Raw genomic sequence first — 113663 nt, forward strand, 5'->3', positions numbered from 1 at the left:
AGACACTCTCGCCGAAAGTCCAAGGGTTCCTGCTTAAAGCTAATCTGAGCAGGGTAAGCCGGCCCCTAAGCCGAGGCCGAAAGGCGTAGGCGATGGGAACCACGTTAATATTCGTGGGCCAGGAGGATGTGACGGATTGTGAAGGTAGTTCATCCTTATCGGATTGAATGGGCTGCTGATCAGTCCCTGGAAATAGCCCTCCATCAGACCGTACCCTAAACCGACACAGGTGGACAGGTAGAGAATACCAAGGCGCTTGAGAGAACGATGTTGAAGGAACTCGGCAAAATACCTCCGTAAGTTCGCGAGAAGGAGGCCCGGGTCCTACGCAAGTGGAATCCGGGGGCACAAACCAGGGGGTGGCGACTGTTTATTAAAAACACAGGGCTCTGCGAAGTCGCAAGACGACGTATAGGGTCTGACGCCTGCCCGGTGCCTGAAGGTTAAAAGGAGGGGTGAGAGCTCCGAATTGAAGCCCAGGTAAACGGCGGCCGTAACTATAACGGTCCTAAGGTAGCGAAATTCCTTGTCGGGTAAGTTCCGACCTGCACGAATGGCGTAACGACTTCCCCGCTGTCTCCAACATCGACTCAGCGAAATTGAATTGCCTGTCAAGATGCAGGCTTCCCGCGGTTAGACGGAAAGACCCCGTGCACCTTTACTACAGCTTCGCACTGGTATCAGGATTGTGATGTGCAGGATAGGTGGTAGGCATCGAAACCGTGACGCAAGTCGCGGTGGAGCCTCCCTTGAGATACCACCCTTCGCACTCTTGATATCTAACCGCGGTCCGTTATCCGGATCCGGGACCCTGCGTGGCGGGTAGTTTGACTGGGGCGGTCGCCTCCTAAAGAGTAACGGAGGCGCGCGAAGGTTGGCTCAGAGCGGTCGGAAATCGCTCGTTGAGTGCAATGGCAGAAGCCAGCCTGACTGCGAGACTGACAAGTCGAGCAGAGACGAAAGTCGGCCATAGTGATCCGGTGGTCCCGAGTGGAAGGGCCATCGCTCAACGGATAAAAGGTACGCCGGGGATAACAGGCTGATACTGCCCAAGAGTCCATATCGACGGCAGTGTTTGGCACCTCGATGTCGGCTCATCTCATCCTGGGGCTGGAGCAGGTCCCAAGGGTACGGCTGTTCGCCGTTTAAAGAGGTACGTGAGCTGGGTTTAGAACGTCGTGAGACAGTTCGGTCCCTATCTGCCGTGGGTGTAGGATACTTGAGAGGAGTTGCCCCTAGTACGAGAGGACCGGGGTGAACGAACCACTGGTGGACCTGTTGTTGCGCCAGCAGCAGTGCAGGGTAGCTATGTTCGGACAGGATAACCGCTGAAGGCATCTAAGCGGGAAGCCCCCTCAAAACAAGGTATCCCTGAGGGCCGTGGAAGACCACCACGCCGATAGGCCGGAGATGTAAGTGCAGCAATGCATTCAGTTGACCGGTACTAATCGCCCGATAGGCTTGATTTGATCCAGTAACAGACAGTGTTACTCAAAACCAAACAAGCAAACACATCCCAAGTGCAAGACTTGGACAACGTTGATTGTAACCGACGCAAGTTGCCCGTGCCTGCCGCCACCCGGCGGTGACACAGCAACCGGGCGGCATCTCGCGCATTTGCTGAAGCAAATACGCTGCCTGCCGCTCGCCAGCCTTGCTTCGCAAGGCCGTCGGAATTGGATTTTTCTTGGTTTGGTGGCTACAGCACAAGTGAAACACCCGGTCCCTTCCCGAACCCGGAAGTTAAGCACTGTCGCGCCGATGGTACTTGGGCTCAAGCCCTGGGAGAGTAGGTCACCGCCAAACCTAGTAAAATCCAATAATCTCTCAATACGGTCTCAAAAAAACCTGACGCGGGATGGAGCAGCCAGGTAGCTCGTCAGGCTCATAACCTGAAGGTCGCAGGTTCAAATCCTGCTCCCGCAACCAACACTAATTAACCTGACATATCAAAGGCTTCTGGCGCATCGCGCGAGGCTTTTTGCTTATGCGCATTCCAAGTCAACGCCACGTCAACGTTTGGCGAGTCGCGCAACAAATATTCAATGACATCAATGCCACGGCTCAAAAGCCGATATTCTGTCATCGCAGGCAGTTTCCAGGTATGGTTCTTTGAAACTGATCCCGAGTAACCGCGATGTCCTAGAAAACACTGAATAAAGCCAATCTCGAAAGCCATGCCAACGCCTCGACAGCATATACCTGTTTCGGAGGTACCCGCTGACGCGGGTGGATCACTAGAGTCGCGGGCAAATGAGATAGTCTCAAAATGGGCAGGGACAGCAGCTTTTGAGGCTACCTGGACCTGTCGCGGTTTGATGCCGCTCCTTTGATAGCATTTACTGCAACAAAGGAGACGAACTATGGGACGTGGAAGGACTGACGAATTCCGCAAGGACGCGGTGCGCATTGCGTTGACCAGTGGGCTGACGCGCAAGCAGGTGGCTGACGATCTGGGTGGCGGGATGTCGACGCTGAACAAATGGATCACGACGCACCGAGACACCGGTGTAGTGTCGAAGGAGGATTTGAGCCTTGCCCAAGAGAATGATCGGCTTCGGCGCGAGAACCGCATTCTTAAGGAGGAAAGGGAAATCTTAAAAAAGGCCGCGGTGTTCTTCGCGAGCCAAAAGCCGTGAGGTTCAGGTTCATTGAAGAACAGCGAAATCAGTTTCCAACAGCACGCTTGTGTAAGGTTATGGACGTGAGTGCGCGTGGTTTGCGTGCATTCCGCAGCCGCCCTGCCACTCGCAGGCAGAGATCTGATCTGGTGACATTAGCCCACATCAAGGAGCAATCGCGTCTCAGCCTGGGCAGCTATGGTCGGCCACGCATGACTGAAGAGCTGAAGGAGATCGGCCACAAGTTCAACATCGCACCCAATCTGCTGGATCGGAACTTCATTGCCGACCAACCAAACCAAAAATGGGCTGGCGATATCAGTTACGTCTGGACCCGTGAGGGTTGGCTATACCTCGCTGTCATCCTGGACCTGCATTCTCGGCGGGTCATCGGTTGGGCCGTCAGCAATCGGATGAAGCGGGACTTGGCGATCCGGGCGCTGAACATGGCTATAGCCTTCAGATCACCGCCTATGGGCTGCATTCATCATACGGATCGTGGATCGCAATACTGTTCTCATGACTATCAGAAACTTCTGCGACAACACGGGTTCAGCGTGTCCCCCTCTCATGCATGTAAACATGCACTGCCGGGGCAGTGGATGAGCGGCAAAGGAAATTGCTATGACAATGCGGCCGTCGAGACCTTCTTCAAGACGATCAAGGCAGAGCTGATCTGGCGAAGGTCATGGCCAACGCGACGAAAAGCGGAGATGGCGATCTTTAACTACATAAACGGCTTCTACAATCCGCGCCGCCGACACTCAGCACTCGGCTGGAAAAGCCCGGTCGCATTCGAACGGAAAGTGGCCTAAACGAGCACTTGGGGCGGCACGAAACCGCGTCAGGTCCATTCCTATTCCACCTCACTCCCGTGCTCGCGACACAGCTCGGCGGCAGGCACACCGCCCTCCATCTGGCGCAGCACACCCATGATCGGGCCTCGGTGAATCGTGTCTTCTTCATCGGAATCTCCTCGTTCATCCTGCCGAGAAAATTCTACTTCCGCATCCGCTTAAGATCGGGGGGGATTACCAATGCACTGAAAACGCATTACCAGCGTCTGGTTCGCTGCAGGGCAGCAGGAACAAAGCCTGAGGATGATGCCCCGGCGCCACAGCATGGATGGTTCGTCAGAAATATGCAATTTCACTGATCAGGTCGCACGCTACTGCAAACTGTCGCCAGTCAGCGAAGTTCGCCCGGTTTGTGCCATTGCGATACTCAATTCTTCACTAAGAGTATCCCACAGTTGTTCCAGGCCTCGTTCGCCAGCAACCGCAATTGCATATTGCAGAATTCTCCCGATAAAGACAAAGTCTGCACCAAGTGACAGAGCTTTGAGAACGTCTTCGCCTGATCGGATTCCACTGTCGTAGAAGAGAGGAAAATCCGGTCCAAGATCAGTGCGAATTTTTGCGAGCACTTCAATCGCGGCTGGCGCAGATTCCAACTGCCGCGCACCGTGGCTGGAAACCTGAATGGCATCAACACCTGCAGACACCAGCGCGCGGGCGTCTTCAACGTCCAGCACCCCCTTCACCACCAGCTTGCCGGGCCAGGCATCGCGCAGCCGGGCCAGCGTGTCCCAGGTGGCGCGCGCCCGGCTTTCGGTGCGGTCGAAGTCATAGCCCTCCATCTCGAAATTCGCCATCACCGGCTTGCCCTTCAGCAGGGTGGTCAGCGACCAGCGCGGGTGCAGGGCAAAGTCAAAGAACTGACGCGGGCCGATGCGGAACGGCATCTTGAAGCCATGGCGCAATTCCCGCGGGCGGCGGCCCACTTCCGGCACATCGACCGTGAGAACCAGCGTCTGATAGCCAGCGGCGCGGGCGCGCTCGGCCAGCTTAAAGGTGCCGCTGCCGTCGCCGCTGAAATAGAGCTGAAACCAGGCATAGCCCTCTGCCGCCTCAAGGATGGTTTCCATGGGGGTCGAGGCGACGGTGGAAACCCCATGCGGCACCCGGTAGCGCGCCGCCAGCCGGGCCAGCATCAGGTCGGCGCCGGGGGCAGACAGGTTGCACATGCCCATAGGGGCAATGCCAAAGGGCCGGTCAGCCTCGGCGCCGAAAATCCGGACCGCCAGCGAGCGCCGGCTGACATCGCGCAGGATGCGGGGCCGCAGGGTGAGGGCATCCAGGGCCGCCCGGTTGCGCGCCGCCCCGGTTTCCTGCCCGGCGGCCCCGTCAATGTAATCAAACACCATCCAGGGCAGCCGCCGCCGGGCCAGGCGGCGGGCGTCCTCAGCCGAATGGATGGCGCCTGCGGCCATCAGCCGGCCACGGCTTTCATAAAGCGGTCGCGGATCACCACAGGGTCCATCGTGATCACCGGCATCTTGGCGTTGCCGCTGTCGCATTTGACCACCAGAACTGTGGGTTCACCGCTGGCCAGCGCGTCCTCCAGCGCAGCCCCGGTGTCCTTGTCCTGCACCTCCACCACCCGGGCGCAGCCAGCGGCGCGGGCCATGCCGGCCAGATCAGTGCGCTGGCTGGTATAGGTCGGCTGATCGCCGGTGGAGCCATAGGAGCCGTTGTCGACGATCATCAGGATGTAGTTGCCGGGCGCGTTGTTGCCAATGGTGGGCAGCGTGCCGAGATTGGTCAGAATCGAGCCATCACCATCGATCACGATCACCGGCTTCGGCTGCGCCAGCGCCAGCCCCAGACCGATGGAGGAGGCCAGCCCCATGGTGCCCAGCATGTAGAAATTGGTGGGCTGGTCGTCGATTGCGTGCAGCTCCTGTGATGGAATGCCGATGTTGCAGACCACCAGCTGGTCCCGGAGGATGGGCGCGATCTCTTTCAGGATTTCGGAACGGATCATTGGTCGCCATAGCCTCCCCAGAAGTTGGCGTCGGTCAGGATGGCAACGGGCTTGTTGCACATGAAGGTGTATTTCAGGATGTTGTCCAGCTCCTGCACGTCCCGCTGCCAGTGGAAGTGGTAGGTGGGAACGTTGAGCTGGGCCAAGAGCGCCTTGGTATGCACTGCCATCTCCACCTGGCAGGCCACAGGCTCGCGCAGCTCGCCGCGGTAGGAGATCAGCATCGGCAGCGGCATCCGGTAGTATTGGATCAGCGTTGCCAGCGTGTTGATGGTGACCCCGATGGCCGTGTTCTGCATGATGATGGCCGGGCGCTTGCCGCCCATCCAGGCGCCGGCGCAGAGCCCCATGCCCTCATCCTCCTTGTTGGAGGGGATATGGAAGATGTCGTCGCGCTGGTCGATTTCCTCGATCACGCCGGCCAGCTGCTTGCAGGGCACAGTCGTGACGAAGGAAACGCCGTTGGCCGCCAGATCGTCGGCGATCCTCTTGTCGATATTCATGGTCGGTTGCCTTTGCTTCGGAAGTCTTGTTTCGGGGTCAGGAGGTGCGGCAGACATGCACCGCGCAGGGCGCGTGGCGGACCACGCGGGCGGCGGTTGAGCCTAGGAAAAAGTCGCTGAGGCCCGGTTTGTGGGAGCCGACGACGATGCAGTCCACGCCGTGCTGTTCAGCGTATTCGACGATGGCGCGGTAGGACCGGCCCTTGATGATCTCTGCCGTGACATTGCCGTGGCCTGCGGTTTTTTCGGCCAGCGCCTCGCGGGCTTTGTCAAAGCCTTCGCGCACGGTGTCCTCGTCCAGGTAGGCGGTGACCGAACTGTGCGGCGGCTCGTAGACATGCAGCGCGGTGATCTGCCCGCCGGGGTTGCACAGGGTGGCGGCGGCCTTCAGCGTTGTTCCGGACACCCCGTGATCCAGGGCCATGGGAACCAGGATATTGTCATACATGGTTGCTCTCCGTTTGTTTGGGGCGCGCGGTCAGGCCCAGGGGTCGAGGATGATCTTGGGCGCCGCCACCGCACCGCTGCGCAGGTCGCGGAAGGCAGCAGCGCCGTCTGACAGTGGCCGCGTCTCGGGCCAGTCCAGCGGACCAAGGCAGCCGTCAAAGATCGCTTGCGCGGTGTCGCAAAAGTCCTGCGCAGTATAGGTGTAGTTGCCGATGAAGGTGATCTCCTGCAGGGTCATACGGCGGATATCCAGGCCGCCGGTGTCCTCGCCCAGGCCGACATGGGCAATCACCCCGCCGGGCGCAGCAGCGGCTGAGGCGGCGGTGCGGGTGGCGGCATAGCCGACGGCGTCCACCACCAGCGGCACCATGCCCTGAAACTCCGCCACTGCCTGCTGGCCGCAGCGGTCTGTCAGGAAGGCCCGGCGCGCGGCGTTGGGTTCCTGGATCGTCACATCCTCCACCGCCATCGCCCTGAGCGCCAGTGCCGCCGCCAGCCCGATGGCACCGCCGCCGATCACCAGCGCGCGGCGTTCGGTGTCCGGGTGCAGCGCCTCCAGCGCCAGCCGGGCGGCGTGCCAGCTGACCGCCAGCGGCTCGGCCAGCGCGGCCTTTGCAAGCGGCACATCGTCCGGCACGGTCACCAGGTTGCGCTCCGGCATGGCCACAAACTGGGCAAAGGCGCCCTCGCGCGGGGGCATCGAAATGATCTGGCGGCTGGCGCAGAGGTTTTCGCGCCCCGATGCGCAGGCAGCGCAGCTGCCGCAGGTGACCAGCGGGTTGATCGTCACCCTTCGGCCCGCTTGCGGCCCGTTCTCGATCACGCCAGCGGCCTCATGCCCCAGGATCAGCGGTGCGGGTCGGCGGCTGTCATGGCCCAGATAGGCGTGCATGTCCGAACCGCAGATGCCGGAGGCGCGGATGCGGACCAGATGATCGCCTGCCCGGCCCGCCGCCATGGGCACGTCGCGGACCACCAGCGTCTCAACCCCTTCATAAACCAAGGCTTTCATTTCGCGGTGAACCCCCGTCAACCATCAGGATTTGCCCGGTGACATAGGCCGAGGCCTCGGAGCACAGGAACAGCAGCGGCCCGTCGAGATCCTCCAGCCGGCCGTTGCGGCCGACGCAGGTTTGCGCGGCGTTGCGGGCGGCGCGGGTGTCATCCTCGAACACCGCCTGGGTCAGCTCGGTCGGGAAAAAACCCGGCCCGATTGCGTTGGCGGTGATGCCATGGGGTGACCAAGCCTCTGCCATGGCGCGGGTCAGCTGGCCGATCCCGCCCTTGCTGGCGCCATAGGCGATGCCGCCGGGAAAGGCGCGGGTGGTCTGGAGCGAGGCAAAGTTGACGATCCGCCCCCAGCCCTGCTTTTTCATCCCAGGCACCAGCGCCTGGCTGAGGAAGAAGGGCGCCGACAGGTTCAAGGCCAGAGTCTGATCCCAGCCCTCTGCCGTCACTACATCTGCGGGTTGCCGCGTGTTGACGCCGGCTGCGTGGATCAGGATGTCCGGCGCGCCGAAGGGGGCCGTGACGGTGTCCCGCAGCGCCTCCAGCGCGCTGCGGTCCGCCACATCCGCGACCGCATAAGCCGTAGCCGGGCCGATCTCGGCACAGAGGCTTTCCAGCGCCTCCGCCCGGCGGGCCACTGCGACCACCTGCGCCCCGGCGGCGGCCAGCGCGACGGCCGCCCGCCGTCCCAGGCCAGAACTGGCGCCGGTGATGCAGGCGGTCCGGCCTGTCAGATCGAACAGGGTGCGCGGGTCAGCCATTGGCGGTCAGGTCAAAGGTTTCGTCCGGGAAATACTTGGCCAGCCGCACGTCGGCGGCGCGGGCGTGGCCCTCCATCCCTTCCAGCCGGGCAATCCGCGCCGTGGCCTCGGCCACCGGTTTGGAGCCTTCGCGGGTGGCGCGCTGCCAGGTGACGATCTTCATGTATTTGTGGACCGACAGCCCGCCGGTATAGCTGGCCGCGCGTGAGGTCGGCAGCACGTGGTTGGTGCCCGCGGCCTTGTCGCCGTAAGAGACCGTGGTCTCCTCCCCTAGGAACAGCGAGCCGTAGCAGGTGAGCTGCTGCAGCCACCAGTCCAGATCCGCGGCTTGCACGGTCAAATGCTCCGGCGCGTATTCGTCGGAACAGGCCGCCATGTCCTCGCGGTCCGCACACAGGATCACCTCGGCATAGTCGCGCCAGGCGGCGGTGGCGTTTTCGCGGTTCACCTCCGGCAGGTCGTCGATGTAGCCGGGCACCAGCCGCATCACCTCTTCCGCCAGCTTGCGGTCGTCGGTCACCAGCCAGACCGGCGAGTTGTAGCCATGCTCTGCCTGGCTGACGAGATCGGTGGCGACGATATGGGCGTCCGCCGTGTCGTCGGCCAGGACCAGGCTGTCGGTGGGGCCTGCGATCATGTCGATGCCGACGCGGCCGAACAGGATGCGCTTGGCCTCGGCCACAAACTGGTTGCCGGGGCCGACCAGGATGTTGGCCTTGGGCAGGCCGAAGAGACCGAATGTCATGGCCGCAACCCCCTGCACGCCGCCCATTGCCATGATCTGGTCCGCGCCGCAGATATGGGCGGCATAGACAATGGCAGGGGCCACGCCCACGCCGGGACGCGGCGGCGAGCAGGCGGCGATGTGCTTGCAGCCGGCCACCTTGGCGGTGGTCACCGTCATGATGGCGCTGGCGATATGGCTGTAGCGCCCGCCGGGCACATAGCAGCCCGCCGCATCCACAGGGATCACCTTTTGCCCGGTGATGAAGCCGGGAGAGATTTCGGTTTCCACATTCTGCATCGTGCTTTTCTGCAGCTCGGCAAAGCGGCGCACATTGTCGTGGGCGAACCGGATGTCGGCCTTCAGCTTCTCCGGCACTTGCGCACAGGCGGCCTCGATCTCCTCTTCCGTCAGCAGCACATTGCCTTCGTACCGGTCGAATTTGGCGGCATATTCCAGCGCCTTGGCGTCGCCGCCGGCTTCGATGTCGTCCAGGATGCCCTGCACGGTCTTATGGGTCTCGGAGGCATCCGACTTGGGGGTCAGGTCGGCCTTCTTGAGATATTCTCGGGTCATTTCCAGGGGGTCCTATTTGAAGATATCAGGAAGCAGCGTGGTCGAGATCGGCGGGATGTAGGCGATCAGCAGCACCACGATCAGCATGGTCAGAACAAAGGGGATGGCGCGGGCGGCGATCTTGAGGATGGACTCGCCGGTGATGCCGGAGACAACGAACAAGTTCAGGCCCAGCGGCGGGGTGATGAAGCCCACCCCCAAGGCGGTGATCATCATGATGCAGAACTGGATTTCGTTCATGCCGATGTTGTCGGCCAATGGCTTCAGGATTGGTGCCAGGATCACGATGTTGGGGGTCGTCTCCATCACGCAGCCAGCGGCGATCAGGATGCAGATCATCAGCAGGATCAGCACTGAGGGATCATCGGTCAGCCCGGTCACCGCGGTCACGAACCCCTGCGGCACGCCCATGATGGCCAGTGCCTCTGCCAGCGGGGCGGAGAATGCGATGATCGGCAGGATCACCCCGTTCACCTTGGCAGAGCTGACCAGCATTGCCGGGAAGTCCGACAGTTTCAGGGTGCCGAGCAGGAAGCCCATCAGGATGGTGACGACCACGGCGGTGGCGCCGGCCTCGGTCGGGGTCAGGCGGCCGGAGAAGATGCCGTAGAAGATGATCCCCGGCACGATGAAGGCATACCAGCCGGATTTCAGCGCATGGCCCAGGTTGCCCAGCCACTCGCCCAGCCCCATGTTGCCGCCGGTCTCATAGGTATAAAGCCGGTTCATGATGATGTTGGTGATCAGGATCGACACCAGGATCGCGATGCCCGGGATCAGCGCCGCCAGAAACAGGGTGGAGGCGGAAATACCCAGCACCAGGCCGATGATGATATAGGCGATAGAGGGCGGGATCAGGATGCCGGTGCAGGCGCCCGCCGCCACCAGGGCGCAGGCATAGGGGCGCGGATAGCCGCTTTCGACCAGCCGGGCGATGGTCATCCGCCCGACTGCCGCCGCACCCGCGGCGTCAGAGCCGGAGATTGCTGCGAACATGCCGCAGACCAGCACCGTCGCCGAGCCGAAGCCGCCCCGCGTCCAGCAGGTCAGCGCCTCGGCCACATCGAGGAATTTCTTGCTGAGCCCGGTTCTGACCAGCACGTCACCGGTCAGGATGAACAGCGGAACCGCCGTCAGGGCAAAGGCGTCGATGCCAGTGAACAGGCTTTCGCCGATGGCGCTGAGCGGCAAATCTCCCGACATCACCAGCATGGTGATAGCCGCCGTGCCGATGGCGGCCCAGACCGGCACCGCCAGCGCAATCAGCGCCACGAACATGATCACCGGCAGGTAGAAGTCCCAGCCCAGTTCGACCGTTTGGTTGAGTGAATTCCACAGCATCGCGTAAGGCCCCTCAATCAAACAACTTGTCGCCTTCAAAGACGGGGGTGCCGTCGCGAAGGCTGCGGTAGTCGCGCAGGAAGGATTGCAGCAGTCGCCAGACCATCAGGGTGAACCCCGCGGGCACCGCCATCAGGAACCAGACCATGGAGACCCGCAGCCCGTGGCTGACCGATCCGAACTTGGCCGAGACCAGCACCGTCTCAAACGACCAGTAGAGCGCCACCAGGGCCACGATGAACATTACCAGATCGCCGAAGATGTAGAGCAGCGCCTTGGGCCGGGGTCCGAGGTAGTGCATCAGAACATCAATGCGGATATGGGCGCGTTCCTTGACCGCTGCCGCGGCGCCGATCCAGGCGAGGTAGATAAAGGAATAGCGGACGATTTCCTCGCCCCAGATCGAAGAATAGGCAAACAGCTCGCGCCGGATCACCTCGATCGCCATGGTGATGACCAGCAGCACATAGAAGGTCAGCAGCAGCCAGCGCTCTGCGTTCTTGTCTATCGTTCGCAGGATCTTCATCGCTATTCCCGGGGTTCAGGCACACCCCCGCAGCCAGCCGGCAGGCTGCTGCAGAAGCGGCGATTTCGAAAGCGGGCGGCCGCCGGTCTCCGGCGTGCGCCCCTGCAGCGCTCAGGCGTCGTGGACGTAGTATTTGCCCTGGGTGCCTGCGGCCTCTTCCAGCTTGGCGAAATTGTCCATCGACCCGGCAAGTTCGGTCTTGAAGGCATCCCACTCGCTGCGCTGATAGCCGCCGGCGTCCTTCCACTCTGCCAGCTGGTCATCGCTCAGCGCATGGAATTCGACGCCTGCCTTGGCCAGTTCCGCCATTGCATAGGCGCGGGCGGAGGGCACCTTTGACAGGTTCTGATGCGCGGTCATTTCTGAACCCCACATCACACCGTCCTGCACGTCCGCAGGCAGCGCGTTGAACCACTCCAGATTGCAGGAATAGACCTGGCTGTCCGGCACCGCCTGGGTAAAAGTCACATGGCTGAGAATGTCCTTGAAGCCAAAGACATAAAGCGCCCCGACGGACGGATCGAGCGCATCCGCCACCCCCTGTTTGATGGCTGAGGGAGTCTCGCCCCAGGCCACCGGCGTCGGGTTGGCGCCGACCATGCGGTAATACTGCTGCAGCATCTTTGATCCCGGCACCCGAAATTTCACGCCCGCCATGTCGCCCGGCGACATTACCGCGTTGCCGCCTTTGCGCACCGCGACCACGCGGGGGTCGATGTTGACATAAAACAGCGCCTTGAAGCCGTTTGCCTCCACCTTGGGATGGACCTCGGTATTCCAGAAACCGGAGTTCACCAGATTGGTGAACCGCTGGTTGGAGCCGCAAAGATAGGGCATGTTGATCAGGTCAACGGTGGAGGCAAAGGGCGCGAAGTTCGACAGCGAATGCTGCGCGGCCTGGATTGTGCCGCCTTGAACCTTCTGCACCAGCGCGCCGCCCGCACCAAGCTGGCCGCCAGGGGCGAGCTTGACGTAGATCTTGCCGTTGGTGGCGTTCTGGATGTTCTCTTTCAGATCCAGCTGCATGATCGGATAGCTGCGCGAGGCACCCAGCACGTATGCGGTCGCCAAGGTCATGATGTGCTCGGCCGCGCGCTCGCGCTCCTTCTCTTCTTTGGCAGTCTGGGCGGCCGCCTCGGACGACCAAAGCATACCGCCTGCACCCGCCACCAGCGCTGCGGTGAATGAGCCGGCTGAGGCCAGTTTCAGAAAATTGCGGCGCTCAGCAGATTTGAGGCCATCCTTGCCATTCGTCATTGTCTTCCTCCCTTGGAAATCCGTCAGCTGCCGTTCTTGTTCTTGTGGTCAGCCTCGCGCTTGAGGATCGCGGCAACGAACAGGACTGACGCCGCAAACAGAACCAGCATCTCTCCGACATCGCTCAGGAAACCGCCGCTGCCAAACGCGCCCAGGGCGACATTGGCAAAGAACACGGTAAAGACGGCTGCAGCAGCAAAGAGAAACATCAGCAGATCCCGATTTTTGATCCCAACACCATTTGTAAGCGCTTACATCAATAATGCAAGCGCTTACATGGGTGGATGGCATCGGCGGCATTTTGTGATAAGACAGGGGCAATGGAATGGCAGGCGTGACATGGGAAAAACCCGCTCAGCTCCGACACTTAACGATGTTGCACGGGAGGCCGGGGTTTCGACCGCGACGGTGTCGCGCTGCCTGAACTCGCCGGAACGGGTGATTGAGCCGACCCGCCAGCGGGTCCTGCAGGCTGTCGAATCACTGGGCTACACGCCGAATTTCGCGGCCCGGGTGATGGCGGCCAAGCGCAGCTTCACCATCGGGGCGATCATTCCAACCATGGACAACGCGATCTTTGCCCGCGGCCTGCAGGCCTTTCAGGATGAGCTGCGGGAGCGCGGCTATACGCTGCTGGTCTCCAGTTCCGCCTATGATCCCGAAGTGGAGCGTGAACAAATCCGTACCCTTGTTGCGCGCGGTGCTGACGGTCTGCTGTTGATCGGGCACGCGCGCGATGCGGAAATCTACGAGTATCTGGATCGCCATCAGGTTCCCTCGCTGGTTGCTTGGTCCTATGATCCGGCGGCGCAGCGGCAGTCTGTCGGATTTAGAAACGCAGATGCCATGTGCGAACTGGCGCGCAGCGTGATTTCAGTCGGCCACCGGCGGATTGCGATGATCTCCGGCATGACGCAGGGCAACGACCGGGCGCAAGGCCGGGTGGAAGGCGTCAGGCAGGCGATGGAGGCGAGCGGACTGGATACCGGCAGTTTGACGCTGATCGAGACCGCTTACGAAATTGACAAGGGAGCGGAGGCCTTTGGGCGGCTGATGGCCTTAACTCCGTGCCCGACAGTTGTAATGTGCGGTAACGACGTGCTGGCGGCTGGTGCTCTGCGCGAGGCGCACAGATTAGGAATTCAGGTGCCGGAGCAGGTTTCGGTGACAGGGTTCGATGACATCGAATTGGCGGAGATCGTCAGCCCAGCCCTGACGACTGTTCATGTTCCTCACCGTGAAATGGGACGAAAGGCAGCGTGTGAACTGACAGCAATTGTGGAAGGTAAATCGGAAGGCCGGTCGATCTGCATTAATACCAGAGTTGTTACCCGTCACTCATTGGCAAAGCCGCCTTATCAGTCATAGGGAAAATAGTTGCTGCTGTTGTTGGTGCATCTTGCGGATTTGGAAGCCTTTTCCTCTTGAGCGTGAAGGGCCGCTCGTTTCCAGCCCGAAAGGGCCTTGTTGCACGAATCGGGTGAGGGATTCACTGTATGAATCCAGCATGCTAGCTGAATGATATGAGAAGTGGGACCCCTACGAAGTACAAGACCACGAACTGGTCGGCTTACAATGAAGCGTTGAAGCGGCGTGGATCGCTGACGGTGTGGTTCGATTCAGAAATGACATGGCGGCCGCCACCGACCGGCAAGCGCGGTCGACAACCGAGCTTCAGCGACGCGGCGATCCAGACCTGCCTGACGATGAAGGTGCTGTTTGGCATGCCGTTGCGGCAAACGACGGGGGTCGTACAAAGCCTTTTGCGGCTGGTCGGCCTGGACTGGACCGTGCCGGACTTTAGTACCCTGTGCCGCCGTTAGACACGCTGAATGTGAGCATCCCCTATCGTGGCGGTTCGGGCCCGCTGAACCTGTTGATCCCCTCTCGTGACATCACTGCGTGATGCACTGCCGGGCAGCGGACAGCACCGGCATCAAGGCCGAAGGAGAAGGTGAATGGAACGCCCGCAAGCCCCCTCTCGCACATGCCATGCATGTGCTGCCGGGCAGCGGGTGGCCCCAAGCTGCGCATCTGGCGCAAGATACATATCGGCATCGACGAGGAAACGGTGGAGGTTCGGGCCGTCGGGATCACGGGCAGCAACATTGGTGACGCGCCCGTGTTGCCAGAATGACTGGACCAGATTCCGCCGGATCAGAAGATCGGCAGCGTCACCGCCCCCTCTCGGCAGATTGCTTCGCAATCGCCTGCCGGGCAGTGGATGGAGCCTATGACACACGCAAGTGCCATGAGGTCATCGCGGTGCGAAACGCAGCGGCCGTCATCCCGCCCCGCAAGAACGCCAAACCCTGGAAGCTGACGAGCCCGGGCGCCGAGGCACGCAACGAAGCTCTGAGAGCCTCAAAGCACCTCGGCCGCGCTATCTGGCGGCGATGGAGCGGTTATCACCGCCGGAGCCGTGTCGAGATATGAGGAGGATCAGAAAAGGATCTGGGGGATCCTTTTCCCGACGATTGGATGAACTGCATCAAGCTGCTTGGTCAGTCATTGATGGTTCGAGACTTCGAACGCCAGGTCGCCGAACTCCAGGTCCGCATCGCCGTGCTGAACGGCTACACTGCGCTTGGCATACCCGTCACTGTGACTGTGGGATAAATCCGTCCGGGGAAAGGGGAACTGGGGTCAGACCCCGATTTGTGCAACAAGGCCACCCGGCTAGACAACCGTCTTGACCAGCTGGTGAACATCGACATGGGCGAGCAAGGGGTCGAGCATCTGTTTGAAGCCGCGCGAGCGTTGCAGGGCGGCTCCTTGTTGGGGGCGGCGGCGGAGGCGCCGATGGCGGTGCCCGAGGGCGGTACTGTGGTGCTAACCACAGGTTCGGTCTCGCGTGCCTGGATCACGCCCGATCTCGGCGAGAACGACGGCCCCTCCGGTGCGGCGGCCATTGCCCGGGCGCTGGTGCTGGCGCGAAATACGACTTGCGTGATGCTCTGGGAGGAAACGCTGCTGCCTGCGATCCGCAACACCTGTCAGACGGCGGGGCTGTTTCCGGTGACGCTGGAGCAGGCGGCGATTGCGCGCGCCGACAAGAGTTTCGCCACCATCGTGATGCTGCCCTATGCCACCGAAGACGAGGTTTGGCAGGCGCAGGCCACGCAGATGCTGAAGGACTTAAAACCGGACCTCCTGTTCTCGACCGAACGGGTCGGGCGCAATGAATTCGGCGTCTACCATTCCATGCGCGGCATCGACTACGGCATGGGCCGGGCGCGGGTGGACTGTCTGTTAGACGAAGCCTTGGCCCGCGGCATTCCGGTGGTCGCGGTCGGCGATGGCGGCAACGAGATCGGCATGGGCAAAGTGGCGGATCACGTCAAAACCCATGTGCCCTATGGCGATACATGCCAATGCGGTTGTGGCGGCGGCATCGGAGCGATCACAGGTTGTGACGTGCTGGTCACAGCCGCCTGCTCCAACTGGGGCTGCACCGCCATTGCTGCCGCCATGGCGGCGCGCGCGGGCAATGCCAGGCTGCTGCACTCGCCCGGCCGCGAGGCCTTGCTGCTGGACGCCATGGTAGCCAGCGGCCTCATCAACTCCACCCACGGGATTGTTGACGACAGCGTCGACGGCTTCCCCCGGCACAGCCACCTTGCGGTGGCCGAGCTGTGCCGTACTATCGTGAGCCGCGCGCTCTGACCTCTGACATCTGACAGGACTTTTAGGATATGATCCAGAACAACCCCGCCCTCATCAGTGCAATCCGTGACCGCTTTGCCCATGTGGACAACTGCCCGTTCCAGGGTGAGCGCATCTTTTTTGAGAACGCCGGGGGCGCGCTGACGCTGAACTCGGTGGTAGAGACTTCGGCCTTCTATGCCGCGATCCCCGACAACCCTGGCCGCATCAACCCGGCGGGTCAGGGCACGCAGGGCAATATCAACAAGGCCAAGGAAGACCTTGCCGTGTTCATGAACGCCGCGTCTGGCCAGTTCTTCGCCGGTGAAAGCGGTACCGAGCTATTGTTCCGGTTGATCCGCACTGCCTGCGTGAACGCGTCCAAGGGGGCCAAGGTTGTCGGATCCTCGATTGAGCACCCGGCCACACGCAGTGCTGCGCGCCGCTGGGCGGAGATTGCGAGTCTTGAGTATGTGAACGTCGCCCATGACAACGAAACCGGACTGGTCACGGCAGAGGATTACGCCGCGCTGATGACACCGGATGTTGCGGTAGCCACTATCCTGCATGCCTCGCCGGTGACCGGCATGGGCATGGATGTGGCGGCGATCTCGAAGGCGATCCGCGCTGTGGCGCCGGATTGCCTGATCATCGTCGATGGCATCCAGCACGCGGCCCATGGCCAGCTGGACCTGGCGGCCTATGATGTCGATGGCTATACGATCTCCCCCTACAAGGTGTTCTCGCGCCATGGCTTCGGCATTGCCTGGATCTCAGACCGCTTCAGTGCCTTGCCCCATGACATGCTGATTGGCGCGCCGGCCACCGGTTGGGAATTCGGTACCCGCGACACCGGCTCTTATGCCACTCTGTCGGACGTAGTGGACTACTTCGAGTGGCTGGGTGGAGAGGTTTCTTCTGAGACTTCCCGGCGCGGCAAAATCGAGGCCGCAGGCCGTGCCATCCATGCCTATGAGACCCATCTGACCAATGCCGCGATCAACGGCACCGGCAATCTGCCGGGTCTGCGCGACATGGCACACGTCAACATCCTGGCCGGTGCCGACAACACGGCGCGTGAAGGGCTGGTGTCGATTGTGGTGGAGGGCATCGCCTCGGAGGAGGTGGTGGAGATCCTGAACACCCAAGGCATCCGCACCCATACCCGCAAGGCCGATCACTACTCTGGCAACGTGCTGACGCCGCTCGGCCTGACCGACTGCATCCGCATCTCCTTCTGCCACTACAACACCGAAGCCGAAATCGCCAAGATGCTGGCAGCGGTGAAGGAACTCGGCAAAGACGGGTAGCCCGGCCATTGGAAAACAAACTGCCTGCTTCCGGGGGCGCCCGGGATCAGGCGGCGAACCGCTGGAAATCAGCGCACAAAATGTCCGAACTGGCGCACAGGCAGGGCTGATCCGCCAGGCCTGAGCCTCTTCCTGCGGCCAGTGCCCTGCAGGCTGGAGCCGGACGGCAGCAAAATGCCTGTTTGACTGGCCACCGCATCCGCACGGGCAGAAATAATTCAGGGGGAGACTGGAAATGAACATGCAAAAACCGTCCTGGACCGGGAAACATGCCCGCAGAGCCAGCCAGTGGCCTTGCAACCGTCCTGCAGCCGGCGCCTGAACATCGGCCTGGTGGTCGGGCCTGGGTTCTCCCAGATCAGCCTGGCTGCGGTCTGCGATATCTTCTCAGCCGTGAACCAAGTGGAGTGGGCAGGCCAGTCATTCGTGCTCAGTGCAACACTGTGATGGCTACTGAGGTTGGCGGCGGGTCGAGAACCTTGCGGAGCGATGCCAGTTGCTTTCCGCTTTCGCAAAGCCATGCTGCGGTCTAAACATCCCCATCTTCGCTAGTCCGGGAAAAATCATGGCGCAAAATGCCACCATTTATAAAGTAGAGCTTTCCGTATCTGATATGGATCGACACTATTACGAGACCCACAAGTTGACCGTCGCCAAGCATCCTTCGGAGACGGATGAACGGTTGATGGTGCGTATTCTCGCTTTTGCGCTGAATGCCCATGAGCAATTGGAACTTACTAAGGGCCTTTCAACGGATGATGAGCCAGATATTTGGCAGAAAAGCCTGAGCGGCGAGCTTGAATTATGGATAGCGTTAGGACTTCCCAGCGAGAAGATTGTTCGGCAATCTTGTGGCAAGGCCAAAGAGGTGATTGTCTATAGTTATGGCAGGACCGCTGAAGTGTGGTGGGAAAAGATCAAAAACAGCACCACCCGGTTTGATAACCTTCAGGTTGTCAATTTTTCAGAGACGGATACCCGTGACTTGGGAAACCTTGCAAGTCGATCGATGAAACTGCAGGTCAATATTCAGGATGGTGATGTCATGGTCAGTGTTGATGATAGTATCGTCTACGTGACCCAGGCCAAATGGAAGAATACGGTTTAGGCACGGCAGATTAGGCATCTGCTTTCCCACAGGATGATGTCCTGTTTTAAGTGCCATCACCAACTCCCCCCAAAGCGACCGGACCTAAGGGGCGTTCAACAAAACTCAACTTTGGTGGCCAAAATGCTGAACTTTGGTGTCCCGGTGGGGAGATAAAGTTTCTCGCCTGCATGGTTGAAGGTTGTGCTCAGCCCCCTGAAAACTGGATCGTTCGGAGCTGGAGTTTTCCGCTAAATTTCCCTGGCTGGGAGAGGAGCGGAATCGCATGAAAGCATCGAAGTTCACAGAGGCACAGAAGGCGTTCATCCTGAAGCAGGGCGAGCAAGGAACGCCGGTCGCGGAGATCTGCCGCAAGGCCGGGATCAGCCAGGCGACATACTTCAACTGGAAGAAAAAATACGGGGGCCTTCTGCCGGACGAGATGCGCCGGCTGAAAGCGCTTGAGGACGAGAACATCCGGCTGAAGAAGATTGTGGCGGACCTGACGCTGGACCGGGAGATGCTTCAGGATGTCATTCGGCGAAAGCTCTGAAGCCTGGCCGTTTGCGCGAGATTGTCACCGGGATGTGCGTCGATTGGGGTGTATCGATCCGGAAGGCTTGTGGGGCCATCTGCTTCGACACATCCACCTACCACTACAAGTCCCGGCGGACCACTGCCCGGCAGGGCATCTCGCGGCGATGTCCCGAGAGAGGATCAGGCTGCCGTCGAACGGCGGATCAAAGAGATCGCAGAGACGCGTGTGCGCTATGGCTACAGGCGCGTCCACGTGCTTCTGAGACGGGAGGGCTGGGTGATCAACATGAAGAAGACACGCAGGATTTACAACGAGTTGGGGCTGCAGCTCAGGAACAAGCACCCAAAGCGCCGGGTGAAGGCAAAGCTCAGAGAAGACCGTCAGGAAGCCGTTGGGCCGAACGATGTCTGGGCGATGGACTTCGTTCACGACCAGCTCGCCCAGGGCAGGAGGTTGCGTATCCCGACCGTTGTCGAAACGCATTCCCGGCTCTGCCCTGCGGCCGATCCGCGCTTTATCTATCGGGGCGAAGATGTCGTGCAGACGCTCGAACGGGTCTGCGGGCAGATCGGCTACTCCAAGACGATCAGAGTCGATAACGGCAGCGAGTTCATCTCGCGGGATCTTGATCTCTGGTCCTGCGCCAACGACGTTACCCTCGACTTCTCACGGCCTGGAAAGCCCACGGACAATAGCTTCATTGAGGCGTTTAACAGCAAGCTCCGAGCGGAATGCCTGAACGCACACTGGTTCATGAGCCTTGCAGATGCCCGCGAAAAGCTGGAGGATTGGCGCCGGCACTACAATGAGGACAGACCCCGCAGCGCAATCGGATACAACGTCCCGATTGCCATGCATTATCCCGATGGCGTCACCAGCCCGTCATCGTGACAGAGCCGGAAAAATCCAGTTTCTGGCGGTCCAAGGTTGGGGCTCAGAGCACAAACCCGCGGACTCTCGTCATGAGCGAGGGAACAGCGGGGGGCACGTCAAGGGGGATCGACGAGGAAACGCTGGGGGTCCGCGCCGTTGAAGTCACGGCCAGCGATATCGGCGATGCGCCTGTCTGACGTCAGCACCAATGGGACAGTCTAGGTCGATTTGATAAGAGAGGGTTTCTGGCTCATCGTAACCGCCAAGGAGTGAAGGTGAGAAAGAAACCCGGAACCAAGCAGAGCCATGGTGAGAAGGTCGTAAAGGACATTCGCCGTGCGACCCGCAAACAGTATGGCGCCAAACGGGCCCGTCACGCCTTCCTTGTTGAGCACTTCTGCGATCTTCTTCGGGGGCAGAGCCAGTGATCAGTTTTTCGATGCTCTGTACGAACTTGGTGTTACACCTGTCCACCGCCGGAAAGCGCGGTGGAAATTCGCGGGAGAGGAGAACCCGACATCCTGAGAGATTTCTTCGATGCTCTTGCTCCCGGCCTGAAGGTCATGAATGGCTATGTCCCGGCGCAGCCCGTCCTTGATCGCCTGAAAGGAGGTGTCTTCCGCATCCAGCCGCCGCATCAAGGTTCTAGGTGTGACGTTCAATGCGCGGGCGGCATCTGCCAAGTGGCCGCCCTCCCAGTTTGTTTGATAAAGGAACTCCCGCACTCTCAAAGACTGCTTATGTTCCCTATACCCTGTGAACATCCAGTCACGGGGGCCCGGCTTAGAAACTCCTTCAGTTCCGCAGAACTGCGTCTTTTTGTTGGCCCCAGTTTCGCGACCTCAAACGTAATTGCCGAACACGGTGCCATGAAGCTGATCTGCGCCGGAAATATCACCGCGTAATCGTCTGAAAACCCAGGGCGCTCAAAGGCAAATTGAACCGCCTGGACAGGCACTTCATATCCTGCAAGCCAGGACAGCAGCCCATGCGCAAGTTTCAGGATCAGCATATGGCCGAACTGCTGACAGGGCTGCGCACCGCGCGGCACAAGCCGCAGACTGATGCTGCCGTTTCCGGACGCGAGTTCAATCTGGTAATCGTCCAGCAGCAGGTTCCAGAACGTAGAGAACCGGTGCAAGGCTGAGGGAAGAGAGCTGGCTTCGCGGACCGTTGTCAGCAGGTGCTGCAGTGCTCTGGCCCGGATCGGCCGGCTCCAAAGGCCCATCATTTCATCATTGGTTTCGATGGCAGCGATTTGGTAAAGCCGGACAATCTGATCCAAAGTAATGCGGTGGGCAATCTGACCCTGGACCGCATGCATCCCCGCGCGCTGCAGGAAGGAGGCCAATTGGGCATCCGTGCAACAGTGCCGCAAGGCCATAATCCAATTCCCGGCAAACTGCGACGAAACCGTGGCCAGGCTTGAAGGATCCGAGGTTGTCATTTCCATAGACTCCAGCGCCGATTGTCATTTTTGGAGAACATATCGCCTATTTTAAGCGTGAATTTGGTCAGCTGCTACACGCATCTGGCATGAAGTAACAGTACGCGCCCACGGCGGAAAGCAACAGCCGCGGGACCGCTTCTGTGTGCTCTCAGGTGAAATTGCGGCGATTGTGGCGTGACCTGCTGCCGGGCATTCTCAGGCCCTAGGCCGGTTCGGCTGCCCCAATTCTGTTCCAAAGCTCACTGGCAACGACGCCGGGCGGGCGGTCTCGGCGTCTCATCTTGAAGATCATCGTTCGGCGTACAGGAAATCGTTCCAGGTTGAGGGGAAGCAAAGCACCGGACAGCCGCTCCGCCTCGGTCATATGGTCCGGCAGGCCGCCCCAGCCGAGACCGGCGAGGATTACCTTTTTCTTGGCGGCAAGATCGGAGACGGTCCACTTCAGCCCGCCCGGCAGCAGATCGCGGCTTTGTTCATGCGCGGCGCCGCCTGTGCCCGCCGCGACCACCTGCACGTGGCTTTGCATTTCGGATGCTGAAAGTGCACGGGAGCCGGCCGGCAGGTTCAGCCCGGGGCTGGCCACTGGCCGTATTGTCACCTCCGTGACCGGCTCAGCTTCCACATCATCCAGCGGCACCCCTTCCAGCGAAGCAAGCGCGATATCTGCCTTGCCCTCCATCAGCCGGGCAATCGGGCCGCCCATCATTTCCATCCGCAGCCGCAGGTGGGTGGCCGGGTGATGCCGCCCGGTTTCGGCAAGCGCCGGCAGCAAAGGATCCAGATCCATTGTGGCGCTGACGGCAATGTTCAGTTCTGGCTCTTCGCGGGCGCGCAGCCGGGCGGCAGTGGTTTTCAGGCCTTGCATCTGCCGCAGCACCCGCGACGCCTCGCGGTAGAAGATTTCACCTGCCGGGGTGAGCGCCGGCCGGTAGGCCGCGCGGCTGAACAGCTCCAGCTCCAGTTCCTCCTCCAGCAGACGGATTGTGTGGCTGATGGCGGACTGTGATTTGTGCAGCCGCTCCGCCGCGCCGCGGAAGGTGCCGGTTGAGACAATCGCCTCCAGGGCAACAAGCTGGTCGTGTTTCATGTAGTTGCCATATGATCTGTTTTTTTAATCATTACTGTGAGAACACAATATTATCAACAAATCATGTCAAGGGGTAGTCAGGAGCATCACCAAGCACAGGAGATAGTGATGAAGCTCTACTACAAACCCGGCGCTTGCCCGCTGGCCAGCCATATCGCCCTGTATGAGACAGGCCAATCGTTTGAAATCGAAGCCGTCGATACCGCCGCGGGCCGGACCGCAAGCGGCGCGGACTACCGCGCGATCAACCCCAAAGGCTATGTTCCGGCCCTGGGCCTGGACGACGGCAGCGTTCTCACTGAAGGGGCGGCGGTTCTGCAATATATCGCGGACGGCAACCCGGAAGCGGGTTTGGCGCCGGCGGCAGGCACCTTGGCCCGTGCCCGGATGCAGGAACAGCTCAACTGGATCGGGACCGAGCTGCACAAGGCCTTTAACCCGCTGTTCCGCGACGGAATATCCGAGGGCGGTAAAGACGACGCGCGCACCGCTGTAGCGGGCAAGTTCGATTTCATCGAGACGCAGCTGGAGGATGGCCGCGAGTGGCTGGTAGAGAACCGGTTCTCGGTCGCGGACGCCTATCTGTTCGCGGTCTCGAACTGGGCGAACTTCACCGGCATCGACCTGGCCCGCTGGCCCCGGCTGGCGGCGTTCGTGAGCCGCAGCGCGTCCCGCCCGTCCGCTCAGGCTGCAATGCGCGCAGAAGGGCTGATCCAATGACACCAGCCGATCACAAAGTGGTCGGCGCATTGATGGAGGCCTATTTCGAGGGCCTCCATCACGCCGACAGCACCATGCTGCGTGAAGTTTTTCACCCGCAACTGGCCTATATCTGCGCAACCGAAGGCGATGAACTGCACCTGGATCTTGAAACGTACATGGCCCGCGTCGATGGGCGCGAGCCGCCGGCCAAGCGCGGCGACCCGCGCGAGGAGGAGATCCTGGAGATTGCCTTTGCCAGCGACCGGCTGGCCCGTGTCAGTGCCCGGATGACCATGATGGGCCGGGATTTCCATGACCTGCTTACCCTTGTCCGCCACGGCACCGAATGGCGCATCGTTGCAAAAGTGTTCTCATACGTACCGCGAAAGGGCTGACCGATGCCTTATGTGAATATCAAAGTCACCCGCGAAGGCGGCCCTGACGGCACCGGCCCGAGTGCGGACCAAAAGGCGCAGCTGATCACCGGAGTTACGGACCTGCTGCAGGAAGTTCTGGGTAAGAACCCGGCAACCACATTTGTGGTGATCAACGAGGTTCCTCTGGAGGATTGGGGCGTTGGCGGCCTGCCGGTGCAGGAGTACCGGAAGCAGGCGCAATGAAAACGCGGCTGACAGAGGCGCTGGGGATCACTTGCCCGGTGATCCAGGCGCCGATGGCCTTTGCTGCAGGTGGCGCGCTGGCCAGCGCTGTCTCCAGCGCCGGCGGGCTGGGCATGATCGGGGGCGCCTATGGCGATGCCGCTTGGATCGACCAGCAGTTCGACATTGCAGCGGGCGCCCGCGTCGGCTGCGGGCTGATCACCTGGAAACTTGCGGAACAGCCGCAGCTGCTGGACCGGGTGCTGGCACGCGATCCAGCGGCGCTGTTCTTGTCCTTTGGCGACCCGGCACCATTTGCGTCAGCGATCAAGGACGCGGGTGTGACGCTGATCTGCCAGGTGCAGACACTGCGCGATGCGCGGCAAGCGCTGGGCTGCGGCGCAGACATCATTGTCGCCCAGGGTGCGGACGCCGGCGGCCATGGCGAAGCCCGCGGCACCTTTGCCTTGGTGCCCGAGATCGCTGACGAGATCGCACGCCGGAACAGCAAGGCGCTGCTCTGTGCCGCAGGCGGCATCACGGATGGCCGCGGCCTTGCAGCGGCCTTGATGCTGGGGGCGGATGGGGCGGTGATCGGCACGCGGTTCTGGGCCTCGCGCGAGGCGTTGGTGCATCCGCGCATTCTTGATCGCGCGCTGGCGGCAACGGGAGACGACACGATCCGCACACGTGTGGTGGATGTGGTCCGCGGTTATGACTGGCCCGGCCGTTACAACGGCCGCGTTCTGCGCAACCGGTTCATTCAAAAATGGCACGGTTCCGAGGAGGCCTTGAAACTGGAAGCGGGCGCAGAGGCCGCAAAATGGTCGGCAGCCCAGGAGGCTGGCGATCCGGATGTTGCAACCGCTTTTGCCGGTGAAGGCATCGGTCTGATCAAAAATGTTCAGGCCGCCAGCGAAATTCTGGCGGGCATCACGGCGCATGCGCAGCGGTGTCTGGCAGGATAAAGCCGGTCAGGACTGCAGTGAACAATTGGGCCGGAACAGGCGGGAACGCTCCCGTCTGTTCTATTTTCAGCAGGTTTCAGAATGCATGGTCCAGAACAAGTTTGCCTGTATGCCCGGGGGTCGCCAGCCTGCGGTGCGCTTCCGCGATCTGGTCAAGCGGCAGGATATCTTGGACCTCCGGCGCCAGGACGCCCTGGGCCAGCCAACCCGCCAACGGCTGCAGAACCTCCTGATTGGCGGGGTTTTGAACCGTCACCGGGCAAATGCCCCGCGATTCCGTAAATACCCCGCCTGGCTTCCACCACTCCGGGACAATGGTTGCATAGGCGCCGCCATCTTTCACGGCGGCAAATGCCTGCTGCGCGTGTTTGTGCCCGCGCACGTCAATAGCGCCGTCCACCTGCCGCGTGTCCGGGGCGGCGGGTTCGAACCCCAGCAGAGGGGCAATTGCTGCCGCCATTGCGCCAACCGCCCCCTTTGGGTTGTTGATCAGGACACGCGCGCCCGGCGGCAAAGCCAGGGCCTGAAGAGCCGCCAGCGCTGTGCTGCCGGTCAGCGGCACTGCGGCGGCAGTGGTAAAGGGAACCGTGTCCGCAATCTTTACAACCTGACTGGCTGGCAATGCTGCAAATTCCGCGTGGGTCCCAACCAGTGATCCCGGCTGCGGCGAAATTGCCATCACCCGGTCGCCGGGGGCAAACCCCTCTGTTTCCGGGCCAAGCGCCTCGACTGTCCCTGCCGCATCCCAACCCAGGATCATCGGGAAAAGGGCGGGATCATCGGGCAGGATGGCCCCTGACCGCACGCCCGCATCCACCGGGTTCATGCTGGACGCATGGATGCGGATCAGTACCTCTCCCGGCTTGGGGTCGGGACGCGGCAGGTCTGCCATCCGGAACACATCCACGTCGCCAAAGGATACTATGATTGCAGCTTTCATCCGTGCCTCCACTATTTTGTAGTGATCGTTAAATAATGGGTTGCTTGCCGGGTCAAGCGTTTTGTGTAATGATCGATAAGTAATTTGGAGGCGACCTTGGGGCGGCAAAGATCTTTTGACACCTGCCATGTGATTGAACAGGCGATGCTTCTGTTTTGGGAGCGCGGATATGAAGCCGCATCGATGGCCGATCTCAGCGCGGCCATGGGGGTGAACCCCCCAAGCATCTACGCGGCCTTTGGCAACAAGCAGGCGTTGTTTGAGCGCTGTGCGAGCCATTACGCGCAGAACATTGCGGCCTATGCCCCCGCGCACTGGACGAGGAAGCAACGGCTGCCAAAGCCCTGCGCCGCTATGTGTTTGAGGCCATTGAGGCGTTTTCCGGCAAGGAGAGACCCAAAGGCTGCTTGCTGGTCAGTGCTGCAACCAATTGCGGTACCGCCAGTACCGGCGCGCAGAAACTGCTCGCCGGATACAGGCAGGCCAGCGAGGCAATGGTCGCGGCCCGGATCCGGCGTGGTATCGAAGACGGAGACATGCCGGCAGCAAGCGATCCGGATCTGTTGGCGAAGTACATTGCAGTTCTGATTCAGGGGCTTGCGGCGCAAGCCCGCGATGGCGCCACAGCTGATGCTTTGCACAGCGTGGCTGAACTGGCGCTGGGCCAAGTTGCGGTTTTGCCTTAGAAAAGAAAGGATACCCGTCTGCTGGCCCTATCTTTAAAACCGCTGGATCAAGCTTAACTGCTGCCGCATCTGAAATATGTTCAGAGGTTCCAAAGAACGTCTCTGCAGACCTGTTTTAAGGCCCGGATCTGTTCCCAAGCAGATGTTTGCTGTCCGTAAGAATCTTGCATCACCTGGAAAACACCAAGTCCCAAAGCTGCCTTTGTCAGACTGAGGCATGCGGCCTTAGCCGCCGGCGGGCAGGCTGGTGCCCGCGGCCGCGGCAAGCAAAAATGCTGCCGGGCCTTTGGCTGAAACGGGGCATTGGAATCCCTCTCGCAAATCTCGATGCCGCTGCGTTTACAGCCAAATCCACCGCTGTCCTGGCCAAGGTTACGGACAATCATCACTTACACACGCAGTTTAACTAACTTCGACGCAAGTAGTTATGGGCCCGTTAACTCAGTCTTTCCAAGCGTCCCGCGCCAATTGCGGCGGAAATTGGACGCAACCGCCTTGATTGCCTGAATGGCGCCGCGATCTTTCCGCATTCTGCTTTCAGCGTTGGGGTTCATCCGCCCCGCTCCGGCCAAAGCCCAGGCTGCCACAAGGAATTGACGCTGTGCCTCACGACACATCTTCTGCTGACCCGGCTCTCGCCTGTGAACTGCCCTGCGGCTTCAAACTGCTGCAAGGCCAGTATCAGATCGAGCAGCCGCTGCTCAGCGGCGGCTTTGGGATCACCTATCTGGCCCGCGACAGCCTGGAACGCCGCGTTGTCATCAAGGAGTGCTTTCCGGCAGGTATCTGCCGCCGCAGTGGCACGGATGTCGAACCCAATACGGAAGAGCACGCCAAATCCTGCCGCAATGTCTTGCGCAATTTTCTGCGCGAGGCGCATCTGCTGGCCCGCGCCCGGCATTCCGGCATCGTTGGCGTGCATCAGGTGTTCAAGGAAAATCAAACCGCCTATATCGCGATGGAATTCGTCGACGGTTTGGACTTGCTGACCGTGCGGGAGGACCAGCCTGAACGGCTGACCGGGCCGCTTCTGCGGCACATTCTTTGCCAGGCACTGGAAGCGCTCGACTGCCTGCACGGGCAAGGGATTTTGCACCGCGACATCTCGCCGGACAACTTCATCCTTGGAAAGGATGGGAGCCTCACGCTGATCGATTTCGGGGCCGCCTGCGGCACTCTTCCCAATGATGATACCGCGCTGCCGGTGCTGCTCGCGGTCAAGGATGGGTATTCCGCGCATGAGCTGTACAAGCCCGAGTTGCCTCAACGCCCGGCCTGTGACCTCTATGCGCTGGGTGCCACGCTGTACTACCTGATTACCGGTAACGTGCCCGCAAGCAGCCAGCAGCGGCTGAGCGCAGTAATGGCAGGTGACCTGGACCCGTGCAATCCGCTGCTGGGCAGACCGTGGAACGCGGATCCTGCGGTGCTTGCCACCGTGGATATGGCGATGTCCGTGCTTCCGGCTGAACGGTTCCAATCGGCGCATGACTGGGCGGGCGCGCTGGCCGAAAACGGCTGCGAAACACAGAACGCTGCGGAATCAGACGCTCAACTGCCCGGCACGGTTGCGCCAGCGCCAGAAGACAATGCCAATCTGGACGCCGTCATCGCCGAGCTGGTCGCGACGGCCAATGGCGGCCTGACACCTGGGCAACCGCGCTCGGCCAGGCAGCAGCAGACCGCACCTGCCAGCAAGCCCTCCAAGCCGCGTCGCCAGCTGGTGAATATCTTCGGCGAGCCGGTCAGCGACGTGGAAGCCTGGCTGGAGGAACAGGACGCAATCCCCGGCGGAAGAAAAACGCTCCCGCCGTGGAACGGCTGCCCGCTGCCGTTTCTGCTGCGGACCTCCCGGCTGACCCGGTTCTGGAACTGCGCCAGGAAAAGCCCGGTTTCGCGGGCCGGCTGCGAAAAATCTTCGGGCGCCAGCGCAGCACCCCGGAAACGGTTAAGAACTGAAGGGAATGGGTATGAAGTTCATCAAGGATATCATCGGCGAAAAGCGGGAGAGGGTCCGCCTGGACGGTTATGCCGCACCAGAAGCAGACCCGGCCCAGGCGCCTGTGCAGGATGCGGTTGCTCCTGACGTCGCCAGTACCGGGGCTGCCCCTCCGCCTCTCAGCCTCGACCGTGGTTTCCTGCTGGATGCAGTGCCGGAAACAGCTCAGGCGGCATCCCCCGTGGAGACTGCTGCTCCGCTGGCTGGCAAGCCCGCGGATGACGGCTGGACTTATGACGCAGGGCCTGATGACGCCTTGGCAGAAGGCGAAGGTTTGCCAGGCTTTGCTGAAGAGCAGCCGCAGGACCCGGCCATTGCGGCCTTTTTCGCCCGCGAGCAGGAAACCGTGGCAGTGCCAGCGGTCAGTGCTGACCCTAGGGATGCCGGAACCCTTGGCAGCCTCGCAGGCGCCGCATCAGATGATCCCTTCGCAGCTGGCGCCGAAGCGCCTGCGCGCGTTGGCATTGAGGATAGTTTCCGCAGCCCGGAACTGGCGGAACCAGCAGCCGAAAGCAGCGAATCCTACAGGGTCTTCAAGCGAACCCAGGCCGGCGTACAGGAGCAAGGCAGCGCGCCGGAAGTTGAGGAGACTTTTCCTACAGCCTTCGCCCCAGTAAATCAGCCTCAGCAGCAGCCGGAAACCAGCCCGCGCGGCGTCGAAGCACAGCCTGCCAGTATCCTGGCCGGCACCCCCAACCGGCTGCTCCTGCTCCGCAGGCGGCTCCTGTTGCCGCCCCGCAGCCGGCGCCGGCAGCTTCGCAACCTGTGGCCTCCATGGACAGCCCGGCAGACGCGTCAATTGATGTGCCGGCACCGTCGATGGGACGCGGCGCCAGCCGGGCCGGACGGGTCAAGACCCGTCTGCTGGGTTTCAGCCCGGCTCAAACCGAAGACAGCGATCCCTTTGCCCGCAGCCAGAAAGACACTGCGCCCGGTTACACCCGTTTCCCCGTCGGCTGGCTTGCCATCGTGCAGGGGCCGGGCCGCGGTGCTGCCTTTACTTTGTTCAGCGGTGTCACTGTGATCGGCCGCGGTGCCGACCAGACCGTTAGGCTGGACTTTGGTGACAACAGCATTTCGCGCGACAACCACGCTGCCATCGCCTATGACCCGGAACAGAAGGCTTTCTATATCGGCCACGGCGGCAAGGCGAATCTGGTGCGCCGCAACAACCGCCCTGTGCTCAGCACCGAAACCCTGTCGGCGGGTGATGTGATCCGCATTGGTGAGACCACCCTGCGCTTCGTGCCGCTGTGCGGCGCCGATTTCGGCTGGGACCAGCCGCAACCCAGCGATACCGACCATGCTGTGCACCGCTGAGTTCGAATATGATGCCGCGACGGCCATCAGCAAGGGCCGCCGCGAGCGCCAGGAGGACGCGCTTGCCGCCGATTTCCTGGCGGGTACCGGCACTGGTTTTGCGGTGCTGGCCGATGGTATGGGCGGCCATGCCGCCGGAGATGTCGCCAGCAAGATCGTGGTCACCGAAGTGTTCAGCGATCTGAAACTGCGCGCGGACGACCCGGGTGCGCTGGAACAGTCGATCGGCGCAGTGCTGCAGCAGGCTGCCAGCGGCGCAAATGCCTGCCTTGGCGAATACGCCAGCCATCAGCCTCAGGCCCGCGGAATGGGCGCGACGCTGCTGGCTCCGGTGCTGTTCAGCGACCGGCTTTACTGGATCTCGGTTGGTGACTCGCCGCTTTACCTGTTCCGCGACGGTGCGCTGATCCGGCTCAACGCCGATCACTCGATGGCAGCAGAGATCGACAGGCTGGCCGCCCAGGGCCGCATGGACCCGGCCGAGGCCGCCAGCCATCCGGACCGGCATTGCGTTACCTCAGTGCTGACAGGGGCGGAAATCCCCCGCATCGACTGCCGCAGCACACCTGTCCGGCTGCAGCATGGCGATATAGTTCTGGCCGCCAGCGACGGGCTGCAATTCCTGGAGGAGGACGAGATCGCCGCCGTCCTCGCTGCAGAATGCGGCAGCTCCAGCGCCCGTATCGGTGCGGCGCTGATGCGGCAGCTGGAGGTGCTGAATGCCCCGGAACAGGACAATGCCGCGTTCTGCGTGATCAAACCGATTGACCCGCAGGCCGCTCTTCCTGCCCAGGCACAGCCATCAGCGCTGCCGATGGACGCGCCGGTTCTGGACCCGCCGCCGCCCGAACAGCCGCCCGCGCCGCCGCGTCAGCGCAGCGGCCGCCGGGTGATCACCCTCCTGGCTTCGGCGACGTGGGATTCAGCACCCGCCGCCCGCCGCAATAAGACGGATGCATCGGCTTGAGCCTTCCTCAGACAGATATCAGCCCGCTGGCAGGCCAGCTGGAGCACACGCTCAGCGCAGGGCAGCTGCCGACAGAGTTTTCAGGCTGGGGCAGCCAGTTGCTGCGCCGGCTGCGCCAGCCGGTGCAGATCATTGTCACCGGCGTCACCGGTTCGGGCAAGTCGGCGCTGATTGATATGCTGTTGGGGCGTGTGGTCATTGGCCGCAATGCGGGCAGCGCGGTCATTGACATTTGCTATGGCGATCAGGAATGCGCGGTTTTTGAAAGCGTCAAGGGCGAGCGCCTGCAGCAGGCGGGTGTTCTGGCTGATCTTGACATGCCGGCAGGCACGCTGCGGATCCGCCAGTTTCTGCCGGACCCGCGGCTGCGCACGCACAGTTATACGGAACTGCCGCTTGCAGGCCCGCAGGCCCGCCAGCAGAACCTGCTGCAGCAGGCCTCTGGCGCGGCGGATATTATCCTGTGGTGCAGCCAGGCGTTTCCGGACACAGAGCAGGCCCTGTGGGCTGAAATTCCTGACAGCACCAAGGATCACAGCTTCCTGGTGCTGACAATGGCCGACCGGCAGATCATGCGGGGAACCTTGGATGGGTTGATCAAGACGGTGGAACCGGTTGCCGCTGAGGAGTTCCTGGGCGTTTATCCGGTTGCCGCGATCCAGGGGCTGACAGCCCGGACAGCAGCCGCACCGGCACATGATCTTTGGCGCTCCAGCGGTGGCAAGCAACTGGCGGATGGCGTGATGCGGCAGGTTGAAACGGGGCGTGCCTCGGACGTGGATCAGGCCGAATTGCTGATCCGCCAGTTTGGCGGTGAAACAGCCGGCCCTGCCGGCCTGCAGTCCGCAATTCCTGCTGCGGCCCCGCCGCTGACCGCTGCCGCCGGCCTCAGCAGCGCATTGGACCAGATGCAAGCCCGCGCAGAGGAAATGCTTGCCGAGGCCGAAGCCGCAGGCGGCCCGCAGGCCGGCCCGGTGCTGGCGCAATGCATGGAGACTATCCGCGGCTTGTCGCAGACATTGGCGGCAATGCCAGGCAGCACAGCCGTTGAGGCAGCCCTCGAAGCAGCGCAGGACGGGGAGGAAATGCTGATGCTCTGCCAGCTGGAGCAGGACGAAGACGCGGCCATCGACGCGGTGACGCTGCTGATTCAGCTGAAAAAGGAGCTGATCGAAGACACCACTGAATGATGACCAGCCGCACCTCCTTTCCCGCCGCCCCGCGGCCCGGCAGAGCAGAGACACACGCCAAAGCAAGACACAGCAAGGTTCAGCCATGAATATGGAAGCTCAGATCGAGAGTGCCACCGACATCCACGCCTCCGCGCGTCCGACCAATCTGAATGCGGGGCTGGAACCGCTCTTGGAATTCGCCCGCAAAGCGCAGCGGATTGAAACCGCCCTGTCTGCTTTGTCCGCAGTTTCGGGGATGCGCGTCCAGCGCAGCCTGTCGCGGCTGCTGTCGGAACTCAGCACATTTGAACCCAGTGTCACGCTGCTGGGACAGGTGAAGTCGGGCAAGACATCCCTGGTCAATGCGATGGCGGGCTGGGCTGACCTGCTGCCGTCGGACGTGAATCCCTGGACCTCGGTTGTCACCTCCTTGCATCTGACACCGGGCGATGCCCGGATTGAGAACAAGGCCTGTTTCCAGTTCATGACCGAGGATGAATGGGACCGGCTGCTGACCAAGGGCGGGCGCATCGGTGAAATGGCGGGCCGTGCCGGCGCCAGCAGCGAGCTGCAAAAAATCCGTACCCAGATCGAAGAGATGCGGGAACGCTCGCGCCAGCGGCTGGGCCGTAAATTCGAACTGCTGATGGGGCAGAAACACGAATACGGCTATTTCGATAAGAACCTGATCGAACGCTACATCTGCCTGGGCGACGACTTTGACGAGGAGGAGGGCGGCGCCGGCGAACAGGGGCGCTTTGCCGATATCACCCGCGCGGCCGACCTGTACCTGAATTGCCAAAGCGTGCCCCACCGCCTGTGCCTGCGCGACACGCCTGGCGTCAACGACACCTTCATGATGCGCGAGCAGATCACCATCCAGGCAATCCGCGACAGCCGCCTTTGCGTGGTGGTGCTGTCGGCAGGCCAGGCGCTGACTTCGGTCGACATGGGGCTGATCCGGATGATCTCCAACCTCAAGTCCCGCGAGGTGGTGATCTTCGTCAACCGCATCGACGAACTCGCCGACCCCGCCGCCCAGATCCCCGAGATCGAGGCCAGCATCCGCCAGACACTGGACACTCATCACGGGCCCGAGGACGCAACCGTCCTTTTCGGCAGCGCCTATTGGGCTAACAAGGTGCTGACCGGCGGGCTGGAGGACATGGACAAGGCAAGTTCCGCCGCGCTGCTCAATTGGGCCGAAGCCTCGGTCAACAGTTCCCATGCGGATCTGTCGGCCCAGAACATGGTTTGGGAGCTGTCCGGGCTGCCTGCGCTGAACCGGGTGGTGGCTGAGCGGATCGTGACCGACCTTGGCACGCCGCTGCTGACCCGCGTTGCCGGCTCTGCCGTTACCGCCGCCACCGGCCAGCAGGCGGCAGATGCGGTCAGAGTGCAGGGCGAGGGCGGCGCGCAGGCCGGTCTTCACGACACCAGCGCCGCGTTTGAGAATATCTGCAAATCCCATCTGGACGCACTGGAGGCCGAGACCGCGCAAATCCTCGACGGATTCCGCGACCGCGCCGACCGGGCTCATGCCACCTTTACAGACCGCGCCACCCACGCGCTGATCGAGCATCTGGAGAAATGGGGCGAGGACTGCCACTGGGAATATGATCCCGCCGGGCTGCGGATGCTTTTGCGCTCTGCTTATTCGGTGATGGCCAGCCGCCTGCAGGCTGCCGCCCAGGCCCGGTACAAGGCCGCGGTGCAGGACATTGCGGAACTGCTCTATGACGGTTTCGGCGCTGCGGTCGAGGGTATTCAGCTGTCAGTTCCCGAGGTGCCCCCGGCCAGCTCTCCGATTGCGCTGGGGCAGGCCATCGCACTGGATTTCAATGACAGCTGGTGGGCCGCCTGGTGGCGCCGCACCCGCGGCTATCAGGCATTTGCCAAACGTTTCCGCAGCCTGATCGCGGGCGAGACCGAAGATTTCATGACCCAGCTTAAATTCGTGCAGACAGCAGATGCCGGCGCTGCTGTCCTTGCCCGGCTGCAGGGCTTTTTCGACGACCAGCGCGACATCCTGATGGAAATCGCGGACCGCAGCCGCCGCGGCGGTGATGTTCAGGGGCTGATCGCCAATGACAGCCGCCGGACACAGGCCGACGACGCCTTGCAAACGCTCAGGAGCTTCACCGAATGACACAGGAATCCGCCATGCACACTCCCGTCTTCCCGGCTGCTGTACCACAGCGCAAGCCACGCCTGGCACTGATGGGCGAGTTCAGCGCCGGCAAAAGCACCCTGACAAACCTGCTTGTGGGGCGTCAGCCGCTGCCCACCCGCGTGACCGCCACCCGGTTGCCGCCGGTCTGGATATCGCACGGGCCCGAGGCGGCCAGCATCACCGGCATCGATGGCGGCGAAACTCCGCTGCTGCTCGGCGACCTTGCCAATGTGCCGATGGACACCACTGCGCTGATCCGCCTGACCCTCCCGGCAGAGGCCTTGGAGCTGTGCGATCTTATTGATATGCCGGGCATTTCGGACCCCAACATGCCGTCCAGTGTCTGGCAAAACCTGCTGCCCGAGGTTGACGGCGTTATCTGGTGCACCCATGCCACCCAGGCCTGGCGTCAGTCCGAAGCCGCCGTGTGGGAGGAAATTTCACACTGCTTTGAAGGCCCGAGTACATTGCTGATCACACATTTCGACAAGCTGCGAAACAGCCGTGATCAGGACCGTGTGGTCCGGCGTGTCAGAAAGGAAACCGGCGATGCCTTCGGCGCAATCTTTCCGCTGTCGCTGAGCCAGGCGCTGGCTGCGGGCGAGGACATGGAAGTTTGGAAGACCAGCGGCGCTGACAGTTTCATTGAATTTCTGGTGGATATGCTGGTGACTTGGGCACAGCCAAACCGCGTTGCGCCTGTACAATCCAAACCTGCGGTTTCTGCACCAAATCCGCAAACGGAGCAGCCTTTAGGGGCTGACGTGCTGGACTTTGGCGGCAGACGCGAGAGCGGTGAACAGCCGCAATTGCAAGAAAGCCCTGCCTGCGCGGAAGCCGGCGACCGTGTGACACCGCGCCGGGTCACCCCGGTCAAGCGCAGCAAGCGGCCGGCCCGGTCCCAGCCCGAAACCCATCCTACTGGTGAATAGCACATGATACCCAAACGTCCCGCAGCAGAATGCACAGCGGCCCTTGCCGGGAACGGGAGGATTCTGTGACGCTTTCCCTGCAGCTTGATGCGCTGCGTCAGACCGCCAAGGGCTGCCGTTTGGCCGCCTTTGGTGATCTCGGCGCCAGCATTGTCCTGCGCAGCAGCAGCGCCGCCAGCCATCCGCAGGAATATCTTGACGGCCTCTGCCAGCAGGCCCGGCTGGGGTTCTTGCTGCTTGATGCGGCTGTGGCAGCCGGAGATCCGCAATCCGCAGCACCGGCCGATGATGTCCTGATTCTGGCTCCGGGCGAAGCACGCGTTTTCATTCGCGCCGCAGATGGTTCGGATGATGCGGTGTTGTGTGTCTGCTCCGATGCGGCAAGCGCTGGGCGGCTTGCTGTCCCGGCGCGGAGCCTGCTGGCAGCAATGGCCGGGGGGGCATGATGGCAGACGCGGCTGCTTATCTCCTGCCGCATCCGGCCGGGGCAGCCGGCGCGCTGCAGCAGGCATTGGACCGGCTGGCCGAAACACCAACCGCAATTCGTGCACGCATGCAGCAGGCTGCTGCCGGGCGGGAACCGCTCGCCGTTGCTGTGCTGCGCGAAATCAGCGAAACCGTATTGCCCCGGGAACTGACCATCTGTGTCGGCCAGCAGCCCGCCGCGGTGCTCACCGTTGCGCAACGCAGGCTTACGGGGTTGACCCTGGGTCGCTCCGCAGATCCCGCGGACGGGGCAGAGGATCCAGACACAGCAGCCCGGATATTTGCCGCGCGGCTGCGCACATTGGATGCCGTTGCCGATGGCGCAGGTTTCACAATCAAACGCCGTCCTTGCAAGGCAAACGAAGGTGCTGGCAGCTGTACTGCCAAGATGCTGAGCGACGCCATGGGCGCAGCCGAAAGCAGCAGCCCGCTGGACCGGTTCCACGCTCGCGCTACCCCTCAGGCAGAGGCTTGGATTTCATGCGGGCGGGGTGGAAATCTGTCCGGCAGCGGCGGGCCGGAGGAGCTGCTTTGCCAGTTGGAAGCAGTGCGTACCGTCCTCGCGGCCAAGGGTGCTTGCCCCTCCACGGCCAGAATGCCTGCGTCCAAGCCGGAATGCCTGCTGCTGCCGGTCTCACCTCAGAGGCGCATCATCGTGGTCTCAGCCTGCGGCGAACAGCTGCTCTTGGCCCTGCGTGCCGGCGCGGCAGATGCGATGCTGCGTGTGTGGACGGAAATGTTTCCCGGCTCTTGATCCGTGCTTGCAGAAATCCGCCCGCATCAAACAATGCCCAAACCCTGTTCTGGTCCTGACCGGTCCGGATGCAAGCTTTTCCTCCAGAACAGGACGATAACCCCCGTAGCGGATATTTGCGCGGCGGCAAAAAGGGCCATTGCAACCAGCAGCCCAAAGGTGTCGGCCAGCGCGCCGCTGGCAATGACCGGCAGCGAAAACCCGCAGTAGGCATAGACAAACAGGCCCGCCGTTGCCCGCGCCCTGTCATCAGGTGCGCGCAGCGACACCTCTGCCAAGGAGGCAAGATAGGTGAAGCCATAGCTTGCCGCGCTGGTGATGCAGGTTCCGGCAAGGACCAGCACCAGTGATGTCAGCCAGACGCCGGCCAGGAGCACGAGAAAGCCCAGCGGGATCAGCACAAAGCCGAGTGCCAGCGCCCGACCGTTGGACATGCGCCGGGCGATGGGTTGGCAGAGAAACCCTGCGAAGATCGCCAGAAAAATGACAAGCCCGGTCCATCCGCCAAGCCCATTGGCGGCCAATTGCAACGGCACGACGGCAATGGTCATGCCGGTTGTCGACCAGGCCAGCGCCATTGCCGCACCGAACACCCAGGTGCCGGACGGAAAGACCGGCAGCCGCAGCGGTGTGACGGGTTTCGGACTGTCCGCCTTGGGCAGGGCCAAGGCGGCTGCGGCCAGAACCGGCGCTGCTGCAAGAAGCGCAAGATAGCTGAACGGCAGGAATGTCGGCCCTTGCAGGCCAAGGCTAAGCCCGGTTGCCAGAGCGCCGCCGCCGAAGCCAAGCGACGTTGCCGATGTCACAATCAAGGCCGCGGTGCGCGCCCGGGTGGCGCCAAGGATTTCGGCCATATACGCAGTGCCCGCAGTGGTCGCCAGCCCGGTCCCGATACCCAGCAAAACCCGCGCCGTGACCAGGCTTGTCCAGTTTGGGAACTGTACCAGCACCGCTGTCGCAACCGCGCCAAGGACCAGGGCCAGAGCAAGAGGGATACGCCGCCCGGTCCGGTCTGACAGCCCGCCAAGCAGCAGCAGCGTTGGCATCAGGCCGCCTGCATAGGCGGCGAAGGCAATTGTAACAGCAGTGGCACCGGCAGTGTTCTGCGCGGCGTAGGCGTCATACAGCGGCGCCTGCAGGTTAACGGCAAAGGTCACAGCGAACAGAATCACGGCAAGCAAAGCAGCAGACAGGAAACGGAGCATTGGGCGGACCTCGCAGGTTGACTTGCTCCGCAATGCCATGAAGTTTCGACGTATGACAATTTTTCTATTGTCCTAATGACAGTGAGCAGATGAAGAAAGCCAGATATATCCGCCTTGCCGATATGCTCGCCAATGCGATCCGCGAGGGCAAACTGGCGCCGGGCTCCAGACTGCCGACACACCGGGCCTTTGCGGAGAAATCCGGCGTCGCGCTGGCGACTGCAACCCGTGTCTACAAGGAACTGGAGCGCAGGGGGCTTGTCAGCGGCGAGGCCGGGCGCGGCACCTTTGTGCGCGATCCTGGCCTGCCCATGACACTGGGTGTGCATCAGACCGCGGCTGCGGGGATCACGGATCTGGTGTTCAATATGCCAGGCGGACCCGCGGACGCAGACATTTTGCGGGCCGGATTGCGGCGGCTGGCGGCGGCGGGCGATCTGGATGCGATGCTGCGCTATCAACCCCACGGCGGCCGCATGCACGAACGCCGGATCATCGCCGAAAGCCTCCGGTGGTCGCTAGGCCGGATTGACCCCGAGCATTTGCTGGTCACCTCAGGCAGCCAGCACGGGCTGGCGATCACGTGTCTGGGCCTGTTTCAGCCCGGCGATGTGATCGCTGCTGATGCGCTTACATATCCAGGGTTCAAATCCGCTGCCGCATTGAATGGTCTGGAACTTGCCCCGGTCGGGACGCAGCAGGGTGTCATGGACCCGGATGATCTGGACCGGCAATGCCGCATGCGGAACATAACTGCTGTCTATCTGATGCCGACGGTCCAAAGCCCGCTGGGAACCGTCATGGATGAAACAGTCCGGCTGCACATGCTTGACGTGGCACAGCGGCACAACCTCCTTATCATTGAGGACGCGGCCTATGCGTTTTTGGAACCGGATCCGCCGCCCGGTTTCCTGTCTTTGGCACCGGACCGGACGGTGCATATCGGCGGTTTTTCCAAAAGCCTCGCAACCGGTTTGCGGTTGGGATATGCGGTCGCGCCTGCAAACCGCACTGCAGCGCTGCTGGAAGCGATCCGCGCGACGACCTGGAACGCGCCCGCATTGATTTCCGCATTGATCACAGGCTGGATCGAAGACGGGACGCTGAAAAACTCCGAGGAAGCCCGCAGGCAGGATGGCGCCGCGCGCCAATCGGTATGCCGGGAGGTCTTTGGCGAGGCTTCGGTCATTTCGCATCGAAACGCGGGGTTTGCCTGGCTGCCGCTTGAAAAAGGTGCCCGTGCGCAACCTATCGTGACGCGATTGAACGGTCAGGGGATCTCGGTATCCGGCGCAGACGCTTTTGCAACAGCTGCCGCAGCTCCGCAGGCCCTGAGGCTGGCGTTTGGCGGTTTGCCGATGGCAGAGCTGCGCGGCACGCTGGAGACGGTGCGCCAAGCGGTTCAAGCTGAGAGGGCAGGCTAGGGCGGGCATCCCAAAAATGCGGCCCGCTGGTCATGTGTTTCTTCAGCCGTTGCCGGCTGGGTTCAGAACCACTGCCCCGGCTCCATCAGCCCCAAATCCAATAGTTGGCGCGAATGCCATTCAAACGGCGCGGAGTTGTGCCACCGGAAGGTTTCAATATCGAAGGTGGAGCCGGGATTGCGTTTCAGCGCCTTGGCGGTGCGGAAAGAACAGACCGCAGCAGTCAGGTTATGATGCCAGGGGCAGGCATAGGTGTTGTATTCCTGATCGTTGAAAGTGTGGTCCTGCTGCAGCACCAGTCCCGGTTTGGCCTTGAACAGTGATATCCGGTCGATTTTACGGCTTTTCTCCGGGATATGCTCTTCGAACCGCCAGCGCACCCCGCCAAAGAAATCCAGCTGCCGTTCGCGCGGATGGCCGGTTTCTGGGTCCTTGCGCGACTGGGCATAGTAACCGGATTTGTCGAGATAGGCCGCCTCCAGCGAGACAGCGCCGGGGCAGGCCTCCAGATCGCCGGCATAAAGGTCGATCACATAGCTGAGCACCGCATCCCGCCGCTCTTCGGTGTGGAAGGTCAGCATTTCGCCAACGCTGCGCGTCTCGCAGAACGGGTAGAACAGATATTCGGCATTGTAGCAGTAATAAAGCCAGCAACCGGGTTGCGCGGCAGCGATCACCGCATTGACAGCCCCTGTCAGCGCGCCTTCAGGGGCGCAGTCAAACGGCACCCGGTGCACCTTGGCGCGTACATCCTGCGGCAAGTCAAAGGCATCCGGCATCAGGGCCACAACCGCTTTGAAACCGCTTTGCAGGTGGTGGCGCAGCGTGGTGGCGATTTCCACCTCATCCTCGACAAAGACCAGCGCAACCGGTCCTTTGGCCAGCAACGCCTTGCCCTCTTTCAGGAAATCCTGCAGCGAAGAATACATCATGCCTGTCTGCCTTTTGCCTTTCTGGCCATTGCGGCCAAAATCGGGTAAATCCCGCCTCATTGCAAGCGGCGGCATTTGTCTGTAAGGCAGGCCGCTGTTTACCCACCTTGGCTGGAAGGCTGACCCGCATGAGCGCCCCGAAGAAGCTGTTTATCAAGACCTATGGCTGTCAGATGAATGTCTATGACAGCGAACGCATGGCCGAAGCGCTGGGCGGTGAAGGCTATATCGAGACCAAATCGGCAGATGACGCCGACATGATCCTGCTCAATACCTGCCACATCCGGGAAAAGGCCGCCGAGAAAGTCTATTCCGAGCTGGGCCGTTTTAAAGGGCTGAAGGCAGAGAAGCCGGATCTGAAGATCGGTGTCGCCGGCTGTGTAGCCCAGGCCGAGGGCGAAGAGATCATGCGCCGCCAGCCGCTGGTGGATCTGGTGGTCGGCCCGCAAAGCTATCACCGTCTGCCCGAAATGGAAGCCAAGACGCGCGAAGGGGAAAAGGTGCTGGACACCGATTTCCCCGAGGAAGACAAGTTCGAAAAGCTCAAGAACCGCCCCAAGGCCAAGCGCGGCCCCACCGCGTTTCTGACGGTGCAGGAAGGCTGCGACAAATTCTGTGCCTTCTGCGTGGTGCCCTATACCCGCGGCGCCGAAGTTTCGCGTCCCGCGGACCGCATCCTGACCGAAGCCCGCGATCTGGTGGAGCGCGGCGTGCGCGAAATCACCCTGCTGGGCCAGAATGTGAATGCCTACCATGGTGCCGGCCACAATGGCGACCTGACCCTGGCGCAGCTGATCTGGGAGTTGGACAAGGTCGACGGGCTGGAGCGTATCCGCTTCACCACGTCGCATCCCAACGACATGCAGGACGACCTGATCGAGGCGCATGGCACCTGCGCCAAGCTGATGCCTTATCTGCATCTGCCGGTGCAGGCGGGATCGGACAAGATCCTGAAGCGGATGAACCGCGCCCACACCGCCGAAAGCTACCTCCGCCTGATTGAGCGCATCCGCGCCGCGCGGCCCGACATCCTGATCTCCGGCGACTTCATCGTCGGTTTCCCGGAAGAGACCGAGGACGATTTCCAGGCCACCATGGACCTTGTGGAAGAAGTGAAATACGGCACTGCCTATTCTTTCAAATACTCGACCCGCCCCGGCACCCCTGCAGCCGAACGCGCCCAGGTCGATCCGGCCGCGGCGGATGACCGTTTGCAGCGCCTGCAGGCCCTGCTGACCCGGCAGCAGCGCGAGGTGCAGGACAGCATGGTGGGCCGCGAGGTGGGTGTTCTGTTTGAGAAGCCGGGCCGCCGGCCGGGCCAGATGGTCGGTAAATCCGACTACCTCCACGCCGTCCATGTCGCTGATTGCAACCGCGCGCCGGGGGACCTGGCCCGGGTGCGCATCATTTCCTCTGGTGCAAATTCCCTGGCCGGGGAGTTGATCGGCTAAAACTCCCGCCACAGCGCGAATCTTCCCAGCCGCTTTTTACAGGGCGGCTCAATTTCCGTTTATTCTGAATGCGCAGGTGAGCCCCGATTGCATCGGTTCCGGCGACAATTTCCTTTTGGTGCTTTGAGTGTCCCGGAAAATGCGATTAATCTGCGCGGAATAACAATTAATTTAGCAGGTATACTGCATCAATTTCAGGTAGTTTGACTCTTATGGCCTGAGCGGTGGGCACGTAAGCGGCAAGCGCGCTGGGGAACTTAGGTGAAGGAAATCTGGTTGTGTTGATACTCAAATTTAATAAGGCGGTTGCATTGGCCGCCGCTGCTGCGGCCGCGCTCAGCATCGCTGCCGCGCCTGCCAGCGCGCAAACTCAGCGGACCATCAAGGGCGAACGTTATGTGCCCACCATCTGGGTTGACCCGGACGGCTGCGAACACTGGGTGATGGATGACGGTGCCGAAGGCTTCATGTCCCCGCATGTGACCCCGGATGGCAAGCCGGTCTGCCGCCGCGGCAACATTTGCGGCGTGATGCCGACAGATCAGTTTTTTGCCACAGACAAACACTACATCAATGCCGCAGGCCGCAAGCGCCTGGGGGAATTTTTCCAGCAGGCGAAATCCAATGGCGCCCGCGCCTTTATCGTGGCAGGCCATACCGACAGCCGGGCCTCGGATGAATACAATATCCGCCTGTCCGAGCGCCGCGCCCATGCCGTGGCTCAGGCGGGCCGTTCGGTGGGTGCGCGGATCAAGGATGTGCGCGCCTACGGTGAACGCGATCCGCGGGTGCCTAACACCAGTGCCGGAAATATGGCGCAAAACCGCCGTGTCGAAATCTATTGCCTGCGCTGAGGAGACAAAACCCATGCTGATGCGTAAAACACTTCTGCTCCTCGCCGCCGCGGCCCTGGTCCCGGCCTGTTCCGAAACCCTGGACAAAACCCGTGACCAGCATGCCGGCGATGGCTCCTCCAGCCATCTGTCGAACATGACCGCGGGCATCTGGGTCGACCCGCAGGGCTGCGAACACTGGATCATCGACGACGGTCTCGAAGGCTACGCCGACCTGCGCCGCACACCCGACGGCAAGCCGGTCTGCAACAGCAACCTGCCGCGCAACACTGCCACCGGCCCGTTCAAGGCAGGTTCAACTTTTGCCGACGCGCTGTAAAACGGAAAGAACGGTACGCTAAGAAGCCGCCCTCCGGGGCGGCTCTTTTGTTTCAATTGAGTGATTTTCCGCTGCTGATGCTTGCGCAAACGGGACAACGGCGGCAAACTGAAAGGGCAACGCCAGATTGAGGAGATCAGCTTGGCCATCAGTGCCCTGAATGACGCGCAAGACCAGTCCGCAACCCATGAAGTGCTTCTGGAATTTCCCGACAACCGATTGCTGATCGACCTGTGCGGCGAATACGACCGCAACTTGGCTGACATCGAACAGAAACTGGGCGTGCAGATCGTCCGCCGCGGCAACCAGCTATCGGTGATGGGCGAGGAGTCGGCACGCGGACAGGCGGCAGGCGTGCTCACCGCGCTTTATGACCGGCTGGAAACCGGCCGCAGCGTCGAAAGCGGCGATATCGACCGCGAATTGCGCATGGGGCAAGAGACTGCGGATGCCGAACCGGACGGCCAATTGCAAATGTTCCGCGGCGGCCGGGTGGAAATCAAAACCCGCAAAAAACTGGTGGAACCTCGCACCGAAGCTCAGAAGGCCTATGTGCATTCGCTGTTCGAAAGTGAACTGGCCTTCGGGATCGGCCCGGCAGGCACGGGCAAGACCTATCTCGCCGTTGCGGTGGGTGTTTCCATGTTCATCACCGGCCATGTGGACCGTATCATCCTCAGCCGCCCGGCGGTGGAGGCGGGCGAAAAGCTCGGCTACCTGCCCGGCGACATGAAGGACAAGGTCGATCCTTACATGCAGCCCTTGTACGATGCGCTGAACGACTTCCTGCCGGAAAAACAGGCGGCCAAACTGATCGAGGAAAAACGCATCGAAATCGCGCCGCTTGCTTTCATGCGCGGGCGCACGCTGTCCAACGCCTTTGTGGTGCTGGATGAGGCGCAGAATGCGACCACCATGCAGATGAAGATGTTCCTGACCCGCCTGGGCGAAGGCTCGCGCATGGTGATCACCGGCGATCGCTCCCAGGTCGATCTGCCGCGCGGCGTGCAATCGGGTCTGGCAGACGCGGAACGGCTGCTGAACGCGATCCCGAAAATCAGCTTCAATTACTTCACTGCCCGCGACGTGGTGCGGCACCCCCTTGTGGCGGCGATCATCGAAGCCTATGACGCGGATGCTAAACCGGCCTGATGCAAAGGCTCTGCCGGGTTTCACCTTTGTAAAAATACTCCGGGGGTGCGGGGGCTGGCCCCCGTATGTGCAACGGCTCCATGACGCTCGACATCACGATCGAAGACAGCCGCTGGCAAGAGGCCGGGCTTGAAGCACTGGCTGAACAGGCTGTCTCAGCGGTTCTGGCACACTTTGCGTTGGACCCGGAGGATTGCGATATCTCGCTTCTGGCCTGTGATGATCCGCGGATTGCGGATCTCAACGCCGAATTCCGCGAAAAGGCCAAACCGACAAATGTGCTGAGCTGGCCCGCCGAAGACCTTGCCGCGGAAGAAGACGGCGGCACCCCGGCGCTTCCCAAGGCGGATTTCACCGGCGAATACCCGCTGGGCGACATTGCGGTTTCTTATGACACTTGCGCCCGTGAAGCGGCGGAAGCAGGCAAGCCGCTGGGCGATCATACCCGCCATTTGATCGTTCACGGAATGTTGCATCTTTTCGGTTATGATCACATTCGTGACCGCGATGCCGCATTGATGGAAGGGATTGAGGTGCTGCTACTTGGCAAAATGGGTATCGCGAACCCATATATGAGTGAGGACGCCCCTTAAGCGGGGCCTTTGGATAGGATCGATGGGCGACATAGAAGGCAGTTCTAACGCGGCGCAGGGCGCGCTGCAGAACATCAATGGCACGGCAGCGGATGCGCCGGCCTCTGGGAAAACCGGTTTCTGGGCACGGCTCTTCGGGGCCTTCAGCGCAGAGCCGCAGTCCGAAGAAGACAGTGGCCGCGAACAGCCCGTTTCCGGCACAGAACCGCGCGGCATGATGAACCTGCGCCGGCTGCGGGTTGAGGATGTCGCTATTCCATCAGCAGAAATCGCTGCCGTGCCGGTTTCCATCGCCAAGGAAGACCTTGTCGGCATTTTCCGCGAAAGCGGCTTTACCCGGATCCCGGTGTATGAGGGCACGCTGGACACGCCGCTGGGCTTTGTCCACCTCAAGGATTTCTCGCTGACCCACGGCTTCAACGGCGGCACCTCGGACTTCGAGCTGCCCCAAATGCTGCGTCCGCTGCTGTTTGTGCCGCCTTCGATGCCGATCGGGGTGCTGCTGACCAAGATGCAGGCCGAGCGCCGCCATATGGCGCTGGTAATCGACGAATACGGCGGTGTGGACGGGCTTGTCACCATCGAGGATTTGATCGAGCAGGTGGTGGGCGAGATCGAGGACGAGCACGACGCGGATGAACTGCAGACCTGGTTCGAGGAAAAGCCCGGATGCTACATCGCGCTTGCCCGGACACCGCTGCCGGAATTCGAGACTGAGATCGGCCAGTCTCTGACCAGCCACGATGACGTGGACGAGGAGGAGATCGAGACCCTGGGCGGGCTGGTCTTCATGCTCTCGGGCCGGGTGCCAGCCCGCGGCGAGGTGATCGAACACCCCGAAGGCACTGAATTTGAAGTGATGGACGCCGACCCCCGCCGGATCAAGCGGCTGCGGGTGCGGTTGCCGGACGCCGCTGCATGACGGCAATCGGGCTGCGGCAGGCCGTGCGGCAGCTCCGCCCGGCCCGGGCCGGGCTGGCCTTTGGCGGCGGCGCGCTGGCGTCTCTGGCACTTGCCCCCTGGAGCTTTTTGTTCGGGCTGCCGCTTGCCTTGGGTGCCGCAGGCTGGCTGGTGCTGCAGGCCGCCACGGCGCGCGCGGCGATGCTGGCCGGCTGGATGTTCGGGCTGGGGTATTTTGCCTTTGGCCTGTCCTGGATCCTGGAACCTTTTCAGATCGACCCGGAGCGCCATGCCTGGATGGCGCCTTTTGCGCTGGTATTCCTGGCGGGCGGGCTTGCCTTGTTCTGGGGGGCTGCATTTGGACTGGCCGTCCGGTTCAGCGCCGGCGCCTGGCGGATCCCGATGCTGGTGGCAGCCTGGTCCCTGGCGGAAATTGGCCGCGCTTATCTGCTGACCGGCTTTCCTTGGGCGGCTTTCGGACAGTTCTGGATTGATACGCCTGCCGCAAACCTGCTGCCATGGATCGGTCCGCAAGGGCTGGCGCTGCTGACGCTTGCGGCCTTCCTGCCGTTGACCTTGCTGCGGCAGGCCCCGGCGGCGGCCTTGGCGCCATTGGGACTGGCGGCAGCCGCTGCCTTTGCCGTTCCCGCTCCGCCGCAGGCAAATCCAACAGGCAAGACCGTGCGAATCGTTCAGCCCAACGCACCGCAGGATTTGAAGTGGCATCCGGATCACCGCTGGGAATTCGTCCGCCGCGCTGTTGCCTTTTCTGCCGAAGCACCGCGTCCGGATCTGATTGTCTGGCCGGAAACCGCGGTGCCGCAGCTGCTGAATTATGCGGATGACACCCTGCGGGTCATTTCCGAAAACGCCGGCGGGGTTCCGGTACTTCTGGGCATCCAGCGGGAGGAGGCCGGCGCCTTTTACAATTCTGCGGTGCTGCTGGACACGGATGGCCAACCCGCTGCCGCCTATGACAAGGCGCATCTGGTGCCGTTCGGGAATATGTGCCCTTTGGCGACGTCATGGCCCGGTTCGGGATCTATGGCTTTGCGTCGCGGGCAGGTGCGGGCTATGCCGCCGGGCCTGGCCCCCAAGTCATGGATCTGCCAATTGGCCGCGCCTTGCCGCTGATCTGCTACGAGGCTGTTTTCCCACAGGATGTGAATGCCGCAGAGACCCGCCCCGACATGCTGGTGCAGGTCACCAATGACGCTTGGTTCGGCACCCGGTCCGGCCCGTACCAGCACCTGGTGCAGGCCAGGATGCGGGCCATCGAGCAAGGCCTGCCAATGATCCGGGCTGCAAATACCGGTGTGTCTGCAATGATCGGTGCGGACGGAACCCTGCTGAACAGCCTGCCGCTGGGTGAAGCGGGTTTTATTGACGCGGCGCTGCCTGCGCCGCTGCCGCCGACGCTCTACAGCCGCACCGGGGATTGGCCGGTGTTCCTGCTGTGCCTGTTGGCTGCAGCAGCGGTTTTTTTGCGCTCCCGCGCCCTTGTGCCGCGGTCATAGCTGCTTAACTCTATTGGAATATAGATTGACCCGCGCGGATGGGCCGCGTACTGCGGCTTGATACCTGCCACAACGGCTTCCTGGCGTGGCAAGGATGGAACCAGTGGAGCACTTTTCATGACCCGTATGAACTACACTTTCACTTCGGAATCTGTCTCCGAAGGCCACCCGGACAAGGTTTGCGACCGCATTTCAGATGCGGTGCTGGATGCTTTTCTGGCGGAAGAACCCGAAGCACGCGTGGCAGCTGAGACTTTCGCCACCACAAACCGTGTTGTCATCGGGGGCGAAGTCGGCCTGTCCGACCAGGACAAGCTGCACGATTACATGGGCAAGATCGATGAGATCACCCGGGCCTGCATCAAGGACATCGGCTACGAGCAGGACAAATTCCACCACGAAACCGTGGAGGTGACCAACCTGCTGCACGAGCAGTCCGCCCATATCGCGCAAGGCGTGGATGCGTCCGGCGACAAGGACGAAGGCGCTGGCGACCAAGGCATCATGTTTGGTTTTGCCACCAATGAAACCGATGCGCTGATGCCTGCGCCGATCCAGTATTCCCACGCGATCCTGCGCCGCTTGGCGGAAGTGCGCAAAAACGGCACTGAGCCTGCGCTGGGCCCGGATGCGAAATCGCAGCTGTCGGTGGTATACGATGGCGGCAAGCCGGTGGGCGTCAGCTCGCTGGTGCTGTCGACCCAGCATCTGGACGAAAGCCTGACCTCGGCTGATATCCGTGCATTGGTGGAACCCTACATCCGTGAAACCCTGCCCGAAGGCTGGCTGACGGACGCCACAAAATGGCATGTGAACCCGACCGGCAAATTTGTGATCGGCGGCCCGGATGGCGATGCAGGCCTTACCGGCCGTAAAATCATCGTGGACACCTATGGCGGTGCGGCCCCGCATGGCGGCGGCGCGTTTTCCGGCAAGGACCCGACCAAGGTGGACCGCTCGGCAGCCTATGCCGCGCGCTATCTGGCCAAAAACGTGGTGGCTGCGGGCATCGCGGAGAAATGCACCATTCAGCTGTCTTATGCCATTGGCGTGTCCAAGCCGTTGTCGATTTATGCAGACACCCATGGCACCGGTGAAGTGGACGCCGCAGCGATTGAAAAGGCGATCGACCAGGTGATGGATCTGACCCCGCGAGGCATCCGTTCGCATCTGGGCCTGAATAAGCCGATTTATCAGCGCACCGCTGCCTATGGCCATTTCGGCCGCGACCCGGAAGCCGATGGCGGTTTCAGCTGGGAGCGCACTGACCTGGCCGGGGCGCTGAAGAAAGCAGTCTGACACCGGGCTGATCGAAACAAGAGAGCGGGCCGCAGGGGCCGCTCTTTTTCGTTTGGGTGATGCTCCCGCCCGTTTCGGCGCATTCTGGGAATGCGCCTCTCCCGTTGGGCCGGGCGCCGCGCTGCGGCGCGGCGGACCGGTCAGCAATGCTGACCGGGTGTTTCGCGCGCGAAGTATTGAGGCAGAAGAGCTGGCGTTTTGAGGCTGGAAGACACCGCTCTGCTGCACCATAGTGCAAGTAAGACTGTTTCCAGCTGCCGGGACCGCGATGCTGCGCGTGATAACTGTATTTTTCTGCCAGGTTCTGGCGTCTGCCGCGGCCGCTAAAGAGGCATTGCCGCAAAAGTTCAGCCTGCAAGGCGGAACGCTGGTTTATGACACCGAAACAGAGGTGGAAGGAGAACCGGCAGAAATAACCGATGACGATGTCTTAGAGCTGCGGGATATCCTGACGAAAAACCCGGAAATCTCGGAGCTGCAGCTCAACAGCATTGGCGGCAGTGTCTATGCCGGGGAAGAGATTGCCGGGCTGGTGCTGGAACACGGGCTGGACACTTTGGTTGATGGCACCTGCATCAGTGCCTGCGTCGATGTCTTTCTGGCCGGCAGCCGGCGGCGGATGACAATCGGGTCCAGCATCGGTTTTCATCAGCGCAACTGGCCTGCTGATGCTGTGCATAAATACTATCGCAGCGAACGCAAAAAACGCCGCTGGGCAACTCCGTATGATTTAGGGTCCTGGATATACGAGGATACTCAGCGCGAGATTTATGACCATCTCAGCTATATGGTGGCGCGCGGCGTCGATCCTGGCTTTGCGATTGAGACGCTGCGCACGGACCCGGATGGCGAATGGTATCCCAGCCGATTGCGGTTGATTGCAGCGGGCGTTCTGCGCGAGGTCCGGCAGGGGCAAACCCGCTAGCCGGCTTGACACAGGCTTGACCACGAGGCCCGCATGCGGCAGAGGAGCGGCCAGCCTTTCAAAAGACGCCCTGAACAGGAGCCCAGACGTATGTCCGGCGACCAGAAGCCCCGCGACGACCAGACCAAGAATGCCCGGACCGCTGTTGCCAATGCGGCCGATAAACATGCCAGCGGCGCGCCTTGGCGCAACTTTTACGGCCGCTTCAAGGGCAAGACCCTGAAAGACAGCCAGAAGCGCTATCTTGACGAAGATCTGGCCAGCCTCAGCCCCGGTGCGGTCGATTGGGATGTGAACCCGGACCGCACCCCGCTGGACGTGAACGCACTGTTCGGCGGCAAAGATGTCTGGCTTGAGATCGGCTTTGGCGGCGGTGAGCATCTGGTGCATCAGGCTGCCAGCAACCCCGATGCCGGTATCATCGGGGCCGAACCGTTTATCAACGGCGTTGCCATGCTGCTGGGCAAGATCCGCAAAGCCGGTGCCGGCAATATCGCGGTGCATCCCGGCGATGCGCGCGATCTGATGGATGTGCTGCCCGAGGCCTCCATTTCGCGCGCCTTTCTGCTGTATCCCGATCCCTGGCCCAAGGCCCGCCACCATCGCCGCCGCTTTGTGACCCAGGAGCATCTTGAGCCGCTGGCCCGCTGCCTGAAACCGGGCGCGATCTTCCGGGTGGCAACCGATATTCCAGACTATGTGCGCCAGACCCTGGAAGAGGTGCCAAAGGCCGGTTTCGAGTGGTTGGCCGAAGGTCCCGAAGACTGGCGCCAGTCCTGGGATGACTGGATTTCCACCCGTTATGAGCAGAAAGCCCTGCGCGAAGGCCGCACGCCGCATTACCTGACCTTCCGCCGCCTTGGCTAGGGCAGCTGAGGGGCGGCGGGCAAAGGCTCTGGACCGTCCAGCGCCAATCCGTTACCGATAGCGCCAACGCAAGTAAGTACCGACAGACGAAGGAAGCCCCATGTCCGGACACGGCACGCCCATCCCGATGACCTCCCACCGTGCCGACCCGCTTAAGGGCGTGGCAGAGGTGCCCGGCGACAAGTCGATCTCGCACCGCTCGCTGATCCTGGGCGCACTGTCGGTGGGGGAGACCAGGATCTCCGGCCTGCTTGAGGGCGAGGACGTTCTGGACACGGCCAAGGCGATGCAGGCCTTTGGCGCCGAGGTGGTGAACCATGGCGGCGGCAGCTGGTCGGTGTTCGGGGTGGGCGTCGGCGGCTTTGCCGAACCGGGCAATGTGATCGACTGCGGCAACTCGGGCACCGGGGTGCGGCTGATCATGGGGGTGATGGCCACCTCTCCGATCACCGCGACCTTCACCGGCGATGCATCGCTGAACAAGCGCCCGATGGCGCGCGTCACCGACCCGCTGGCGTTGTTCGGCACCCAATCCGTGGGCCGCTCCGGCGGGCGGCTGCCAATGACCATCGTGGGTGCGGCTGATCCGGTGCCGGTGCGCTACGAGGTGCCAGTGCCGTCGGCGCAGGTGAAATCCGCAGTGCTGTTTGCCGGCCTCAACGCACCGGGCAAAACCGTAGTGATCGAAAAGGAAGCCACCCGCGACCATACCGAGCGGATGCTGGCGGGCTTTGGCGCCGAGATCACCACCGAGGAAACCGAAGAGGGCCGCGTCATCACCCTGACCGGCCGTCCGGAGCTGAAACCGCAGGTGATCGCGGTGCCGCGCGATCCGTCCTCGGCGGCCTTCCCGGTCTGTGCTGCGCTGATCACCCCCGGTTCCGACGTGCTGGTGCCGAACATCGGCCTGAACCCGACCCGCGCGGGCCTCTACTATACCTTGCAGGACATGGGCGCAAATCTGACGTTCGAGAACATGCGCGAAGAGGGCGGCGAGCCGGTGGCTGATCTGCGTGCCAAATACTCTCCCGATATGAAGGGCATTGAGGTTCCGCCGGAACGCGCCGCCTCGATGATTGACGAATACCCGGTGCTGTCGGTGGTTGCCGCCTTTGCGGAAGGCAAGACCATGATGGCGGGCGTCAAGGAACTGCGCGTCAAGGAAAGCGACCGGATTGACGCGATGGCCAAGGGCCTGCGCATCAATGGTGTGACGGTTGATGAGGGCGACGACTGGTGGGAAGTCACCGGCCTTGGCATCGACGGTGTGCCTGGCGGCGGCACCTGCGAAAGCGTCCTGGATCACAGGATCGCCATGTCCTTTATGGTGATGGGCATGGGGGCGCAAAAGGCTGTTTCTGTCGATGACGGCGGCCCGATTGCAACATCTTTCCCGATCTTTGAGAGCCTGATGGGGGACCTCGGCGCCAAGCTGGAGCGCACATGAGCGAAAGTTACACGATAGCTGTCGACGGCCCCGCGGCGGCTGGCAAGGGAACGCTGTCCAAGGCGCTGGCGGCCCATTACGGCTTTAGCCATCTGGATACCGGTCTTTTGTACCGGGCGGTGGGTGCCAAGATGCTGGATGGTGTGGCGCCAGTAGAGGCCGCGCAGAACCTGACACCGGAAGACCTGGCGCGCGACGACCTGCGCGGGCGGGAGGTGGCACAGGCGGCCTCCAAAGTGGCCGTGATAGCCGAAGTGCGCGCCGCACTGATTGACTTCCAGCGCGCCTTTGCCCGCCGGGCCGGGGGCGCGGTGCTGGACGGGCGCGACATTGGCACCGTGATCTGCCCCTATGCGCAGGTGAAATTCTTTGTGACCGCCAGCGCCGAGGTCCGCGCCCGGCGCCGGTTTCTGGAACTCGCCGCTGCGGGCAAGGTAACCACGCTGGATGAGGTGCTGGGTGACGTGAAGGCCCGCGACGAGCGCGACATGAACCGTGCCGAGGCGCCGTTGCGGCCGGCGGCTGATGCCATCCTGATCGACACCAGCGATCTGAGCATCGAGGAAGCCTTGGCCAAGGCGATCACCGTGATTGAAGCCCGCCGCGAGGCCGGCGAAACACTGGCGTAGACATCAAACAACAAAAAACACCCGCAGCTGACGCATCAGCCGCGGGTGCAAGGGCAGGCGGGACGGAGCGGACCGCCTGGCCCTCCGGGACGCAGGGTGGTGCGTGATCAGAGCTCGCTGACGGCGGTGTGCTTGATCTGGCCCCACTGGGTGTCTGCGGTTTTGGCGGTGCCTGCCACATCTTCCAGGAAGGCGGCACGGGTGGCGGCGTTCAGGAACAGGAACAGCTTGCCGTCATGCACCAGATACTGGTCCGGGTCGCCGTCGAATTTCTTGCCCACAGACACACCATAGGAACAAAAGCCGCCGTGCTGCGGCAGGTATTTCGCCGGATCGGCCTCAAACGCGGTCTTGTTCTCCTCAGAAGTGAAGTAATAAGAGGCGCCATCCACGGTGGCAGAGTAGTTTGCCACGCCGCCCACCGGGTTGCGGCTGTCCAGCAGCGACACAAGGTCAACACCATGCGCGGCCAGCGGCGCACCGCCGGCAGAGATACCGTTGGAGACATTGAGTTCATCGGCGGCAAAGGCCGGGGCAGCCAGCGCGGCAGAGAGCGAAATCAGGGCGGTTGTCAGAAGAATTTTCATAGGTGTCCTCATCAGGTTCAGTTGCGGGTTTTTCTGTTCAGTTCAGGTTGTGCAGCCCGATGAGTTGAATTTAGGTCCGGAATCTTGGACGCTTAATTCCTGTTCGTTCGCCTGATATTGCAGATCGTCCCAATCTTCGTTTGGGCTTAGTCACGGAGCCTCACTCATCTGTGCATGGAGCCTCGCGCCGCGGCGCAGTAGCCTGTGTGCATGTGTCAATGAGGAGATGCCGTTATGGCCTGGTTGCGGACGATTGTGACAGCGTGTGTTCTTGCGGTGCCTGCCTTGGCGCAGGACGCGCCCGAAGCCCCCCAAGCCCCGGAGCCGCCGATGACCTATGAACGGTTGGGGCGGATACTCTTTGCGCTGGACGAAAACGCACAGCCCGCGGGCACCGGGTTTCAGCTGACCATTTCCGGCGTGCCGATGCTGATCGTGACCGACCGGACGGCAGACCGGATGCGGGCAATGGTGCCGCTGCGCTCGGCCGAGGGGCTGACAGCGGAAGATATGATGCGGATGATGCAGGCCAATTTCGACACGGCTCTGGATGCGCGCTATGCCGTTGCCAAGGGGCGGCTTTGGGCGGTGTTCATCCACCCGCTGTCATCCTTGGAGAAAGATCAGCTGATTTCCTCGCTCGGCCAGACGGTCAATATCGCCCGCACCTATGGCACGCTTTACACCGGTGGCGCCTTGCAGTTCGGCGGTGGCGACAGCCCCGGCATCCAGCGGCAGCTGATTGAGGAACTGCTGGAAAAGGGAGAGGAAATCTAGGCCTTTGATCCCGGACTGCAGCCCGCGCGGCCTGCATTTTTGACAGATACGAATTTCAGCCCGTAACCCGTCCACGGCAATAAATTTCGTCACAGCCGCTCGGGAAATATACGCGCCAAGTCATGTTTCGCAGAATAAGGTCGCTGCAAACAGCTTGGGGAACGCATATGAACAGCTTTCAGGACCGCCTGACCGCGCTGCGCCGGGATTTCCACCGGCATCCGGAGCTTGGCTTTCAGGAAGACCGGACCAGGGCCAAGGTTGCCGATTATCTGCGCGGCCTTGGGCTGGAGGTGCATGAAGGGGCCGGTGTTGCCGGCCTGCTGCGGGCGGGAACCGGCAACCGGGCCATCGGGCTGCGGGCCGATATGGATGCGCTGCCGATCACTGAAACCTCCACCCACGGTTATGTTTCTGAAACGCCGGGCAAAATGCATGCCTGCGGCCATGACGGCCATATGGCAATGCTGTTGGGCGCCGCGGAACGGCTGGTGCAGGAGCAGGGGTTTGACGGCACTGTTGTGTTCATCTTTCAACCCAATGAGGAACACGGGCTGGGCGCGCAGGCGATGATTTCCGAGGGGCTGCTGGAGCGGTTCCCGATTGAAGAAGTCTATGCCATTCACAATCTGCCCGGCGCGCCGGTAGGGCAGGTTTCGACCCGTCCGGGCCAGATTTGCGGCAGCGAAAGCCTGTTTGAAATCTCGATTAAGGGGCAGGGCGGCCATGCCTCGATGCCGCAGGCGGGGGTTGATGCCATCACCGTCGGGGCGGAAATGGTGCTGGCGCTGCAAACCATCGTTTCGCGCAAGCTGGCGCCGGGGGCGGGCGCGGTGGTCTCGGTCACCGAGTTCCTGACAAACGGCCAGCGCAATGTGCTGCCGGGTCACGCCGTGCTGAAGGGCGACGTGCGCGCGCGGGTGCCTGCGGACCGCGAGGCCATTGAACGTTTCATGCGCCAGATTACGGCTGGTGTTGCGGCCACCCATGCGGTGGAGGTTGAGATGAGCTTCAACACCGAATTTGTCGAAACCATCAATGCGGAAGGCCCGGCCGAAGCTGCCTGCCGTGCGGGCGAAGCTGCGGGTTGCGAGGTGATCCGCAACCGTCCGCCGATGAGCTTTTCCGAAGATTTTGCCCATTTCGCCGCCGCTGTTCCGGGCTGCTTTTTGCTGATGGGCAATGGCGAGGACGGGCCGAACGGCCAGCCGCTGCATGCGGCGGATTATGATTTCAACGACGCTCTGCTGCCCATCGGCGCAGAGTTCTGGGTGCAGCTGGTGCGTGACCGGCTGCCAGCGGGAAAGGACTGACCATGTTTGAACAATTTACTGTTGCCATGCGCCACACGGCAGGCAGCCCGAAACCCGGCGATGCCGCTTATACCGTTCTTTCCGAGCAGGATTTTGGCAATGCCTGTGCAGAAATCACCGCTTGGGACGGCTATGAAGCGACGCCGCTGGTCTCGCTGGCAGGGCTGGCGGACAAGATCGGCGTAGGCCGGATTGATTATAAACACGAAGGGCCGCGGTTCGGCTTGGGCAGTTTCAAGGCGCTGGGCGGGTCTTATGCAGCGCTGCGGGTGCTGCAGCGCGAGCTGAGCCGCCAATCGGGCCAGGACGTCAGCCTGGAAGATATCCGCAAGGGCGCCCATAAACAGGCCTGCGCCGGGATCACCCTGGTGTCTGCCACTGATGGCAACCATGGCCGCTCGCTGGCTTGGGGCTGCCAGCGGTTCGGCGCACCCTGCCGGATCTACATTCACGCCGAGGTCAGCGAAGGCCGCGCTGTCGCCATGCGCGAACTGGGTGCCGAGGTGATCCGCATCACCGGCGATTACGATGAATCCGTGCTGCTGGCCAAGAAAGAAGCCGAGGAAAACGGCTGGTTTGTGGTCTCGGATACCTCCTGGGAAGGCTACACCGAGCCGCCGCGCGATGTGATGGCCGGTTACTGCGTGATGACCCGCGAAGTTTGCGAGACTCTGGAGCAAGCGCCGACACACGTCTTTCTGCAGGGCGGTGTCGGCGGTCTGGCGGCTTCGGTCGCGGCGGCGCTGCGGCAGTACTATGGCGCCGAGGCACCGCGGGTTGTGATCGTTGAGCCGGAACTGGCCGCTTGCCTGTTCGACAGCGCCCGCAATGGCAAGGCGACCAATTTCGCAATTCGGGAAGAAACCATCATGGCGGGCCTGTCCTGCGGCGAGCCGTCGGGAATGGCCTGGGAAATCCTGGCCGAGGAAGCCTCGGATTTTCTGACCATCCCGGACAGCATTGTGGCCCCTGCGGTGCGGCTGCTGGCCAATGCGGAAACTGGCGATCCGGTGATTGAAGCGGGTGAAAGCGCAGTTGCGGGCCTTGCAGCCCTGATTGCCGCCTGCCAGGCGCCGGATCTGGCCGAACAGCTGGGGCTGGGGCCAGACTCGAGGGTTCTGCTGATCGGCTCTGAAGGTGTCACCGACCCGGCGATCTACGCTGCGATCATGGCCGGAGAAAACAATGTCTAATGCGCCCATGCGCGGGTTCCCGGACGCGGAATTCGCTGCCCGGACCCAAAAGGCGCAGGCGCTGATGGCACAGCAGGGGCTTGATGGGCTGTTGCTGCTGACCGAGCCTGAAGTGCGCTATTTCAGTGGTTTTCACACCCTGTTCTGGCAAAGCCCGACCCGGCCCTGGTTCCTGTTTGTGCCGCCTGCGGGCAAACCCATTGCGATTATCCCGGAAATCGGCGCCGACCTGATGCGCCGCACCTGGATCGGGGATATCCGCACCTGGAGCGCCCCTGCGCCCCAGGACGATGGCCTCAGCCTGCTGACAGAACTGCTGTCGCCGATTGCCGGCCGCGGCGGCAGCATTGGCATCATGAAAGGGCATGAAACCGCGCTGCGGATGCCGCTGGGTGATTATGAACGCCTGATGACTGGCTTGCCGGGGCTGAAGGTCGCGGATGCAACACCGCTGGTGCGCAGCCTGCGGATGGTGAAATCCGCGGCGGAGATCGAAAAACTGTCGCATATCTGCGCCATCGGCTCGCGCAGCTTTGCGCAGGTGCCGCAAATCGCCCATGAGGGTCAGCCGTTCGAGGACCTGTTCCGCGCCTTCCGCCGCGAGGCACTGGCGCAAGGCGCGGACGATGTGCCCTATCTGGTCGGCGGCGCCGATCAGGGCGGCTATAGCGACGTGATTTCCCCGCCGACCGGCCGGCCGTTGCAGGCAGGCGACATTGTGATGCTGGATACCGGGTCCACCTGGGACGGGTATTTCTGCGATTTTGACCGTAACTTTGCCATCGGCCGCGCCGACGATCTGTCGCGCCGGGCCTATGACGTGCTGTGGCGGGCGACCGAGGCCGGGATTGCTGCCGCCAAACCCGGCGCCACCTGCCGGGATTTGTTCCAGGCGATGCAGGACGTGATTGCAGAGCTGGACGATCATGGCGGCGATGTGGGCCGGCTGGGCCACGGATTGGGAATGCAGCTGACCGAATGGCCCTCGCACGCGGTGTTTGACGGGACGGTGATCGAGGAAAACATGGTGCTGACGCTGGAGCCTTCGCTGGGGTACGGTGACGGCAAGATCATGGTGCATGAGGAAAACATTGTGGTGCGCGCTGTTGGTGCGGAATTGCTGACAACCCGCGCCGCGCCTGAACTGCCGGTGATCTGAAGGAGGACCCGCGATGAAGCTCCCTTATGACACGGACGCCGGCATCGGCACCCGCGCGACCCTGGGTGTGATCGTGCTGGAAACCGATGAGACGCTGGAGCCGGAATTCTCCCGGATGATGGCGCGGGACGGCGTGGCGCTTTATCACAGCCGCATTCCGATGGTGCCTGAGGTCCGGCCTGAAACCCTGGTACAGATGCAAGCGGATCTGCCGGCCTCGGCCCGGTTGTTCCCGTCTTCCCTCGACTTTGATGTGATCGGTTACGGCTGCACCTCGGCGTCAACCGTGATCGGCTCGGCCAAGGTTTCCGAGGTGGTGCAGACGGTCTTGCCCAAGGCCAAGGTGACAGACCCGCTGGCGGCGATCATCGCGGCTGGCAAAGCATTGGGCGTGTCCCGGCTGGGGTTTGTCACGCCGTATTTGCCAGAGGTTTCAGCGCAGATGCGGGCCAATCTGGAAAAGGCGGGATTTGCAATCGCAGGCTTTGGCTCGTTTGAGGAAATGGACGACCGGGTGGTGGCGCGGATCACCGAGGCGGCGATTGCGGATGCGGCGCAGCAGGTTGCCCAGGCAGGGGACTGCGATGCCATCGTGATTTCCTGTACCAACCTGCGTTGCCTGCAGATCATTCCAGAGATTGAGGCGCAAACCGGGGTGCCGGTGATCTCCAGCAATCAGGCGCTGGCCTGGCACATGCTGCGTCTTGCAGGTGTTACGGAGCCGCAACCGCAATTCGGCAGGCTGTTCACACGGGGCCTGGCCGTCTGATAGATACAATTGTCCAGGATTTGTCAGCTGACAACTTTTCAGATTGCATCCTGCCGAGCGGTGTAAACGGTGCTTGAAATCCCTGTGCAGATCGCGACAGATTGCCAGTCTAAATCTGTCTTGTGCCTGCAAGGATGCCCGGATGCCTGCCAATCACCCCGAGACCCGTCCCGCAAACCGGAACGTGCTGTTCATCATCATCGACCAGCTGCGCGCGGATTGTTTGTTTGGCGCATTGGCGGAACATGTGGAGCTGCCGAACATCCGCGCCTTCATGAAGGATGCGGTGTCCTTCAAACGGCATTTCTCGGTCACCAACCCTTGCGGGCCGTCGCGGGCCTCAATCCTGACCGGGCAATACGCAATGAACCACCGCTCGGTCCGCAATGGCACGCCGCTGCGCCATGACACGCCGAACATTGCGACAGAAATGCGCAAGGCAGGCTATATGCCGATGCTGTTCGGCTATACTGATACGTCGCAGGACCCGCGGGCATTTGATGCCAATGATCCGGCGCTCAGAACCTATGAATTCCCGATGAACGGGTTTCATGAGATGACCGAGATGCGGATGGAGATGTCCTATCCGTGGCAGTCGCATCTGATGAACCGGGGCTATGCGTTCGAAAACTATTGGGATGTCTACAAACCGGTGCCGCCAAGTGGCGGCGCGCCCAGGCTGAACGATCCGGCGCTCTATGCCGCTGAAGACAGTGACACCGCGTTTCTGACCAATTCCTTCCTTGGTAAAATGACCGCCTACCACAAGGAAAGCTGGTTCGCGCATCTGACCTATATCCGCCCGCACCCGCCGCTGGTGGCGCCCGCCCCCTATAACACCATGTATGATCCTGCCTCGCTGCCGCTGCCGGAACGGCTGGCGACACCGGATGCGGAGTGCGAACAGCATCCGTTCTTTGATCCGGTACTGCGGAAGAGTACGATCGCGGGCTTCGTAGAAGGGTTCCCGGATCTTGAGCCGACAGATGATAACATCCGCACCTTGCGCGCGGTTTATCTGGGGCTTGCGAGCGAGGTGGACCATCACGTCGGCCGTGTGATCGAGTTTCTTAAAGACACGGGCCAGTACGACAACACGATGGTGGTGATCACTGCCGACCACGGCGAGATGCTGGGCGACCGGCATTCCTGGGGAAAAATGACGGTCTATGACGCCGCCTATCACACGCCGCTGATCATCCGGATGCCGGGCAATGAGGCGAATGCCGGAGCCTGCCTCAGCCAGATCACCGAGTCGATTGACGTGACGCCGACCATTCTGGAATGGGTCGGGCAGGAGATCCCGAATTCGATGGACGGGCGGTCGCTGCTGCCGCTGTTGCGGGGAGAGGAGCCGCAGGACTGGCGGCAGTATTCCTTCTCGGAACTGGATTTCTCAGAGCCGCAAAAGCCGACGCTGTGGCAGCAGGCGCTGGGCACATCGCCAAGCGAGAGCGGCCTGGGCATCCTGCGGGACGAACGGTTCACACTGGTTGAGTTTGCCGCTGATCTGCCGCCGATGCTGTTTGACAGCGAAGGGCAGGGGGAGCTGGAGAATGTGGCCGGGCAGCCGGACTACGCAAGCGATCTGAACCGGCTGACCCGGATGATGCTGCGGCACCGGATGAAAAACATGGATCACACGCTGTCGCTGATGTCGATCACCCCGGATGGTGCGCGCGGCGTGGCCCGGTTTCCGCAGTCGAAAACCTGACCGCGGTTTTCTGCGGGTTGTACCGGGGAAAAGAAAACACCCGGCCCCCTTGACGGAGACCGGGCGTTTGTTTTCATGCGGACCTTAGATGAACCAGTCGTCGGTCAGCTCGGCATTTGACCTCACCCCTTTCAGATAAGCGATCTGAAACGCGTCTTCGCCCCCTCACCGTCAGCGTCATACTCCAGCCAAACTGCACGGCTGTCGCTAAGGCTCAGGTTGCCGCTGGACAAGGCGTCGTCAAGATTGGTGCCCAGATCCTGAAGCAGCCCGTCGATGTCGAGCAAGTCCCCATCGCTCAGCTTGAAATCGCTGATGGTGTCCCCTGCGTCCTCGGCCGCGGCAAAGATAAACACATCGGCATCCCTGCCGCCTTTAAGGAGGTCCGCCCCGGCGCCGCCTTCCAGCCGGTCCATGCCGGTCCCGCCATCCAGCTTGTCTATTCCAGCACCGCCCGAAAGTTCGTCGTTTTCTGAACCGCCTTTAATCTTATCAGTGCCGTCGCCGCCGCTGAGGCTGTCATCCCCTTTGCCACCATCCAGCTTGTCATCTCCTGCGCCGGCCGACAGCGTGTCGTCGCCGTTGCCGCCTTTCAGCTGGTCGATACCGCTGCCGCTGCTGAGCATGTCATTGCCATCGCCGCCATCGGCCTTGTTATTGCCATCGCCAGCCGAAAGCGTGTCATCCCCCAGGCCGCCCTTCAGTTTATCGGCACCTGCGCCGCTGGTGATCTGGTCGTTTCCGTCACCGCCATCCAGTTTATTGTCTCCATCGCCGGCGTATATCGTGTCGTCCCCTTCGCCGCCTTTAATGTTGTCCTTTTCGCTGCCGCCGGACAAGCTGTCATCGCCTTCACCGCCGTCCAGTTTGTTTTCGCCATCGCCTGCGTAAAGTGTGTCATCCCCTTCGCCACCTGTCAGCTTGTCTTTGCCGCTGCCCGAGGTGAGGACATCATCACCGCTGCCGCCATCCAGTTTGTTGTTGCCATCGCCGGCCGACATTGTGTCGTCGCCCTCGCCGCCTGACATTTTGTCATTGCCGCTGCCGCCGGACATGCTGTCAGCACCGCTGCCACCATCCAGCTTGTTGTTGCCATCGCCGGCCGACATCGTGTCGTTGCCCTCGCCGCCCAGCATGTTGTCTTTGTCAATGCCGCCGGTTATGGCGTCGTCCCCTTCGCCGCCTTCAATCCGGTTCTTGCCATCGCCGCCGTCCAAATTGTCATTGCCCAGACCGCCATAAATCCGGTCTGTGCCGGAGCCGGCTGTCAAAGTGTCGTCACCCTCTTCACCGGTCAGGAAGTTTCTTCCGCCGCCGCCGTGGATCGCGTCGTCCCCGTCGCCGCCATAGATTTTGTCGTTTCCGTCCTCGGCTGTCAGGCTGTCATCGCCCAGGCCGCCATAGATCTTGTTGTTACCGATACCGCCGTCCAGCGTGTCATTGCCGCCGCGCCCTTCCAGTAGATCGTTGCCGGCACGGCCTTCGATCAAGTTGGCAAGGTCATTGCCATAGGCCTTGTCATTGCCGCTGCCCAGGATGGCGTTCTCAATCTCGGTGCCTTCACTGATTGTCAGGCTTTTGGAGCCTATTTTGCTGGTTGCCCCGCTTGCCAGGTCGATCGTGGAACCCCGCGTGACAGCACTAAGATCCAGTGTGTCAATGCCGCCATTTGTGTCAGTGACGGTGCCGAGTTGAATGGTCCATTGCGTCATGAAGGTGTCATCGAAGACATACACGTTATCAATAGTCCCTGGGGTCGGGTCCGGGTCGGGAGTCGGGTCCGGATCAGGGGTCGGATCCGGATCAGGTGTGGGATCAGGGTCAGGTGTCGGATCCGGATCGGGTGTTGGATCAGGATCCGGTGCGGGTTCAGGATCGGGTGTTGGGTCCGGTGCCGGCCCCGGGGTGCCGGAGGTGTTAATGATCTCTGCCAGGCTGGCGTCCTCATTCACGCCGACAAGAAAGACCAAAAGAGCATTGTTGCCGCCGTGTGAAATCTTCAGCCAGGATCCGCCGCTGCCGGCCTGCAGCGTTGCAACGCCGTCGCCTGCCGGATCATCTCCTTCATAGCCGATTGCTTGCAGCAGCTGCGCGAGGTTGATCCTGTCGCCTGCTGCCAGATCAAAGTCAGCAATGGAATCGCCGGCTTCGCTGAGGCTTGTATATACGAACCGGTCCGCACCATTGCCGCCGGTCAGCAGGTCAGCACCATCGCCGCCGATCAAGGTATCGTTGCCGTCACCGCCCTCAATCTGATCATTTCCGGCGCCGCTCTCCAGCTGGTTATCCGCTGCATTGCCTGTGATATGGTCGATACCCGAGCCGGTAATCGCGTTTTCGATCACGGTGCCGCGGGCAATGGCGAAATTGCCGGTCTTACCGTTGAGGCTGGAAAAGGTTTCCTCATTCAGGTTCAGCGTCTGATTGTAGCTGCGCGAGCTGAGGCTGATCAGATCAATGCCGCCGTTATCTACAACAGCCACGCCGAAGCTGCCGTTCAAATCCATGCCGAAGCGGCCGGTGGTTTGCCCGTCGCCATAAATGGTGTCGCCCGTTTCGATGTCCACGGGTGTGCCATAGAGATGGTGAACCGCTGCGATATCAGCAAGCTGAGCGGTTGCCAGATAGGCAAAGGACGCATCCACCGCGGTGTTCTCGGACTGGCTGAAGTAGGACATGATCGACATTTGCCAGCTGTCATTGGCAAAATGCGCGTCCGAGCCGTAGCTGGCGCTGCCGTTGTAGCTGCCGGTGTGGCCCAGGCCCAGGGCGTGGCCGATCTCATGGATGTAAGTTTGCAGGTAGTAATTGCCGTATTGTGCCCAGGCATCGTCGATATTGATGCTGGAGCTTAGAATGGTGCCATTGCTGACCGAAGAACTGGCATAGGCGCCGGACCGGTTGTCGTCGAAAGTGATCTTGGCGCTGCCGGTGGTTTCGACAAATTCGATCCCGCTCAGCGCCGTCCAGCTCTCCAGCGCCTTGCGTGCGGTTTCTTTTCCGGTTCCATTCAACCCGCTGAGGTTGACAGTGAGCTGACCGCCGGTTTCCACATCAAAGGAGCGCTCTGTGCGGCCGGTCGACTGCCAATATCCCTTGTAAAGATACTCTGCCACCTGATCGACGGTGTAGGTGGGTTTGCTGCCAGCAGACTGGCCGCCCGAGCCTGTGCCGCTGCCATCGGTGCTTTCGGGAATTCTGTGATTGGCTTGACCGCAATATTCACACATGTCCGTGCTCCATCCTAGATCGTTAAATTACAAAGGGAATTCAGTGTGCTGGACCAATTGGCCGGCATAGCCCGCAAGACTGTCACCGCTCAGCTGCCCATCCATGACCGACTGTTCGATGACCGGGCCTTGGCCGCTGCGGCCGTCACTGTGCCGCCAGGCCAACCAGCCGGAGATCCAATCCGCCGACCGGTTCTGTTCGACGAAACGCAAGGTCAGGTCCGGACCGGCCTGCAAGCCGTCAGCAGCGGTAACCGCGGCGCCGGTGAATTTCTGGCGCAAGCCGCCGGCCAGCGCATCGCAGAGCGGTTGCTGCAGAGATCCGCTGCATTGCAGCTGAACAATCTGCACCGGGCTGCCAGCCACAGAAGTGTCAGTGATCAGCAGCTGGATTGCATCGGAACAGCTGGAAAGATTTCCAGGTGAAGTCATGGGGAATGTGCTCGCTCAGTAGGTCGAAGGATCAGGTTCAGTCCCGCGCCGTTCTGGCTGCAGCTTCAGGTTTAGGCGGTGATTGGGGCGAAATGCCGGTTACGATACGGGCAACATTAAGACGTCATTAACCGCCGTTAACCATTTGGCAGGGAAGCGGCGGCGGTTCGGCCCCGGTCGGGCGATGCCCTGTTGTTGCAAATCATTCGCAATTTCATTGACAGTTGCGAATGATTTGCAATAACAGGAGGTCAAAGACATCTTCAAAACGGAGAATCGGATGTTCCCGAACCTGCTCAAGACAGTTTCCGCCGCCGCTGTTGCGGCTGTTGCTGCCAGCGCTGCCATGGCTGAAGACAAGATGAAGGTTGTCACAACCTTTACCGTGCTGGCCGATATGGCGGCAAATGTGGCGGGGGATGCTGCCGAGGTTGTTTCGGTCACCAAGCCGGGCGCCGAGATCCACGGTTATGAGCCGACCCCGCGTGACATCGTACGGGCACACGATGCCGACCTGATCCTGTGGAACGGGATGAACCTGGAGCTTTGGTTCGAGCAGTTCCTGTCGAATATGGAAGACGTGCCCTCGGTGACGCTGACCGATGGCATTGACCCAATCCCGATTGCAGCGGGCTCTTATGAGGGCAAGGCCAACCCGCATGCCTGGATGGGGTTGGATAACGCGCTGATCTATATCGACAACATCGTCGAGGCTTTTGCCGAGCACGACCCGGAGAACGCCGCAGTCTATGTCAAGAATGCAGGTGAATACAAAGACCGCTTGCGCGCCACAATCGAACCTCTGCGCCGCGCAATTGCCGAAATCCCGGAGGACAAGCGCTGGCTGGTGACCTGCGAGGGCGCCTTTAGCTACCTGGCCCGCGATTTCGGCATGAAGGAGCTGTATTTGTGGCCGATGAACGCCGATCAGGTCGGCACTCCGCAGCAGGTGCGCGGTGTGATCGACGGGGTGCGGGCCAATGATATCCCTGTGGTGTTCTGCGAAAGCACCGTCAACACCGCCCCGGCCGAACAGGTGGCCCGTGAAACCGGCGTGGCCTATGGCGGTGAGTTGTATGTGGACTCGCTCAGCGAAGCGGACGGCCCGGTGCCAACCTATCTGGATCTGCTCAGGGTCACATCCGAAACCGTGGCACGCGGCCTGACCGAGGTCACCAACTAAGCCTTCCAACGGAAATCCCTACACCCCGCAGTTCATGCTGCGGGGTGTTTCATTTCACAAAGCACATTTTCTGTGTGTAACTCTGCAGGACAGCCCCATGCTTGATGCCAGTGAGACCCACATAATGAATACCAGCGCCACGCCCGCAGATGACGGGATCGCCGCAAAGAATGTCACCGTCACTTACCGCAATGGCCACACGGCCCTGTGGGATGCCAGTTTTTCCATTCCCCGCGGCACCGTTGCAGCGCTGGTCGGGGTGAACGGGGCCGGCAAATCGACCCTGTTCAAGGCGATCATGGGGTTTGTGCCGGCCGCGCAGGGTGAAATCCGCATCCTCGGCCTGACCGTCAAGGAGGCGCTGCGCAAGAACCTGGTGGCCTATGTGCCGCAATCCGAGGAGGTCGACTGGGCCTTTCCGGTGCTGGTCGAGGATGTGGTGATGATGGGGCGTTACGGCCATATGGGGTTCTTGCGCCGGCCCAAGGCGGCGGATCACGAGGCGGTGAACGAGGCACTGCGCCGGGTCAATATGCAGGACTTCCGCCACCGCCAGATCGGCGAGCTGTCCGGCGGCCAGCGCAAACGGGTGTTCCTGGCCCGCGCCCTGGCACAGGACGGGCAGGTGATCCTGCTGGACGAACCTTTTACCGGCGTGGACGTGAAGACCGAGGAGCAGATCATCGCCCTGCTGCGCGAGCTGCGTGCCGAGGGCCGGGTAATGCTGGTTTCCACCCACAATCTGGGCAGCGTGCCGGAATTCTGCGACCGTACCGTGCTGGTCAAGGGCACCGTGCTGGGGTTCGGCCCGACCGAGACCACCTTTACCCGCGCCAATCTGGAACATGCCTTTGGCGGTGTTCTGCGCCATTTCACCCTGGGCGGCGATGCGTTGCATGACGACGGCGACACCCGCGAGGTCACCATCCTGACCGACGACGAGCGGCCTTTTGTCCAATACGGCGAAAAAACCCAAACCAGCGAGGGCAAGGCTGAGGGCGGGGGCAAGCCGTGATGGAATACCTGCTGGAGCCGTTCACCTACGGCTATATGACCAATGCGATGTGGGTCTCTTCCTTGGTGGGCGGTGTCTGCGCCTTCCTGTCGGCCTATCTGATGCTCAAGGGCTGGTCGCTTATCGGCGATGCGCTGTCCCACTCCGTGGTGCCGGGGGTGGCAGGGGCCTATATCCTCGGTCTGCCGTTTGCGCTGGGCGCGTTTATTGCGGGCGGGCTGGCGGCGGGGGCGATGCTGTTTTTGTCGGAACGCTCGGGCCTTAAGGTGGATGTGATCATCGGGCTGATCTTCACCTCCTTTTTCGGGCTTGGCTTGTTCATTGTTTCAATCAGCCCGATGTCGGTGTCAGTCCAGACCATCACCATGGGCAACATCCTGGCGATCACGCCCGAGGACACGGCTCAACTTGCAATCATCGGCTTTGTCTCGCTGGCAGTGCTGCTGGCCAAGTGGAAGGACTTGATGGTCACCTTCTTTGACGAAAACCACGCCCGCACCATCGGGTTGCGGCCCGGGCTGCTGAAGGCGGTGTTCTTTGTCTTGCTGTCGGCCTCTGTCGTGGCGGCGATGCAGACCGTGGGGGCGTTTCTTGTGATTGCCATGGTGGTGACGCCGGGCGCCACTGCCTATCTGCTCTGCGACCGGTTCCCGCGGCTGATCTTGGTGTCCGTGCTGATCGGTGCCCTCACCAGTTTCTTCGGCGCCTATGCCAGTTACTTTCTGGACGGTGCCACCGGTGGCATCATTGTGACATTGCAAACGCTGATCTTCCTGGCGGTCTTTGTTTTTGCTCCGAAACACGGGCTTCTGGCGGCAAAACGTAAAGCACGCGAAGCATTGAAGCGCGGCCCCGCCGCACAACAGGGAGCCGCGTGATGGACCTTGATACGCTTTTGATGCCGTTTCAGTTTGCGTTCATGCAGAACGCCTTTCTGATCTCACTGATCGTTTCAATCCCGACCGCGTTGCTGTCCTGCTTTCTGGTGATGAAGGGCTGGGCGCTGATGGGCGACGCGGTCAGCCATGCGGTGCTGCCCGGCATTGTGCTGGCCTATATCGTGGGGCTGCCGCTGATCCTTGGCGCCTTTGCCGCTGGGATGCTCTGCGCGGTTGCGACCGGCTATCTTTCCGGCAACAGCCGGGTCAAGCAGGACACGGTGATGGGGGTGGTGTTCTCTGGCATGTTCGGCCTCGGTATCGTGCTTTATGTCTCGGTTGAGACCAACGCCCATCTGGATCACATCCTGTTCGGCAATATGCTGGGGGTTGAAGGGCACGAGCTGCTGACGGCAGGGATTATTTCCCTGGTGGTGGGTGTGGCGCTTGTCTTGAAATGGAAAGATCTGCTGCTGCACAGCTTTGACGCGGCACAGGCGCAGGCGTCCGGGCTGCCGGTCACGGTGCTGCACTATGGGCTGCTGGCGGCCCTGTCGCTGACGATTGTGGCCACCCTGTCGGCGGCGGGGCTGATCCTGGCGATTGGATTGCTGATCGCGCCGGGGGCCATCGCCTTTCTGGTAGTGCGCAAGTTCAGCACCATGCTTTGGGTGTCCGTTCTGATCTGCATGTTCTCGATGCTGGCGGGGACCTATGCCAGCTTCTTCCTCGACAGTGCGCCGGCGCCGACCATTGTGCTTATCCTGACCGTGCTGTTCATCCTCGCCTTTGTGCGGCGGCTGTATGTGACCCGCAAGACATCGATGCAGCGGGCCAAGGACCCTTCCGGGATCGCGTAAGTCACGCGGCGCCGGGCTGGGCCATTTCCAACAGCCACTGCCGCACCAGTTCGGCAGTGGGGACCAGATCCTGGGTCTTGGACCACACCAGGTAAAACCCGGCGCCGGTGGTCCAGGACCAGTTCTTGCGTGCGGCCAGCAGCCCCTGTTTGATCAGCGGTTGCGTCACGTGCTGCCAGCCGAAGGCAAAGCCTTCGCCGGCAATCGCCGCCTGCAGTACCAGCGCGTAATCATTGAGCCGCAGACCTGCCGCGGGCAGGGGGCCTGTAACTTCGAAATGGGCAAACCACTGCTGCCAGCTGGGGCGCTCGCGGATCGGTTCCTCCAGATGAATCAGCCGCTCGTGCAGCAGGTTTGGCACTGTCGCCAGGTTGACGGCCGAGGCCATCACCCGCGGGCTGGCCACCGGATAGATCACCTCGGGCGCAATCAGGGCGGAATGGCAGTCCGGCCAGTTGCCGTGCCCGCGCCGCACCGCTAGCGAGATGCCTTCGGTATTGATATCCGGCTCCCGGTCCGAGCTTTGCAGGCGCAGGTCGATATCGGGATGCGCATCATGCAGCCGGGGCAGTCTTGGCATCACCCAGTAGTATGCAAAAGCCGAAGAGCAATTGAGCGTAACGTGGTCATTGCGTCCGAACTGGCGTACCGCTTTGGCAGAGGACAGGATGTCCTCTAAAGCCTTGGACACATCGGTGTAAAGCCGCATTCCCGCCCCGGTCAGCTCCACTTTTCGGTGGCCTCGGCGGAATAAAATAACACCTAACGACGCCTCCATCTGCTTTATGGCCGCACTGACAGCAGGTTGCTGCACGTTCAGCTCCTCCGCCGCACGGGTAAAGGAGCCGTGCCGGGCGGCGGCCTCAAAAACAATCAGGTGACGGGGGCTGGTGAGGAGTTTCCAGAGTTCTTGCATAACTCCTGATTATCTAAACGATCAGATTTTTCAACCGTCACAAACGCGGGTGCCAGAAGTATCGTAATTCATCATTTGGATACTGGAGAGCCCCATGGCCCGACGCGCCCGCGCATCCCGCGATAGAAACACCGCCCCGGCGGGTGCCCCCGCATCGCCATTTATCCAGCGCACACTGCCGTTCTTTGATGTGCTGGATGAGGAAAAAACTGACCAGGATCGAGGCCCAGGTGGACTGGATCTTTGAAGACGTCGGCATTGCCTTTCGCGATGATCCCGAAGCGCTGAAGATCTGGAAAGAGGCCGGTGCGCGAATTGATGGCGACATCGTGCGGGCGGATGCGCAGTGGGTCCGGTCGCTGTGCGCCAAGGCACCGCGGGAATTCACCCAGCTGGCCCGCAACCGTGAACGGTCGGTCACCATCGGCGGTAATAATCAGGTGTTTGCCCCGATCTATGGCGCGCCGTTTGTGCGCGATCTGGAGGGCGGCCGCCGCTATGGCGACATGGAGAGTTTCGAGAAGCTGGTGAAGCTCACCTATATGCATCCGAACCTGCACCATGGCGGGCTGGTGATCTGCGAGCCCTGCGATGTGCCGGTCAGCAAGCGCCATTTTGACATGCTCTATGCTCATATGACCCTTAGCGACAAACCGCATTTGGGCGCGATCACCGAAATGTCCCGCGCACAGGATAGTGTCGACATGGCCGAGATTGTCTTTGGGCGTGAGGTCATGGACAACAACTGCGTGATCATGGGCAATGTGAACACCAACTCACCCTTGCTGGTGGACAAGGTGGTGACCGAGGCCGTGCGCACCTATTCCGCCCGCGGGCAGGGGATGATCGTTGTGCCGTTCATCCTGACCGGCGCGATGGGGCCGGTGTCCACCGCGGCCTCTGTGGCGCAGGCGATGGCCGAGGCGATGATGGTCTGCGCCTTTACTCAGCTGGTGCGTCCTGGTGCGCCGTTTGTGCTGGGCAACTTCCTGTCGTCGATGTCGCTGAAATCCGGCGCGCCGACATTTGGGATGCCGGAGCCAGTGGTCTCTAACTATGCCATTGGTCAGCTGGCCCGCCGGGCCGGGCTGCCGCTGCGCTGCGGCGGGTCGCTGACCGCGTCCAAGATCGAGGATGCGCAGGCGGCCTATGAAAGTGCCGACTCGATGCACTCCACCATGTTGGCCGGAGCCAACTTTGTGCTGCATTCTGCCGGTTGGATGGAGGGCGGTCTGTGCACCGGTTTCGAAAAGCTGATCATGGATGCCGACCGGCTGGGTTCCTACCAGAAGGTGCTGAGCCAGGGGCTGGACACCAGCGACGAGGCCTTTGCCCGCGATGCTTATGCTGAGGTGGAACCTGGCGGGCATTTCCTGGGATCGGGCCACACCATGCGCAACTATCAGACCGCGTTTTATGAACCGAAGCTCAGCGACAGCGAGAATGTCGAAAGCTGGGAAGAAGGCGGCTGCAAGGACATGCGCCAGCGCGCCTATGAGCGCTGGAACCAGATGCTGAACGAGTATGCGGCGCCGCCGATGGATGAGGCGGTGAAAGAGGAGCTGGCCGCCTATGTCGCCCGCCGTAAACAAGAAATTCCGGATGCTTGGTACTAACCCGCTGCTCCGGCCCGCTAACCAAGATCTCTCACGGCCCAGCTGCCGCTTGCCCCAGACCTGAGGACACAACCCATGTCAGACAATTTTGCCCAATCGACGCTCAACATTCACAAGGAGGATAGCACTGGCGACAAGAAACTGCCCAGCCACGCCAAGGCGGTGATCATCGGCGGCGGTGTTGTTGGCTGCTCGATCCTGTTCCACCTGGCCAAGTTCGGCTGGAAAGACGTGGTGCTGCTGGAGCGGGACGAGCTGACCTCCGGCTCCTCCTGGCACGCGGCGGGGCAGATCCATACGATCTCGTCGGACCCGAACATCTCGCGGCTGCAGTCTTATACCATTGATCTGTATAAAGAGATTGAGGAATTGTCAGGCCATTCCGTTGGCCTGCACATCACCGGCGGGTTCTATCTGGCGTCGAACAAGACCTGGTATGATTACCTGAAGCGCGAGCGTTCCAAGGCGCGTTACATGGGGTTGAACCAGGAATTCATCAGCCCCAAGGAAGTGGCCGAACGCCATCCGCTGATTGATCCGAAACACTACCATGCTGCCCTGTGGGACGATCAGGACGGCGATCTGGACCCGTCGGGCGCGACCTATGCCTTTGCCAAGGCAGCCAAGGTGCATGGGGCGCAGTATTTCACCCATACGCCAGCCACCGCGACCACTCAGCGCCCCGATGGCAGCTGGGACGTGGTGACGCCGCGCGGGGTGATCAATGCTGAGCATATCGTGAACTGCGGCGGGCTGTGGGCGCGTGAAGTCGGCCATATGCAGGGTATCAATCTGCCGGTGCAGCCGATGGAGCACCACTATCTGATCACCGACAAGATCGACGCGGTGGCAAACCACCCGACCCGCCTGCCGGCCGGTATTGATTACGAGGCGAACATCTACTTCCGGCAGGAACGCCAGGGGATGCTGCTGGGCACCTATGAGCCGAAGGGCACACCCTGGAAGGTTGATGGCACGCCCTGGGATTTCGGGCATGAGCTGCTGCAGCCGGATCTGGACCGGATTGCCGACCGGCTGGAAATGTCGTTTGAGCGGATCCCGGCCATCGGCGAGGCGGGCATCAAGGACATGATCAACGGCCCCTTCACCTTCGGCCCCGACGGCAACCCGATGATCGGCCCGGTGCCGGGCATGAAGAACTACTGGTGTGCTGTGGGCGTCATGGCGGGCTTCTGCCAGGGCGGCGGCGTTGGCCTGACTATGGCTGAGTGGATGATCGACGGCGAGCCGTCCATCGACGTCTGGGCGATGGATGTGGCGCGGTTTGGCGATTTCGCGACGCCGGATTGGGGCACCGTGAAATCAACCGAGAATTACGAACGCCGTTTCGTGATGACCTTCCCGAATGAGACGCTGCCCAAGGGGCGGATGCAGAAGACCACCGCGCTCTATGACCGCTTGGTGGCCAAGGGTGCCCGAATGGGCCAGGGCTTTGGCCTGGAGAACGCGCTTTGGTTTGCCGACGGGCCGGAAGACGCGCATGAGGAGCCGACATTCGAGCGCAACCGCAGCCACGATTATGTGGCGCGCGAGGTCAAAGCCGTGCGCGAGGCAGTGGGCGGCATCGAGGTTGCCAACTTTGCCAAGCATGAATTCAAAGGACCGGGTGCGCGTGCTTATCTGGACCGCGTGCTGGCGGGCTATGTGCCGAAACCGGGCCGGCTGACGCTGACACCGATGCTGACGCCCAAGGGTAAGCTGTACGGTGATCTGACCGTGGCGTGCTTGGCAGAGGAACACTTCATGCTGTTCGGCTCCGGCGCCATGCAGGAGGCGCACCGCCGCTGGTTCGAGAAGGATCTGCCGGAGGATGTGAGCTATCAGAATGTCTCGGATGACTGGCACGGCATTGCGCTGTCGGGTCCGAAATCGCGGGAGCTGCTGCAGCGGATCACCCGCGAGGATATCTCGGGCGAAGCAATGAAATTCCGCGACCTGCGCCAGACATTTGTGGGCGGCGTGCCGGTGATCCTGAACCGGATCAGTTTTTCGGGCGAGCTGGGCTATGAGATCTACTGCAAGCCGCAGTATCTGCTGCGCCTGGCGGAAGCGATCGAGGAGGCGGGCAGCGATCTGGGCTACCGCTGGTACGGGGCGCGGGCGCTGATGTCGATGCGGCTGGAGAAGGGCTGGGGCGTCTGGACGCTGGACTTCCGCCCTGACTTCGACGCGGCGGAAAGCGGCATGGATGTCTTCATCAACTGGAAGAAGGGTTTTGTTGGCAAGGAAGCCGCGCTGGCCGCCAAAGAAGCCGGACCAAACCGCAAGCTGGTCACCATGACCATCGACGTGGACGGCATTGATGTCTCCAATGACGAGGCCATCCTGAAGGATGGCGAAGCGGTGGGCTATATCTCCTCGGGCGGTTATGCGCATCACGCGCAGACGTCGATGGCGATGGGCTATGTCTCGGCGGAACATGCGGCGGCGGGCACCCGGCTGCAGGTCGAGATCCTGGGCGAAATGTATGACGCCGAGGTGCTGGGCGCGCCGATCTATGACGCCAACGGCGCCAATATGCGCGCCTGACCGGACCAAGGGAGCGGATATCATGAGCCACCCCATGCGGACGCTCCCCGAGGCGGCCCAGGCCGCTCCGGCCTGCCGCTGCATCTTCCTGCTGCTGCCCACCTTCTCGCCGCTGGATCTGTCCAGCGCGGTGGCAGCGCTGGAGGCGGCAAACCAGCATGACGGGACTGCGCGCTATGACTGGCGCGTGGTCAGCGAAGACGGCCTGTCCGTTACCGCCCCTAACGGGCTTGGCGTGGCAGTAGACGGCGGCCTGCCGGACCTGGTGCGCGGCGACATGATTTTTGTTTGCGGCGGCCAGGGGCAGGAGCCGGGGATATCGCTTAAGGTGCTGGGCTGGTTGCGCAAAGCGCAACGCATGGGGGCAGCTCTGGGTGCGCTGGGCGGCGGTGTGCTGGCGCTGGCGCGTTCGGGGCTGCTGGCAGGGCGCCAGGTCTCGGCACACTGGGCGCTGCGGGCGGTTCTTGCCGAGGCGCATCCGGACGTGGAGGTGAAGAATTCGCTGTTCACCATGGAGGGCAAGCTGATCACCTGCGCTGGCGGGACTGCTACCATCGACATGATGCTGAACTTGATCTCGGATCATCACGGGGCGGCCGTGGCAACGGGTGCGGCGGATCTGATGGTCTGTTCCTCGGCGCGCAAGGGCAATCAGGATCAGACGGTTTCCGAATACGGCCGGACTGGCGTTCGGCATGAAAAACTTGCTGCCGCGCTCAGCCTGATGCGCAGCAACCTGGAGGAGCCACTGACGCCGGGCGGCATTTCCGATCTGGTCGGCCTGTCGGTCCGTCAGCTGGAGCGGCTGTTCTCCAAGTACCTGCAGACCACACCCAAGGTCTATTACACAAGGCTGCGGCTGGATTATGCGCGCAGCCTGCTGTTGCAGACCAACATGCGGATCATCGATGTGGCACTGGCGTCGGGGTTCAACAGCCAGACCCATTTTGCCAAAGTTTACCGCCGGTATTTCGGCAAGTCACCGCATCAGGAACGGCCGTTTTAGCCCTTGGGCTGGGCCTTGCCGGACCCGGTGATTTGCCCGGCAAGACAGAGGGTGGTGTCCCTCTTCTGATCAGAGACCGAGATCACTGAGGCCGGGTTGATCCGCCGGACGCGGGCCTTGCGGCCAGTGGAACAGGCGGTCTTCTCCGTCGATTTTCAAGTCGTTGACTGAGGCGAAGCGGAGCGCCATACGGCCCTTCCGAGAGGGCGGCTTGGCCAAGGCCGCCATCTGTGACGCAAGGAGAAACCCGGGTGGAGTGCGGCCAAAAGTTTGAGAGAAAATGCGCACGCGCGGCCCATTCCTAAGCATGGATGAGCTTGATCTTCATGCTTGGGGAAGGGTGGTAGCGGAGGAGGGATTTGCGATTTTGCACCATAAGGTACTGTATATATTGAGTTTTATTTTGAGGCAAGTGTACCCATGTGTACCACCCCTGGCGCTCAGCCAATCAGTCTGGGGACTGGTTTGATACGGCTTCTCGTTCTTGCCATTTATGGTAGGTCAGCTTTGCTCCCTCGACCTTCCATTCAGTCCGGCCATTGCTATTCCTGTCCAGCACGACAGCGGCGGCGGCAGAAGGGCTGGAGAATGACCACGGCTTCACAAATCGCAGGCGCTCGTTTCCGTTTGGCATGAGTATTCCGTCCGCAAGCAACCGCTCTTTGAGCCTCCCATAGCTTTGCTGGACATAGTCGGTTCCCGAGAGAGCCTCTGACCCTTCAAGAACGATGAACTCTCCGTCCTCCTCGACCGCAAAAGCCCGCACCCCGCTTTTGTGGCGGATCTCGAACCGAACTTCGCCTGTGGTTCGTTCTGCGACCGGCTGCTGTGATTGGGTTACAGCACGTGGCTGAGGCTTCAACATGTCCAACCCAATCACGGGCAAAATGATGCGGAGGTTGGACAGGAATTGTTCCATGTTGGCGACGTCTGCTTCAGGCAAGCGGCGTCGGCTGGTGTCGGGCTGTGTGTCGTTGTCTAGCGCCACACGACCGGCTTGAGCCGTTAACTCAATAAGTCGTGCTTCAAGGTACTCGGCATGGCCTTTTGATAAGTCATCGTCACTTGTCGTGATGGTTATTGCAGTTTCCCAAAACTCGCGCTTCAGCGCACTCTGTTTGATGCGCTCTGCTACCGAGTTGCCGGAGCCGATATACACACGCACAGTTCTGGCGTTGTCTGGGTCTGGTCCCGACAGGATGTACACGCCTGTGCGATCAACTTCCTCTCGCGCGGTCAGGTCACCGAATGCCGACGCGCCGCTAACAAACAGGAGCCCTGTCCATCCGTGGATCGTTGCTTTTCGCAGACCTGAGGGTTTGCCATCGACCAGAAACAGCTGAATGGTCTTGCCGAAGTTCTCAGCTGCGGTCATGTGCGGGTCTCCATGCATGGAAGGGGATCAGGATGCCGCCTTTTTCTTGCGGGCACGTTTGGGTTGGGGGGCATTTGCGCGGGCCTCGCGGATGCGGGCGAGGAGGGCGCTGGCGGGCTCATCCGAAGGGTCTTGGGGGACAAGCTCACCCCGGAAGGCCTTGGCGAGAAGCTGCTGTTCCAGCCGCTCCAGCAGCGCGAGCGCCTTTGCGGCCTCAGCCACCATGCGGTCAATCCGGGCAAAGGCGGCCTCGATCCGGCGGACGATTTCGGTTTGTTCTTCGACTTCGGGGAGCAGAATTTCGTACACCTTGAGATGCTTTAACCCTACCCGAGGGCGTGTTGCTCCATGAACAAGCTTCACAAAATCAAGATATGTTTCACGCGCTGCTAACCTGAACTCTAGGAACTTCGGCAACACCTTTGATTGGTCCGCCCGCAAACAGAAGCAATCGGCCTTGTTTATCGCTGCTTGGTGCAGCTCTTCAGGTACACGGCAAACGCGAATTTCACTGTCAACGAACGATGAAAACAGCACGTCATCCCCGTGGAGTAAGTGGCGGGACAATTCCGTGAACTTGGCTTCAGACACGAAGCTCTCTTTTTCCATGCGGAAGGATAAATGCCCAATGTTTTCAAGTCGTACCACGCGCCGCCCGTTCTCGGTGTAGTCTTGGGTCTTCAGCTTCGACCCAAATGGACCATCGAAACTCGTTTCTAGAAGGTCGACAACTCGTGACGTTGTCGCATTCATTTCGTTCCACGGCGCAACAGCTTCGGCAGCGAGGGTGGCTTGTTTGGCGCGGGTGGCGAGGGTTTGGACGTGGGTCAGGTGGTCTTTGGCCGCGCGGGTGCGGGCCGAGAGCTGGTCCAGCTTCTCCACAATCCGCCTCTGCTCCGCGAGGGGGGGATCAGGATGTCTGTTGCCTTGATAACCGTCTGGCTGATGTTTGGCTGCGCTCCACCTTGGCCAAGCGCTCGAAAGTCCGCCAGCCGGTGCTGAAAGAGCTTCCATAAAAACGGAATAATCTCTGTTGTGTGCTCATCGGCCAACAGGGCGGCGCAAGCCTGATTAGTAGTAGCTGGAAGCCGTAGCAGGCCTGTTCTACCAATCGTAGCGCCATACATGGCGACAAGTAGTGACCCTGCCGGGAACCATTTGGCGGAGCTTTCCGCCAATCCATCTTCCGTGATGCGGCCCTCGACGTCGTGGATTTCATTGTCGCGTAGATCGCCAGTTCGCACCCACGGAATTTCACCGCCATAGTACTCCGGGTGTTTTTTGTTTGGGGTGCCACCGCTAGACCACGTTCCAAGCTCGCCAAGCTTGGTCGCCTCCCACCCTTTCGGCAATTCATTCATTCCGCCGCTACCTCAGTTGGTTCGGTGGGGTTCAGCTCCTCAGACAGGGCCTCGATCTCGCGGAGCGCCTCCGACAGGTGCCCCATGATGGCCGCTGTGATCTCGGCGGGGTCGGTCAGCCCGTCTTCCGGGTCGTCCTCTGCATCGCGTAGCCAAGTGATGTCGAGGTTGTCTCCCCGCGCGGCGATGTCTTCGCGACTGAAGCAGCGGAAGCGGCCTTCCTCGCCTTCATCCTTGCGCTCTGCCTTGCCATATGGGTCGTCACCGAATGCAGCCTCGAACGCGGCAAAATGCGCCTCAGTCAGCGGGTTGGTCTTGCCGAATGACGGCATCTGCGCGCGCATGTCGTAGACCCAGACGTCAGACGTGTTGCCGTCCTGCTCCTCTCCACGCGTGAAGAAGATCACGTTGGTCTTCACCCCTTGGGCATAGAAGATGCCGGTCGGCAGGCGCAGGATCGTGTGCAGGTCGCACCAGTTCATCAGCATCCGCCGCAGGGCTTGGCCGCGCCCGTCCTCGAACAGCACGTTGTCGGGCACGACAATGGCAGCCCGCCCGCCGGGTTTCAGTTTGCGGATGCAATGTTCCACAAAGGGGAGCTGATAGGAGGAGACGTTATGCGTCTCGGTAAAGTCATCGCGGGTTGGCTTGCCCCCTGCGGGGCCAAAGGGCGGATTGGCTAGGATCAGGTTTGCGTCTTCGACACCAGCGCCATGCGGCGCGAGGGTGGAGGCAAGGTCGATCTTGTCTGTGCCAACACCGTGCAGTGCAAGGTTCATCAGCAACAGGCGGTAGGTGCCAGGCACGTTCTCAACCCCTTGGATGGCGCGGTTGATCTGGAAGTCCTGATCCTTGGGGTCCAGTTCAAAGAAGTCATCGGTTGCCGCCCGGATATAACTGTCAGCAGCGATGAGAAAGCCGCCGGTGCCTGCTGCCGGATCCGAGATGATCTCCCCTGGCTGCGGCTTCATCAGGCGCGTCATGGAAGCAATCAGAGGGCGCGGGGTGAAGTACTGGCCTGCGCCGCGCTTGGTCTCTTCGGCGTTCTTTTGCAGTAGCCCCTCGTAGAGGTCGCCAAAGCTATCGCGCTCGTCGGTGAACCAGTGCAGCTCATCAATGGCCGTGGTGAGCGCATTGGACCTGCTTCACTTTTGTTCCGGTTTTCTGCGAGCAATGCTCGCCATAGAGGAGACCGGAAATGGCACCCAAACACAGTGACGATTTCAAACGCGAAGCGGTTCGGATCGCGACAAGCAGCGGGCTGACGCGTCGCCAAGTCGCGTCGGATCTGGGGGTCGGCCTTTCGACCTTGGGCAAATGGATACGTCAGTTCTCGGACGATCCTTCTACCGCGACCCAGGATTCTGAGCTTCGGCGCGAGAACGAACGCCTACGCAAAGAAAACCGCATTCTTCGGGAGGAGAGGGAGGTGTTAAAAAAGGCGGCAATCTTCTTCGCGGGTCAAAAGCAATGAGATTTCAGTTCATTGCGGATTACCGCGGGGATTTGCCACGCAGCCATTTGTGTCGCCTGATGCAGGTGACGGATCGTGGTCTTCGGGCCTGGCGGCACAGGCCGCCGTCACGCCGCCAACGTCGGGATATGGTGCTCTTGGCGCATATTCGAGAGCAGCATCGCTTGAGCCTGGGCAGCTACGGTCGTCCGCGCATGACGCAGGAACTCAATGAACTGGGCATCCATGTCGGGCAACGCCGTGTGGCGCGGATCATGCGTGATAACGGCATCCAGGTGCTGCGCAGCCGCAAGTTCAAGCGCACGACCGACAGCAATCACACCTTCAATATCGCGCCCAACCTGTTGCGTCAGGATTTCACCGCAAGCGCCCCGAACCAGAAGTGGGCGGGAGACATCACTTATATTTGGACCCGCGAGGGATGGGCCTATCTTGCTGTGATCATCGACCTCTATTCGCGACGGGTGATCGGCTGGGCCCTGAGCAACCGCATGAAACAGGATCTGGCCTTGCGCGCTTTGGACATGGCGATTGCCCTACGAAAGCCGCCCCCGGGCTGCATCCACCACACTGATCGCGGCGCCCAATACTGTGCCCACGAGTATCAAAAGCGTCTGCGCAAGCACGACTTGGTGCCGTCGATGAGCGGAAAGGGAAATTGCTATGATAATTCGGCCGTCGAGAGCTTCTTCAAGTCGCTGAAGGCCGAATTAATCTGGCGCCGGACCTGGCAGACCCGCAGAGAGGTCGAACTGGCCGTCTTCGAATACATCAACGGCTTCTACAACCCACGCCGACGGCATTCGGCCATCGGCTGGAAATCACCCGTGGCTTTCGAAAAGATCGCCGCCTAACATGAGCTACACACCGGAACGAAAACGGTGCAGGTCCAGTTTGATTGTTGCTCCGGGCGTGAGCGCAGGGGTGAAAGCTGGGTTATGTAGTGTGGGATGTCGCCCCTCTTGGACGGCTTCCAATTTGCGGCGCGCCATTTCGAGATTGGCCTCCGCCAGCCTGTCGGACAATTTCTGAAAGCCAAGGATGGTCCTGAGTTCCGCACTGACCTTTAAGCGCCGGTACTCTTTGGTGGTGTTGCCACGCTGCCGTTGGAAGACCTCTTCGTAGTCTTCCCGTTCGAGGAACTGGTACTTGATAAGCTGCTGAAGAGCCTCGTGGTGGAAGGCTGTTTCAATGGCGCGGTCGGGGTATCTGACGTCTCTGCTTTGGTCGCCCACGTGTATGGCGTCGGCTTCTTCGTACTCCTCAGTGAGTTCGATCAGCACTTCGCGTCGGTTGTCGCTGGTCACGCCTTTGCGATAGCCGCCGCTGCTTTGCACGCCTTTCTCAAGCTCATGGAAGTATGCGATGGCGATCTGGTCGATCTCGTGATCTGTCAGCTCCAAGGTGAACCCGGGTTCATTTTGCTTTGGAGACGCAGAGCTGACGAGGGTGCGCGAAAGCTGGCCTTCGTAGCGTTTGATTTCCGCATCGGTGCGGACGCCGAATGTCTTGGCACGCTCACATGCTTCGCGATGGCTAACCCCGCGAGCCGCTCGACCCATTGGGTCTTGCCAATCACGTCTCGTAGCTTCTCCGGGACCCTCCGGCGGAGCTTCCAGCCCTTGTTGTCTTTGCTGAGGTACTGCTGTCTAGGCATGTCTGTCATGCCCAATGTGTACCACCGTTGTGTACCACCGCTCAATGAAAAGCCCTTTGTTAGTAAGGCTTTCCAGCAATAACAACGCTTTAAGGGAAGGGTGGTAGCGGAGGAGGGACTTGAACCCCCGACACGCGGATTATGATTCCGCTGCTCTAACCAACTGAGCTACTCCGCCGCTCGCTGTGTGGAGGCGATTTACGGAATGCTGCCGGTCGGGTCAAGAAGAAAAGCGGAAGAATTGCGGATTCCGTTGAGGTTTTTCCGGCTGGATGATTAAGCTTTTTAAAAACAAACACTTGTGTAGGGAGCGGGATTGGCGTCTCTGGCCTGCAAGGTCAGCCGTGGCCGGAGTTGGCAAGCCATGCCCGGGCGGCCTTAATCACTCGGGGTGTCCAGGGCAGCCAGTTCAGGCAAGGGCAGCTGGTCCAGAAGGCCAAACACCAGTGCGCGGCAAGTTTCACCTGTCCAGTCCGCAGGATGAAAGCTGGGCGGTAAATCCGGATGGCGCAGAACCACGCGGCGCCAGCGGTGCACAATCAAGGTGCGCAGAGTGCCGGTTTGAGCCGGAGACAGCCGGGATGGCGGCGGGGTGATATGTTTCAGATCCTGCTGCAATTCCTTGCAGGCTTCACACAGTGGCGGCGGAAACAGCCGTCCCTTCAGCCAGCCTGGAACAGCGATGCTGCTGACCTTTGCGGCCATCATGTCATCCAGATTGTGCGGTATCGGCCCATGCCCCAGGGCAGTGGTGCGGTTCACGGCCACGTAGTTGGGCAGCAGCAGAACCTCGTCCAGGGTGGTTTGGCCGGTGCCGTCCTCGGCGATGAGCACATGCCAGTCGCCAGGCGCCGCGGCACTGCGGCCGTAAATCCGGGGTGTCACGGCGGCGGATTGGTTGCGGCCGTATTCGGTCAGATAGTGGATAGATGCGCGGCCTGCGCGGGCGCTTTCGATCCAGCCGTCCTTGCGCAGCCGGTGCAGCGCCACACGGATGGCTTCGGGCTTGATTCCCATCGGGGTGATGATGCGGGTCAGGGCGCTGCCGCTGATCCGGGCGCCCTTTTCCTGTGCCAGATCGCCGAACAGCGAAACAATCACCGACCAGACCCGCTGGTTCTGCGGATCATTCAGTTGCTGGACAGTCGCGTCAAACCAGGGGTTTTGCTGTTCGTTCATAGAGATAAACATAGTTCGCCCGGACAGGTTAGACCAGCCCGGGCGCACGGCAGCGTTACCGCTGCCTACCACTTTTGCGCAGGTTCAGAACGCGTTCATCGTCAGCAGCTCATACTCGGCTGCGATTTCATCGTCCTGATTGGTCAGGGTGACGTGCCAGCGGACTTCGCCATAGTCCTCATTGCGCGGGGTCTTCTTTTTGACGGTCAGGCGGACCTTGATGCTTTCGCCCGCCGAAATCGGTTTCATGAAGCGCAGGTTATCCAGGCCGGTATTGGCCAGAACCGGGCCTTCGTCAGGCTGCACGAACATGCCGGCGGCAAAGGACAGCAGCAGGTAGCCATGCGCCACCCGGCCCGGGAAGAACGGGTTCCGCTTGGCGGCGTCGTCGTCCATATGGGCATAAAAGGTGTCGCCGGTGAAATGGGCGAAGGTTTCGATATCCTCCAGCGTCACGGTGCGCGGCGCGGTGTGCAGGGTCTCGCCGATGGACAGCTCGCCGAATTTGCGGGTGAAGGGGTGCGCGGGGCCTTTGACCTCAGCGCTGCCGGGGACCCATTTCTCACCGATCGCCGACAGGATATCCGGGGAACCCTGTATCGCTGTGCGCTGCATGTAGTGTTTGACGCCGCGCACGCCGCCCAGTTCCTCGCCGCCGCCGGCGCGGCCCGGACCGCCGTGCACCATGTGGGGCAGGGGGGAGCCGTGACCGGTCGATTCCTTCATCGAGTCGCGGTTGTTGAAATAGAGGCGGCCGTGGTAGGCGCCGGCGCCGATGGAGACCTCGCGGGCGACGGCAGGATCTTGGGTAATGACCGAGGCCACCAGAGAGCCTTGGCCGCGGTTGGCAAGGTCGATGGCGTGGTCCAGATCGCGGTAGCCCATGATGGTAGAGACGGGGCCGAAGGCCTCGGTGTCGTGCACGCGGCTCGCATTGTCCGGGTCGGCGCAGTGGAACAGCATCGGCGGCACAAAGGCGCCTTTGTCTGCGTCTGCACCGTCAACGGAGAAGTTTTCCGGGTCGCCAAAGACGCGCTCGGCTTCCTGGCCGATGATCGCGGCCTTTTCCAGCACGTCGCGTTTCTGGCTGTTTGAGACCAGCGCGCCCATGCGGGTGGTTTCCAGCCTGGGATCGCCGATTGTGGTCTTGGCGAGGCGGGCAGAGAGCGCTTCGATCACCGCGTCCACCTGCGACTGCGGTGCGATGATGCGGCGGATGGCAGTGCATTTCTGACCCGCCTTGGTGGTCATCTCGCGGCTGACTTCCTTGACGAAGAGGTCGAACTCCGGCGTGCCGGGGGCCGCGTCGGGGCCAAGGACCGAGGCGTTGAGGCTGTCCTGTTCGGCGACGAAGCGAATGGAGTTTTCCAGGATCACCGGGTTGGCGCGCAGTTTCAGCGCGGTATTGGCAGAGCCGGTGAAGCTGACCACGTCCTGCATCGTCAGGTGGTCCAGCATGTCGCCGAGGCCGCCGGAGACCAGCTGCAGCGCGCCTTCGGGCAGAATGCCGCTGTCGAGCATCAGTTTCACCGCCAGCTCTGTTACATAGCAGCTGTTGGTGGCGGGCTTCACGATGGCCGGAACGCCGGCCAGCAGGGTCGGGGCCAGTTTTTCCAGCATGCCCCAGACCGGGAAGTTGAAGGCGTTGATATGCACCGCAACGCCGCGCAGCGGGGTGCAGATGTGCTGGCCCAGAAAGGTGCCGTTGCGGCTGAGCTGCTCTACTTCGCCATCCAGATAGACATGGCCGTCCGGCATCTCGCGGCGGCCTTTGGAGGCGAAGACAAACATGGTGCCGATGCCGCCGTCGATATCGATCATGTGATCGCTTTGTGTGGCGCCAGTGTTGAAGCTGAGATCATACAGCGCCTGCTTGTGCTTGTTCAGATGACCCGCCAGCGCCTTCAGCATCCGGGCGCGGTCGTGGAAGGTCAGCTTGCGCAGGTTCACACCGCCCACGCTGCGGGCGTAGTCGAGCATTCCCTGCACATCGAGCGCATCGTTGCCGGCTGTGGCCATGACCTCGCCGGTGATGGCGCTGGCGATGTTGCGGGCACCTGCGCCCGGTGCGGCCCATTGACCCGCTGCAAAGCTGGAAATCTCTAGAAGGCTCATGATGCTGTCCTTTTCATCAGGCCGGCGCCGGGCCGGCTGGTGGAATCCGATGTTGAGATATATTGACCGTCCGGTCGGTTTATGCAAGAAGTTTGTCAAATGTGCCGCTGACGAGGGTGAGGGAGCGATGAGCGATACGATTCTGGTTGAGGACTACGGAACCTGGGTGGAGATCACCCTGAACCGCCCGGACCGGCTGAACAGCTTTAACGAAGAGATGCACAACGCTTTGCGCACAGCGCTTGAGGCGGCGCGCGATGGCGGTGCCCGCGCGGTGCTGCTGACCGGCGCCGGGCGGGGCTTTTGCGCCGGGCAGGATCTGGGCGACCGCGATCCGCGCAAGATGGACGGGCCGCCGGACCTGAGCCAGACCGTGCGCAAATTCTACGCGCCGCTGGTGCGGCTGATCCGCGAGTTGAACTTCCCGGTGATCTGCGCGGTGAACGGTGTGGCGGCCGGGGCGGGGGCCAATCTGGCGCTGGCCTGCGATATGGTTCTGGCTGGCGAAAGCGCCAAGTTCATCCAGTCATTCTCCAAGGTTGGCCTGATCCCTGATACCGGCGGCAGCTGGCACTTGCCGCGTCTGCTGGGCGAGGCGCGCGCCAAGGGGCTGGCGCTGACTGCCGAACCGCTGCCCGCGAAGAAGGCCGAAGACTGGGGGCTGATCTGGAAGGCATTGCCGGATGACCAACTGATGGCCGAGGCCCGCGCAATGGCGGAGAAATTCGCCAACGGCCCGACGCTGGGCCTGGGCCTGACCAAGCAGTGCATCCAGGCTGCGGCAGTCAACACGCTGTCCGATCAGTTGGAGATTGAAGCGGATGCGATGAAAACCTGCGGTGAGAGCGCGGATTATGCCGAGGGCGTTGCCAGCTTCCTGGAAAAACGCGCCCCCGCGTTCATGGGGAAATGACCATGACCCCCAAGGAACGCGCCGAAAAATCCGCAGCTGCCATGTGGGCGGACGACCATGCGTCCAAATGGGCGGGGATGGAGATCACCCATGCGGATGAGGGCGAGGCGACGCTGGAGCTGACCATCGCCCAGCATCATTGCAACGGCCATGGCATCTGCCACGGCGGTGTCACCTTTATGCTGGCCGACAGCGCCTTTGCCTTTGCCTGCAACAGCCGCAATCAGGCGACCGTGGCGCAGCACAACGTGATCAGCTTCACCGCGCCGGGACGGCTGGGTGATCGGCTGATTGCCAAGGCCCGCGAGATTTCCCTGACCGGGCGCAGCGGCATTTATGATGTGGCAGTGATCAATCAGGACGGCCGGCAGATTGCCGAATTCCGGGGCTTTTCCCGGGCGGTCAAAGGCCAGTTGTTTGACGAATAAGGCGTGGAGGATGCCATGAAAGACCTGACCCCCAACAAGGCTGATCTGGATCCGATCGAGATCGCCTCGATCGACGAAATCCGCGCTCTGCAGCTGGAACGGCTGAAATGGTCGCTGCGGCATGCCTATGACAACGTGCCGATGTATAAGCAGCGGTTCGACGAGGCGGGCGTGCATCCGGACGACTTGCAGCAGTTGCCGGATCTGGCCAAGTTTCCCTTCACTTACAAAAACGACCTGCGCGACAATTACCCCTTTGGCCTGTTTGCGGTGCCGCGCGAACAGATTATGCGCCTGCACGCGTCCTCTGGCACCACCGGCAAGCCGACGGTTGTGGGCTATACGGCAAATGACATCAGCAACTGGGCCGATCTGGTGGCGCGGTCTTTGCGCGCGGCTGGTTTGCGCAAGGGCGACATGGTGCACAACGCCTATGGCTACGGGCTGTTCACCGGCGGCCTGGGCGCCCATTACGGGATCGAACGCCTGGGCGCGACCGTGGTGCCGATGTCCGGCGGGCAGACCGAAAAACAGGTTGGCCTGATCACCGATTTCCAGCCTGACGGCATCATGGTGACGCCCTCCTACATGCTCAACATTCTGGAGCAGTACCACAAGGTTGGCTTGGACCCGCGGGGAAGCTCGCTGAAAGTCGGCATCTTCGGCGCCGAACCCTGGACAGATGCGATGCGCAAAGAGGTTGAACAGGCTTTCGACATGCATGCGGTCGATATCTACGGTCTTAGCGAAATCATGGGGCCAGGGGTGGCCAATGAATGCGTCGAGACCAAGGACGGTCCGGTGATCTGGGAGGATCACTTCCTGCCGGAAATCATTGATCCGCAGACCGGCGAGGTGCTGCCGGACGGCGAGATGGGGGAGCTGGTGTTCACCACGCTAACCAAGGAAGGCCTGCCGATGGTGCGCTACCGCACCCGCGACCTGACGCGGCTGCTGCCGGGCACTGCGCGCACGATGCGGCGGATGGAGAAGATCACCGGGCGCAGCGACGACATGATCATCCTGCGCGGCGTCAACGTCTTTCCCAGCCAGGTGGAGGAGCAGCTGATGGCCACCGGCGGGCTGGCGCCGCATTACCAGATCGAGCTGTATAAATCCGGCCGGATGGACGCGATGCGGGTCTATGTGGAGGCCAATCCTGATGCCACGGATGAGCTGAGCAAAACCGCCGCGGCGCGGATGCTGACCAAGCGGATCAAGGATATGGTTGGTGTTTCCACCGAGATCATTGTAGGCGACCCGGGATCGGTCGAGCGCAGCCAGGGCAAGGCCAAGCGTGTCGTCGACAACCGCGGCAAGTCCTGAACAGGGGAGTGAGTTTTGGCCCGCACCATCGCAAAAGACCATGATCAGAAACGCGTGCAGATCCTGAAATCCGCAGCCAAAGTATTTGCGGAGGCAGGCTATGACCGCGCGTCAATGACCCAGCTGGCGCGGGAATGCGGGATCTCCAAGGCGAATATCTACCACTACTATGACAGCAAGGATGCCGTGCTTTTCGGCCTTCTTGACACCTATCTATGCGAGTTGCGCGACCGGGTCTGCGGGGCGGAGCTGGAGGGGCTTGGCCCGAGGACCGGCTGCGCCGTATCGTGTCGGAAATCATGCTGGCCTATCAGGGCGCGGATCATGAGCATCAGGTGCAGATCAGCGCCATGGGCGCGCTGCCCGAGGATCAGCAGAAGCTGCTGCGCGCCTATCAGCGTGAGATGGTGCAGTTTGTCAGCGACGCGCTGGCGGCTGTGGCACCCGGGGTGTTTGCGGGCGAAACGGCCAAGCTGCGCGGCGCCACCATGTCGGTTTTCGGCATGCTGAACTGGTACTACATGTGGAATTCCGGTGCTGGTGCGAAGGCACGTGATGACTATGCGCGGCTGGCGGCAGATCTGGTTTTGAATGGCGTCAAAGGGCTTTGACGCCCGCGCAGGCCTGCACAAATGCTTGAAGCTAACAGGCGGCACAGTTTCTTTTGCGTTTGCGCCGCTTCGCGCTAAGCTATCGCCCCAATAGGAGGGCGGCATGGCAAACCCTGAAAGTTTCGAAAAGTTCTACTACAAGAAAGTCGGGCTGGGCGAGGGCTGCGGCTGCGCCGAGCGGGTGATCGACAACCACGAATTCGACCGTCAATCGGGCCACCCGCAGCTGAAATCATTTGGCCGCAGATTTTCACTGCGGTCTTTTGCGCTGAAGTACGGGCTGATCTCCCGGCGCCGGCCGTCCCCGGACGCGGAATAGGCGCTCGCAGGGGCAGCAAAGGCTACGCCACCAGCCTTGTGCAAGGCCAATGGCGTAACTGGTTTTGTCAGATCTGGACCGGCGGTACCATACCGACGATTTCATAAGTTTTGCGCAGGATCGGCGCGGTGATTTCGCGCGCGCGCTCGGATCCGCGGGTCAGAATGCGGTCGATCTCGTCCTGTTCACCCATCAGCCGCGCCATCTCGGTCGAAATCGGCGCCAGTTTCGACACTGCCAGATCCGCCAGCATCGGCTTGAATTCCGAGAACTGCTTGCCGCCGACATCCGCCAGCACCTGATCTACGGTCTGCTCGTTCAGCGCCGCATAGATGTTCACCAGATTGCGCGCCTCGGGGCGGTCTTCTAGGCCCTTGGCCTCGGACGGCAGCCCTTCGGGATCGGTCTTGGCCTTGCGGATCTTCTTGGCGATGGTGTCGGCGTCATCGGTCATATTGATGCGGCTGGCATCCGACGGGTCAGATTTCGACATTTTCTTGGAGCCGTCGCGGAAGCTCATCACACGGGTGGCGGCGCCCTCGATCACCGGTTCGGTCATCGGGAAGAAATCGACGCCATAGTCATGGTTGAACTTGGCGGCGATGTCGCGGGTCAGCTCCAGATGCTGTTTCTGGTCCTCGCCCACAGGCACATGGGTGGCGTGGTAGGTCAGAATATCAGCTGCCATCAGCGCCGGATAGGCAAACAACCCAAGCGAGGCGTTCTGGGCGTTCTTGCCGGCCTTGTCCTTGAACTGGGTCATCCGCTGCATCCAGCCCATGCGGGCGACGCAGTTGAAAATCCAGGCCAGCTGCGCGTGTTCGGGCACCTGGGACTGATTGATCAGGATGGATTTTTCCGGATCCAGGCCAGCGGCGATGAAACCTGCGCAAAGCTCGCGGGTGGATTTCATCAGGTCCTTGGGGTCTTGCCAGACAGTGATCGCATGCAGGTCCACCATGCAATAGATGGACTCCACATCCTTGGCCTGCCAGTCGACGAACCGCTTCAGGGCACCAAGGTAGTTGCCCAGGTGCAGGTTGCCGGAGGGCTGAATCCCCGAAAAGACGCGCGGGGTGAATGTGGTTTCGCTCATCTAGCGTAACTCCCGTCTGGAAATAGCGACCCCGGTGGCTTACCCATGGGGCTTGGATAGGTCAACAGGTGCAGAGGGTTCTGCACTGCAAGGAGACTCAATGAGCAGCCCGAATAACACCGCACCCGTCAACCCGCTGCCTGCAGCCGTCGTTGCGATAGTGCTGATCATCATCGGGATCGAAGCGGTGTTCTCGCTTGGCGCCCGCGGAATCCTTGGCGGGCCTGAGGCCATCGGCTGGCGGCTGGAGGCAGTCCAATCCTATGCGTTTTCCAGCGAGATCTTCTGGTGGATGCAGGAAAGCGGCCGCTGGCTGCCGGAACATCTGAAGCGTTTTGTCTCGTACATCTTTGTGCATGGCGCTTTTACACATGCGCTGTTTGTCTGCGTCTTTGTGCTGGCGATGGGCAAGATGGTGGGCGAGGTGATGGGCGATCTGGCGATGGTGATCATCTTTGTGCTGTCCGGTGCCGGCGGCGCACTGGGCTATGCGCTGCTGGTCAGCGGCGGCCAGCCTTTGATCGGCGGCTTTCCGGCGGTCTACGGGCTGATCGGGGCCTTTACCTTTCTGTTGTGGCGCTCGCTGGCTTTGGTCGGGGCGCAGCAAAGCCGGGCGTTTTCGCTGATTGCCTTTCTGATGGGGGCGCAGCTGCTGTTCGGGCTGCTGTTTGGCGGTCAGAAGGACTGGGTTGCGGATCTGGCAGGCTTTGCCACCGGGTTCGGTCTGTCGTTCTTCCTGGCGCCGGGCGGCTGGGCGCGGATCCGCAACCGCATCCGGCACGATTGACGCCGGGGGCTTCCGCCTGCTGTCAAAGCCCCTGGCGGGGCATCTCCAGCCGTTGGGCCGGGCCGGCCTGAAGGGGCGCGGGGGTCAGGCCTGTTTCCGGCGGCTGAGGGCGGCGCGGAACTCTGACAGGCGGAAGGCGCCAAGCGCTTGGCCTGCGGCGAAGTAGACCAGGCCGCCCAGCACCACCAGGCCTAGCAGGGACAGGTAGCGCCAGTAATCCAGCGTGAACAGCCAGCCCGCAGCCGAAGCAACAGCATAGAGCACTGCCCCCATCACAGCAGAGGCTGCCAGGATGCGCCAGGCGCGGGTGCGGAAGCGGGCGTCGAAGCGGGCCTCTTCCCCCATGCCGCGGGCGCCGAGTGCCAGTAGTGCCACCATCACCCAGCCGGCAGCGGACGCGGCGATTGCGGGGGCGATCCAGCCCAATACAGGCTTCAGGCCAAAGGCCAGCGCGGCGTTGACAGCCATCGCAACCAGCGCGTAGCGAAAGGGGGTTTTGGTGTTCTCCCGCGCGAAGTAGAGCGGCTGCAGGACCTTTTGCAGCATGAAGGCTGGCAGGCCTGCGCCATAGATAGCGACGGCGATGGCGATGGCGGCCACGTCTTCGGGGCCGGTTGCACCGCGTTCATAGAGCACAGACACCAGCGGCACGGGCACGGTGATGAAGGCGACGGCAGAGGGCACGGCCAGCAGCAGCGAGAATTCTCCGGCGCGGGACAAGGCGCCCTGTGAACCGGCGCTGTCCCCGGCCCGCAGGCGGCGGGAAAGGGCAGGCAGCAGCACGATGCCGACAGCAATGCCAACCACGCCCAAAGGCAGTTGATACAGCCGGTCGGCGATGAACAGCCAGCTGGCCGCCTTTTCGATGTCAGAGGCCACGTATTGCCCGACCACCAGATTGATCTGGGTGACTCCCATGGCCAGAGCAGCGGGCACGGCAACACGCATCAGGCTGCGCATTTCGGTGTTCCAACGGGGCAGACCGGGCCGCAAGGTTATACCAGCACGGGCGGCGGCGGCCCAGACAAGCGCCAGCTGCGCGACGCCCGCCACCGGGATGGTCCAGACCAGCCACAGGACAACATCGCCGCCCATGAGGGCGCCGGCTGTCATCGCCGCACAGGCAAAAATGTTAAGGAGGACCGGCGCGGCGGCGGCGGCGGCAAAGCGGCCGGTGGCGTTCAGCACGCCTGAGAACAATGCGGCCAGCGACATGAACAGGATGTAGGGAAAGACGATGTAGCCGTAGCCCACCGCCATATCAAACCGGGCATCGCCGACAAATCCGCCGGCCGTCAGCCAGACCAGTCCCGGCATGAACACCATGCCGAGGCCAACCAGCGCCAGCACCGCAGCGGCAAGCAGGTTGAAGGCCTGCTGGGCATAAGTTCTGGCGTCCTCACCGGCCTCATACCGCTTGGAGAAAGCGGGCACAAAGGCGGCGTTAAAGGCACCTTCGGCAAAGAAGCGGCGGAACATGTTGGGCAGGCGGAAGGCAACGATAAAGGCATCCAGCACCGGACCGGGGCCGATGAAGGCGGCAATCAGGATCTCGCGGGCGAATCCAAGCACGCGGCTGGCCAGCGTCCAGAACCCGACGGTCAGGAAGCCCGAAAGCAGTTTGATCGGTTTCATACATCCGCCCGTTTTGCGCCTGCGGTGATGGCCTCGCGCAGTTTCTTCTCCAGAGTCCGCTGTTTGGATTCTGCATAGTATTTCAGGCCGAACATGTCTTTGACATAAAAGGCGTCCACCACCTGCTCGCCATAGGTCGCGATGACTGCGTTAGCAATATAGACATTGGCGGCCGCCAGCGCCCGGGCCAGATCATAGAGCAGTCCTGGACGGTCGCGGGTGTCGACCTCGATGATGGTGTAGATTTCCGAGCCGTCGTTATCGAAGGTGATATGGGTCGGGACCTTGAAGGCGCGCTCCCGTTTCTTGATCTTGTCACGGGATTTCAGCGCGTCGCGGGTGATCACCTCGCCCTTCAGGGTCTTTTCAATCATCTGCTTAAGCCGGTGCAGGCGGATCGGATCGAAGGGGTGCCCCTCGCTGTCCTGGATCCAGAAGGCATCGGTCACATAGCCGTCCTTGGTCGTATAGGAGCGCGCATCCACAACATTGGCGCCGACCAGCGCCAGCGCGCCGGCAATGCGGGCAAAGATGCCGGGGTGATCCTCCATCACGAAACAAGCGCGGGTCGCGTCACGGTCCACGTCCGGATAAAGCCGGATCATCACCTCTCCCGCGTCGCCCTTGGCAATGTAGTCGCGCAGCATTTCGGCGAAATCCACATGCGCGGTAATGTGCAGCCCGTGCCAGTACGGCGGGTAATGCCGGGCGGTTTCGGTTTTGAGGTCGGCTTTGGTCCAGTCCTGCAACGCCTCGCGCAGGGCCTTCTTGGCCGACGCACCGCGGTGTTCGCGGTTCAAGGCTTCCATGCCGCCCTCAAGCGCTGCACGGGTCTGGCCGTAAAGCGCCCGCAGCAGGGCCGCCTTCCAGTTGTTCCAGGTGTTCGGACCAACGCCGCGGATGTCGCAGACGGTCAGCAGCAACAGCAGATCCAGCCGTTTGACCGTTTGCACCGCCTTGGCGAAATCCCGCACCGTGCGCGGGTCGGCAATGTCGCGTTTCTGGGCCATGTCCGACATCAGCAGGTGGTAGCGCACCAGCCATTCCACGGTCTCGCATTCGGATGGCTTCAGCCCCAGCCGCGGCGCCACCTTGCGGGTGATCTGCGCGCCAAGGATCGAATGGTCCTGTTCGCGTCCCTTGCCGATGTCATGCAGCAGCATCGCCACCATCAGCACTTTGCGGTTCAGCCCCTTGCGCAGGATCGAGGAAGAAAGCGGCAGCTCATCCTCCAGCTCTCCGCGCTCAATCGCGGCAAAGTTGGCGATTACCTGGATGGTATGCTCGTCCACGGTATAGGAGTGATACATGTTGAACTGCATCATCGCCACGATGGGTTCGAATTCGGGCAGGAAGGCGGATAGCACGCCAAGTTCGTTCATCCGCCGCAGCGCGCGTTCGGAATTGCCGTGTTTCAGCAAAAGGTCCAGAAAAATGCGCCGGGCTTCTTTGTCGTTGCGCATGCCGTCATCAATCAGGCGCAGATTGGCGGTGACCAGCCGCATGGCATCGGGGTGGATCAGCATGCCGGTGCGCAGGGCTTCTTCGAAAATCCGCAGCAAATTCACCCGGTCGGCCAAAAATGCCGCCGGGTCCAGCACATCCAGCCGGTTGTGCACCACCTTGTAGCCGGGCTTGATTCGCGGGCGGCGGCGGAAGATGCGTTCCAGCAGCGGTGCGCCTTTTTGCTGACTGGCCTCCAGCTTGGTCAGGAAAATCCGGGTCAGGTCTCCGACCCGCGTCGCATGGCGGAAATACTCCTGCATGAAGATTTCCACCCCGCGGCGGCCGGCCTTGTCCTTGTATCCCATGCGGCTGGCAACCTCGACCTGCAAATCAAAGGTCAGCTGTTCCGTGGCGCGGCCGGTGGCAAGGTGCAGATGCGACCGCACCGCCCAGAGGAAAGTCGCGGCCTTGGCAAACCGCTCCAGCTCTGCCGGGCGGAACAGGCCCAGCGGCACCAGGTCTTCGGCGTCCTGCACCTGGTACAGATACTTGGCAATCCAGAACAGCGATTGCAGGTCGCGCAAGCCCCCTTTGCCCTCTTTCACGTTGGGCTCAACCATATACCGCTGGCCCTGCTTCAGGTGGCGGGCGTCGCGTTCGGCCAGTTTCGCCTCAATGAAATCAGGCGCATCCTTGGAGAACAGCTCCGACTTCAGCCGCTTTTCCAGCTCCTTGGCCAGCGGCGCGTGGCCGGCCAGAAACCGTTGTTCCAGCATCGCGGTGCGGATCGTGTAATCTTCGCCGCCCAGCCGGATGCAGTCCTTGATGGTGCGGCTGGAATGGCCGACCTTCAGCCGCAAGTCCCACAGGATATAGAGCATGGATTCGATCACGCTCTCGGCCCAGGCGGTGATCTTGTAGGGGGTCAAAAACAGCAGATCGACATCCGAGGCCGGGGCCATTTCCCCCGGCCATAGCCGCCGACCGCGATGACCGCGATGCGTTCGCCGCGGGTCGGGTTGGCCAGCGGATGAAGCAATTCGCCGGCGACATACAGTGCCGTGGTCACCAGGCCGTCGGTCAGGAAAGTGTAAGAGCGGGTCAAGTCCCGCGCAGCAAAGGGGGCCGCGGCGAAGGCTTCGGCGATCGCTGCTCGTCCGGCCTTGTTTGCCGCCTTCAGGATCTTCACCGTTTCCGCGCGCAGGGCCGCGGGGGTGTTGTCTTCCGCCAAGGCTATGATCCGGGCCCGCACGGCTGCGGCATCAAAGATGTCCGCAGGATCGCAGATCAGCGGACCCTGCGGTTCGGGAAAGCCGTTGGCGGCGGGCTGCGCGGGGCCGGCAGCGGGTTCAGAATCCGGCGCCGGTGAAGCTGCTTGGGGCAGGGTCAATGATCACGACCTTCTGTTCTTGGATGGTGGCAACCGCCAGGCCGCGGTCGTTGGTGCCGTCAGGCAGCAGTCGGAAGATGCCGCCGGCCCCCTGGAAACCGGCCCCTTGTGTCAGGGCCGCGCCGGTCAGAGCATCGGATTTGCCAGCAGCCACCAGCGCGCCGATTGCGGCAATCCCGTCATAGGCCAGGCTGCCGATCGAATGCGGCGATCCGCCATAGCTTGCCTGGTAGCGGGCGCTGAACTGCTGCACCTTGCCCTGGTCGGGCATCGCAAACCAGCCGCCCTGCACGCCGGGCAGGGCCAGGGTCTGGGCCGGAATATCCCAGCGGGTCAGGCCGATATACTGCTTCTCTGCCGGGTCCACACCGGCTTCGGGCAGCAGTTGCGCCAGCAGCGGCAGTGCTCCGGCGGTGGTCGAGGTCAGGAATACCGCATCCGCCTGGCGCGATTCATTGCGGATGGCAGGAATGGCGTTGATCACCCCTGCTGGGACAGCTCATAACCGACACTGCCAGCGATATTGGCCCCGGTCTGGCTTGCGGCGCGCTGAATGGCGGTGCGCCCGGCAACCCCGGCAGCATCATTGCCGCCGACAATCAGAATGTTCCGTTTGCCGTTGCGGGATGCAAAACCGGTCAGCCTGCGCGCAGTATTGTCAAAGGTCGGGCCCAGGATAAAGACATTTCCGCCGGCAATCGCAGGGTTGTTCGAGAAGGCCAGCACGTTGACGCCGCGCTGGCGTGCTGCAATGCCCGCCGCATTTGCGGCTTCGGCGTATACCGGGCCCAGAATGATACGGGCGCCGTCCTTCAGCGCCTGTTGCGCTGCACCCGAGGCCACTTCGGGACTGCCCGCCGTGTCATAGACCCGCAGATCGATCTGCACGCCTTGCAGATCGGCAATCGCCATGCGGGCCGCGTTTTCCAGGCTTTGCGCCAGCACGCTGTCGCCCTGCTGCGCCGATCCGCGCGGCACCAGCAGCGCCACCGGCACCGGCTTGGAGGTGTTGATTGTCGGACCAGTGCCGAGGGAAACCGGGTCACAGGCAGTCAGGGCAATGGCGGAAACTGCCGCGGCAGCTGTCAGTGCCGCCTTGCGGGCGCGTTTGAAAACAGCAAACATAATGGACTTGAAACTCCGTTCTCCCGGCGCGCTGCGCCGTGTGGGTTTAAGGGCGGATCATAAACGACCAAAAAGGCGGGTCCAGCGTTGAATCACCAGAATGTCATATTGGCCCCAGGGCTTTACTTTGTTGCCACGCCCATTGGCACGGCCCGCGACATTACCCTGCGTGCGCTGGATGTGCTGGCCTCGGCCGATGTGCTTGCGGCTGAGGATACACGCTCGCTGCGCAAGCTGATGGAAATTCACGGCGTGCCCCTGGGCGGGCGGCGGATCATTGCTTACCACGACCACAGCGGCGCCGCTGCGCGTGCCAAACTGCTGGAAGCGGTGGCAGAGGGCAAATCGGTAGCCTATGCCTCCGAGGCCGGAATGCCGCTGATTGCCGATCCGGGCTTTGATCTCAGCCGGGCGGCGGCAGAGGCGGGGCATACCGTCACCTGCGCGCCAGGCGCCTCGGCGGCGGCAACGGCGCTGACGCTGGCCGGGCTGCCCACGGATGCGTTCTTCTTTGCTGGCTTTCTGCCCAATGCCTCCGGTGCCCGGCGCAAACGGCTGGAAGAGCTGCGGGAAATCCCCGGCACGCTGATCTTCTATGAATCCCCGAAACGTGTTGCGGCTTCGGTCGCGGATATGGCGGCGGTGCTGGGCAACCGCCCGGCGGCGATGGCCCGCGAGCTCACCAAAAAATTCGAAGAAGTGCGCCGCGCGCCGCTGGCGGATCTGGCCGCGGGGCTGGAGGAAAAACCGGTCAAGGGCGAGATCGTGCTGCTGATCGACCGGGCGCAAGAGACCGAGGTGAGCGAGGGCGATCTGGAAAGCGATCTTCAAGCAGCTCTAAAGGATAATTCGGTCAAGGACGCCGCCGGGATCGTGGCTGAGATGCACGGGCTGCCGCGCCGCAAGATTTATCAGCTGGCGTTGCAGCTGGCGAAGGACAGTTAGGCCGTGTCCCGTGCCCGGCAGTATCGCGGTGCCCGTGCCCATCTGGCGGGAGAGGCGGCGGAAGAGATTGTTGCGCGCCACTATGAAAACCGCGGCTACACCGTTGCGGAACGCCGTTGGCGCGGGCCGGGTGGCGAGATCGACCTGATCCTGCGCGGCCCGGAAGAGCTGGTGTTTGTGGAAGTGAAACACAGCTCTACCAGCGCCGCTGCGGCTCTGCGGATTACGCCGCGGCAAGTGGAGCGCATCTATGCCAGCGCCGGGCAATATCTGGAAAACGAGCCGCAAGGACAGCTGACCCCTGCCCGGTTCGACGCCGCACTGGTGGACGGCACCGGCGCGGTTGAGATCATCGAAAACGCCATCGGCCTGGACTGATCCGCTGCCGCCCCATTGAACACCGGGGCACGGTGGGCCATGTATCTGGCCAGTTTACAAGGGATACTGCCATGAAAATCGCCTTTCAGATGGACCCGGTCATGGGCGTGGACATCAACGCGGACAGCAGCTTCCGCCTGGCCGAAGAAGCGCAGGCGCGCGGGCACGATCTGTTCTACTACGCCCCCGACCAGCTGGCCTATCAGGAGGGCCGCATCACCGCCCGTGGCCATGACATGACCGTGCAGCGGGTGGCAGATGCTCCGGCGGTGCTTGGCCCGGAGCGCGAGGTGGATCTGGCGGATTTCGACGTGGTCTGGCTGCGTCAGGACCCGCCGTTTGATATGCATTACATCACCTCGACCCACTTGCTGGACATGCTGAAGGGCCAGGCGCTGGTGGTAAATGATCCGTTCTGGGTGCGTAACTATCCGGAAAAACTGCTGGTTCTGACCTTCCCGGACCTGACCCCGCCGACCACCATTGCCCGCGACCTGCAAACCATCAAGGCGTTCAAGGAAAAGCATGGCGATGTGATCCTGAAACCGCTTTACGGCAATGGCGGCGCCGGGGTGTTCCGGCTGGATGCAAACGACCGCAACCTCACCTCGCTGCATGAGCTGTTCACCGGTTTCAGCCGCGAGCCGCTGATTGTGCAGAAGTTCCTGCCGGACGTCAGCAACGGCGATAAGCGGGTGATTCTGGTCGACGGCGAGCCTGTGGGCGCAATCAACCGGGTGCCTGCAGCGGGCGAGACCCGTTCGAACATGCACGTGGGCGGACGGCCCGAGAAAATCGGGCTGAGTGAGCGCGATCTGGAGATCTGCGCCGCCATCGGCCCGCTGCTGCGCGAAAAGGGCCAGATCTTTGTTGGCATTGACGTGATCGGCGACTACCTGACCGAGATCAACGTGACCTCGCCGACAGGTATTCAGGAGCTGGAGCGCTTTGACGGTGTGAACATCGCCGAAAAGGTCTGGCAGGCGATCGAAGCCAAGATCAGCTGATGAGCTGGCAGCGCCGGGCCCTGAACGCGTGGATGCGCTATGGCATGAAGCCGGTGCTGCAGCGCACCAGCAGCCCGGAGCTGGCACGCCGGAGTTTCGAGCTGCTGGCGCCGCTGTTCTGCCCGCCGCTGCCCTATACCCGGCTGCTGCCGCGGCCCGCGCCGGTGCCGCTGAACCTGATTTCAGTGGGCCGGACGCGCCGCAAACAGATCATTTTGTTCCTGCATGGCGGCGCCTATCTGGCAGGCAGCGCCCGTGCCTATCAGGGGGTTTTGTCCCGTCTTTCTTTTGCTGCGGGCATGGAGATTGCTGTGCCCGACTACCGGCTGCTGCAAGAGGCACCGTTTCCGGCGGCTTTCGAGGATGCGCTGGCAGCCTGGCAATACCTGCGAAGCACGGGCTATGCCGCCGCCGATATCCTGCTGGCAGGCGACAGTGCCGGCGGCGGGCTGGCGCTGGCCTTGCTCGCGGCACTGCTGGGGGAAGGGGAACGCCCCGCCGGCCTTGTGGCCTTATCCCCCTGGTGCGATCTGACGCTGAGCGGGGCAAGTATTGAGGTCAACCGTTCCAGGGATGTGATCATCCCGGCAGGGCGGATGAAGGAAGCCGTTGATCAGTATCTCGCGGGTGCGGATCCATCAGATGCCCGCGCCTCGCCCTTGTTCGCTGACTTCCCGAACCCGCCGCCGGTGCTGATCCAAGCCGGGGATACCGAGGTGTTGCTGTCGGATGCGCAGCGTATGGTGCAGCGTCTGGAGCAGGCAGGCGGCGCTGTGCGGCTCAGCCTTTGGCGCGATGTGCCGCATGTCTGGCAATTTATGGCGGGTCAGCTGCCCGAGGGGCAGGCAGCATTGGACGAAGCTGCCACCTTCGCCATATCCGCCTTCGACGGCGGCTCAGCGGGCTGAGGGCAGCCTGAAACTCAGCGCCTCGGCGAAATGCGGGCGTTGCACCCGGTCTTCGCAGGCCAGATCGGCAATGGTGCGCGCAACGCGCAGAATCCGGTGGTAGCCGCGGGCGCTGAGGCCAAACCGTTCGGCGGCCCGCAGCAAAAGATCACGGCTTTCGGCATCCGGCGCTGCAATATCTTCCAGCACAGCGCCTTCGGCATCTGCGTTCTGGCGCAGGCCGGGATGGCTGCGGAACCGCTCAGCCTGGGTGTTCCGGGCAACTGCGACCCGTTGCGCCACCTGTACCGAGCCTTCGGCGCTGGCGGGCAGCTCCAGGTCGGACACATCCACCGGCGGCACGTCCAGATGCAGGTCGAACCGGTCCAGCAGCGGGCCGGAAATCCGCCCCAGGTAATCCGCACCGCATATTGGTGCCCGCGAACAGGCGCGGTTGGCATCAGCCAGATATCCGCATTTGCAGGGGTTGGCCGCAGCGATCAGCATAAAACGGCTGGGGTATTTCACATGGGCATTGGCGCGCGCCACCATCACCTCTCCGGACTCAAGCGGCTGGCGCAGGGTTTCCAGCACGGGACGGCCGAATTCCGGCAGCTCATCCAGAAACAGCACGCCATTATGCGCCAGGCTGATTTCCCCCGGCTGCGCCCGCCGCCCGCCACCGGCAATCGCCGCCATGGAGGCAGTGTGATGCGGTTCGCGGAAAGGGCGGGCGCGGCTGATGCCGCCCGCATCGATCAGCCCGCATAAGGAATGGATCATCGAGGTTTCCAATGCCTCGGCAGGAGACAGCGGCGGCAGGATCGATGGCAGCCGTGCCGCCAGCATCGATTTGCCGGATCCGGGCGGGCCGATCATCAGCATGTGGTGGCGTCCGGCGGCAGCAATCTCCAGCGCGCGCTTGGCCTGTTCTTGGCCTTTGACGTCGCGCAGGTCCTTGCCGCCAAGCCCGCTGAGGGCTTCACCGGGCATGGACGGCTCAATGCGCCGCTGGCCGGTGAAATGCTGGACCACCTCGGTCAGTGTGGCCGCACCGATGACCTGTGCCGCATCGACCCAGGCGGCCTCGGGTCCGGACGGTTCCGGGCAGAGCAGCATGCGCCCTTCCTCTACCGCGGTGACGGCTGCGGGCAGGGCGCCCGCGACAGGCATCAGCTGGCCGTCCAGCGACAGTTCGCCCAGGGCTATGGTTTCCTCGGCCTTTTCCGCTGGGATGATGCCGATTGCCGCCAGCAAGGCCAGCGCAATCGGCAGGTCGAAATGACTGCCTTCCTTGGGCAGGTCCGCGGGTGACAGGTTTATGGTGATCCGGCGGGAGGGCAGGGCGATCGACATCGCCGCAAAGGCCGCCCGCACCCGTTCGCGGGCCTCGGAGACGGCTTTATCCGGCAACCCAACCACCGAGAACGCTGGCAGGCCAGGGGCGACTGCGCATTGCACCTCGACCAGCCGGGCCTCAACTCCTTGAAAGGCAACTGTGTACGACCGTGCCGTCATTTCTCCCCGCCCCTTCTGGTTCAGGGAGAAATGCTTGGCGATCGTGGTTTCCGAAGTGTTAACGCTAGCGGTGCCGCCCGGCGAATTCACGCAGAATTCGCGCTGGCCGCCGGTTCAGTCCAAAGACCAGGGCCGCCGCGGCAGATCCCGCGCATAAGGCTCCGGGTCATAGCTGACCTCATGCGCCTGCTCTTGCCAGCGCAGTACTGGCGGGTCGGACAGCAGCAGCTTGCAATAGGCACGCGTGGCGGCAGAAACCGGCAGCCCGTAACCGATGATGCGTGCGGCAACCGGGGTATAGAACGCATCCGCCAGCGAATACTCTCCGAACAGACAGCCCGCTGACTGGCCGGACACCTGGCGCGCATGGGCAAACAGCGTTTCGATCCGGTCCAGATCCGCCTGAACCGCGCCGGAGGTCTCAAACCCTTCGTAGATATGGGCCAGCTGCATCGGACATTCGCTGCGCAGCGCGCTGAAGCCCGCAACCATCTCTGCCGCCAGCCAGCGTGCAGCGGCACGCTGTGCCGGGTCCGCGGGCCAAAGCCCGGCGTCCGGGTTCTGTTCGGCCAGGGTCTCGGCTATCGCCAGGCTTTCGCCAACAACCGTGCCTTCAGGCGTGCGCAACGCGGGCACCAGCCGTGCCGGGGCCAGATGCGCCATCTCTTGCGCCATGGTTCCTGAGTACAGCCCCACCAGTTGCACCGTATGGGGAAGGGAGAATTTTTCGAGCATGAGCCAGCCGCGCAATGACCAGCTGGAGAACATGCGGTCGCCGATATAGATTTCATAAGCCATGCGCAAAGGCTAGCGCGGTGTGTCCCATCGTGAAACGGAATGTTTGTGATGGCATCCGTCACGGCAGATGATTGATAGCCCCCGCCCGCCAGCCTTCGGGGCCGAACGCGATTTCACTGACCGACAGATTGTCGATTCGATGGGCAAAGGCTTCCTCTGGGGTCAGCATCTCCGCCCGCTGAACCTGGGTCAGGATTTGACCGAAATGCCCGACAACAATCAAATCGCGACCCTGATTCGCAATGATCAGCCCGTCAATTGCTGCGTTCACCCGGTTTCGGACCTGATTCCAGCTCTCGCCGCCCGGCGGTGTCACATCACCCGGCGTCTCCCAATAGGCCCGGATCCGGTCCGGATCCTCGGCGTCCACCTCGGCCCAGGTTCTTAGCTCCCAGGCGCCGAAATGGATTTCGCGCAGCGCTTCAACATGGGGCAGGCGCTGACGGCTGCCTTGGATGGCGTTGGCAGTCTCCACTGCGCGCAACAGGTCGGACGACACGATCAGCGCGCCCGCCGGCAGGTAATCCGACAGGCGTTTCAGCGCGGCGGTGTCAGACAGGTCCGCGGGCAGATCTGACCAGCCGACCATGCATTTTGCGTGCGTTGGCCCGTGCCGTACCAGAAACAGCCGGCTTGTCATAACGCCCCTTTCAGCACCAGCGGCAGCCCGGCGGTCACTTGCACAACAGTCCCGGCACACGCAGCCAGTGCGATATTGAGCCGCCCCTGCGCTTCGCGGAAGCGGCGGGCCAGCTTGTTCTCAGGCACGATGCCAAGACCGGTTTCGTTCGAGACGATCACCAGATCCGCGCGGCAGCGGCCGATTGCGGCCAGCAGGTCCTCTTGTGCAAACGCCAAATCATGCCCGGCCAGCAGATGGTTGGTCAGCCACATGGTTGCACAGTCCATCAGGCAGATTTGCCCCGCAGCCAGTGCGTCCAGAACCCGGCCGGCTGTTTCCGGTTCTTCGACAGTTGCCCAGCCTTCCCCCCTTTGTTCGAGGTGGCGGGACACTTTTTCGCGCATTTCGCTGTCAAAAATTTGTGCAGTCGCCCAGTAAACCCTGTCTTTTTCAGTGTTTATACAGAGCTGTTCGGCAAAGGCCGACTTTCCAGAGGCCGCCCCGCCCAGAATAAAAGTTACATTTGCAGGCATTTTTTGCTAACCTGTAAGAACGAAGCCGTTCCTGTGGGTAAACGCAGGGCCCGGTTAAGACAAGAGACAGCAGTATCCCGGGGTTCCACTTATTAAGGCCGGGAAAGTCTGCACAGGGGCCAAAAAACCATTTTGTTTTTCATTTTTGGCCCGTGGATGTGCCGAGAGTCGTATCCAGTGCATTGATACTGCCGGTCTGCAGAAGACCCGGGCTCAACTTTGTTTCATGCGCATCCCCAGGCGCCGGTAGTTTGTTAATTAGTTTCCGGGGGAAATAAAATGGCACTAGATTCCACAATCGAAAACCCATTGCCGCGGCAGGCAATGAAGGCAGAACTTTTGGACGCCGAAACCGAACGGCGTCTGGCATACGCGTGGCGCGATGACCGCGATGTGAAGTCGCTGCACCGGCTCATCAACGCCTACATGCGTCTGGCGATTTCCATGGCGTCCAAGTTCAAGCGGTACGGCGCGCCTATGAACGATCTGATACAGGAGGCGGGCCTGGGCCTGATGAAGGCCGCCGACAAATTCGACCCTGACCGGGGGGTTCGGTTCTCGACCTATGCGGTCTGGTGGATCAAGGCGTCGATTCAGGACTACGTGATGCGCAACTGGTCCATGGTGCGCACAGGCTCCACGTCGTCGCAGAAATCGCTGTTTTTCAACATGCGCCGGGTGCAGGCGCAGCTTGAGCGCGAGGCGCGTGCTTCGGGGGCGCGGCTGGACCGGCATCAGCTGCATCAGAAGATTGCGACTGAAATCGGGGTGCCGCTGCGCGATGTCGAGATGATGGAGGGGCGCCTGTCGGGTGCCGACTTTTCGCTCAACGCGGTGCAGTCCACCGATGAAGAGGGCCGCGAGTGGATCGACGCTCTGGAAGATGACACGTCTCAGGCCGATGAACTGGTGCAGGAGCGGCACGACCGCCGCCAGCTGCGCAAATGGCTGGTGGGGGCGTTGCAGGCGCTGAATGACCGTGAGCGCTTTATCATCACGGAACGCAAGCTGCGCGAACGCCCGCGTACTTTGGAAAGCCTGGGAACCGAACTGGGGCTGTCCAAGGAACGGGTCCGCCAGCTGGAGGCCGGGGCGTTCCAGAAAATGCGCAAATGCCTTGAAGGACAGTCGCGCGAGGTGCACAGATTGCTTTCATGAGAAAGCAGATCAATTTCCTGAAAGTAATGTTAAGCGCTGCCTGTCTGGCGGCGCTTAGCCTGTCTGGCGCCCGAGCGGATGATGTGTCCGCGGCAGCCCGGCTGCTGAGCGGCGCTGACGTAGTGATTCTCGGCGAAGTGCATGACAATCCAGTGCATCACCAGCAGCAGGCAATTCTGCTGGCAAAGCTGCAGCCTAAGGCGGTGGTCTGGGAGATGATCACTCCAAAGCAGGCAACCGCACTGGACCCTGAAACGCTGGCAAATGCACAGCTGACGGCCCGGCAACTGGATTGGCCGAATTCCGGCTGGCCGGACTTCAGCCTTTACGCGCCGGTGTTTGCAGCTGCTGCCAATGCCCGCCAGTATGGCGCACAGGTGCCGCGGACAGAGGCTGCGAAGGCCTTGGAACGCGGCGTGGCTGTCTATTTCGGGGCTGAAGACGCCGCCCGCTTTGGCCTTGATCAGCCGTTGCCGGAGGCAGAACAGGCCGCGCGCGAGGCGGACCAGCAGGCGAATCACTGCAATGCGATGCCGGTTGAGATGCTGCCTGTCCTGGTGGACTTTCAACGTCTGCGGGACGCCGCCCTGGCAGAGGCCGCGGATATGGCAATTGCGGAAACCGGCGGTCCAGTGGCTGTGATCACCGGCAATGGCCATGCCCGCACCGACCGCGGGCTGGCAGTCTATTTGGCCAAGGCCCGTCCGGGGGTGCAGATCCGCAGCTTGGGCCAGTCCGAGGGCGGGCGGATCAGCGGGATTTTCGATCTGCTGCTGGACGCGGACGCGGTCAGCCGCCCTGATCCCTGCCTGGCCTTCCAAAAAGGCGGCTGAAGGCCTCTGTGCAGCACAGGGCCGGTCTGATTGGAAACGGTACCGCGCCGTGCGCAGCACCGTCAGGGGCGGGGGCCGCGGGCCCGTGCCGCGCGGGGGCGGGAGCCTTTGCTTTGGCTTAGGCCGTCTCCGCTGGGAAAACCGTTTCACACTTTCGCCGCAGCGCAGTAAGGTCGCGGGAAACGGGACAAGGGCGGACAAATGCTGGCTGGCAGACATATTCTCCTGATAATCAGCGGCGGTATCGCGGCCTATAAGTCGCTGGAGCTGATCCGCCGCTTGCAGGACCAAGGGGCGCGCGTGACCCCGGTGCTGACCAAGTCCGGCGCGGAATTTGTGACACCCCTGTCTGTCTCGGCACTTGCCGGAACCCCTGTGCATCAGGAGCTGTTCGACCTGACCTCCGAGGCCGAGATGGGCCATATTCAGCTGTCGCGCAGCGCCGACCTCTTGGTTGTAGCGCCGGCCACGGCGGATCTGATGGCCAAGATAGCGCAGGGTCTGGCAAACGATCTTGCCTCTACCTTGCTGCTGGCCACCGACACCCCGGTGATGCTGGCACCTGCGATGAATGTGCGGATGTGGGAGCATCCGGCGACACAGCGCAACATCGCGGTCCTGAAGGAGGATGGGGTGTCTTTCGCGGGTCCGAATGACGGCAGCATGGCCTGCGGTGAATTCGGCCCGGGCCGGATGGCGGAACCGGATGAGATCGTGACTGCGATCACTGCCAAATTTTCGGATGGACCATTGAGAGGCAAACGCATTCTGGTGACCTCCGGCCCGACGCATGAGCCGATTGATCCGGTACGCTATATCGCCAACCGCTCCTCCGGGGCGCAAGGGGCAGCGGTGGCCCGTGCTCTGCGCGATTCTGGCGCGGAAGTGGTGTTTGTCACGGGCCCGGCAGCGGTGCGCCCGCCTGAGGGCGTGCAGGTTGTGGCGGTTGAAAGCGCCCGTGAAATGGAGGCGGCTGTGCAAGCGGCACTGCCTGTTGATGCCGGGGTGTTTGCTGCGGCGGTGGCGGATTGGCGGGTCGCCAGCGCCTCGGACCGCAAATTGAAGAAGTCCAAGGACGGGTTGCCGGTGCTGGAATTTGCAGAAAACCCCGACATTCTGAAAACAGTTGCACGGATGCCAAAGGGCCGTCCCAAACTGGTGGTTGGATTCGCGGCTGAGACAGACGATGTGGTGGAAAACGCCACCGCCAAGCGCAAGCGCAAGGGCTGCGACTGGATCGTTGCAAATGACGTCTCTCCCGCAACCGGCATCATGGGCGGCAGCGAAAACGCAGTTGTCCTGATCTCTGATGACGGTGCCGAGGAGTGGCCGCGCATGGGCAAAGATGACGTCGCCCGTAAACTGGCTGCGCGGATCGCTGCGGCGCTGGCCGGGTGAAATTGAGTATTTGAACAAAGATGAAGCAGGGGACGGGGATGGTAACAATCCGTGTGATCCACGACGAAGGCGCGGACCGGGATGTGCCGCTGCCGGCATATGAGACAGCTGGCGCTGCGGGAGCGGACCTGCGCGCTAACCTGCCGGGCGGGGGCACGCTGACGCTTGAACCGGGGGCACGGGCACTGGTGCCGACCGGGCTGCGCATCGAGATTCCTGCAGGCTACGAGGTGCAGATCCGCCCGCGCTCGGGCCTGGCTCTGAAGCACGGGATCACTCTGCCCAACACGCCCGGCACAATCGACAGTGACTACCGCGGGCCGCTAGGGGTGATCCTCTTGAATGCAGGACAGGAATCCTTTGAAATCCGCCATGGCGAACGCATCGCGCAGATGGTTGTGGCGCCGGTGCTTCAAGCCCGGTTTGAGCGCGCGGAGGCGCTCTCCGGCACCACCCGCGGCGACGGCGGCTTTGGTTCAACCGGGCGCGGCTGATGCTGCGCATTCTGATCCTGGCAGCGCTGATCTGGTGGGGCGGGCGTTTCCTTGGCCTGCCGCGCAATCTGCGTTTTGGTTTGCTGGTTTTGCTGTTTGCGGCTGTACTGGCGGTGCAGTTGACCCTGCCGGACGGGCACGGTTTGCGGGAGGGCACCGGGGGCTCGGCAGCGCCTTGGCTTCTCTTGGGCGGTTTTGCCATTGTGGCTGGTTTCTATGCGCGTATCGTGGCCGCCCTGAAGACCCGCGCCCAGCCTCAGGAAACGAACATGAGCCAGCCTGCCAGCACCTTCACCGAAAGCGAGCTTGACCGCTATGCCCGTCATATTGTCCTGCGGGAACTGGGCGGGGCGGGACAAAAGAAGCTGAAGCAGGCCAAGGTTCTGGTGATCGGTGCCGGCGGGCTGGGTGCGCCTGCGCTGCAGTATCTGGCTGCCGCCGGCGCGGGCATAATCGGGGTGATCGACGACGACGTGGTCGACAATGCCAACCTGCAGCGACAGGTGATCCACCGCGACGCAGACATTGGCAAGCCCAAGGTGTTTTCGGCCCAGGCCGCGATGCAGGCGCAGAACCCTTATGCCGACGTGCGCCCTTACAACCGGCGCCTGACCGGGGAGGCCGCGGAGGAGCTGTTTGCGGAATATGATCTGATCCTCGACGGCACCGACAATTTCGAAACCCGTTATCTCGCCAACCGCACCGCAGTGGCCCTGGGCAAACCGCTGATCTCTGGCGCGCTGTCGCAATGGGAAGGCCAGCTGAGCGTTTTTCACCCGGCCAAGGGCGGACCCTGCTACCAGTGCATCTTCCCCGAGGCACCGGCGCCCGGTCTTGCCCCCAGCTGCTCGGAGGCCGGGGTGATTGGCCCGCTGCCCGGTGTTGTCGGGGCAATGATGGCAGTCGAGGCGGTCAAGCAGATCACCGGTGCCGGTGCGGTTCTGCAAGGTGAGATGCTGATCTATGACGGGCTCTATGGCGAAACCCGCAAGATCCGCATGGCCAGGCGGCAAGATTGCCCGGTTTGCGGCAGCGCCGGACATTCCTGACGAGACCTCCCCGTGAACGAAGCCTATTTCATTTCGCTGCTCTGCGGCGCCCTGTTCGGCGGCCAGCCGGAGACAGTGCATAAGTTCACCTATCCCGGCGGTGCGGCGTCGATCCGCACAGATTGCGAAAACAGTAACCGTGTCATCGAGTTCGGCCTCGATAAGCGCAGCAGCCTGGACAGCATTCAGCAGGCGTTGTTTGCGGCAGAGATCACCGGTAAGGAGCCGGTGGTGGTTCTTATCGATACCGATAGCCGTATGGGCCGTTTCGAGTGGCGGATCGCCCGGGCAGCCAATATCGCGGATGTTCCGATCCGCATCGTGCCAGCGGCGCTGACCAAAGGCGATGGCGCTGGCGGCTGACCCGCCCGTGCCACAAGGTCAGAGCAACCGGTTCCGAGCGGCGATCAGGTCTTCGGTGTCCTCCAGTACGGCGGACAGGCGGAAAATGCCGTCGCCTGCATAGGTGCAGTTTTCTGCCTCCTGCGCCGGGTCGGGACGCAATGCCTTTGCAGATATTGCCCTGGGCGATCGGAACCAACTGACGTTCCGCAAATTCCGGACTGGTGCGCCCAGTCAGTTGCAAGCCTAATTGCAGCTCCACGGCTTTCCCGTTAGCGTTCCCGGCAAAGGAGACCCGTAAATGTCCAATCCGCTTCTGTCCCGCTGGGACACGCCGTTTGAAATTGCCCCGTTCAACAGCATCTCTGACGACGATTTTGCCCCTGCGCTGGAGCAAGCACTTGCGGCGCACGCCGCACAGATCGACACCATCGCAAACAGCAGCGAGGCGCCTGGGTTTGCTAATGTGATCGAGGCGCTGGAAACTCCTTGCCGTGAGTTGGAGCAGGTGCTGGGGGTGTTCTTTACTGTGGCAGGCGCCGACAGCAACCCCAAGCGCGAGGAGCTGCAGCGGGCGTTCTCGCCCAGACTTGCCGCGCATTTCTCGGCGATCACCGCCAACAAGGCGCTGTATGCACGGGTCAAGGCGGTCTGGGATCAGCGCGATGTGCTGGATCTGACGCAGGAGCAGCAGCGCGTCCTGATGCTGACCCACCGCGGCTTTGTCCGTGGCGGCGCGGCGCTGGAAGGCGAGGCGGATACGCGGATGCAGCAGATCAAGGGGCGGTTGGCAACACTCGGCACTGAGTTCACTCAGAACTTGCTGGCTGATGAGCGCAGCTGGTTCATGGAGCTGACCGAAGAGGATCTGGAAGGCCTGCCGGAATTCGTGATCAGCGCGGCCCGTGCGGCGGGGCAGGAAATGGGCAAGGACGGCCCGGTTGTGACCTTGTCGCGGTCCTTGATCACGCCGTTCCTGCAGTTTTCCCCGCGCCGGGATCTGCGCGAGACAGCCTTTAACGCCTGGGCAGCCCGCGGTGCGGGCGGCGGCGAAACCGACAACCGCGCCATTGCGGCGGAAACTCTGCAGCTGCGCGAAGAGCGTGCCCGGCTATTGGGGTATAAGAATTTCGCTGCCTATAAACTGGAAACCGAAATGGCCGGGACGCCGGACGCGGTACGCGGCTTGCTGATGGATGTCTGGGGCCCGGCCAAGGCCCGCGCCGATGAAGACGCCAAGGTCCTGACCGCGATGATGCAGGCGGACGGCATCAACGGTGACCTGGAACCCTGGGACTGGCGCTACTACGCCGGGAAACGCCGCAAGGCCGAGCACGATCTGGATGAAGCGGCGCTGAAACCTTATTTGCAGCTTGACCGGATGATCGAGGCCGGCTTTGCCTGCGCAAACCGTCTGTTCGGGTTGGAGTTCGCACCGTTGGACGTGCCGCTCTACCACCCGGATTGCCGCGCTTGGGCGGTGACCCGGAACGGTGCCCATGTGGCGGTCTTCATCGGCGACTATTTTGCCCGCGGTTCCAAACGCTCGGGCGCCTGGTGTTCGGCAATGCGCCAGCAGGCGAAATTCCCGCAGGTACAGGCGCCGGTGGTGATCAACGTCTGCAACTTCGCCAAGGGCGACCCGGCGCTGCTGTCCTGGGACGACGCCCGTACCCTGTTTCACGAATTCGGCCACGCGCTGCATCAAATGCTGTCGGATGTGACCTATGAAAGCATCTCGGGCACCTCGGTCGCGCGTGATTTTGTCGAACTGCCGAGCCAGCTGTATGAACACTGGCTGGAAGTGCCGGAGGTGCTGCAGGAATTTGCCACCCACGCGGAAACCGGCGAACCGATGCCGCAGGAGATGCTGGAGAAGGTGCTGGGTGCCGCCAACTTCGACATGGGGTTCCAGACGGTGGAATACGTCGCCTCCGCCCTGGTGGATCTGGCCTTTCACGACGGTCCTGCGCCTTCCGACCCTATGGCAAAGCAAGCTGAAGTGCTCGCAGAACTCGGGATGCCGCGGGCGATTATCATGCGTCACGCCACCCCGCATTTCGCCCATGTCTTTGCCGGCGACGGCTATTCCTCGGGCTATTACAGCTACATGTGGTCTGAGGTGATGGATGCCGACGCCTTTGCGGCTTTTGAGGAAGCAGGCGGTGCCTTTGATGCCGAACGCGCCAAGGCGTTGGAGGCGCATATTCTATCCACTGGCGGTTCGGTTGACCCGGCTGAGCTTTACACGGCATTCCGCGGGCGGTTGCCCGGTGTGGAAGCGCTGCTGCAAGGCCGCGGCTTGACCGCACACTAGCCGGCATTGCGCAGGGCGATGCCCCTGAACTGGGTATTTAGGACCAGAAAGAAGCGATAGACCCCGGGCTTCTTTCTGGTCGAAAATACTCTGGGGGAATGCGCTGTCAGGCGCAGGGGGCAAAGCCCCGCCCTAATAACCGAGGTTGCGGTCCACCAAATGCAGCAGCGGCTCTCCAGCCTCGGCGCGGCGGATATTCTCGGCGATCACTTCGGCAGCGGTGCTTTCGCGGGTTTCCGAGGCGATATGCGGAGTCACTGTCACATTGGGATGCGCCCAAAAGGGGTGCTCCGGCGGCAGCGGCTCAACGCGGAACACATCCAGAGTTGCATGCCCGATCCGGCCGCTGCCGAGTGCCGCCAGCAGGGCGTCATCATCTATCAGCGGTCCGCGGCCCGGGTTGATGATCTTTGCCCCTTGGGCAGCCAGCCAAGCGTCTCGGCATTCAGCGTGTTTTCGGTGGCGGGTGTATCGGGCAGCAGCAGGACCACAATCTCCGCTTGCGCCAGCGCGTCCTTCATACCCTTAGGCCCGGCGTGGCAGGTGATGCCTTCGATTTCTTTTTGCGACCGGCTCCAGCCCGATACTTGAAACCCCAGGGCTGACAGCGCACTGGCCGAAGCAGTTCCAAGGGCGCCCAGACCCAGTACGGTCACATGGCGGTCCTTGGCCAGCGGCGGCGCCTTTGGTTCCCATTGCCCGTTTTGCCCAAGGATATGCGCATCCATTCCAAGGTGATAGCGCAGAGTGTGGCCAACCACCCATTCGGTCATGCCCTGCTCCAGCCCGCTATCCACCATCCGCGTGAGCGGCACGGAGGCAGGCACGGCGGGCACGACCTTTTCTACGCCCGCCCAAAGGCTCAGCACGGCCTTTAAGCGATCAAAGCGCGTGAAGTCGCTGATGGGTCCGCTGGGCGCAAAGACGATGTAATCCACCTCTTCCGGAGCGAAATCATTGCGCAGTTCGGCATCCAGACCCAAACGGGCGAATTCCGCGTTCAGCAGCGGCTGGTAAGCGGGCCAGGCATCGGCGCGGCCGGCGAACAGGACATTGGCGGTCATGGAAACTCCCTGATCTTCAGCGCGAGGATTGGCGCGGGCGGTGGATATGGGCGCTTTGCACAATGCCGAAGGCCCCGAGCAGCACAAGCATTGCCGAGCCGCCGTATGAGACCATCGGCAGCGGCACGCCGACCACTGGTGCCAGACCCATCACCATCGACATGTTGACGGCAAAGAACAGGAAAAAGGTGATGGCAATGCCCAGGATCACCAGCGAAGAAAACCGGTCCTTGGCGGCAATCGCCGAGGCAATGCAGAACAGGATGATCAGCATGTAAATGAACAGCAGGGTAACGCCGCCGATGAAGCCGAACTCCTCCGCCAGGGTGGTAAAGATGAAGTCGGTGTGTTTCTCCGGCAGGAAGTTCAGCCGCGATTGCGTGCCCTGCATGAAGCCCCGTCCGGACCAGCCGCCGGATCCCAGCGCAATCTGCGACTGGGTGATGTGGTAGCCCGCGCCTAAGGGATCCTGCGAGGGGTCCATAAAAGTGTCGATGCGGCGGAACTGGTAGTCCTTCAACAACTGCCAGTCGGTGCCGCGGCTTTGAAATACCGCGCTGACCAGCCCCGCGCCGGCTGCGATCACCGCCACGAAATAGGCCCAATGCACCCCGGCAAGGAACATCACCCCGCCGCCGGCCGCCATCAGCAGGATCGAGGTGCCAAGATCCGGCTGTTTCAGCACCAGCGCCGTTGGCACCAGGATCAGCGCCACCGGCAGCAGCACCCACATGGGCCGCGAGGTCTTTTCGGGCGGCAGCCAGTCGTAATAGGCTGCCAGCAGCATTACCAAGGCGATCTTGGTCACCTCTGAGGGTTGCAGCCGCATGAAGCCGATGTCGATCCAGCGCTGTGCGCCCATGCCCACGGTGCCGAACAGCTCCACCGCGACCAGCAGCGCCAGGGATCCCAGATAGGCCAGCACCGACACATTGCGCCAGAACCAGATCGGGATCATCGCCACCACAAACATGACGCCCAGGCCCAGGGCAAAGCGTTTGACCTGCGGTTCCACCCAGGGGCTGAAGGATCCGCCCGCTACTGAGTACAGCATCAGAAAGCCGACGCTGGACACCGTGATCAGCAGCAGTGTCAGCCCCCAGTTCAAATACAGTATCTTGCGCAGGCCGGAGGGCGTCGATTTGGCGTGATACTCCAGATAGCTCATGCCTTGCTGCTCCTGCTGCCCAAGGGGCGCTTGACGCGCTCGCGCTCCAGCCGCTCCTGTTGTGCCTTGATGCGGCTGCGGTCCCCTTTGGGGTAGGCCTCCAGCGGCGGGGTGCCATCGTAAAGCGCCTGCAGCAGCACGTCGCGGGCAATCGGTGCCGCGGCTCTGGAGCCGCCGCCGCCATGTTCAACCACCACAGCCACCGCGTATTTCGGGTTATCATAGGGAGCAAAACAGACGTACAGCGCATGGTCGCGCCGGTCCCAGGGCAAATCCTCGTTGCGGATCACCCCTGCGGCCCGTTCGGCGGCGGTGATGTTGCGCACCTGGCTGGTGCCGCTTTTGCCGGCCATCCGTATGTTGTCAGCGATAATGCGGGAGCGGTAGCCGGTGCCCCGGCGGTCGTTGCTGACCGAATACATGCCGCGCCGCACCATGCGCAGGCTGTTTTCGCTGACATCCAAAGGGTCGCCCGCGCCGCTGGGCAGTTCCACCCCGTCGAGCGATTTCAGCAGCCGCGGCGTTACACTGCGTCCGGTGGCGATCCGTGCGGTCATCACCGCCAGCTGCAACGGCGAAGCGAGGGTGAAGCCCTGGCCGATCGAGGAGTTTGCGGTGTCGCCGATCAGCCAGTCCTTGCCATAGGAACGCGCTTTCCATTCCTTGGTCGGGGTAATCCCCTGGGCCACAGCCGACATCGGCAAATCGTGCCTGATGCCCAGCCCGAATTTGTTGGCCATCGCCGAGATATTGTCGATCCCGGTCTTGATCGCCACGTCGTAGTAATAGACATCGCAGGACCGTTTCAGCGAGGTGTTGAGGTCCACATGCCCGTGGCCTGCCCGTTTCCAGCAATGGAAGCGGCGGCCGGCAACTTTCAGATGGCCCGGGCACCAAACAGTTTCCTCCGGCCCGATTACACCCTGTTCCAGTGCTGCCAGCGCCGTGATCATCTTGAAGGTGGAGCCGGGCGGGTAGGTGCCCTGCACGGTTTTGTTGGACAGGGGCCTATAGTTGTCCTCGGTCAGCATCCGGTAATCAGCGACTGAGATGCCCCGCACAAACAGATTGGGGTCGAAACTGGGGGAAGAGCAGATCGCGCGGATATCGCCGTCTTCGCAGTCAATCACCACCGCTGCGGCGCTTTCCCGGCCCAGCCGGGCCTGCACGTAGTTTTGCAGCTCAGCGTCAGTGGTCAGCTGCATGTCTGCGCCGGAAATACCCTCGCGCCGGTCCAACTCGCGCATTACCCGGCCGGTGGCGTTCACTTCCACCCGTTTGGCACCGGCTTTGCCGCGCAGCACGTCCTCGCGCTTGGCCTCAAATCCAACCTTGCCGATCTGGAATCGCGGGATCAGCAGCACCGGCTCGGGGTCTTCCATCTTGCTCAGGTCATAGTCGGACACCGGCCCGACATAGCCCACTACATGCGCGAAATCACCAAGCTGCGGATAAATCCGCGTCAGGCCGACCTCGGGCGTTACACCCGGCAGGGCGGGGGCGTTCACCGCCACCTTGGAGATATCCTCCCAGCCGATCCTGTCGGCCAGGGTGATCGGCAGGAATGGCGGCGACCGCCGCATCTCGGTGCGGGCGCGCTCCAGGTCTTCCGGGTCCAGCGGCAGCAGGCTCGACAGTTTATCAATCACCGCCTCCACATCGCCGGCATCCTCGGGCACCACGGTAATCCGGTAGGAGGGGGAGTTCTGCGCGATGATCAGCCCGTTACGGTCGAAGATCTGGCCGCGGGCAGGCGGCAGCAGGCGGATGTTGATCCGGTTTTCCTCGGCCAGCAAGCGGAATTCATCCGCTTGATCCACCTGCAGAAAGCGCATCCTTGCTGCCAGCCCGCCGGCAAAGGCCACCTGCAGCCCGCCCAGCAGCAGTGCCCGCCGGGTCATCTTGCCATGAGAGACGTCCAGATCCTTGGAATTGCGTTTCATCGGCGGCTCATCAGGGTTTCGGCTTCGGAAGGGGACAATTTGCGCACACCCAGAATAGCCTGGCTGACCCAAACTGCCAGCGGATAGGCGGCGATGGTCATCACAATCTGGATCACGGTCAGGCTAAGCGGCGCTTGCGCCACGCCAAAAACCACAAGAACCAGCCGGTTCAAAACGGCCATCCCGATCAGGGTCACGCCGGCTGCCAGCCATTCGCTGATGAAGGTGCTTTCCCGGTGCGGGGCCGCACGCGCCTTTAGAAACTCGCAGGCCAGCACCGTCAGCAACGCCAGCAATCCAGGCGGGCGATGAAACAGCAGATCGGCCAGCAGCATCACCAGCGCAATCGACAGCGCAGGCACAAAATCGGGTCGCCGCAGCGACCAGGTGATTGCCAGCAGCAGCAGGAAATCCGGCGGCGCCCAGAACCTCGGCTCGGTGTTCAACGGCAGCAGATGAAAAAACATGATCAGCAGCGCCAGTGCGGGAAAGGCTGCACGCATAGCCCAGATCCGGGCGGGCGAGGTATTAGCCATTGCCGGCCTCAGCAGTGCCTTCGGCGCTGCCGCCGCCCAGCCCTTCGGGCCGCGGCTGCGGAACCGGATCACCCGGGGCTGCTCCGACCAGCCCGCCGGGATCCTGGATCACCTCGGTGCCGTGATGGCGCAGCACCCGCAGAAATTCCAGCCGGCTGTAATCGGCGGACAGCCGCACCCGCATCCGGCCCGAGCGGTCCTTGGCCACCTGGCCGATCAGCAGGCCCGCTGGAAACACCGATCCGTCACCGGAGGAGATCACCCGGTCGCCGGGCCGCACAAGGTCGGGATTTTCCAGAAAGCTCAGCACTGGCGCGGCGCTGTTGTCACCGGTGACAAGAGTTGTCTGTCCGGAGGGCTGAATGGTGGCGGGCACTGCGCTGGCGGCGTCGGTCAGCAGGATCACCCGCGCGGTGTCGTGCCCGGTGCCGGAAATCCGGCCCACCAGCCCGATCCCGTCCATCGCCGCCCAGCCGTCATGCACCCCGTCGCGACTGCCCACATTCAGCAGCACCGATTGCCGGAAGGGTGAACCGCTGTCGGCCATCACCACCCCGGTGATATAGGTAAGCTGCGGGTCCAGCCGCACGTTGTTGAAATCCAGCAGCCGGGCGTTTTCCTGTTCCAGCTGCAGTGCGGCCTCTTTCCAGGCCCGCATCTGCCGCAGTTCGCTGCGCAGCTCGCGGTTCTGCTCGGCCAGTCGCTGATAGCTTTGGAAATCGCGCAGCAAGTTTACGGTGGCGGTGACCGGCACCATGGCCCAATCCATGCTGGGCACCACGCGGTCAGCCACCTGGGCGCGAAACCGTTCCACGCGCGGGCTGTCGATCCGCCAGACGATGAACACAGCAGCCAGGCACAGGCACAAAACCGCTGTCAGCAGACGCCGCAGCGGGGTTGCATAATCGTCGCGCTGTGACTTGTCCTTTGCCACGTCTCTCCTTCCAGCCGCCCCTCCAGCCCGTTGTCAGCTGGCGCCATTCAGGCGGTCAGGGGCGTTTAGCTGTCGTAGTCGATGGCGTGGGCCAGCTGCTTTTCATATTCCAGCGCCTTGCCGGTCCCCAGCGCCACGCAGTTGAGGCTTTCGTCGGCGATGGATACGGCCAGGCCGGTCTGTTCGCGCAGGGCCAGATCCAGATCACCCAAAAGCGCGCCGCCGCCGGTCAGCATCACGCCGCGGTCGACAATGTCGGCGGCCAGATCCGGCGGGGTGGTTTCCAGCGCGGTCATCACCGCCTCGCAAATCTGCTGCACCGGTTCGGCAAGCGCCTCGGCCACCTGGGCCTGGGAAATCTCGATTTCCTTCGGCACGCCATTCAGCAGGTCGCGGCCGCGGATCTGCATCGACTGGCCGCGGCCGTCGTCGGGCATCCGGGCGGTACCGATGGAGGTCTTGATGCGTTCAGCGGTGGCTTCACCCACCAGCAGGTTCTGCTGGCGGCGCAG

102 protein-coding genes, 2 tRNA genes, 2 rRNA genes, 8 pseudogenes and 1 riboswitch (2 of these 115 running past the window's edge) are annotated in these 113663 nt (G+C 62.0%); of the genes and pseudogenes, 68 read left to right on the top strand and 46 right to left on the bottom strand.

The genetic code is table 11. The features are described from left to right. From ETW23_RS01000 to ETW23_RS01010, 3 genes are all read left to right on the top strand, one after another. Positions 1-1469 (top strand): 23S ribosomal RNA (locus ETW23_RS01000) (it extends 1372 nt beyond the left edge of the window). Between the two features lie 222 nt (positions 1470-1691). After that, positions 1692-1806 (top strand): 5S ribosomal RNA (gene rrf, locus ETW23_RS01005). Positions 1807-1852: 46 nt separating this feature from the next. Further along, a tRNA-Met gene (locus ETW23_RS01010) sits at positions 1853-1929 on the top strand. Positions 1930-1936: 7 nt separating this feature from the next. Here the strand turns inward: ETW23_RS01010 and ETW23_RS01015 are convergent. After that, positions 1937-2179, bottom strand: a complete 243-nt coding sequence (locus tag ETW23_RS01015; protein WP_134828835.1) for a hypothetical protein — start codon at positions 2177-2179, stop codon at positions 1937-1939. A 184-nt stretch (positions 2180-2363) separates the two neighbouring features. On the opposite strand from ETW23_RS01015, the gene ETW23_RS01025 reads away from it, so the two are divergent. Continuing rightward, positions 2364-3436 (top strand): IS3 family transposase gene (locus ETW23_RS01025; RefSeq protein ID WP_134828836.1). Its coding sequence is split into 2 segments (ribosomal slippage): positions 2364-2610 and positions 2610-3436, totalling 1074 coding nucleotides; the frame shifts between segments, so codons are not numbered across the junction. Positions 3437-3789: 353 nt separating this feature from the next. Here ETW23_RS01025 and ETW23_RS01030 read toward each other — a convergent pair. The 11 genes from ETW23_RS01030 to ETW23_RS01080 all read right to left on the bottom strand — a co-directional run bounded on the left by ETW23_RS01030 (position 3790) and on the right by ETW23_RS01080 (position 12799). Next, on the bottom strand, positions 3790-4893 hold the full coding sequence (locus tag ETW23_RS01030; protein WP_134828837.1) for an alpha-hydroxy acid oxidase: 1104 nt from the start codon (positions 4891-4893) through the stop codon (positions 3790-3792). Continuing rightward, positions 4893-5447, bottom strand: a complete 555-nt coding sequence (gene comE, locus ETW23_RS01035) for a sulfopyruvate decarboxylase subunit beta (protein WP_134828838.1) — start codon at positions 5445-5447, stop codon at positions 4893-4895. The genes ETW23_RS01030 and comE overlap by 1 nt, the downstream gene beginning before the upstream one ends. Continuing rightward, positions 5444-5950, bottom strand: coding sequence for a sulfopyruvate decarboxylase subunit alpha (comD, locus tag ETW23_RS01040; RefSeq protein WP_134828839.1), 507 nt, complete (start codon positions 5948-5950; stop codon positions 5444-5446). The genes comE and comD overlap by 4 nt, the downstream gene beginning before the upstream one ends. Before the next feature lie 37 nt (positions 5951-5987). Then, a complete protein-coding gene (locus ETW23_RS01045; protein ID WP_134828840.1) occupies positions 5988-6398 on the bottom strand; it encodes a universal stress protein in 411 nt (136 codons plus the stop codon). 30 nt (positions 6399-6428) lie between these two features. Continuing rightward, positions 6429-7409 (bottom strand): alcohol dehydrogenase catalytic domain-containing protein, encoded by a 981-nt coding sequence (locus ETW23_RS01050; RefSeq protein ID WP_134828841.1) that lies wholly within the window; start codon positions 7407-7409, stop codon positions 6429-6431. After that, complete coding sequence (locus ETW23_RS01055) at positions 7390-8166, bottom strand: SDR family NAD(P)-dependent oxidoreductase (protein ID WP_134828842.1); 777 nt, start codon at positions 8164-8166, stop codon at positions 7390-7392. Before ETW23_RS01055 ends, ETW23_RS01050 begins: the two co-directional genes overlap by 20 nt. After that, positions 8159-9466, bottom strand: a complete 1308-nt coding sequence (gene hisD, locus ETW23_RS01060; RefSeq protein ID WP_134828843.1) for a histidinol dehydrogenase — start codon at positions 9464-9466, stop codon at positions 8159-8161. The genes ETW23_RS01055 and hisD overlap by 8 nt, the downstream gene beginning before the upstream one ends. Before the next feature lie 12 nt (positions 9467-9478). Further along, positions 9479-10807, bottom strand: coding sequence for a TRAP transporter large permease (locus ETW23_RS01065; RefSeq protein WP_134828844.1), 1329 nt, complete (start codon positions 10805-10807; stop codon positions 9479-9481). A gap of 13 nt (positions 10808-10820) precedes the next feature. Next, positions 10821-11333, bottom strand: a complete 513-nt coding sequence (locus tag ETW23_RS01070) for a TRAP transporter small permease (RefSeq protein ID WP_129369586.1) — start codon at positions 11331-11333, stop codon at positions 10821-10823. Between the two features lie 111 nt (positions 11334-11444). Then, positions 11445-12590, bottom strand: a complete 1146-nt coding sequence (locus tag ETW23_RS01075) for a TRAP transporter substrate-binding protein (protein ID WP_129369587.1) — start codon at positions 12588-12590, stop codon at positions 11445-11447. 23 nt (positions 12591-12613) lie between these two features. Further along, positions 12614-12799 carry a hypothetical protein gene (locus ETW23_RS01080; RefSeq protein ID WP_129369588.1) on the bottom strand — a complete coding sequence of 62 codons (186 nt, stop codon included), beginning with the start codon at positions 12797-12799 and terminating at the stop codon, positions 12614-12616. A gap of 130 nt (positions 12800-12929) precedes the next feature. Here ETW23_RS01080 and ETW23_RS01085 point away from each other — a divergent pair, with 130 nt between their 5' ends. From ETW23_RS01085 to ETW23_RS01115, 7 genes and pseudogenes are all read left to right on the top strand, one after another. Beyond that, positions 12930-13958 carry a LacI family DNA-binding transcriptional regulator gene (locus ETW23_RS01085; RefSeq protein WP_134828845.1) on the top strand — a complete coding sequence of 343 codons (1029 nt, stop codon included), beginning with the start codon at positions 12930-12932 and terminating at the stop codon, positions 13956-13958. Between the two features lie 155 nt (positions 13959-14113). Further along, positions 14114-15209 (top strand): annotated as a pseudogene (locus ETW23_RS01090) (IS5 family transposase). Positions 15210-15248: 39 nt separating this feature from the next. Next, positions 15249-16256: a glutamate cyclase domain-containing protein gene (locus ETW23_RS01095; protein WP_205879929.1), complete on the top strand. Its 1008-nt coding sequence runs from the start codon at positions 15249-15251 to the stop codon at positions 16254-16256. A 29-nt stretch (positions 16257-16285) separates the two neighbouring features. Next, a complete protein-coding gene (locus tag ETW23_RS01100; RefSeq protein ID WP_134828846.1) occupies positions 16286-17545 on the top strand; it encodes an aminotransferase class V-fold PLP-dependent enzyme in 1260 nt (419 codons plus the stop codon). Between the two features lie 565 nt (positions 17546-18110). Further along, positions 18111-18653: a YaeQ family protein gene (locus ETW23_RS01105; RefSeq protein ID WP_134828847.1), complete on the top strand. Its 543-nt coding sequence runs from the start codon at positions 18111-18113 to the stop codon at positions 18651-18653. 50 nt (positions 18654-18703) lie between these two features. Then, positions 18704-18922 carry an RlmF-related methyltransferase gene (locus tag ETW23_RS01110; protein WP_254695107.1) on the top strand — a complete coding sequence of 73 codons (219 nt, stop codon included), beginning with the start codon at positions 18704-18706 and terminating at the stop codon, positions 18920-18922. Next, positions 18919-20061: pseudogene (locus ETW23_RS01115) on the top strand (IS3 family transposase). The gene ETW23_RS01110 and the pseudogene ETW23_RS01115 overlap by 4 nt, the downstream one beginning before the upstream one ends. 410 nt (positions 20062-20471) lie before the next feature. Here ETW23_RS01115 and ETW23_RS26645 read toward each other — a convergent pair. From ETW23_RS26645 to ETW23_RS01125, 3 genes are all read right to left on the bottom strand, one after another. Next, positions 20472-20726 carry a helix-turn-helix domain-containing protein gene (locus ETW23_RS26645; RefSeq protein WP_368075864.1) on the bottom strand — a complete coding sequence of 85 codons (255 nt, stop codon included), beginning with the start codon at positions 20724-20726 and terminating at the stop codon, positions 20472-20474. A 44-nt stretch (positions 20727-20770) separates the two neighbouring features. Then, complete coding sequence (locus tag ETW23_RS01120; RefSeq protein ID WP_368075865.1) at positions 20771-21496, bottom strand: AraC family transcriptional regulator ligand-binding domain-containing protein; 726 nt, start codon at positions 21494-21496, stop codon at positions 20771-20773. Between the two features lie 199 nt (positions 21497-21695). Beyond that, positions 21696-22580, bottom strand: a complete 885-nt coding sequence (locus tag ETW23_RS01125; protein WP_134828848.1) for a LysR family transcriptional regulator — start codon at positions 22578-22580, stop codon at positions 21696-21698. A 108-nt stretch (positions 22581-22688) separates the two neighbouring features. Between ETW23_RS01125 and gstA the strand changes: the two genes are divergently transcribed. Genes gstA through ETW23_RS01145 form a run of 4 tightly spaced genes read left to right on the top strand, consistent with a single transcriptional unit; the run spans position 22689 to position 24849 of the window. Further along, a complete protein-coding gene (gstA, locus tag ETW23_RS01130; RefSeq protein WP_129369458.1) occupies positions 22689-23300 on the top strand; it encodes a glutathione transferase GstA in 612 nt (203 codons plus the stop codon). Next, positions 23297-23677: a nuclear transport factor 2 family protein gene (locus ETW23_RS01135; protein ID WP_134828849.1), complete on the top strand. Its 381-nt coding sequence runs from the start codon at positions 23297-23299 to the stop codon at positions 23675-23677. The genes gstA and ETW23_RS01135 overlap by 4 nt, the downstream gene beginning before the upstream one ends. Positions 23678-23680: 3 nt before the next feature. Then, complete coding sequence (locus ETW23_RS01140; RefSeq protein ID WP_129369460.1) at positions 23681-23902, top strand: 4-oxalocrotonate tautomerase family protein; 222 nt, start codon at positions 23681-23683, stop codon at positions 23900-23902. Beyond that, the gene (locus tag ETW23_RS01145) at positions 23899-24849 is read left to right on the top strand and encodes a nitronate monooxygenase family protein (protein WP_134828850.1); all 951 of its coding nucleotides are present in this window, start codon (positions 23899-23901) and stop codon (positions 24847-24849) included. Before ETW23_RS01140 ends, ETW23_RS01145 begins: the two co-directional genes overlap by 4 nt. A 76-nt stretch (positions 24850-24925) precedes the next feature. On the opposite strand, the gene ETW23_RS01150 is transcribed toward ETW23_RS01145, so the two are convergent. After that, the gene (locus ETW23_RS01150) at positions 24926-25789 is read right to left on the bottom strand and encodes an NADP-dependent oxidoreductase (RefSeq protein WP_134828851.1); all 864 of its coding nucleotides are present in this window, start codon (positions 25787-25789) and stop codon (positions 24926-24928) included. A 356-nt stretch (positions 25790-26145) separates the two neighbouring features. On the opposite strand from ETW23_RS01150, the gene ETW23_RS25565 reads away from it, so the two are divergent. From ETW23_RS25565 to ETW23_RS01195, 9 genes are all read left to right on the top strand, one after another. Further along, on the top strand, positions 26146-26475 hold the full coding sequence (locus ETW23_RS25565) for a hypothetical protein (protein WP_254695218.1): 330 nt from the start codon (positions 26146-26148) through the stop codon (positions 26473-26475). 601 nt (positions 26476-27076) lie between these two features. Continuing rightward, entirely contained in the window at positions 27077-28561 is a 1485-nt protein-coding gene (locus ETW23_RS01160; protein WP_254695108.1) for a serine/threonine-protein kinase, read from the top strand. Positions 28562-29248: 687 nt separating this feature from the next. Beyond that, a complete protein-coding gene (locus tag ETW23_RS01165) occupies positions 29249-29794 on the top strand; it encodes an FHA domain-containing protein (protein WP_134828852.1) in 546 nt (181 codons plus the stop codon). Further along, positions 29778-30761, top strand: a complete 984-nt coding sequence (locus ETW23_RS01170; protein ID WP_129369465.1) for a PP2C family serine/threonine-protein phosphatase — start codon at positions 29778-29780, stop codon at positions 30759-30761. Before ETW23_RS01165 ends, ETW23_RS01170 begins: the two co-directional genes overlap by 17 nt. Further along, on the top strand, positions 30758-31951 hold the full coding sequence (locus ETW23_RS01175; protein ID WP_134828853.1) for a hypothetical protein: 1194 nt from the start codon (positions 30758-30760) through the stop codon (positions 31949-31951). Before ETW23_RS01170 ends, ETW23_RS01175 begins: the two co-directional genes overlap by 4 nt. A gap of 85 nt (positions 31952-32036) precedes the next feature. Continuing rightward, positions 32037-34082, top strand: coding sequence for a dynamin family protein (locus ETW23_RS01180; RefSeq protein WP_134828854.1), 2046 nt, complete (start codon positions 32037-32039; stop codon positions 34080-34082). Further along, entirely contained in the window at positions 34079-35038 is a 960-nt protein-coding gene (locus ETW23_RS01185; RefSeq protein WP_134828855.1) for a dynamin family protein, read from the top strand. The genes ETW23_RS01180 and ETW23_RS01185 overlap by 4 nt, the downstream gene beginning before the upstream one ends. A 65-nt stretch (positions 35039-35103) precedes the next feature. Further along, the gene (locus ETW23_RS01190; protein ID WP_134828856.1) at positions 35104-35484 is read left to right on the top strand and encodes a hypothetical protein; all 381 of its coding nucleotides are present in this window, start codon (positions 35104-35106) and stop codon (positions 35482-35484) included. After that, the gene (locus ETW23_RS01195) at positions 35484-36278 is read left to right on the top strand and encodes a hypothetical protein (protein ID WP_134828857.1); all 795 of its coding nucleotides are present in this window, start codon (positions 35484-35486) and stop codon (positions 36276-36278) included. Before ETW23_RS01190 ends, ETW23_RS01195 begins: the two co-directional genes overlap by 1 nt. Before the next feature lie 26 nt (positions 36279-36304). On the opposite strand, the gene ETW23_RS01200 is transcribed toward ETW23_RS01195, so the two are convergent. Then, positions 36305-37483 carry an MFS transporter gene (locus ETW23_RS01200; RefSeq protein WP_134828858.1) on the bottom strand — a complete coding sequence of 393 codons (1179 nt, stop codon included), beginning with the start codon at positions 37481-37483 and terminating at the stop codon, positions 36305-36307. An 89-nt stretch (positions 37484-37572) separates the two neighbouring features. Between ETW23_RS01200 and ETW23_RS01205 the strand changes: the two genes are divergently transcribed. Continuing rightward, positions 37573-38907 carry a PLP-dependent aminotransferase family protein gene (locus tag ETW23_RS01205; protein ID WP_134828859.1) on the top strand — a complete coding sequence of 445 codons (1335 nt, stop codon included), beginning with the start codon at positions 37573-37575 and terminating at the stop codon, positions 38905-38907. Between the two features lie 62 nt (positions 38908-38969). Here ETW23_RS01205 and ETW23_RS01210 read toward each other — a convergent pair whose 3' ends face one another. Continuing rightward, a complete protein-coding gene (locus ETW23_RS01210; protein ID WP_134828860.1) occupies positions 38970-39839 on the bottom strand; it encodes a hypothetical protein in 870 nt (289 codons plus the stop codon). A 128-nt stretch (positions 39840-39967) separates the two neighbouring features. On the opposite strand from ETW23_RS01210, the gene miaB reads away from it, so the two are divergent. The 12 genes and pseudogenes from miaB to ETW23_RS01270 all read left to right on the top strand — a co-directional run bounded on the left by miaB (position 39968) and on the right by ETW23_RS01270 (position 51792). Further along, positions 39968-41290, top strand: coding sequence for a tRNA (N6-isopentenyl adenosine(37)-C2)-methylthiotransferase MiaB (gene miaB / locus ETW23_RS01215; RefSeq protein WP_129369474.1), 1323 nt, complete (start codon positions 39968-39970; stop codon positions 41288-41290). Positions 41291-41562: 272 nt separating this feature from the next. Beyond that, positions 41563-42144: an OmpA family protein gene (locus ETW23_RS01220; RefSeq protein WP_134828861.1), complete on the top strand. Its 582-nt coding sequence runs from the start codon at positions 41563-41565 to the stop codon at positions 42142-42144. A gap of 13 nt (positions 42145-42157) precedes the next feature. Then, positions 42158-42463 (top strand): hypothetical protein, encoded by a 306-nt coding sequence (locus ETW23_RS01225; RefSeq protein ID WP_129369476.1) that lies wholly within the window; start codon positions 42158-42160, stop codon positions 42461-42463. Positions 42464-42604: 141 nt separating this feature from the next. After that, the gene (locus tag ETW23_RS01230; RefSeq protein ID WP_134828862.1) at positions 42605-43615 is read left to right on the top strand and encodes a PhoH family protein; all 1011 of its coding nucleotides are present in this window, start codon (positions 42605-42607) and stop codon (positions 43613-43615) included. Positions 43616-43695: 80 nt separating this feature from the next. Then, on the top strand, positions 43696-44208 hold the full coding sequence (gene ybeY / locus ETW23_RS01235; protein ID WP_134828863.1) for an rRNA maturation RNase YbeY: 513 nt from the start codon (positions 43696-43698) through the stop codon (positions 44206-44208). Between the two features lie 22 nt (positions 44209-44230). Continuing rightward, positions 44231-45130 carry a hemolysin family protein gene (locus tag ETW23_RS01240; protein ID WP_134828864.1) on the top strand — a complete coding sequence of 300 codons (900 nt, stop codon included), beginning with the start codon at positions 44231-44233 and terminating at the stop codon, positions 45128-45130. Beyond that, a pseudogene (gene lnt / locus ETW23_RS01245) lies at positions 45127-46625 on the top strand (apolipoprotein N-acyltransferase). Before ETW23_RS01240 ends, lnt begins: the two are co-directional and overlap by 4 nt. 61 nt (positions 46626-46686) lie before the next feature. Next, positions 46687-46736, top strand: a riboswitch (SAM-SAH riboswitch). Positions 46737-46742: 6 nt separating this feature from the next. Continuing rightward, positions 46743-47924 carry a methionine adenosyltransferase gene (gene metK / locus ETW23_RS01250; protein WP_134828865.1) on the top strand — a complete coding sequence of 394 codons (1182 nt, stop codon included), beginning with the start codon at positions 46743-46745 and terminating at the stop codon, positions 47922-47924. A 268-nt stretch (positions 47925-48192) separates the two neighbouring features. Beyond that, a complete protein-coding gene (locus ETW23_RS01255; protein WP_134828866.1) occupies positions 48193-48849 on the top strand; it encodes a hypothetical protein in 657 nt (218 codons plus the stop codon). Between the two features lie 90 nt (positions 48850-48939). After that, positions 48940-49716, top strand: coding sequence for a tRNA (guanosine(46)-N(7))-methyltransferase TrmB (locus ETW23_RS01260; protein ID WP_134828867.1), 777 nt, complete (start codon positions 48940-48942; stop codon positions 49714-49716). Positions 49717-49816: 100 nt separating this feature from the next. Next, positions 49817-51163 (top strand): 3-phosphoshikimate 1-carboxyvinyltransferase, encoded by a 1347-nt coding sequence (aroA, locus tag ETW23_RS01265; RefSeq protein WP_134828868.1) that lies wholly within the window; start codon positions 49817-49819, stop codon positions 51161-51163. Then, the gene (locus ETW23_RS01270; protein WP_129369485.1) at positions 51160-51792 is read left to right on the top strand and encodes a d(CMP) kinase; all 633 of its coding nucleotides are present in this window, start codon (positions 51160-51162) and stop codon (positions 51790-51792) included. Before aroA ends, ETW23_RS01270 begins: the two co-directional genes overlap by 4 nt. Positions 51793-51899: 107 nt before the next feature. Here the strand turns inward: ETW23_RS01270 and ETW23_RS01275 are convergent, their stop codons facing one another. Next, entirely contained in the window at positions 51900-52379 is a 480-nt protein-coding gene (locus ETW23_RS01275; protein ID WP_134828869.1) for a YHS domain-containing (seleno)protein, read from the bottom strand. 234 nt (positions 52380-52613) lie between these two features. Here ETW23_RS01275 and ETW23_RS01280 point away from each other — a divergent pair, with 234 nt between their 5' ends. The 6 genes from ETW23_RS01280 to ETW23_RS01305 all read left to right on the top strand — a co-directional run bounded on the left by ETW23_RS01280 (position 52614) and on the right by ETW23_RS01305 (position 59304). After that, positions 52614-53156 (top strand): hypothetical protein, encoded by a 543-nt coding sequence (locus ETW23_RS01280; RefSeq protein ID WP_134828870.1) that lies wholly within the window; start codon positions 52614-52616, stop codon positions 53154-53156. A 167-nt stretch (positions 53157-53323) separates the two neighbouring features. Next, positions 53324-54469, top strand: a complete 1146-nt coding sequence (locus ETW23_RS01285; RefSeq protein WP_134828871.1) for an amidohydrolase — start codon at positions 53324-53326, stop codon at positions 54467-54469. A gap of 2 nt (positions 54470-54471) precedes the next feature. Further along, the gene (locus ETW23_RS01290) at positions 54472-55662 is read left to right on the top strand and encodes a diaminopropionate ammonia-lyase (protein ID WP_134828872.1); all 1191 of its coding nucleotides are present in this window, start codon (positions 54472-54474) and stop codon (positions 55660-55662) included. Next, the gene (locus ETW23_RS01295) at positions 55655-56821 is read left to right on the top strand and encodes a Xaa-Pro peptidase family protein (protein ID WP_134828873.1); all 1167 of its coding nucleotides are present in this window, start codon (positions 55655-55657) and stop codon (positions 56819-56821) included. Before ETW23_RS01290 ends, ETW23_RS01295 begins: the two co-directional genes overlap by 8 nt. A 13-nt stretch (positions 56822-56834) precedes the next feature. After that, positions 56835-57590 (top strand): aspartate/glutamate racemase family protein, encoded by a 756-nt coding sequence (locus ETW23_RS01300; protein WP_134828874.1) that lies wholly within the window; start codon positions 56835-56837, stop codon positions 57588-57590. 142 nt (positions 57591-57732) lie between these two features. After that, positions 57733-59304, top strand: a complete 1572-nt coding sequence (locus ETW23_RS01305; RefSeq protein WP_134828875.1) for an alkaline phosphatase family protein — start codon at positions 57733-57735, stop codon at positions 59302-59304. A gap of 131 nt (positions 59305-59435) precedes the next feature. Here ETW23_RS01305 and ETW23_RS01310 read toward each other — a convergent pair whose 3' ends face one another. After that, entirely contained in the window at positions 59436-62534 is a 3099-nt protein-coding gene (locus ETW23_RS01310; protein WP_134828876.1) for a M10 family metallopeptidase, read from the bottom strand. Between the two features lie 27 nt (positions 62535-62561). Next, entirely contained in the window at positions 62562-62966 is a 405-nt protein-coding gene (locus tag ETW23_RS01315) for a hypothetical protein (protein WP_129369494.1), read from the bottom strand. Positions 62967-63246: 280 nt separating this feature from the next. Here ETW23_RS01315 and ETW23_RS01320 point away from each other — a divergent pair, with 280 nt between their 5' ends. The 4 genes from ETW23_RS01320 (at position 63247) to ETW23_RS01335 (ending at position 66902) form a co-directional block, all read left to right on the top strand. Then, positions 63247-64149 (top strand): metal ABC transporter substrate-binding protein, encoded by a 903-nt coding sequence (locus tag ETW23_RS01320; protein WP_129369495.1) that lies wholly within the window; start codon positions 63247-63249, stop codon positions 64147-64149. 97 nt (positions 64150-64246) lie between these two features. Further along, positions 64247-65164: a manganese/iron ABC transporter ATP-binding protein gene (locus ETW23_RS01325; protein WP_282103144.1), complete on the top strand. Its 918-nt coding sequence runs from the start codon at positions 64247-64249 to the stop codon at positions 65162-65164. After that, positions 65164-66042 (top strand): metal ABC transporter permease, encoded by an 879-nt coding sequence (locus ETW23_RS01330; RefSeq protein ID WP_134831230.1) that lies wholly within the window; start codon positions 65164-65166, stop codon positions 66040-66042. The genes ETW23_RS01325 and ETW23_RS01330 overlap by 1 nt, the downstream gene beginning before the upstream one ends. Continuing rightward, on the top strand, positions 66042-66902 hold the full coding sequence (locus ETW23_RS01335; protein WP_134828877.1) for a metal ABC transporter permease: 861 nt from the start codon (positions 66042-66044) through the stop codon (positions 66900-66902). The genes ETW23_RS01330 and ETW23_RS01335 overlap by 1 nt, the downstream gene beginning before the upstream one ends. A 1-nt stretch (position 66903) precedes the next feature. Here ETW23_RS01335 and ETW23_RS01340 read toward each other — a convergent pair whose 3' ends face one another. Continuing rightward, positions 66904-67818, bottom strand: coding sequence for a LysR substrate-binding domain-containing protein (locus tag ETW23_RS01340; RefSeq protein ID WP_134828878.1), 915 nt, complete (start codon positions 67816-67818; stop codon positions 66904-66906). Positions 67819-68015: 197 nt separating this feature from the next. Here ETW23_RS01340 and ETW23_RS01345 point away from each other — a divergent pair, with 197 nt between their 5' ends. The 3 genes from ETW23_RS01345 (at position 68016) to ETW23_RS01355 (ending at position 72990) form a co-directional block, all read left to right on the top strand. After that, a complete protein-coding gene (locus ETW23_RS01345) occupies positions 68016-69434 on the top strand; it encodes a trimethylamine methyltransferase family protein (protein WP_254695109.1) in 1419 nt (472 codons plus the stop codon). Positions 69435-69509: 75 nt separating this feature from the next. Further along, the gene (locus ETW23_RS01350; protein ID WP_134828880.1) at positions 69510-71984 is read left to right on the top strand and encodes an FAD-dependent oxidoreductase; all 2475 of its coding nucleotides are present in this window, start codon (positions 69510-69512) and stop codon (positions 71982-71984) included. Positions 71985-72006: 22 nt separating this feature from the next. Then, entirely contained in the window at positions 72007-72990 is a 984-nt protein-coding gene (locus tag ETW23_RS01355) for a GlxA family transcriptional regulator (protein ID WP_164982668.1), read from the top strand. Between the two features lie 69 nt (positions 72991-73059). Here the strand turns inward: ETW23_RS01355 and ETW23_RS25570 are convergent. The 5 genes and pseudogenes from ETW23_RS25570 to ETW23_RS01380 all read right to left on the bottom strand — a co-directional run. Continuing rightward, positions 73060-73185: pseudogene (locus tag ETW23_RS25570) on the bottom strand (DUF1348 domain-containing protein); the annotation flags it as partial. A gap of 253 nt (positions 73186-73438) precedes the next feature. Then, positions 73439-74365 (bottom strand): GIY-YIG nuclease family protein, encoded by a 927-nt coding sequence (locus ETW23_RS01365; RefSeq protein WP_134828882.1) that lies wholly within the window; start codon positions 74363-74365, stop codon positions 73439-73441. Positions 74366-74392: 27 nt separating this feature from the next. After that, positions 74393-75247, bottom strand: coding sequence for a restriction endonuclease subunit S (locus ETW23_RS01370; RefSeq protein WP_134828883.1), 855 nt, complete (start codon positions 75245-75247; stop codon positions 74393-74395). Beyond that, positions 75193-75726, bottom strand: a complete 534-nt coding sequence (locus ETW23_RS01375; RefSeq protein ID WP_134828884.1) for a restriction endonuclease subunit S — start codon at positions 75724-75726, stop codon at positions 75193-75195. Before ETW23_RS01375 ends, ETW23_RS01370 begins: the two co-directional genes overlap by 55 nt. Further along, entirely contained in the window at positions 75723-76844 is a 1122-nt protein-coding gene (locus ETW23_RS01380) for a class I SAM-dependent DNA methyltransferase (protein ID WP_134828885.1), read from the bottom strand. Before ETW23_RS01380 ends, ETW23_RS01375 begins: the two co-directional genes overlap by 4 nt. An 80-nt stretch (positions 76845-76924) precedes the next feature. On the opposite strand from ETW23_RS01380, the gene ETW23_RS01385 reads away from it, so the two are divergent. After that, positions 76925-78054 (top strand): IS3 family transposase gene (locus tag ETW23_RS01385; protein WP_134828802.1). Its coding sequence is split into 2 segments (ribosomal slippage): positions 76925-77159 and positions 77159-78054, totalling 1131 coding nucleotides; the frame shifts between segments, so codons are not numbered across the junction. Between the two features lie 6 nt (positions 78055-78060). On the opposite strand, the gene ETW23_RS01390 is transcribed toward ETW23_RS01385, so the two are convergent. From ETW23_RS01390 to paaZ, 4 genes are all read right to left on the bottom strand, one after another. Then, positions 78061-78762: a hypothetical protein gene (locus ETW23_RS01390; RefSeq protein ID WP_134828886.1), complete on the bottom strand. Its 702-nt coding sequence runs from the start codon at positions 78760-78762 to the stop codon at positions 78061-78063. Between the two features lie 196 nt (positions 78763-78958). Continuing rightward, a tRNA-Met gene (locus ETW23_RS01395) sits at positions 78959-79035 on the bottom strand. Between the two features lie 200 nt (positions 79036-79235). Further along, positions 79236-80036 carry a PaaX family transcriptional regulator C-terminal domain-containing protein gene (locus tag ETW23_RS01400; protein ID WP_134828887.1) on the bottom strand — a complete coding sequence of 267 codons (801 nt, stop codon included), beginning with the start codon at positions 80034-80036 and terminating at the stop codon, positions 79236-79238. Between the two features lie 84 nt (positions 80037-80120). Further along, positions 80121-82151, bottom strand: a complete 2031-nt coding sequence (gene paaZ, locus ETW23_RS01405) for a phenylacetic acid degradation bifunctional protein PaaZ (RefSeq protein ID WP_134828888.1) — start codon at positions 82149-82151, stop codon at positions 80121-80123. Positions 82152-82278: 127 nt separating this feature from the next. Here paaZ and paaG point away from each other — a divergent pair, with 127 nt between their 5' ends. The 5 genes and pseudogenes from paaG to ETW23_RS01430 all read left to right on the top strand — a co-directional run bounded on the left by paaG (position 82279) and on the right by ETW23_RS01430 (position 85748). Continuing rightward, positions 82279-83064 (top strand): 2-(1,2-epoxy-1,2-dihydrophenyl)acetyl-CoA isomerase PaaG, encoded by a 786-nt coding sequence (gene paaG / locus ETW23_RS01410; protein WP_134828889.1) that lies wholly within the window; start codon positions 82279-82281, stop codon positions 83062-83064. A 2-nt stretch (positions 83065-83066) separates the two neighbouring features. Next, a complete protein-coding gene (gene paaI, locus ETW23_RS01415) occupies positions 83067-83492 on the top strand; it encodes a hydroxyphenylacetyl-CoA thioesterase PaaI (protein WP_134828890.1) in 426 nt (141 codons plus the stop codon). A 15-nt stretch (positions 83493-83507) separates the two neighbouring features. Continuing rightward, positions 83508-84818: a phenylacetate--CoA ligase PaaK gene (paaK, locus tag ETW23_RS01420; protein ID WP_134828891.1), complete on the top strand. Its 1311-nt coding sequence runs from the start codon at positions 83508-83510 to the stop codon at positions 84816-84818. A 15-nt stretch (positions 84819-84833) separates the two neighbouring features. Then, positions 84834-85429 (top strand): annotated as a pseudogene (locus ETW23_RS01425) (TetR/AcrR family transcriptional regulator). A 103-nt stretch (positions 85430-85532) separates the two neighbouring features. Then, the gene (locus ETW23_RS01430; protein WP_129369505.1) at positions 85533-85748 is read left to right on the top strand and encodes a hypothetical protein; all 216 of its coding nucleotides are present in this window, start codon (positions 85533-85535) and stop codon (positions 85746-85748) included. A gap of 67 nt (positions 85749-85815) precedes the next feature. On the opposite strand, the gene trpS is transcribed toward ETW23_RS01430, so the two are convergent. After that, the gene (gene trpS / locus ETW23_RS01435) at positions 85816-86844 is read right to left on the bottom strand and encodes a tryptophan--tRNA ligase (RefSeq protein WP_129369506.1); all 1029 of its coding nucleotides are present in this window, start codon (positions 86842-86844) and stop codon (positions 85816-85818) included. A gap of 100 nt (positions 86845-86944) precedes the next feature. On the opposite strand from trpS, the gene ETW23_RS01440 reads away from it, so the two are divergent. Beyond that, positions 86945-87631 (top strand): rhomboid family intramembrane serine protease, encoded by a 687-nt coding sequence (locus tag ETW23_RS01440; protein WP_129369507.1) that lies wholly within the window; start codon positions 86945-86947, stop codon positions 87629-87631. An 84-nt stretch (positions 87632-87715) separates the two neighbouring features. Here the strand turns inward: ETW23_RS01440 and murJ are convergent, their stop codons facing one another. From murJ to ETW23_RS01455, 3 genes and pseudogenes are all read right to left on the bottom strand, one after another. After that, positions 87716-89266, bottom strand: a complete 1551-nt coding sequence (murJ, locus tag ETW23_RS01445) for a murein biosynthesis integral membrane protein MurJ (RefSeq protein WP_134828892.1) — start codon at positions 89264-89266, stop codon at positions 87716-87718. After that, positions 89263-91982, bottom strand: a pseudogene (locus tag ETW23_RS01450) ([protein-PII] uridylyltransferase). The gene murJ and the pseudogene ETW23_RS01450 overlap by 4 nt, the downstream one beginning before the upstream one ends. Positions 91983-92061: 79 nt before the next feature. Continuing rightward, positions 92062-93227 (bottom strand): annotated as a pseudogene (locus ETW23_RS01455) (penicillin-binding protein activator). A gap of 87 nt (positions 93228-93314) precedes the next feature. Between ETW23_RS01455 and rsmI the strand changes: the two are divergent. The 4 genes from rsmI to ETW23_RS01475 all read left to right on the top strand — a co-directional run bounded on the left by rsmI (position 93315) and on the right by ETW23_RS01475 (position 96465). Next, positions 93315-94172 carry a 16S rRNA (cytidine(1402)-2'-O)-methyltransferase gene (rsmI, locus tag ETW23_RS01460; RefSeq protein WP_134828893.1) on the top strand — a complete coding sequence of 286 codons (858 nt, stop codon included), beginning with the start codon at positions 93315-93317 and terminating at the stop codon, positions 94170-94172. Between the two features lie 3 nt (positions 94173-94175). Beyond that, the gene (locus tag ETW23_RS01465) at positions 94176-94550 is read left to right on the top strand and encodes a YraN family protein (protein WP_129369512.1); all 375 of its coding nucleotides are present in this window, start codon (positions 94176-94178) and stop codon (positions 94548-94550) included. 71 nt (positions 94551-94621) lie between these two features. Then, positions 94622-95557 carry a glutathione synthase gene (gene gshB / locus ETW23_RS01470; RefSeq protein WP_134828894.1) on the top strand — a complete coding sequence of 312 codons (936 nt, stop codon included), beginning with the start codon at positions 94622-94624 and terminating at the stop codon, positions 95555-95557. Continuing rightward, positions 95557-96465 (top strand): alpha/beta hydrolase fold domain-containing protein, encoded by a 909-nt coding sequence (locus ETW23_RS01475; protein WP_134828895.1) that lies wholly within the window; start codon positions 95557-95559, stop codon positions 96463-96465. Before gshB ends, ETW23_RS01475 begins: the two co-directional genes overlap by 1 nt. Here ETW23_RS01475 and ETW23_RS01480 read toward each other — a convergent pair. The 4 genes from ETW23_RS01480 to cobU all read right to left on the bottom strand — a co-directional run bounded on the left by ETW23_RS01480 (position 96454) and on the right by cobU (position 99915). Continuing rightward, entirely contained in the window at positions 96454-97962 is a 1509-nt protein-coding gene (locus ETW23_RS01480) for a YifB family Mg chelatase-like AAA ATPase (RefSeq protein ID WP_134828896.1), read from the bottom strand. The genes ETW23_RS01475 and ETW23_RS01480 overlap by 12 nt on opposite strands. Positions 97963-98076: 114 nt before the next feature. Beyond that, positions 98077-98760 carry a glutathione S-transferase gene (locus tag ETW23_RS01485; protein ID WP_134828897.1) on the bottom strand — a complete coding sequence of 228 codons (684 nt, stop codon included), beginning with the start codon at positions 98758-98760 and terminating at the stop codon, positions 98077-98079. Positions 98761-98818: 58 nt separating this feature from the next. After that, complete coding sequence (locus ETW23_RS01490) at positions 98819-99400, bottom strand: histidine phosphatase family protein (protein ID WP_134828898.1); 582 nt, start codon at positions 99398-99400, stop codon at positions 98819-98821. Continuing rightward, entirely contained in the window at positions 99397-99915 is a 519-nt protein-coding gene (gene cobU / locus ETW23_RS01495; protein ID WP_134828899.1) for a bifunctional adenosylcobinamide kinase/adenosylcobinamide-phosphate guanylyltransferase, read from the bottom strand. Before cobU ends, ETW23_RS01490 begins: the two co-directional genes overlap by 4 nt. 279 nt (positions 99916-100194) lie before the next feature. Between cobU and ETW23_RS01500 the strand changes: the two genes are divergently transcribed. From ETW23_RS01500 to ETW23_RS01525, 6 genes are all read left to right on the top strand, one after another. Next, positions 100195-101073, top strand: a complete 879-nt coding sequence (locus ETW23_RS01500) for an RNA polymerase factor sigma-32 (protein WP_129369519.1) — start codon at positions 100195-100197, stop codon at positions 101071-101073. Next, positions 101070-101906, top strand: a complete 837-nt coding sequence (locus ETW23_RS01505; protein ID WP_134828900.1) for a ChaN family lipoprotein — start codon at positions 101070-101072, stop codon at positions 101904-101906. The genes ETW23_RS01500 and ETW23_RS01505 overlap by 4 nt, the downstream gene beginning before the upstream one ends. A gap of 201 nt (positions 101907-102107) precedes the next feature. Then, positions 102108-103304 (top strand): bifunctional phosphopantothenoylcysteine decarboxylase/phosphopantothenate--cysteine ligase CoaBC, encoded by a 1197-nt coding sequence (coaBC, locus tag ETW23_RS01510; protein WP_134828901.1) that lies wholly within the window; start codon positions 102108-102110, stop codon positions 103302-103304. 38 nt (positions 103305-103342) lie between these two features. After that, on the top strand, positions 103343-103798 hold the full coding sequence (gene dut, locus ETW23_RS01515; RefSeq protein ID WP_129369522.1) for a dUTP diphosphatase: 456 nt from the start codon (positions 103343-103345) through the stop codon (positions 103796-103798). Beyond that, positions 103798-104847 (top strand): HesA/MoeB/ThiF family protein, encoded by a 1050-nt coding sequence (locus tag ETW23_RS01520; RefSeq protein WP_134828902.1) that lies wholly within the window; start codon positions 103798-103800, stop codon positions 104845-104847. The genes dut and ETW23_RS01520 overlap by 1 nt, the downstream gene beginning before the upstream one ends. Positions 104848-104859: 12 nt before the next feature. After that, complete coding sequence (locus ETW23_RS01525) at positions 104860-105210, top strand: hypothetical protein (RefSeq protein WP_129369524.1); 351 nt, start codon at positions 104860-104862, stop codon at positions 105208-105210. Positions 105211-105228: 18 nt separating this feature from the next. Here ETW23_RS01525 and ETW23_RS26535 read toward each other — a convergent pair whose 3' ends face one another. After that, positions 105229-105351, bottom strand: a complete 123-nt coding sequence (locus ETW23_RS26535; protein ID WP_282103123.1) for a hypothetical protein — start codon at positions 105349-105351, stop codon at positions 105229-105231. A 139-nt stretch (positions 105352-105490) separates the two neighbouring features. Here ETW23_RS26535 and ETW23_RS01530 point away from each other — a divergent pair, with 139 nt between their 5' ends. Beyond that, on the top strand, positions 105491-107506 hold the full coding sequence (locus tag ETW23_RS01530) for a M3 family metallopeptidase (RefSeq protein WP_134828903.1): 2016 nt from the start codon (positions 105491-105493) through the stop codon (positions 107504-107506). 132 nt (positions 107507-107638) lie between these two features. Here the strand turns inward: ETW23_RS01530 and ETW23_RS01535 are convergent. From ETW23_RS01535 to ETW23_RS01560, 6 genes and pseudogenes are all read right to left on the bottom strand, one after another. Next, positions 107639-108570: pseudogene (locus ETW23_RS01535) on the bottom strand (2-hydroxyacid dehydrogenase). A gap of 16 nt (positions 108571-108586) precedes the next feature. Continuing rightward, complete coding sequence (rodA, locus tag ETW23_RS01540; RefSeq protein WP_129369527.1) at positions 108587-109738, bottom strand: rod shape-determining protein RodA; 1152 nt, start codon at positions 109736-109738, stop codon at positions 108587-108589. After that, entirely contained in the window at positions 109735-111681 is a 1947-nt protein-coding gene (gene mrdA, locus ETW23_RS01545; RefSeq protein WP_129369528.1) for a penicillin-binding protein 2, read from the bottom strand. The genes rodA and mrdA overlap by 4 nt, the downstream gene beginning before the upstream one ends. After that, the gene (locus tag ETW23_RS01550; RefSeq protein ID WP_134828904.1) at positions 111678-112217 is read right to left on the bottom strand and encodes a rod shape-determining protein MreD; all 540 of its coding nucleotides are present in this window, start codon (positions 112215-112217) and stop codon (positions 111678-111680) included. Before ETW23_RS01550 ends, mrdA begins: the two co-directional genes overlap by 4 nt. Then, positions 112210-113151: a rod shape-determining protein MreC gene (gene mreC, locus ETW23_RS01555; protein ID WP_134828905.1), complete on the bottom strand. Its 942-nt coding sequence runs from the start codon at positions 113149-113151 to the stop codon at positions 112210-112212. Before mreC ends, ETW23_RS01550 begins: the two co-directional genes overlap by 8 nt. Positions 113152-113216: 65 nt before the next feature. Further along, positions 113217-113663 carry the final stretch of a rod shape-determining protein gene (locus tag ETW23_RS01560; protein ID WP_027257685.1) on the bottom strand. Its footprint extends 600 nt past the window's final position, so only the last 447 of its 1047 coding nucleotides appear in the window; the start codon falls outside the window, past its right edge; it ends in the stop codon at positions 113217-113219.

It is taken from the genome of Leisingera sp. NJS201, from assembly GCF_004535885.1.
GTDB lineage: Bacteria > Pseudomonadota > Alphaproteobacteria > Rhodobacterales > Rhodobacteraceae > Leisingera.

Excerpts from the sequence above, each read along its gene's own strand:
- ETW23_RS01140 (WP_129369460.1), top strand. The coding sequence starts at position 23,681 with ATGCCTTATGTGAATATCAAAGTCACCCGCGAAGGCGGCCCTGACGGC.
- ETW23_RS01305 (WP_134828875.1), top strand. The coding sequence starts at position 57,733 with ATGCCTGCCAATCACCCCGAGACCCGTCCCGCAAACCGGAACGTGCTG.
- mrdA (WP_129369528.1), bottom strand. The coding sequence starts at position 111,681 with ATGAAACGCAATTCCAAGGATCTGGACGTCTCTCATGGCAAGATGACC.
- ETW23_RS01070 (WP_129369586.1), bottom strand. The coding sequence starts at position 11,333 with ATGAAGATCCTGCGAACGATAGACAAGAACGCAGAGCGCTGGCTGCTG.
- ETW23_RS01490 (WP_134828898.1), bottom strand. The coding sequence starts at position 99,400 with ATGACAAGCCGGCTGTTTCTGGTACGGCACGGGCCAACGCACGCAAAA.
- ETW23_RS01335 (WP_134828877.1), top strand. The coding sequence starts at position 66,042 with ATGGACCTTGATACGCTTTTGATGCCGTTTCAGTTTGCGTTCATGCAG.
- cobU (WP_134828899.1), bottom strand. The coding sequence starts at position 99,915 with ATGCCTGCAAATGTAACTTTTATTCTGGGCGGGGCGGCCTCTGGAAAG.
- miaB (WP_129369474.1), top strand. The coding sequence starts at position 39,968 with ATGAGCGCCCCGAAGAAGCTGTTTATCAAGACCTATGGCTGTCAGATG.
- ETW23_RS01065 (WP_134828844.1), bottom strand. The coding sequence starts at position 10,807 with ATGCTGTGGAATTCACTCAACCAAACGGTCGAACTGGGCTGGGACTTC.
- ETW23_RS01150 (WP_134828851.1), bottom strand. The coding sequence starts at position 25,789 with ATGAAAGCTGCAATCATAGTATCCTTTGGCGACGTGGATGTGTTCCGG.
- ETW23_RS01080 (WP_129369588.1), bottom strand. The coding sequence starts at position 12,799 with ATGTTTCTCTTTGCTGCTGCAGCCGTCTTTACCGTGTTCTTTGCCAAT.
- ETW23_RS01170 (WP_129369465.1), top strand. The coding sequence starts at position 29,778 with ATGCTGTGCACCGCTGAGTTCGAATATGATGCCGCGACGGCCATCAGC.
- ETW23_RS01355 (WP_164982668.1), top strand. The coding sequence starts at position 72,007 with ATGAGCCACCCCATGCGGACGCTCCCCGAGGCGGCCCAGGCCGCTCCG.
- ETW23_RS01055 (WP_134828842.1), bottom strand. The coding sequence starts at position 8,166 with ATGGCTGACCCGCGCACCCTGTTCGATCTGACAGGCCGGACCGCCTGC.
- ETW23_RS01105 (WP_134828847.1), top strand. The coding sequence starts at position 18,111 with ATGGCGCAAAATGCCACCATTTATAAAGTAGAGCTTTCCGTATCTGAT.
- ETW23_RS01295 (WP_134828873.1), top strand. The coding sequence starts at position 55,655 with ATGTCTAATGCGCCCATGCGCGGGTTCCCGGACGCGGAATTCGCTGCC.
- comD (WP_134828839.1), bottom strand. The coding sequence starts at position 5,950 with ATGAATATCGACAAGAGGATCGCCGACGATCTGGCGGCCAACGGCGTT.
- ETW23_RS01045 (WP_134828840.1), bottom strand. The coding sequence starts at position 6,398 with ATGTATGACAATATCCTGGTTCCCATGGCCCTGGATCACGGGGTGTCC.
- gstA (WP_129369458.1), top strand. The coding sequence starts at position 22,689 with ATGAAGCTCTACTACAAACCCGGCGCTTGCCCGCTGGCCAGCCATATC.
- ETW23_RS01320 (WP_129369495.1), top strand. The coding sequence starts at position 63,247 with ATGTTCCCGAACCTGCTCAAGACAGTTTCCGCCGCCGCTGTTGCGGCT.
- ETW23_RS01440 (WP_129369507.1), top strand. The coding sequence starts at position 86,945 with ATGAGCAGCCCGAATAACACCGCACCCGTCAACCCGCTGCCTGCAGCC.
- ETW23_RS01280 (WP_134828870.1), top strand. The coding sequence starts at position 52,614 with ATGGCCTGGTTGCGGACGATTGTGACAGCGTGTGTTCTTGCGGTGCCT.
- paaZ (WP_134828888.1), bottom strand. The coding sequence starts at position 82,151 with ATGAGCCTTCTAGAGATTTCCAGCTTTGCAGCGGGTCAATGGGCCGCA.
- ETW23_RS01475 (WP_134828895.1), top strand. The coding sequence starts at position 95,557 with ATGAGCTGGCAGCGCCGGGCCCTGAACGCGTGGATGCGCTATGGCATG.
- ETW23_RS01180 (WP_134828854.1), top strand. The coding sequence starts at position 32,037 with ATGAATATGGAAGCTCAGATCGAGAGTGCCACCGACATCCACGCCTCC.
- ETW23_RS01135 (WP_134828849.1), top strand. The coding sequence starts at position 23,297 with ATGACACCAGCCGATCACAAAGTGGTCGGCGCATTGATGGAGGCCTAT.
- paaI (WP_134828890.1), top strand. The coding sequence starts at position 83,067 with ATGACCCCCAAGGAACGCGCCGAAAAATCCGCAGCTGCCATGTGGGCG.
- ETW23_RS01275 (WP_134828869.1), bottom strand. The coding sequence starts at position 52,379 with ATGAAAATTCTTCTGACAACCGCCCTGATTTCGCTCTCTGCCGCGCTG.
- ETW23_RS01195 (WP_134828857.1), top strand. The coding sequence starts at position 35,484 with ATGGCAGACGCGGCTGCTTATCTCCTGCCGCATCCGGCCGGGGCAGCC.
- ETW23_RS01185 (WP_134828855.1), top strand. The coding sequence starts at position 34,079 with ATGACACAGGAATCCGCCATGCACACTCCCGTCTTCCCGGCTGCTGTA.
- ETW23_RS01550 (WP_134828904.1), bottom strand. The coding sequence starts at position 112,217 with ATGGCTAATACCTCGCCCGCCCGGATCTGGGCTATGCGTGCAGCCTTT.
- ETW23_RS01240 (WP_134828864.1), top strand. The coding sequence starts at position 44,231 with ATGGGCGACATAGAAGGCAGTTCTAACGCGGCGCAGGGCGCGCTGCAG.
- ETW23_RS01315 (WP_129369494.1), bottom strand. The coding sequence starts at position 62,966 with ATGACTTCACCTGGAAATCTTTCCAGCTGTTCCGATGCAATCCAGCTG.
- ETW23_RS01225 (WP_129369476.1), top strand. The coding sequence starts at position 42,158 with ATGCTGATGCGTAAAACACTTCTGCTCCTCGCCGCCGCGGCCCTGGTC.
- hisD (WP_134828843.1), bottom strand. The coding sequence starts at position 9,466 with ATGACCCGAGAATATCTCAAGAAGGCCGACCTGACCCCCAAGTCGGAT.
- ETW23_RS01200 (WP_134828858.1), bottom strand. The coding sequence starts at position 37,483 with ATGCTCCGTTTCCTGTCTGCTGCTTTGCTTGCCGTGATTCTGTTCGCT.
- comE (WP_134828838.1), bottom strand. The coding sequence starts at position 5,447 with ATGATCCGTTCCGAAATCCTGAAAGAGATCGCGCCCATCCTCCGGGAC.
- aroA (WP_134828868.1), top strand. The coding sequence starts at position 49,817 with ATGTCCGGACACGGCACGCCCATCCCGATGACCTCCCACCGTGCCGAC.
- ETW23_RS01120 (WP_368075865.1), bottom strand. The coding sequence starts at position 21,496 with ATGGAAATGACAACCTCGGATCCTTCAAGCCTGGCCACGGTTTCGTCG.
- ybeY (WP_134828863.1), top strand. The coding sequence starts at position 43,696 with ATGACGCTCGACATCACGATCGAAGACAGCCGCTGGCAAGAGGCCGGG.
- ETW23_RS01485 (WP_134828897.1), bottom strand. The coding sequence starts at position 98,760 with ATGGCTTATGAAATCTATATCGGCGACCGCATGTTCTCCAGCTGGTCA.
- ETW23_RS01205 (WP_134828859.1), top strand. The coding sequence starts at position 37,573 with ATGAAGAAAGCCAGATATATCCGCCTTGCCGATATGCTCGCCAATGCG.
- ETW23_RS01325 (WP_282103144.1), top strand. The coding sequence starts at position 64,247 with ATGCTTGATGCCAGTGAGACCCACATAATGAATACCAGCGCCACGCCC.
- ETW23_RS01125 (WP_134828848.1), bottom strand. The coding sequence starts at position 22,580 with ATGAAACACGACCAGCTTGTTGCCCTGGAGGCGATTGTCTCAACCGGC.
- ETW23_RS01290 (WP_134828872.1), top strand. The coding sequence starts at position 54,472 with ATGTTTGAACAATTTACTGTTGCCATGCGCCACACGGCAGGCAGCCCG.
- ETW23_RS01015 (WP_134828835.1), bottom strand. The coding sequence starts at position 2,179 with ATGGCTTTCGAGATTGGCTTTATTCAGTGTTTTCTAGGACATCGCGGT.
- ETW23_RS01270 (WP_129369485.1), top strand. The coding sequence starts at position 51,160 with ATGAGCGAAAGTTACACGATAGCTGTCGACGGCCCCGCGGCGGCTGGC.
- ETW23_RS01505 (WP_134828900.1), top strand. The coding sequence starts at position 101,070 with ATGAGAAAGCAGATCAATTTCCTGAAAGTAATGTTAAGCGCTGCCTGT.
- ETW23_RS01285 (WP_134828871.1), top strand. The coding sequence starts at position 53,324 with ATGAACAGCTTTCAGGACCGCCTGACCGCGCTGCGCCGGGATTTCCAC.
- ETW23_RS01330 (WP_134831230.1), top strand. The coding sequence starts at position 65,164 with ATGGAATACCTGCTGGAGCCGTTCACCTACGGCTATATGACCAATGCG.
- ETW23_RS01365 (WP_134828882.1), bottom strand. The coding sequence starts at position 74,365 with ATGACCGCAGCTGAGAACTTCGGCAAGACCATTCAGCTGTTTCTGGTC.
- metK (WP_134828865.1), top strand. The coding sequence starts at position 46,743 with ATGACCCGTATGAACTACACTTTCACTTCGGAATCTGTCTCCGAAGGC.
- ETW23_RS01075 (WP_129369587.1), bottom strand. The coding sequence starts at position 12,590 with ATGACGAATGGCAAGGATGGCCTCAAATCTGCTGAGCGCCGCAATTTT.
- ETW23_RS01085 (WP_134828845.1), top strand. The coding sequence starts at position 12,930 with ATGGGAAAAACCCGCTCAGCTCCGACACTTAACGATGTTGCACGGGAG.
- ETW23_RS01520 (WP_134828902.1), top strand. The coding sequence starts at position 103,798 with ATGCTGCGCATTCTGATCCTGGCAGCGCTGATCTGGTGGGGCGGGCGT.
- trpS (WP_129369506.1), bottom strand. The coding sequence starts at position 86,844 with ATGAGCGAAACCACATTCACCCCGCGCGTCTTTTCGGGGATTCAGCCC.
- ETW23_RS01260 (WP_134828867.1), top strand. The coding sequence starts at position 48,940 with ATGTCCGGCGACCAGAAGCCCCGCGACGACCAGACCAAGAATGCCCGG.
- ETW23_RS01300 (WP_134828874.1), top strand. The coding sequence starts at position 56,835 with ATGAAGCTCCCTTATGACACGGACGCCGGCATCGGCACCCGCGCGACC.
- ETW23_RS01500 (WP_129369519.1), top strand. The coding sequence starts at position 100,195 with ATGGCACTAGATTCCACAATCGAAAACCCATTGCCGCGGCAGGCAATG.
- rodA (WP_129369527.1), bottom strand. The coding sequence starts at position 109,738 with ATGAGCTATCTGGAGTATCACGCCAAATCGACGCCCTCCGGCCTGCGC.
- ETW23_RS01100 (WP_134828846.1), top strand. The coding sequence starts at position 16,286 with ATGATCCAGAACAACCCCGCCCTCATCAGTGCAATCCGTGACCGCTTT.
- ETW23_RS01310 (WP_134828876.1), bottom strand. The coding sequence starts at position 62,534 with ATGTGTGAATATTGCGGTCAAGCCAATCACAGAATTCCCGAAAGCACC.
- ETW23_RS01430 (WP_129369505.1), top strand. The coding sequence starts at position 85,533 with ATGGCAAACCCTGAAAGTTTCGAAAAGTTCTACTACAAGAAAGTCGGG.
- paaK (WP_134828891.1), top strand. The coding sequence starts at position 83,508 with ATGAAAGACCTGACCCCCAACAAGGCTGATCTGGATCCGATCGAGATC.
- ETW23_RS01145 (WP_134828850.1), top strand. The coding sequence starts at position 23,899 with ATGAAAACGCGGCTGACAGAGGCGCTGGGGATCACTTGCCCGGTGATC.
- gshB (WP_134828894.1), top strand. The coding sequence starts at position 94,622 with ATGAAAATCGCCTTTCAGATGGACCCGGTCATGGGCGTGGACATCAAC.
- ETW23_RS01255 (WP_134828866.1), top strand. The coding sequence starts at position 48,193 with ATGCTGCGCGTGATAACTGTATTTTTCTGCCAGGTTCTGGCGTCTGCC.
- ETW23_RS01210 (WP_134828860.1), bottom strand. The coding sequence starts at position 39,839 with ATGATGTATTCTTCGCTGCAGGATTTCCTGAAAGAGGGCAAGGCGTTG.
- ETW23_RS01345 (WP_254695109.1), top strand. The coding sequence starts at position 68,016 with ATGAGGAAAAAACTGACCAGGATCGAGGCCCAGGTGGACTGGATCTTT.
- murJ (WP_134828892.1), bottom strand. The coding sequence starts at position 89,266 with ATGAAACCGATCAAACTGCTTTCGGGCTTCCTGACCGTCGGGTTCTGG.
- paaG (WP_134828889.1), top strand. The coding sequence starts at position 82,279 with ATGAGCGATACGATTCTGGTTGAGGACTACGGAACCTGGGTGGAGATC.
- ETW23_RS01340 (WP_134828878.1), bottom strand. The coding sequence starts at position 67,818 with ATGCAAGAACTCTGGAAACTCCTCACCAGCCCCCGTCACCTGATTGTT.
- ETW23_RS01350 (WP_134828880.1), top strand. The coding sequence starts at position 69,510 with ATGTCAGACAATTTTGCCCAATCGACGCTCAACATTCACAAGGAGGAT.
- ETW23_RS01400 (WP_134828887.1), bottom strand. The coding sequence starts at position 80,036 with ATGAACGAACAGCAAAACCCCTGGTTTGACGCGACTGTCCAGCAACTG.
- ETW23_RS01165 (WP_134828852.1), top strand. The coding sequence starts at position 29,249 with ATGGACAGCCCGGCAGACGCGTCAATTGATGTGCCGGCACCGTCGATG.
- ETW23_RS01050 (WP_134828841.1), bottom strand. The coding sequence starts at position 7,409 with ATGAAAGCCTTGGTTTATGAAGGGGTTGAGACGCTGGTGGTCCGCGAC.
- ETW23_RS01390 (WP_134828886.1), bottom strand. The coding sequence starts at position 78,762 with ATGGGTCGAGCGGCTCGCGGGGTTAGCCATCGCGAAGCATGTGAGCGT.
- ETW23_RS01375 (WP_134828884.1), bottom strand. The coding sequence starts at position 75,726 with ATGAATGAATTGCCGAAAGGGTGGGAGGCGACCAAGCTTGGCGAGCTT.
- ETW23_RS01030 (WP_134828837.1), bottom strand. The coding sequence starts at position 4,893 with ATGGCCGCAGGCGCCATCCATTCGGCTGAGGACGCCCGCCGCCTGGCC.
- dut (WP_129369522.1), top strand. The coding sequence starts at position 103,343 with ATGGTAACAATCCGTGTGATCCACGACGAAGGCGCGGACCGGGATGTG.
- ETW23_RS01530 (WP_134828903.1), top strand. The coding sequence starts at position 105,491 with ATGTCCAATCCGCTTCTGTCCCGCTGGGACACGCCGTTTGAAATTGCC.
- ETW23_RS01480 (WP_134828896.1), bottom strand. The coding sequence starts at position 97,962 with ATGACGGCACGGTCGTACACAGTTGCCTTTCAAGGAGTTGAGGCCCGG.
- coaBC (WP_134828901.1), top strand. The coding sequence starts at position 102,108 with ATGCTGGCTGGCAGACATATTCTCCTGATAATCAGCGGCGGTATCGCG.